The 110,971-nt window shown below is 71.3% G+C and carries 107 protein-coding genes; 50 read left to right on the forward strand and 57 right to left on the reverse strand.

The features are described 5' to 3' along the window. The coding region (locus KV557_RS22760; protein ID WP_218203131.1) for an IS701 family transposase at positions 1 to 512 on the reverse strand (512 nt) is incomplete at its 3' end. A gap of 461 nt (positions 513 to 973) precedes the next feature. On the opposite strand from KV557_RS22760, the gene KV557_RS22765 reads away from it, so the two are divergent. Next, positions 974 to 2,236, forward strand: a complete 1,263-nt coding sequence (locus KV557_RS22765; protein ID WP_256177824.1) for an MFS transporter — start codon at positions 974 to 976, stop codon at positions 2,234 to 2,236. Positions 2,237 to 2,411: 175 nt separating this feature from the next. Here the strand turns inward: KV557_RS22765 and KV557_RS22770 are convergent, their stop codons facing one another. Continuing rightward, on the reverse strand, positions 2,412 to 3,044 hold the full coding sequence (locus KV557_RS22770) for a TetR/AcrR family transcriptional regulator (RefSeq protein WP_218203133.1): 633 nt from the start codon (positions 3,042 to 3,044) through the stop codon (positions 2,412 to 2,414). 71 nt (positions 3,045 to 3,115) lie between these two features. Here KV557_RS22770 and KV557_RS22775 point away from each other — a divergent pair, with 71 nt between their 5' ends. The 3 genes from KV557_RS22775 to KV557_RS22785 all read left to right on the forward strand — a co-directional run bounded on the left by KV557_RS22775 (position 3,116) and on the right by KV557_RS22785 (position 5,004). After that, positions 3,116 to 3,928 (forward strand): MBL fold metallo-hydrolase, encoded by an 813-nt coding sequence (locus KV557_RS22775; RefSeq protein ID WP_218203135.1) that lies wholly within the window; start codon positions 3,116 to 3,118, stop codon positions 3,926 to 3,928. Positions 3,929 to 4,189: 261 nt separating this feature from the next. Then, positions 4,190 to 4,357, forward strand: a complete 168-nt coding sequence (locus KV557_RS22780) for a hypothetical protein (protein ID WP_218203137.1) — start codon at positions 4,190 to 4,192, stop codon at positions 4,355 to 4,357. A 41-nt stretch (positions 4,358 to 4,398) separates the two neighbouring features. After that, entirely contained in the window at positions 4,399 to 5,004 is a 606-nt protein-coding gene (locus KV557_RS22785) for a response regulator transcription factor (RefSeq protein ID WP_218203138.1), read from the forward strand. Between the two features lies 1 nt (position 5,005). Here KV557_RS22785 and KV557_RS44520 read toward each other — a convergent pair whose 3' ends face one another. Next, entirely contained in the window at positions 5,006 to 7,162 is a 2,157-nt protein-coding gene (locus tag KV557_RS44520; RefSeq protein ID WP_218203140.1) for a sensor histidine kinase, read from the reverse strand. A 198-nt stretch (positions 7,163 to 7,360) separates the two neighbouring features. On the opposite strand from KV557_RS44520, the gene KV557_RS22795 reads away from it, so the two are divergent. After that, positions 7,361 to 8,491: an epoxide hydrolase family protein gene (locus KV557_RS22795; RefSeq protein WP_308130019.1), complete on the forward strand. Its 1,131-nt coding sequence runs from the start codon at positions 7,361 to 7,363 to the stop codon at positions 8,489 to 8,491. A gap of 114 nt (positions 8,492 to 8,605) precedes the next feature. On the opposite strand, the gene KV557_RS22800 is transcribed toward KV557_RS22795, so the two are convergent. Next, a complete protein-coding gene (locus tag KV557_RS22800) occupies positions 8,606 to 9,823 on the reverse strand; it encodes an erythromycin esterase family protein (RefSeq protein ID WP_218203142.1) in 1,218 nt (405 codons plus the stop codon). Between the two features lie 58 nt (positions 9,824 to 9,881). On the opposite strand from KV557_RS22800, the gene KV557_RS22805 reads away from it, so the two are divergent. The 3 genes from KV557_RS22805 (at position 9,882) to KV557_RS22815 (ending at position 13,301) form a co-directional block, all read left to right on the forward strand. Next, a complete protein-coding gene (locus tag KV557_RS22805) occupies positions 9,882 to 10,631 on the forward strand; it encodes a TioE family transcriptional regulator (RefSeq protein WP_218203143.1) in 750 nt (249 codons plus the stop codon). Between the two features lie 826 nt (positions 10,632 to 11,457). After that, positions 11,458 to 12,300, forward strand: a complete 843-nt coding sequence (locus KV557_RS22810) for a papain-like cysteine protease family protein (RefSeq protein WP_218203145.1) — start codon at positions 11,458 to 11,460, stop codon at positions 12,298 to 12,300. A gap of 14 nt (positions 12,301 to 12,314) precedes the next feature. After that, the gene (locus tag KV557_RS22815; RefSeq protein ID WP_218203147.1) at positions 12,315 to 13,301 is read left to right on the forward strand and encodes a hypothetical protein; all 987 of its coding nucleotides are present in this window, start codon (positions 12,315 to 12,317) and stop codon (positions 13,299 to 13,301) included. Positions 13,302 to 13,663: 362 nt separating this feature from the next. Here KV557_RS22815 and KV557_RS22820 read toward each other — a convergent pair whose 3' ends face one another. After that, positions 13,664 to 13,996: a peptidoglycan-binding domain-containing protein gene (locus tag KV557_RS22820; RefSeq protein ID WP_218203149.1), complete on the reverse strand. Its 333-nt coding sequence runs from the start codon at positions 13,994 to 13,996 to the stop codon at positions 13,664 to 13,666. Position 13,997: 1 nt separating this feature from the next. Next, a complete protein-coding gene (locus KV557_RS22825) occupies positions 13,998 to 14,189 on the reverse strand; it encodes a hypothetical protein (RefSeq protein WP_218203151.1) in 192 nt (63 codons plus the stop codon). Between the two features lie 344 nt (positions 14,190 to 14,533). Here KV557_RS22825 and KV557_RS22830 point away from each other — a divergent pair, with 344 nt between their 5' ends. After that, positions 14,534 to 15,508 (forward strand): helix-turn-helix domain-containing protein, encoded by a 975-nt coding sequence (locus KV557_RS22830; RefSeq protein WP_256177817.1) that lies wholly within the window; start codon positions 14,534 to 14,536, stop codon positions 15,506 to 15,508. 436 nt (positions 15,509 to 15,944) lie between these two features. Here KV557_RS22830 and KV557_RS22835 read toward each other — a convergent pair whose 3' ends face one another. The 3 genes from KV557_RS22835 to KV557_RS22845 form a co-directional block, all read right to left on the reverse strand. Beyond that, on the reverse strand, positions 15,945 to 16,523 hold the full coding sequence (locus KV557_RS22835; RefSeq protein ID WP_218203155.1) for a TetR/AcrR family transcriptional regulator: 579 nt from the start codon (positions 16,521 to 16,523) through the stop codon (positions 15,945 to 15,947). A 67-nt stretch (positions 16,524 to 16,590) separates the two neighbouring features. Further along, on the reverse strand, positions 16,591 to 17,481 hold the full coding sequence (locus KV557_RS22840) for an SDR family NAD(P)-dependent oxidoreductase (protein WP_218203157.1): 891 nt from the start codon (positions 17,479 to 17,481) through the stop codon (positions 16,591 to 16,593). A gap of 343 nt (positions 17,482 to 17,824) precedes the next feature. Beyond that, entirely contained in the window at positions 17,825 to 18,220 is a 396-nt protein-coding gene (locus KV557_RS22845) for a cupin domain-containing protein (RefSeq protein WP_218203158.1), read from the reverse strand. Between the two features lie 52 nt (positions 18,221 to 18,272). On the opposite strand from KV557_RS22845, the gene KV557_RS22850 reads away from it, so the two are divergent. Both KV557_RS22850 and KV557_RS42880 read left to right on the forward strand, forming a co-directional pair. Continuing rightward, positions 18,273 to 19,265: a helix-turn-helix domain-containing protein gene (locus KV557_RS22850; RefSeq protein ID WP_218203160.1), complete on the forward strand. Its 993-nt coding sequence runs from the start codon at positions 18,273 to 18,275 to the stop codon at positions 19,263 to 19,265. Positions 19,266 to 19,325: 60 nt separating this feature from the next. Beyond that, complete coding sequence (locus KV557_RS42880; RefSeq protein ID WP_308130020.1) at positions 19,326 to 20,018, forward strand: nuclear transport factor 2 family protein; 693 nt, start codon at positions 19,326 to 19,328, stop codon at positions 20,016 to 20,018. A gap of 77 nt (positions 20,019 to 20,095) precedes the next feature. Here the strand turns inward: KV557_RS42880 and KV557_RS22860 are convergent, their stop codons facing one another. The 13 genes from KV557_RS22860 to KV557_RS22920 form a co-directional block, all read right to left on the reverse strand. Continuing rightward, entirely contained in the window at positions 20,096 to 21,280 is a 1,185-nt protein-coding gene (locus KV557_RS22860; protein WP_218203162.1) for a 3-hydroxybenzoate 6-monooxygenase, read from the reverse strand. Then, positions 21,277 to 23,235: an anthranilate synthase family protein gene (locus tag KV557_RS22865; protein WP_308130021.1), complete on the reverse strand. Its 1,959-nt coding sequence runs from the start codon at positions 23,233 to 23,235 to the stop codon at positions 21,277 to 21,279. The genes KV557_RS22860 and KV557_RS22865 overlap by 4 nt, the downstream gene beginning before the upstream one ends. Beyond that, positions 23,229 to 23,891 (reverse strand): isochorismatase family protein, encoded by a 663-nt coding sequence (locus KV557_RS22870; protein ID WP_218203164.1) that lies wholly within the window; start codon positions 23,889 to 23,891, stop codon positions 23,229 to 23,231. Before KV557_RS22870 ends, KV557_RS22865 begins: the two co-directional genes overlap by 7 nt. Before the next feature lie 43 nt (positions 23,892 to 23,934). Next, entirely contained in the window at positions 23,935 to 24,711 is a 777-nt protein-coding gene (locus tag KV557_RS22875; RefSeq protein ID WP_218203166.1) for a 2,3-dihydro-2,3-dihydroxybenzoate dehydrogenase, read from the reverse strand. Beyond that, positions 24,708 to 26,243, reverse strand: a complete 1,536-nt coding sequence (locus tag KV557_RS22880) for an FAD-dependent oxidoreductase (protein ID WP_308130022.1) — start codon at positions 26,241 to 26,243, stop codon at positions 24,708 to 24,710. The genes KV557_RS22875 and KV557_RS22880 overlap by 4 nt, the downstream gene beginning before the upstream one ends. After that, on the reverse strand, positions 26,240 to 28,129 hold the full coding sequence (locus tag KV557_RS22885; protein WP_218203169.1) for a prenyltransferase/squalene oxidase repeat-containing protein: 1,890 nt from the start codon (positions 28,127 to 28,129) through the stop codon (positions 26,240 to 26,242). Before KV557_RS22885 ends, KV557_RS22880 begins: the two co-directional genes overlap by 4 nt. Then, positions 28,126 to 28,554, reverse strand: a complete 429-nt coding sequence (locus tag KV557_RS22890; protein WP_218203170.1) for a DUF2834 domain-containing protein — start codon at positions 28,552 to 28,554, stop codon at positions 28,126 to 28,128. Before KV557_RS22890 ends, KV557_RS22885 begins: the two co-directional genes overlap by 4 nt. Continuing rightward, complete coding sequence (locus KV557_RS22895) at positions 28,541 to 30,106, reverse strand: flavin-containing monooxygenase (protein ID WP_218203172.1); 1,566 nt, start codon at positions 30,104 to 30,106, stop codon at positions 28,541 to 28,543. Before KV557_RS22895 ends, KV557_RS22890 begins: the two co-directional genes overlap by 14 nt. After that, complete coding sequence (locus tag KV557_RS22900; protein WP_218203174.1) at positions 30,103 to 30,996, reverse strand: 1,4-dihydroxy-2-naphthoate polyprenyltransferase; 894 nt, start codon at positions 30,994 to 30,996, stop codon at positions 30,103 to 30,105. Before KV557_RS22900 ends, KV557_RS22895 begins: the two co-directional genes overlap by 4 nt. Beyond that, complete coding sequence (locus KV557_RS22905; protein ID WP_218203176.1) at positions 30,993 to 31,703, reverse strand: methyltransferase domain-containing protein; 711 nt, start codon at positions 31,701 to 31,703, stop codon at positions 30,993 to 30,995. The genes KV557_RS22900 and KV557_RS22905 overlap by 4 nt, the downstream gene beginning before the upstream one ends. Positions 31,704 to 31,830: 127 nt before the next feature. Next, the gene (locus KV557_RS22910) at positions 31,831 to 32,886 is read right to left on the reverse strand and encodes a polyprenyl synthetase family protein (RefSeq protein ID WP_256177818.1); all 1,056 of its coding nucleotides are present in this window, start codon (positions 32,884 to 32,886) and stop codon (positions 31,831 to 31,833) included. 346 nt (positions 32,887 to 33,232) lie between these two features. Next, entirely contained in the window at positions 33,233 to 33,715 is a 483-nt protein-coding gene (locus tag KV557_RS22915; RefSeq protein WP_218203181.1) for a hypothetical protein, read from the reverse strand. A gap of 197 nt (positions 33,716 to 33,912) precedes the next feature. Then, a complete protein-coding gene (locus tag KV557_RS22920; RefSeq protein WP_218203183.1) occupies positions 33,913 to 35,334 on the reverse strand; it encodes an aminotransferase-like domain-containing protein in 1,422 nt (473 codons plus the stop codon). On the opposite strand from KV557_RS22920, the gene KV557_RS22925 reads away from it, so the two are divergent. The 3 genes from KV557_RS22925 (at position 35,333) to KV557_RS22935 (ending at position 38,697) form a co-directional block, all read left to right on the forward strand. Next, positions 35,333 to 36,661, forward strand: a complete 1,329-nt coding sequence (locus KV557_RS22925) for an MFS transporter (RefSeq protein WP_218203185.1) — start codon at positions 35,333 to 35,335, stop codon at positions 36,659 to 36,661. The genes KV557_RS22920 and KV557_RS22925 overlap by 2 nt on opposite strands. Positions 36,662 to 36,996: 335 nt before the next feature. Then, positions 36,997 to 37,335, forward strand: a complete 339-nt coding sequence (locus tag KV557_RS22930; RefSeq protein ID WP_218203187.1) for a hypothetical protein — start codon at positions 36,997 to 36,999, stop codon at positions 37,333 to 37,335. A 156-nt stretch (positions 37,336 to 37,491) separates the two neighbouring features. Next, entirely contained in the window at positions 37,492 to 38,697 is a 1,206-nt protein-coding gene (locus KV557_RS22935; RefSeq protein ID WP_218203188.1) for a PP2C family protein-serine/threonine phosphatase, read from the forward strand. Positions 38,698 to 38,764: 67 nt separating this feature from the next. Here the strand turns inward: KV557_RS22935 and KV557_RS22940 are convergent, their stop codons facing one another. Beyond that, complete coding sequence (locus KV557_RS22940; RefSeq protein WP_218203190.1) at positions 38,765 to 39,400, reverse strand: ABATE domain-containing protein; 636 nt, start codon at positions 39,398 to 39,400, stop codon at positions 38,765 to 38,767. A 77-nt stretch (positions 39,401 to 39,477) separates the two neighbouring features. On the opposite strand from KV557_RS22940, the gene KV557_RS22945 reads away from it, so the two are divergent. Continuing rightward, entirely contained in the window at positions 39,478 to 39,999 is a 522-nt protein-coding gene (locus KV557_RS22945) for an MBL fold metallo-hydrolase (protein ID WP_218203192.1), read from the forward strand. 121 nt (positions 40,000 to 40,120) lie between these two features. Continuing rightward, the gene (locus KV557_RS22950) at positions 40,121 to 40,321 is read left to right on the forward strand and encodes a hypothetical protein (protein ID WP_218203194.1); all 201 of its coding nucleotides are present in this window, start codon (positions 40,121 to 40,123) and stop codon (positions 40,319 to 40,321) included. A 37-nt stretch (positions 40,322 to 40,358) separates the two neighbouring features. Here the strand turns inward: KV557_RS22950 and KV557_RS22955 are convergent, their stop codons facing one another. Then, positions 40,359 to 42,047, reverse strand: coding sequence for a DUF885 domain-containing protein (locus tag KV557_RS22955; protein ID WP_218203196.1), 1,689 nt, complete (start codon positions 42,045 to 42,047; stop codon positions 40,359 to 40,361). Between the two features lie 103 nt (positions 42,048 to 42,150). Beyond that, complete coding sequence (locus tag KV557_RS22960; RefSeq protein WP_218203197.1) at positions 42,151 to 42,750, reverse strand: TetR/AcrR family transcriptional regulator; 600 nt, start codon at positions 42,748 to 42,750, stop codon at positions 42,151 to 42,153. A gap of 95 nt (positions 42,751 to 42,845) precedes the next feature. Here KV557_RS22960 and KV557_RS22965 point away from each other — a divergent pair, with 95 nt between their 5' ends. Then, positions 42,846 to 43,742 (forward strand): class I SAM-dependent methyltransferase, encoded by an 897-nt coding sequence (locus KV557_RS22965; RefSeq protein ID WP_218203199.1) that lies wholly within the window; start codon positions 42,846 to 42,848, stop codon positions 43,740 to 43,742. Between the two features lie 83 nt (positions 43,743 to 43,825). Here KV557_RS22965 and KV557_RS22970 read toward each other — a convergent pair whose 3' ends face one another. The 9 genes from KV557_RS22970 to KV557_RS23010 form a co-directional block, all read right to left on the reverse strand. Then, entirely contained in the window at positions 43,826 to 44,782 is a 957-nt protein-coding gene (locus KV557_RS22970) for a LysR family transcriptional regulator (protein ID WP_308130023.1), read from the reverse strand. 43 nt (positions 44,783 to 44,825) lie between these two features. Next, positions 44,826 to 46,502 carry an AMP-binding protein gene (locus tag KV557_RS22975; protein WP_308130024.1) on the reverse strand — a complete coding sequence of 559 codons (1,677 nt, stop codon included), beginning with the start codon at positions 46,500 to 46,502 and terminating at the stop codon, positions 44,826 to 44,828. Next, positions 46,499 to 48,355, reverse strand: a complete 1,857-nt coding sequence (locus tag KV557_RS22980) for an FAD/NAD(P)-binding protein (protein WP_218203203.1) — start codon at positions 48,353 to 48,355, stop codon at positions 46,499 to 46,501. The genes KV557_RS22975 and KV557_RS22980 overlap by 4 nt, the downstream gene beginning before the upstream one ends. A 5-nt stretch (positions 48,356 to 48,360) precedes the next feature. Beyond that, the gene (locus tag KV557_RS22985) at positions 48,361 to 49,671 is read right to left on the reverse strand and encodes a methylaspartate mutase (RefSeq protein ID WP_218203205.1); all 1,311 of its coding nucleotides are present in this window, start codon (positions 49,669 to 49,671) and stop codon (positions 48,361 to 48,363) included. Then, positions 49,668 to 50,141, reverse strand: a complete 474-nt coding sequence (locus tag KV557_RS22990; protein WP_218203207.1) for a cobalamin B12-binding domain-containing protein — start codon at positions 50,139 to 50,141, stop codon at positions 49,668 to 49,670. Before KV557_RS22990 ends, KV557_RS22985 begins: the two co-directional genes overlap by 4 nt. Positions 50,142 to 50,255: 114 nt before the next feature. After that, positions 50,256 to 50,669, reverse strand: a complete 414-nt coding sequence (locus tag KV557_RS22995; RefSeq protein ID WP_218203209.1) for a cupin domain-containing protein — start codon at positions 50,667 to 50,669, stop codon at positions 50,256 to 50,258. After that, positions 50,662 to 52,254, reverse strand: a complete 1,593-nt coding sequence (locus KV557_RS23000) for a vanadium-dependent haloperoxidase (protein WP_218203210.1) — start codon at positions 52,252 to 52,254, stop codon at positions 50,662 to 50,664. The genes KV557_RS22995 and KV557_RS23000 overlap by 8 nt, the downstream gene beginning before the upstream one ends. A gap of 41 nt (positions 52,255 to 52,295) precedes the next feature. Continuing rightward, positions 52,296 to 52,934 carry an HD domain-containing protein gene (locus KV557_RS23005; protein ID WP_218203328.1) on the reverse strand — a complete coding sequence of 213 codons (639 nt, stop codon included), beginning with the start codon at positions 52,932 to 52,934 and terminating at the stop codon, positions 52,296 to 52,298. 60 nt (positions 52,935 to 52,994) lie between these two features. Beyond that, positions 52,995 to 53,594 carry an HPP family protein gene (locus KV557_RS23010; protein WP_218203213.1) on the reverse strand — a complete coding sequence of 200 codons (600 nt, stop codon included), beginning with the start codon at positions 53,592 to 53,594 and terminating at the stop codon, positions 52,995 to 52,997. A gap of 388 nt (positions 53,595 to 53,982) precedes the next feature. Here KV557_RS23010 and KV557_RS23015 point away from each other — a divergent pair, with 388 nt between their 5' ends. After that, positions 53,983 to 54,561 (forward strand): TetR/AcrR family transcriptional regulator, encoded by a 579-nt coding sequence (locus tag KV557_RS23015; protein ID WP_218203215.1) that lies wholly within the window; start codon positions 53,983 to 53,985, stop codon positions 54,559 to 54,561. A 132-nt stretch (positions 54,562 to 54,693) separates the two neighbouring features. Next, positions 54,694 to 55,515 (forward strand): lipase family protein, encoded by an 822-nt coding sequence (locus tag KV557_RS23020; protein WP_374106662.1) that lies wholly within the window; start codon positions 54,694 to 54,696, stop codon positions 55,513 to 55,515. A 232-nt stretch (positions 55,516 to 55,747) separates the two neighbouring features. Here KV557_RS23020 and KV557_RS23025 read toward each other — a convergent pair whose 3' ends face one another. Next, complete coding sequence (locus KV557_RS23025; RefSeq protein WP_218203217.1) at positions 55,748 to 56,671, reverse strand: helix-turn-helix domain-containing protein; 924 nt, start codon at positions 56,669 to 56,671, stop codon at positions 55,748 to 55,750. A 104-nt stretch (positions 56,672 to 56,775) separates the two neighbouring features. Here KV557_RS23025 and KV557_RS23030 point away from each other — a divergent pair, with 104 nt between their 5' ends. Next, a complete protein-coding gene (locus tag KV557_RS23030; RefSeq protein WP_218203219.1) occupies positions 56,776 to 57,156 on the forward strand; it encodes a YybH family protein in 381 nt (126 codons plus the stop codon). Positions 57,157 to 57,216: 60 nt separating this feature from the next. On the opposite strand, the gene KV557_RS23035 is transcribed toward KV557_RS23030, so the two are convergent. From KV557_RS23035 to KV557_RS23045, 3 genes are all read right to left on the reverse strand, one after another. After that, positions 57,217 to 57,570 carry a winged helix-turn-helix transcriptional regulator gene (locus KV557_RS23035; RefSeq protein ID WP_218203220.1) on the reverse strand — a complete coding sequence of 118 codons (354 nt, stop codon included), beginning with the start codon at positions 57,568 to 57,570 and terminating at the stop codon, positions 57,217 to 57,219. Positions 57,571 to 57,650: 80 nt separating this feature from the next. Next, positions 57,651 to 57,920, reverse strand: coding sequence for an acyl carrier protein (locus KV557_RS23040; protein WP_218203223.1), 270 nt, complete (start codon positions 57,918 to 57,920; stop codon positions 57,651 to 57,653). A gap of 73 nt (positions 57,921 to 57,993) precedes the next feature. Beyond that, positions 57,994 to 59,790 (reverse strand): fatty acyl-AMP ligase, encoded by a 1,797-nt coding sequence (locus KV557_RS23045; protein ID WP_218203225.1) that lies wholly within the window; start codon positions 59,788 to 59,790, stop codon positions 57,994 to 57,996. Positions 59,791 to 60,109: 319 nt separating this feature from the next. Between KV557_RS23045 and KV557_RS23050 the strand changes: the two genes are divergently transcribed. Next, positions 60,110 to 60,733, forward strand: coding sequence for a hypothetical protein (locus KV557_RS23050; RefSeq protein ID WP_218203227.1), 624 nt, complete (start codon positions 60,110 to 60,112; stop codon positions 60,731 to 60,733). A 56-nt stretch (positions 60,734 to 60,789) separates the two neighbouring features. On the opposite strand, the gene KV557_RS23055 is transcribed toward KV557_RS23050, so the two are convergent. Beyond that, a complete protein-coding gene (locus KV557_RS23055) occupies positions 60,790 to 61,596 on the reverse strand; it encodes an alpha/beta fold hydrolase (RefSeq protein ID WP_218203228.1) in 807 nt (268 codons plus the stop codon). 61 nt (positions 61,597 to 61,657) lie between these two features. Between KV557_RS23055 and KV557_RS23060 the strand changes: the two genes are divergently transcribed. Next, a complete protein-coding gene (locus tag KV557_RS23060; RefSeq protein WP_218203230.1) occupies positions 61,658 to 62,074 on the forward strand; it encodes a MarR family winged helix-turn-helix transcriptional regulator in 417 nt (138 codons plus the stop codon). A gap of 271 nt (positions 62,075 to 62,345) precedes the next feature. Here KV557_RS23060 and merA read toward each other — a convergent pair whose 3' ends face one another. Then, positions 62,346 to 63,785 carry a mercury(II) reductase gene (merA, locus tag KV557_RS23065; RefSeq protein ID WP_308130025.1) on the reverse strand — a complete coding sequence of 480 codons (1,440 nt, stop codon included), beginning with the start codon at positions 63,783 to 63,785 and terminating at the stop codon, positions 62,346 to 62,348. Between the two features lie 120 nt (positions 63,786 to 63,905). Between merA and KV557_RS23070 the strand changes: the two genes are divergently transcribed. The 11 genes from KV557_RS23070 (at position 63,906) to KV557_RS23120 (ending at position 78,164) form a co-directional block, all read left to right on the forward strand. After that, positions 63,906 to 64,280, forward strand: coding sequence for an ArsR/SmtB family transcription factor (locus KV557_RS23070; protein WP_218203234.1), 375 nt, complete (start codon positions 63,906 to 63,908; stop codon positions 64,278 to 64,280). Between the two features lie 699 nt (positions 64,281 to 64,979). Continuing rightward, entirely contained in the window at positions 64,980 to 65,723 is a 744-nt protein-coding gene (locus tag KV557_RS23075) for an SDR family NAD(P)-dependent oxidoreductase (protein ID WP_256177819.1), read from the forward strand. Between the two features lie 271 nt (positions 65,724 to 65,994). After that, complete coding sequence (locus tag KV557_RS23080) at positions 65,995 to 67,380, forward strand: FAD-dependent oxidoreductase (protein ID WP_218203237.1); 1,386 nt, start codon at positions 65,995 to 65,997, stop codon at positions 67,378 to 67,380. Between the two features lie 671 nt (positions 67,381 to 68,051). Further along, positions 68,052 to 69,368 (forward strand): helix-turn-helix domain-containing protein, encoded by a 1,317-nt coding sequence (locus tag KV557_RS23085; protein ID WP_218203239.1) that lies wholly within the window; start codon positions 68,052 to 68,054, stop codon positions 69,366 to 69,368. A 104-nt stretch (positions 69,369 to 69,472) separates the two neighbouring features. Then, positions 69,473 to 70,387 (forward strand): hypothetical protein, encoded by a 915-nt coding sequence (locus KV557_RS23090; protein WP_218203242.1) that lies wholly within the window; start codon positions 69,473 to 69,475, stop codon positions 70,385 to 70,387. Next, positions 70,269 to 70,958 (forward strand): hypothetical protein, encoded by a 690-nt coding sequence (locus KV557_RS23095; RefSeq protein ID WP_218203340.1) that lies wholly within the window; start codon positions 70,269 to 70,271, stop codon positions 70,956 to 70,958. Before KV557_RS23090 ends, KV557_RS23095 begins: the two co-directional genes overlap by 119 nt. Further along, complete coding sequence (locus tag KV557_RS23100) at positions 70,955 to 71,983, forward strand: serine hydrolase domain-containing protein (protein WP_308130026.1); 1,029 nt, start codon at positions 70,955 to 70,957, stop codon at positions 71,981 to 71,983. The genes KV557_RS23095 and KV557_RS23100 overlap by 4 nt, the downstream gene beginning before the upstream one ends. Positions 71,984 to 71,996: 13 nt before the next feature. Beyond that, positions 71,997 to 73,064 (forward strand): UDP-N-acetylmuramate dehydrogenase, encoded by a 1,068-nt coding sequence (locus KV557_RS23105; protein WP_218203243.1) that lies wholly within the window; start codon positions 71,997 to 71,999, stop codon positions 73,062 to 73,064. A 243-nt stretch (positions 73,065 to 73,307) separates the two neighbouring features. Beyond that, on the forward strand, positions 73,308 to 74,105 hold the full coding sequence (locus KV557_RS23110) for a GNAT family N-acetyltransferase (protein WP_218203245.1): 798 nt from the start codon (positions 73,308 to 73,310) through the stop codon (positions 74,103 to 74,105). A gap of 116 nt (positions 74,106 to 74,221) precedes the next feature. After that, a complete protein-coding gene (infA, locus tag KV557_RS23115; protein ID WP_218203247.1) occupies positions 74,222 to 74,446 on the forward strand; it encodes a translation initiation factor IF-1 in 225 nt (74 codons plus the stop codon). A gap of 328 nt (positions 74,447 to 74,774) precedes the next feature. Further along, on the forward strand, positions 74,775 to 78,164 hold the full coding sequence (locus KV557_RS23120; protein WP_218203250.1) for a hypothetical protein: 3,390 nt from the start codon (positions 74,775 to 74,777) through the stop codon (positions 78,162 to 78,164). A 50-nt stretch (positions 78,165 to 78,214) separates the two neighbouring features. Here KV557_RS23120 and KV557_RS23125 read toward each other — a convergent pair whose 3' ends face one another. The 4 genes from KV557_RS23125 to KV557_RS23140 are packed head-to-tail and all read right to left on the reverse strand — an operon-like array spanning position 78,215 to position 82,294. Further along, positions 78,215 to 79,420 (reverse strand): cytochrome P450, encoded by a 1,206-nt coding sequence (locus KV557_RS23125; RefSeq protein WP_218203251.1) that lies wholly within the window; start codon positions 79,418 to 79,420, stop codon positions 78,215 to 78,217. A gap of 21 nt (positions 79,421 to 79,441) precedes the next feature. Continuing rightward, positions 79,442 to 80,179 (reverse strand): class I SAM-dependent DNA methyltransferase, encoded by a 738-nt coding sequence (locus KV557_RS23130; RefSeq protein WP_218203253.1) that lies wholly within the window; start codon positions 80,177 to 80,179, stop codon positions 79,442 to 79,444. A gap of 7 nt (positions 80,180 to 80,186) precedes the next feature. Then, the gene (locus KV557_RS23135) at positions 80,187 to 81,338 is read right to left on the reverse strand and encodes a YcaO-like family protein (RefSeq protein WP_218203255.1); all 1,152 of its coding nucleotides are present in this window, start codon (positions 81,336 to 81,338) and stop codon (positions 80,187 to 80,189) included. Continuing rightward, a complete protein-coding gene (locus KV557_RS23140; protein ID WP_218203258.1) occupies positions 81,335 to 82,294 on the reverse strand; it encodes an aKG-HExxH-type peptide beta-hydroxylase in 960 nt (319 codons plus the stop codon). The genes KV557_RS23135 and KV557_RS23140 overlap by 4 nt, the downstream gene beginning before the upstream one ends. A 761-nt stretch (positions 82,295 to 83,055) precedes the next feature. On the opposite strand from KV557_RS23140, the gene KV557_RS23145 reads away from it, so the two are divergent. From KV557_RS23145 to KV557_RS23170, 6 genes are all read left to right on the forward strand, one after another. Beyond that, a complete protein-coding gene (locus tag KV557_RS23145; protein ID WP_218203260.1) occupies positions 83,056 to 83,400 on the forward strand; it encodes a ferredoxin in 345 nt (114 codons plus the stop codon). A gap of 6 nt (positions 83,401 to 83,406) precedes the next feature. Next, complete coding sequence (locus KV557_RS23150) at positions 83,407 to 84,546, forward strand: glycosyltransferase family 4 protein (RefSeq protein ID WP_218203262.1); 1,140 nt, start codon at positions 83,407 to 83,409, stop codon at positions 84,544 to 84,546. Between the two features lie 82 nt (positions 84,547 to 84,628). Further along, entirely contained in the window at positions 84,629 to 86,107 is a 1,479-nt protein-coding gene (locus tag KV557_RS23155) for a N,N-dimethylformamidase beta subunit family domain-containing protein (RefSeq protein WP_218203264.1), read from the forward strand. 124 nt (positions 86,108 to 86,231) lie between these two features. Beyond that, a complete protein-coding gene (locus KV557_RS23160; protein ID WP_218203266.1) occupies positions 86,232 to 87,635 on the forward strand; it encodes a nucleotide sugar dehydrogenase in 1,404 nt (467 codons plus the stop codon). Between the two features lie 12 nt (positions 87,636 to 87,647). Next, positions 87,648 to 88,625 carry an NAD-dependent epimerase/dehydratase family protein gene (locus KV557_RS23165; protein WP_218203268.1) on the forward strand — a complete coding sequence of 326 codons (978 nt, stop codon included), beginning with the start codon at positions 87,648 to 87,650 and terminating at the stop codon, positions 88,623 to 88,625. Positions 88,626 to 88,664: 39 nt separating this feature from the next. Further along, positions 88,665 to 89,345, forward strand: coding sequence for an erythromycin esterase family protein (locus tag KV557_RS23170; protein ID WP_218203270.1), 681 nt, complete (start codon positions 88,665 to 88,667; stop codon positions 89,343 to 89,345). Positions 89,346 to 89,350: 5 nt separating this feature from the next. On the opposite strand, the gene KV557_RS23175 is transcribed toward KV557_RS23170, so the two are convergent. Both KV557_RS23175 and KV557_RS23180 read right to left on the reverse strand, forming a co-directional pair. Next, a complete protein-coding gene (locus KV557_RS23175) occupies positions 89,351 to 90,040 on the reverse strand; it encodes a restriction endonuclease (RefSeq protein WP_218203272.1) in 690 nt (229 codons plus the stop codon). After that, a complete protein-coding gene (locus tag KV557_RS23180; RefSeq protein ID WP_218203274.1) occupies positions 90,040 to 90,246 on the reverse strand; it encodes a hypothetical protein in 207 nt (68 codons plus the stop codon). Before KV557_RS23180 ends, KV557_RS23175 begins: the two co-directional genes overlap by 1 nt. A 731-nt stretch (positions 90,247 to 90,977) precedes the next feature. Between KV557_RS23180 and KV557_RS23185 the strand changes: the two genes are divergently transcribed. After that, the gene (locus tag KV557_RS23185) at positions 90,978 to 91,439 is read left to right on the forward strand and encodes a carboxymuconolactone decarboxylase family protein (RefSeq protein WP_218203275.1); all 462 of its coding nucleotides are present in this window, start codon (positions 90,978 to 90,980) and stop codon (positions 91,437 to 91,439) included. Positions 91,440 to 91,729: 290 nt separating this feature from the next. On the opposite strand, the gene KV557_RS23190 is transcribed toward KV557_RS23185, so the two are convergent. Next, positions 91,730 to 92,116, reverse strand: coding sequence for a nuclear transport factor 2 family protein (locus KV557_RS23190; protein WP_218203276.1), 387 nt, complete (start codon positions 92,114 to 92,116; stop codon positions 91,730 to 91,732). A 105-nt stretch (positions 92,117 to 92,221) separates the two neighbouring features. Between KV557_RS23190 and KV557_RS23195 the strand changes: the two genes are divergently transcribed. The 4 genes from KV557_RS23195 to KV557_RS23210 all read left to right on the forward strand — a co-directional run bounded on the left by KV557_RS23195 (position 92,222) and on the right by KV557_RS23210 (position 96,917). Then, entirely contained in the window at positions 92,222 to 93,130 is a 909-nt protein-coding gene (locus tag KV557_RS23195) for an NAD(+)/NADH kinase (protein WP_218203278.1), read from the forward strand. 73 nt (positions 93,131 to 93,203) lie between these two features. Beyond that, the gene (locus tag KV557_RS23200; protein ID WP_218203280.1) at positions 93,204 to 93,665 is read left to right on the forward strand and encodes a hypothetical protein; all 462 of its coding nucleotides are present in this window, start codon (positions 93,204 to 93,206) and stop codon (positions 93,663 to 93,665) included. Positions 93,666 to 93,783: 118 nt separating this feature from the next. Next, positions 93,784 to 95,082, forward strand: a complete 1,299-nt coding sequence (locus KV557_RS23205; RefSeq protein ID WP_218203281.1) for a magnesium transporter MgtE N-terminal domain-containing protein — start codon at positions 93,784 to 93,786, stop codon at positions 95,080 to 95,082. Then, positions 95,079 to 96,917 carry an Nramp family divalent metal transporter gene (locus KV557_RS23210; protein WP_256177820.1) on the forward strand — a complete coding sequence of 613 codons (1,839 nt, stop codon included), beginning with the start codon at positions 95,079 to 95,081 and terminating at the stop codon, positions 96,915 to 96,917. The genes KV557_RS23205 and KV557_RS23210 overlap by 4 nt, the downstream gene beginning before the upstream one ends. 131 nt (positions 96,918 to 97,048) lie before the next feature. Here the strand turns inward: KV557_RS23210 and KV557_RS23215 are convergent, their stop codons facing one another. Further along, positions 97,049 to 97,972 (reverse strand): NADP-dependent oxidoreductase, encoded by a 924-nt coding sequence (locus KV557_RS23215; protein WP_308130027.1) that lies wholly within the window; start codon positions 97,970 to 97,972, stop codon positions 97,049 to 97,051. 94 nt (positions 97,973 to 98,066) lie between these two features. Between KV557_RS23215 and KV557_RS23220 the strand changes: the two genes are divergently transcribed. Both KV557_RS23220 and KV557_RS23225 read left to right on the forward strand, forming a co-directional pair. After that, entirely contained in the window at positions 98,067 to 99,002 is a 936-nt protein-coding gene (locus tag KV557_RS23220; RefSeq protein WP_218203286.1) for an AraC family transcriptional regulator, read from the forward strand. 237 nt (positions 99,003 to 99,239) lie between these two features. Then, positions 99,240 to 99,674, forward strand: a complete 435-nt coding sequence (locus tag KV557_RS23225; RefSeq protein ID WP_218203288.1) for a VOC family protein — start codon at positions 99,240 to 99,242, stop codon at positions 99,672 to 99,674. A 561-nt stretch (positions 99,675 to 100,235) separates the two neighbouring features. On the opposite strand, the gene KV557_RS23230 is transcribed toward KV557_RS23225, so the two are convergent. Further along, positions 100,236 to 100,382 (reverse strand): hypothetical protein, encoded by a 147-nt coding sequence (locus KV557_RS23230; protein ID WP_218203291.1) that lies wholly within the window; start codon positions 100,380 to 100,382, stop codon positions 100,236 to 100,238. Between the two features lie 216 nt (positions 100,383 to 100,598). On the opposite strand from KV557_RS23230, the gene KV557_RS23235 reads away from it, so the two are divergent. From KV557_RS23235 to KV557_RS23245, 3 genes are all read left to right on the forward strand, one after another. Further along, a complete protein-coding gene (locus KV557_RS23235; protein ID WP_218203293.1) occupies positions 100,599 to 101,105 on the forward strand; it encodes a SigE family RNA polymerase sigma factor in 507 nt (168 codons plus the stop codon). Between the two features lie 66 nt (positions 101,106 to 101,171). After that, entirely contained in the window at positions 101,172 to 101,975 is an 804-nt protein-coding gene (locus KV557_RS23240) for a hypothetical protein (protein ID WP_218203296.1), read from the forward strand. Between the two features lie 246 nt (positions 101,976 to 102,221). Then, complete coding sequence (locus KV557_RS23245) at positions 102,222 to 103,208, forward strand: TAXI family TRAP transporter solute-binding subunit (RefSeq protein WP_218203298.1); 987 nt, start codon at positions 102,222 to 102,224, stop codon at positions 103,206 to 103,208. Here KV557_RS23245 and KV557_RS23250 read toward each other — a convergent pair. From KV557_RS23250 to KV557_RS23285, 8 genes are all read right to left on the reverse strand, one after another. Further along, the gene (locus KV557_RS23250) at positions 103,187 to 104,659 is read right to left on the reverse strand and encodes a sensor histidine kinase (protein ID WP_218203300.1); all 1,473 of its coding nucleotides are present in this window, start codon (positions 104,657 to 104,659) and stop codon (positions 103,187 to 103,189) included. The two genes, KV557_RS23245 and KV557_RS23250, sit on opposite strands and share 22 nt — an antisense overlap. Beyond that, positions 104,656 to 105,387 carry a response regulator transcription factor gene (locus KV557_RS23255; RefSeq protein ID WP_218203302.1) on the reverse strand — a complete coding sequence of 244 codons (732 nt, stop codon included), beginning with the start codon at positions 105,385 to 105,387 and terminating at the stop codon, positions 104,656 to 104,658. The genes KV557_RS23250 and KV557_RS23255 overlap by 4 nt, the downstream gene beginning before the upstream one ends. Positions 105,388 to 105,417: 30 nt before the next feature. After that, on the reverse strand, positions 105,418 to 106,806 hold the full coding sequence (locus KV557_RS23260; RefSeq protein ID WP_218203304.1) for an MFS transporter: 1,389 nt from the start codon (positions 106,804 to 106,806) through the stop codon (positions 105,418 to 105,420). A 137-nt stretch (positions 106,807 to 106,943) separates the two neighbouring features. Next, complete coding sequence (locus KV557_RS23265) at positions 106,944 to 107,390, reverse strand: hypothetical protein (RefSeq protein ID WP_218203306.1); 447 nt, start codon at positions 107,388 to 107,390, stop codon at positions 106,944 to 106,946. Between the two features lie 161 nt (positions 107,391 to 107,551). Next, positions 107,552 to 107,824 (reverse strand): MerR family DNA-binding protein, encoded by a 273-nt coding sequence (locus tag KV557_RS23270; protein WP_308130028.1) that lies wholly within the window; start codon positions 107,822 to 107,824, stop codon positions 107,552 to 107,554. A gap of 96 nt (positions 107,825 to 107,920) precedes the next feature. Next, positions 107,921 to 108,010: a zinc-binding dehydrogenase gene (locus KV557_RS44905; protein WP_218203338.1), complete on the reverse strand. Its 90-nt coding sequence runs from the start codon at positions 108,008 to 108,010 to the stop codon at positions 107,921 to 107,923. A gap of 174 nt (positions 108,011 to 108,184) precedes the next feature. Then, positions 108,185 to 109,717, reverse strand: coding sequence for a patatin-like phospholipase family protein (locus KV557_RS23280; RefSeq protein WP_218203308.1), 1,533 nt, complete (start codon positions 109,715 to 109,717; stop codon positions 108,185 to 108,187). 82 nt (positions 109,718 to 109,799) lie between these two features. Next, positions 109,800 to 110,435, reverse strand: coding sequence for a GMC family oxidoreductase (locus KV557_RS23285; protein WP_218203310.1), 636 nt, complete (start codon positions 110,433 to 110,435; stop codon positions 109,800 to 109,802). 170 nt (positions 110,436 to 110,605) lie between these two features. Here KV557_RS23285 and KV557_RS23290 point away from each other — a divergent pair. Continuing rightward, positions 110,606 to 110,971, forward strand: a 366-nt coding sequence (locus KV557_RS23290) for a transposase (protein ID WP_256177822.1), incomplete at its 3' end; no start/stop codon positions are given.

Here is a 110,971-nt window from a genome sequence, read left to right on the forward strand (position 1 = left end):
CGGCGCCGGCGGATCGCCCCGGCCAGCAGCGCATCGTCGGTGTTCTTGGCGTCGTCCCAGCTCTCGGGCAGGAACAGGCGCCAGTCGACGGCCGAGGACGCGCGGTCGGACACCAGGTTCACACTGACCCCGATCTGGCAGTTGCCGCGCTTGCCCAGCGCTCCGCAGTACATGCGCGCAACCCCCGGCGAGTCGTAGCCGTCCTTGGGAAAGCCCACATCGTCGATGGCGTACGCCTCCGGCGCGATGTGAGCGACCGCCCAACGGGCCAACCGTTCACGGACCTTGGCCCAGTCCCAGGTCGACGAGGCAATGAACTGCTGCAGCTGCTGGTGATCCACACCCAGGCGCTCGGCCATCGGCTGCATCGACTTGCGCTTGCCGTCCAGCATCAACCCGCGCAGGTACAGCTCGCCCTTGGCTCGCTGGTCCCGCCGCGCCAACGACCCCAGCATCTCCGCCGCGAACGCTTCCAGACGCGGGCGGACCGCCTCCATCTCCTCAGGTGTCACACCTGACAGAAGATCACACTCTACTCGGCAGTGATCAACCGGGGTACCTAACAAAGCCCTACTAACCCCAGAAGAACGAATCTCACTGTCCAATTTGCTGCCACAGCCGGAAGGGCTGGACCCCACGGGTCCAGCCCTTCCGCATATCCAGGGTGAGGCCCCGGCCGCGACTTGTCAGGGAGGCGACCTGGGCCCGCAATCACACCCTACCGACGCCACCACTCTGGCCCCCATGGACACTCCACCCGGGCCCAACAGGTCACCCGATCAGTGGCTCCCAATCTCGCCGGAACGGCTCCCGAATTCGCCGAAGAACACCCACCGGGGTCGAGTACATCACCGCCACGAATGGCCTACACCTGGCTCCCGTTCACACCGGAGCAGTGGCTCCCATATGACCCGACAAAATCAACCCAGACCACTTGGAGGGTCCCGGAAGAGGCGCTGCTAGCCTGCTCCGCATGATCGGGAAGGGCCCCAAACAGCGGATATCCAGCTTGCTAGCGCCAACCGGTCCGCAGCGCGCTCTGATCATCTCGAGCTTCGTCAGTCGGGTGGGCAACGGGCTGTTCAACACCGCTGCGGTGCTCTACTTCACGCTGGTTGTGCACCTGCCCGCCGCACAGGTCGGTGTCGGCCTCACGGTCGCCGGGCTGACCGGGCTGCTGGCCGGGATCCCGGCAGGGAATCTGGCCGACCGATACGGGCCGCGCACGGTCTGGCTGACGACCCTCGCGATGCAAGCCGCGACGATGGCCGCTTTCGTCTTCATCCACAGCTGGGTCACGTTCACGCGCATCGCCGCCCTGGACCGGCTGGCAGCAACGGCGAGCGGCGCCGCAGGCGGTGCGCTCATCGCCCGCGCCGGCGGCGAACGCCCGGCCGCATTCAGGGCGAAACTCCGCACCTTCGTCAACCTCGGCGTGGTCCTGGGCACCCTCGGCGCCGCCTTCGCCGTCTCGGTCAACACCCGCCCGGCATACACCGCGCTCATCCTCGCCAACGCCGCCAGCTTCGCCTGCGCCGGCCTGATCGTCCTGATCGGCGTCCCGAACTACCAGCCCCTGCCCCGGCCCCAGGAGCACCACGGCTGGGCCGTCCTGGCCGACCGGCCGTTCGTGTCCTTCGTCGCGCTCTACGGCGCCATGGGCCTGCAATACCAGACCGTCTCCCTGCTGCTGCCGATCTGGCTTTCCGCTCACACCGACGCGCCCCGCTGGACCGTGGCGGCGGTCTACGCGGTCAACAGCGGGGTATGCGTGCTGCTCCAAAGCAGGATCGGCTCCCGGGTGGAAACACCGGGCCAGGGCGGCCGGGCGTTCCGCCTCGCCGGGCTGCTCTTCTTGGTCAGTTGCCCCTTGATGGCCCTGACCGCGGACGTTCCGGCCTGGACCGCGCCAGGGCTCGCCATCCTCGCCGTCTGCGTGCACAGTCTCGGAGAGGTATGGGAGTCCTCGGCCGGCTTCGCGCTTGGCTTCGGTCTCGCCCCCGACCACGCCCAGGGGCAGTACCAGGGCCTCTTCGGGATCGGCTTCGACGCCGGACAGGCCTTGGCCCCGGTGATCCTCACAGCAGCAGTCCTTGGACTCGGACACGCAGGCTGGCTGCTGCTCGGCGCGTTCTTCGCGACCCTGGGGGCGGCAGGCCCGCCGGTGGCCGCGTGGGCGGAGCGAACCCGTCTCACGAGCCAAGACACGGCCTGCGCTACACATGGTCGGTCATGAGGTGACCCCTGCGATGTGGACACACCTGACAATGGATCTTGTAGATCCAGGAAGGTGAAGATCCGCGTGGCAAGGCCATCGAAGTACAGTCCGGAGTTCAGAGCCGACGCGGACAAGCACCACCTGTGCGGCTGAGCCCTGAAGGCGATCAGGCTCGTGCCCGTCGCGACTTCTGTCACGGCGAACCGAGGCTTCCCATCGGTGGCGGTGCCACGTCCAGCAGCCGGGTGATCGCCCTGCGGGCGCGGGCTGGAGCCGCCGGGTCGTGGTGGAGCTGAATGGCCTGGGCTGCAGCCAGTGCGATGCCGTTCAACTCGAAGACGACCTGCTCGGCGTCGGTCTCCGGGGGCAGCTCGCCGGCCGCGACAGCCGTGCGGACTTCAGCGCTCACGTAGGTGCTCCAGCTCATCAGCGCAGCGAGGACCGCGTCCCGGATCGGGCCGGGCCGCCCGTCGAACTCGGCGGCGACCGAGGTGAGGAGACAGCCGCTGTGTCCTTCGTCCTCGGCCATGTAGTCGATCCATTCTCCGAACGCGGTGGTGAGTCGTCGCAGTCCGGGATCGGCGCCGACCGCTCGGGCCGGGACGCGGCGTCGGAACTGCTCGATCGCGGCCTCGAGGACGGCGATCTGCAGCGCCTCCTTGCTGCCGAAGTGGCCGACTACGCCGGCCTTGCTCATCCCCAGGTCGATGGCCAGACGGCCGATGGTCAGGCCGTCGAGCCCGTCGGTGGCGGCCAGGGCAAGGGCGCGCTCAATGATCCGAACGCGGGTGGCGGTCGCCTCGGCGGCGGACTTGCGGGGACTCATGACATGAGCTTAACCTAACGGTCGTACGCCATTAGCTAACGAACGTTCGTAACCCAAAAGGAGCGGTCGCCATGAAGATCCACCACCTCAACTGCGCCTCCGTGCGCGTGATCGAACCCACCTACGAGGGGCTGCCGTCCGCGCATGCCGTCAACCACTGCCTACTGATCGAGACGGACTCGGACGGCCTGGTGCTCGTCGAGACCGGTTTGGGCCTGGACGACATACGCGACCCCGACAACGTGCTGGGGACCACCTGGGTGGAGATGTCGCAGCCGGTGCTGTCCGAGGACGAGACCGCAATTCGCCAGGTCGAACGACTCGGCTACTCCGCCGACGACGTCCGGCACATCATCCTCACCCACCTCGACATCGACCACTCCGGCGGCCTGCCCGACTTCCCTGCTGCGCAGGTCCATGTCCTGCAGGCCGAGATCACCGCCGCGTTCGCAGAGGCGCCCAGCTTCCGCTACCGCCCCGGGCACTGGGCCCATGGCCCGAAGTGGGTTCCCTACACCCCCGAAACCAACGAGATGTGGTTCGGCTTCACCGCTGTGCGGGCGCAGGGCCTGGCCGATGACATCCTGCTGGTCCCGCTCGGCGGCCACACGGCCGGGCACACCGGCGTGGCGCTCCGCACGGACGACGACAAGTGGCTGCTGCACTGCGGCGACGCCTACTACTACCACCGTGAGCTCCAAGAGGACCCGCACCCCCACCCCCTGCTCGACTTCGTTCAGACCACCGCCGAGGTCCACCACGACCTGCGCGTCGGCACCCAGGCCCGGCTGCGCGAACTTGTCCGCGACCACGGCGACACGGTGACCGTCATCTCCGCCCACGACCCCTGGGAGTTCCAGCGCCTTCAGGCGAAGACAACCTGATCGGGTTGACAGTCCGTTCGGACCGAAGGGCCGCCGAACTCAAGGCGACATTGCCCGACGCCACGACCGACGGCACTGCCCACCATGCACATGAATGGGCCCAGGCCGACCGCCCGTTTCCAACGACCCACCCAGGCACAGGCCGAACTCAAGGCGACATTGCCCGACGCCACGACCGACGGCACTGCCCACCATGCACATGAATGGGCCCAGGCCGACCGCCCGTTTCCAACAACCCACCCAGGCACAGAAGGAGACGCTGTGAGCAGGACAGCGACGCGCAACGGCACTGCGTCCGCCCTCGGCAAGGAGCTCGTGATGATTCCCGGCGCCCACGTCCCGCAGCTCACCCACCCCTCGGCCGTCGCCGATACCATCCGCCGGACCATCGGCGAGGTGAATCGGCCGGCCGCCGGCGGTCGGAGTTAGGCGTGGCCTGCATAATGACGATCCGGCAGAGGGGGGTACAGATGATCAGGGTCTTGCTGGCCGAGGACATGCGGATCCTTCGGGAGGCGCTGGCCGGGCTGCTGGGGTTGGAGGAGGGTATCGAGGTCGTCGCCGTGCTCGGGTCGGGCGACGCGATCGTGGCCACCGCGCTGGTGACCCGGCCGGACGTGGCAGTGCTCGACATCGAACTGCCGGGGCTGGACGGATTGAGCGCGGCGGCCGAGCTGTACGAGCGGCTTCCGGAGTGCCGCACCTTGATACTGACCGGCGTCGGGCGGCCGGGGAATCTGCGGCGGGCCATGTCGGCGCGGGTCGCCGGGTTCATGCTCAAGGACGCCCGCCCCGATGACCTGGTCGAGGCGATCCGCACGGTCGCCTCCGGTGGCCGGGTCGTCGATCCGCAGCTCGCCTTCGCCGCGCTGGAGGTGGAGCGGAGCCCGCTGACCGAGCGTGAGTCCGACGTCCTCCGGCTCATCGCCGCAGGGGAGGAGCCGCCGGAGATCGCCGCGAAGCTGACCCTGTCCTACGGAACGGTCCGCAACTACCTGGCCTCGACGGTGACCAAGCTGAACGCCCGCAACCGGATCGACGCCATCCGGATCGCCTCCGACGCCGGCTGGATCTGAGTCACACCGTGACCTGCCGGGTGAGCACCGGAAGCTCGGCAACCAGGGTGAAACGGCCGCCGTCCCGGCTCGTGGTCAGGCGACCGCCGGCTGACTCGGCTCGCGCCGCGAGGTTCGCCAGACCGGTGCCTTGCCGTCCGGCGGTCGCTTCGGCCGCCCCGTCGTTCGACACCCGCAGTCGTACAGTCCGGTCGTCCACGAGCGTTGAGATCTCGCAGGTCTTGGCGCGGGAGTGCCGGACCACGTTGGTGGCGGCCTCGCGCAGGACGACGGCCAGCACCGATCCGGCTTCGGTGGGCATCGGTCGGGCGTCGAGGATCAGGCTGATCTCGATTCCGGCGGCCGACAGCACGGAGCGGGCCGTCTCGGCCTCTTCGGCGAGTGAGAGTGTGGCCGATTCCCCGTCGGCGGAGGTCAGTACCGCCACGTCGGTCAGCGCCTGCTCCGCGAGCTCGGTCAGCTCGGCCAGATGGCGGGGCACTGCGTCTGAACCCATGGCGATCAGGCGGTTGATGAGCTCGCTCTTGACGACAACGGCCGACAGCCTGAAGCCGACCAGGTCGTGCAGGTCACGGGCGACCCGCAGGCGCTCCTGCAGCACTGCCATCCGGGCCAGTCTGCGCTGGGCGTCGTCGAGCCGCCGCGCCACGATCGGCAGGACGCAGAGGGAGTAGATCACGATCGCGGTCGTCGCACTGGCGAGAGCCCGGTAGAGGTGTCCGCCGAGGTCGTCGCCCGTCGGGTCGGTGGCAAACGTGATGGGCGCCAGGATCAGTACGGCCGGCAGCCATGACCACGGCGGCCGTAGGCGGACCAGGACCGTTCCCGCCAGCATGGGCGTCTGGTTCAGGCCGGGGTAGCCGGCCACAGTGATCAGGACGGCGACCGCCACGGCCTGCAGAATGAGTGCCCACTTCCAGGCGGGAGGTGATGTGTTCCGTCGCGGGAAGCCCTGGTAGAGCTGAAGCGCGCTTGACAGGCAGGCTGCGACCACCGCGACTGCCAACGCGGGCCCCCGGGGGCCGAGCCAGATGATCAAAAGGGCCATGCCGTCGCCGTAGTTGACCTCGATGAGGATCAGCACCGCCCAGGCGATCCACGGTGCCGCGCCGAGCGGGCCCGCGACCTGCGCTTTGTGCGTACGGCGCCCGGCCGGGATCCGGGCGTCGATGTCCAGGCCCTCGACGGTCAGCGTTCCGCCGAGGTCGGCGATCCGTTCGGAGTCCTCGCGGAGTTCCCGTTCCAGGGATCCGGGAAGCCCTTCGAAGGTCACCCGAAGCCGTACGGCCGTGTCCACCTGGATCAGGCACCGACCGGGTGTGCCGTGCCGCAGTACCTCCAGTACGACGGCGCGCAGCAGCGCGGCGAGAGCCGCATCGGCGGCTTCCGGCAATACGAATGCGCCTACCTCGACCCGCGTCTCGACACCTGCGCCCGACAGGACGGTACTGGCCGCGGCCACCTCCTCAGCCAGGGTCCGGGCCCGGAAGCCGTCAGAGACCGTCCGGACCTCGGCCAGCGCGCACCGCGCGGTGCCGATCAGATCGGCGATCTCGGCTCGGGCCGGATCAGGTTCGGTCGCGGCGATCCGGCGGGCGCGGTGGATGACTGACGAGAGCTGTGCCCCGAGCACGGCGCGCAGCGCCCGCGCGACCTGCAGCCGTTCCTCGGCCACTTCGAGCGCGGCGAGCCGTCCCTGCGCGGCCTCGGTCTGCCGGACCAGGTTGGCGAGCCAGGTCACCGCGTACAGGCTCAGACCGTTGGCGAGCGTCGCCAGTGTCGTCCAGAGCGCCGAATAGGGGCCGAGGCCATGGGAGTCCACGGCGAAGCCCGCCCTGACTCCGTACTCGCCGATCGCGATGGCCGCCACCAGCATCCAGGACACCGGGGCGGCGAAGATGAGAAGGACCGAGGTGACCAGCAGCGCCTCGACCGCTCCCCAGTTCCCGCCCAACACCAAGTACGGGGCACAGACGAGGAACACCTGGGCAGCCAGCACCAGGTAGGCCGTCCAACCGGTGACGCGCCTCAGGGAGATCGGAAACTGTAGGACGCCGAGGGCGACCAGAGCACCCACGGCCACCGCCAGCTTCCACGAGGTGAAGTCGGCGTACGCACCCGCGATCTTGACCAGCAGAAAGCCGGCGACGGACGTCACGACGAGCCAGCGAGCGAGGCGTGTCTGATGTGCCACTCGCGCCCCCCGGCCACCGGAATGTGCATTTTGCACGTCCGGGCATCGTAGCCCGCATCGAAATGGCTGCTGACCACGCGTGAACCGGTGCACCAGACACTGACCGCGCCACGGTGCCCTCCGCGAGGCTTACCTCCAGGAACGACGACGAGAGGAACCCTTGTGAGCAATGACTTCAAGATTCGACCCTTCCGCATCGACATCCCACAGGCCGAGGTGGACGACCTCAGGAACCGGCTCACCCGGACCCGGTGGAGCGGGGAGATCCCCGGCACGGGGTGGAGCCGCGGTGTACCGGTGGATTATCTGAAGGGTCTCGCGGAGTACTGGGCGGACGGCTTCGACTGGCGTCAGGCCGAGGCCCGACTGAACGCCTTTCCCCAGTTCCTGACGGAGATCGACGGACAGGACATCCACTTCCTGCACGTCCGGTCGGCCGATCCCGATGCCCTCCCGCTGCTCCTGCTGCACGACTGGCCCGCCTCGTTCGTGCAGTTCGCCGAGGTCGTCGAGCCGCTGGCGCAGGACTTCCACGTGGTCGTCGCCTCCACGCCCGGGATCACGTTCTCCGGCCCGCTGACCGGACCCGGCTGGAACACGGGCAAGATCGCCAGCGCGTTCCGCGAGCTGATGTCCCGCCTCAACTACAACCTCTACGGCGTCCAGGGCGGCGGTGGCGGGGCGTGGATCGCCGGCGAGATGGGCCGTCAGGACCCGGACCGCGTACTCGGCATCCACCTCAACGGGCTGATCACCTTCCCCTCCGACGACCCCGCCGACTTCGCGGATCTCACCGAGTTGGAACAGCAGCGGCTGGCCCGGCTGCAGAACTTCCGCGACGACATGATGGGCTTCAACGTCATCCAGTCCACCCGCCCGCAAACCCTGGCCCACGGTCTGCACGACTCCCCCGTGGGGCAGCTCGCCTGGATCGTCGAGAAGTTCAAGGAATGGACCGACGCCGCGACCGACCTGCCCGAAACCGCCGTCGACCGCGACCTGCTGCTGGCCAACGTGAGCCTCTACTGGTTCACCGGCACCGCCGGATCCTCGGCCAACCTGTACTACGAGACGGCCCACGACCCCACCGCCTACGCCCCCAAGCCACGCGGCACCGTCCCCACCGGCGTCATCGCCACCGCCACCACCGACGTCGCCATCCGCCGCTTCGCCGACCGCGACCAGATGATCACCCACTGGACCGAGGTCGAGCGCGGCGGCAACTTCCTCTCCCTGGAACAGCCCAAACTGCTGATCGAGGACGTACGCGCGTTCTTCCGAACCCTCCGCTAGGTGTTCCGACCCGTGAGGTTGGGGACGCGGCCGGCTGGCGGTTGGCCTGCGAGGGCGGTGTGTCCGCGGTGGTGGTGATCATCGCACGACCTTGATCCACTTCTAGAACAGACCCTAGCTCTGCGGGACGTCCTTGACGAACACGATGCCGTCGCTGTCCGCCAGGTGGGCCGGGTCAAGTGGGGAGTAACCGAACCAGGGGGATACGCGGGGCGCGGGCCGCGTGTCGCCGAGGGCGGTGGCCAGCCGCGGGGCGTCGATGACGCAGCGGTCCTCCGGGAGCGCGTACAGGAGTCCTTCGACGGTGTCCGGCGGCGGCGCGTCCACTCCCTGGTGCCGGATCGTGCCGAGGGCCGTGGCCACGAAGGCGTACCCCTCGCCGAGCTGGGCGCTCACGAGCGCACCGGCGCTCCACCACTCCACCGGCCCCTCCCACATCTGCATCGTGCTCTTCTCCCGCTGGAGATGGGAGTTGTGGGCGTGGATGAGTGCCGGGCCCCGAGCGGCGACGGCAAGGAGGTTGTGGGCCATCATCAAATCCCGCAGCGCGCACAGCCGCGTCATACGGGCCGGTGAGGTGTCGGCCATCCAGTGGTGGTAGCGCAGCAGGCCGGTCGCGGTGCGCCCGTACAGGCGCGCCCGGTCCCAGTCGGCCCGCGAGGTCGCCGCGAGCAGGTGCGGTGTCTGCTGGTCGAGCAGTGCCACCAGATCGTCGGCGAGCAGCCGCAGTTGGCCGGCCTCGGCCGACTGCCCCGTGGACTGGGACGGGTCCATCATCGCGGCGGGATTGGTCCACCGGTCGTCGGCGCCGAGCAGACGGTCGAGTGTGTCCCCGGTGCAGGGGAGCAAGTTCGCGTCCACCCGGGCCGCGAGGTAACCGTGGAGTGCGGTGAGGGCCTGCCGGGGGCTCGCAGCGTGGGTGATCTCCAGCGGGCCGTCGAAACCGGCGAAGCGGAGCCGCTCGGACGCGGGCCGGCCGTCGTTGTCGGCGCGGACGTTGTAGGCGCGCATCCAGCGCACGAGCTCGCGGTTGGCCGCGTAGGTGCCCCAGCCGTGGCTGATTCCCTGCTCCATGACTTCGTCGAGTGTGCCCGTGCCCGAGGTGACGTAGTCGTCGACGACCAGGCCCATCATGCAGTCGCTCTCGATCGCGATCGTCCGGTAGCCCTCCTGCTCGACGAGCTGCCGGAAGAGCTCGTTGCGCAGGTCGAGCAGAGCGTCCTCGCCGTGGGTGGGCTCGCCCAGGGCGAGCAGCCGGGGCCGGGCCGGGAGCAGCCTCATGACGGCGGCGGCCTCGACGGCATGGGCGGTGTCCTTGATGTCAGTAGGCATGCCTTCAACGCTATCGTTGAACCTTCGGTTGAAACTTTCCCGCGATATTGTCAGTCCCATGGGGAGAAACCTTCAAAGCAGCGATCGGCTCAGGCCGGTTGATCTGGCGCGCGGGCACGGTCTGTCCACGCAGGCGATCAGGAACTACGAGGAGGCCGGCATCCTTCCGGCCGCCGGTCGCACACCCCACGGCTACCGCACCTATACCTCGCTGCACGCGGGGGCCCTGCGCGCGTTTCTTGCCCTGGTGCCCGGCCACGGCCACCAGACGGCGACGTCGATCATGCTGGCCGTGAACCAGGGCGCGGTCGATGAGGCGTTCCGCCTCATCGACGAGAGCCACGCCCAACTCCTCGACGACCGGCGGACCCTCCAGGCCGTGGAGGGCGCCCTCCGCGACCTGGAGCCCACCACGGCGCCCGAGCCCGGTGTGGGGTCCGAGCCAGCCGCGGTGTCCGGGCCCGGTGGAACGTTCATCGGGCCGCTGGCAGGGAAGCTCGGAATCCGGCCCGCGACGGTGCGCAAATGGGAGCGCGCCGGGCTGGTGCGCCCGCGCCGCGACCCCCGGACCGGGTATCGCGTCTACGACGAGGCCGACGTACGGGACGCCCGGCTGGCCCACCAACTCAGGCGGGGCGGCTACCTGCTGGAGCAGATCGCCCCGCTGATCGCCCAGGTGCGGGCGGCCGGCGGGCTGGAGCCGCTGGAGGCCGCGCTGTGCGACTGGCACGGTCGGCTGTCCGCCCGCGGGCGGGCGATGCTGACCGGGGCCGCAGAGCTGGAGGCGTACCTCCGCGAGCGCGGATGAGACTTCGGTCGCCAGCCGAAGAGAAGAAGGGTCACCAACCGTTCCGTCGCGGCTGACTCATCCGAACCAGCCCAGCACAGCGGATAGTTGCCGACTCGCCGGGCTCCGTAACGGAACGCGACTTCAGAAGCGCGCCGTTGGCCGCCTTGCAGGTCGCCCAGGCTCCTCGGCTCCGCCTCCGGCTCCAGCGCGGCCAGGTGCAGCCGCCCGTCGTCGCCGAACCGCAGCTGCGTGTTGGCCGGCAGCCGCGCTCGGCGAGCTCCCGGTAGGCACGCGGCGACATCGGGCGGCATCAACATGTCGTCAACACGCCACTTTCAACCCGTCCATCGAATTGACACAGTATCACTCCATCAAAAAGTGATATCCGGCAATTCCCCGCCACGCCCGCCGCTTTCGATAGTTGACAACTCGTCTCGCAATAGTAAGGAGATATAACGCTTACATAACGCCACATGCCGTCAAATGTTGGCTTGTCTAGACCACTCTTCCGCCTGTCGCCCAACTTTCCTGCAGGGACGCATAGTTGGAAGACCTTGACTCTCCACTTCGAATGGTTGAAGAGGGAACGTCTTCGCATGTAGAGAGACCTCCCCCAAGGCTCCTGGCCTATCTGGCAGGATTCCCGGCATCGGCCCGCTCAACGAAGCGAGGGGGTACCTCGGCCTGCTGTGGAAGGTGGCCGAGCGTTCCCGCAGTGCCGGTGCAGTGCGCGCCGTAGTCGTCGATGCCACGGCGCAGGAGGCGCGCACCACGGGGCGACATGCCGCCCGGCCTGCGAATTCCCGGCTTCTCGAAAGCAAGGAGCATGATGCACAAACGTCGTATGTCCCGCCGTAAGAAGACCTTCATAGCGGCAACCGTCGCGGCCGTCTCCGGCACCCTGGTGGTCGGTATCGGCGTCTTCGCCCAAGCCGACCTGGTCAACGGCACCGTGACAGCCGGGCAGGGGCGGTACATCACCATCAACCACCGCTCCCAGCCCTCGACTTCGTCCCCGATCAGCGGCACGTCGCGCCCGGGTGACAAGGTCACCATGTCCTGTCGGACCGCGGGTGACATCGTCGAGAACAACTCGCAATGGATCTGGTCCGGGTCCTACTACATCGCCGGCGCCTTCATCCAGGGGAACGTCAACAGTCTTCCGGCGTGCGGCTCGACCGCACCGACCACCCCGGCCCCGGCGGGCGCCAAGACACTCACCATCGGCATGCAGAAGCAGGTCAGGACCCAGTGGTGCTGGGACGCCTCGGGTGTGACGATCGCCAACTACTGGGGCCGCAGCGACGTCACCCAGGAACAGTTCTGCCGACTCGCCGCACAGGGCACCTGGGTGGACTGCAACAACCAGCCCGCGGCACTTGAGGACATGGCCAACGGTCTGGCCCGGCTGGGACTGAGCAACAGCGGCCGCAGCCTGGCGCGCTCCGCCTCGTTCAACGAGACCACCGGCGAGATCACCGCCGGCCGCCCGTTCGCCGTACGGATCGGCTGGCGCACCGGCGGCGGCCACATGAACGTCATCTACGGCTACGACAGCAGCAGCAACATGATCGCGGTCGGCGACCCGTGGCCCACCACGCAGACGTACACCTGGTGGAACTACGCAAGGTACGCGAGCAACAGCTCGTTCCAGTGGACCCACTCCCGCATCGGCATCCACGGCTGAGGAGACGACCGACCATGCAGATCACGCAGCTCACTCGGACCGCGCCGACCACACCCCGCAAGCGCGCGGGCGCCCGAACCGTCGTGCTCGCGGCGGCCGTGATCGGTGCCGCCCTCGGCGGTACCGTCCCGGCCGGTGCCGCAGACGGTGACGGCATCGCCGGATACCAATCCGCCCAGCAGGTGCTCCAGTCCGGACAGACCAAGGACACCGTCTCCCGTTTCCTCGTGGCGTCCCGCCAGGCCGGCAACCCTGCCTCCAACGCCGACGGCGGTATGACGGGTGCACCCGCCACCGCGCCCGCGGCCGTCGCCGCGCCGCCCCGGTTCGACCTGAAGGACCCGGTCCCGATGTTCGAGCTCAGCGCCGACTTTGTCGCGGGCAAGAACCCGACCACCCCGCTCAGGCTGACCTACCTGGCCTCGCGGGTGTCCGCAGCCGACGACCACCAGGCCGCCGTCCTGCTTGCGCCCACGGGCAGCGGCGCCTCGGGCAGCGGCGCGCAGCCCGACGGCACACAGAACGTCGGCTCCGAGGGCTGGGAGCTGGCCGGGATCCGGGACGGTGACGCCGATATCAGCCTCGCCGAGCGCGGCACCGCGCAGGCCCGCACCTTCACCGAGCCGCAGATCCACGCCTGGTACCGGCTCACCGACAAGGGCATGGTGGAGCCGCTCAACCAGGAGGCCACCACCAGTCTCGGCGGTCAGAACGGCATCACCCTCGCCGCCTACCAGAAGCTGGTCAACTCCCGGTACGGGGACAAGCTGCCCGGCTCGGAGTACGACCGCAAGGGCCTGGCCGGCGGCTACAACAACCTGACCGACGAACAGCCGCAGCAACCCGGCGCCCAGGACCGGCCGCAGCCGGCTGTGGCGCAGCCGACGCAGACCACCGGCATCTCCTGGCAGCTTGCAGCCGCCAACAGTGCCGCAGCTCTGGCCGCGGTCGGCGCCGCGGCGGTGTATCTGCGCCGCCGCCGAACGGCCGACGCGCACTGACCCGCCCCCTATTCCGCCCGGAGCGGTCCACCCGGGCAGCGTGGACCGGCTCCGGGCGCCATGCGGCGCGGCCACCTGTTGGCGGGACGGCTGCCCGGCAAGGGTGTGCCGCAGCCGTGAGTGCTCTGGTGGATCCTGGTTGAGCATCATCGTCCGGGCGAACTCCAGGTCGGTGATGGAGTCCGGGTCCCAGATCTGCGTCGCGCCCACGTGCGAGGACCAGTCGGGGCTGCCCAGGACGTACTTCGCATCGACCGACCGCACGACAGCGCCGGAAGCTGCGCACCCGGGGTGCTGCGGAGCCGGGAGTGGACCTCGTTGACGGCCACGGGAGCGGGTGCCGCTGTACGCCGACGCGCCGATCAGTACGAGGTCGGGATCACGGAGTAGCACCAGCCGTAGTACGCGTTGAGCCGGTTCATCAGCGCGTCGCCGGTCTGCGGTCCGACGATTCCGTCGGCGTAGCCGAAGTGGCTCCGCTGGAACGCCCTGACCGCGCGGTCGGTGTCGGGGCCCCAGACCGAGTCCGCCGTGACACCGACCGCGATCTGGACGCACTTCACGCCTACCCCGCTGTTGCCGTAGCTCAGGTACGCGGCGTTCGGGTCCGCGTGCGCCGGGGCGGCGCACGTCAGGATCGCCGCGACGAGGGCCGCCGCCGGCACCGGGAGCAGCCGGGCTCTGGTGAGTCGCATGTCAGGGGCATCCGTTCTCGATGTCGATCTCGGTGATCGGAGCGCTCAACGCCCACGAGTTCTGGGGGTAGAGCGTGATGTACTCGCCGGTGGAGAAGTGCATGAGCGCGCAGTCGTCGTTCCGCGCGTTGACGACGTAGTGCGCGGACCGGGCCAAGGGGCCGGTGGTCTGCCAGCCGTAGTCCTTGTACATCGAGATCGGGGTCCCGCTCGAATTCTCGAAGCACACGTAAGGCCAGGGACACGACGACGCGGCCGAGGCGGAAGTGGCCCCCGCCAGCGTCAGGCCCGAGGCCGCGACGACGCCGGACGCCAGGACCGCCATCGCTCTGAGGGTTCGCTTCACGGGTACAGCCCCCTTCATCTGCCGGATCACATCTGCCGAAGGGGGCCGTCCCGCCCCCTCGCCGAGTGTCCTCGCGGGCGGCCGGGGCTGTCATTGACAGGCAGCGCACGATTGTTGACACGATGTGCACAACAGACCGAAGCGGGGGCCGGGGGTTCGGGATGGGCGGAACCGAGCTGCGCACTCGGGACATGCCGGAGGCGGACCGGTTCGACCGGTGGTGCGACCTGGTGAACCGTGACCTGGCACCGACCCGGGTGACCTCCCGTCATACAGCGGATTTCGACGCATCCGCTTCACTGTTCCAGCTGGGGTCCGTGCAGTTGTCGGTCCTGGCGTTCCCCACGCTGCGAGCGGCGCGGACGTGGCCCCTGATCCGCCGCTCCGACCCGGAACTCTGGCAGGTGGCGCTGGTCGCCGCCGGCTCCATGTGGATCGACCAGCACCGCAGCCAGACGCTGCTGGGCCCCGGCGACCTGGTGCTGTACGACACCTCGCACCCTTACGAGTCCTGGGCGCTGGCCGGGGACGGCCCCGCGCAGGTGGTGATGCTCCACCTGCCCAAGATCCGAGTGCCCATCCCCGACCGGGCGATGAGGTCCATGGCGGCGCTGCGGATGCCGGCGGGGTCGGGGATGGGGGCCGTCCTGGGCACATTCCTCGAACAGCTCGCCCGGCAGGCCGGATCATGGCACGAGCGGGACGCCGTCCGCCTCGGCGCGGCAGCCGTCGACCTGTCGCTGGCGTTCCTCGGGCACCGAGCCGACGCCGAGAGGCTGCTGCCGCCGGAGACCCGCCAGACCGCGCTGCTGTGCGAGATCAAGGCGTTCATCGAACGGAACCTGGCGCACACCGAGTTGACGCCACGGACGATCGCGGACGCGCACTGCATCTCGGTGCGCTATCTGCACCGGCTGTTCCGTCAGGAGCAGCAGACCGTCGCCGCCTTCGTCCGCGCGCTGCGTCTGGAACGGTGCCGGTCCGACCTCGCGGAGCCCGGCCTCGCGAGGTTTCCCGTCGGTGCGGTGGGCGCGCGGTGGGGGTTCACCGACAGCACCGCGTTCAACCGGGCATTCCGGGCGGCGTACGGGCTGCCCCCGGGCGAGTACCGCAGGAGGTCCGCCCTCTGCCCGTTGGCCAGGTCCGCCGCCCCTGCAACCGACTGATCGACGCCGCCCTCCGCCAAGCCCCGGTGACCGGTGCCGTCAGCCGAGATGGAGGACGAGCTTGCCGGTGTTCTCACCGCGGAAAGGCCTGCCGAAGGTCGCCGGGAAGTCGTCGAGGGTGCCGTCGACCACGCGCTTCTTCACCCCCAGTCCTCGGGGCGAACCCCGCCGATGGGGCGGCGGGCGAGGCGGATCCAGCGGTTCGTTGCCGGCATGGGGGTCCTCGTGATGTCAGCGGTCACGTAATTCCCCACCTTCGACCGGTCCCGCGTCACGGAGTTCCCCACCCTCGTAATCACGATTCCCCAGGGGCGGCGGTCGCGGACCTGCGTGCCATGCGGGTCGTGGGGGACAAGTAGCCATCCCTCCGCACGCGATCGGACTTCCCGGCACCGGCGGAGGCCGCCGGGATCACCCCGGTGTGCGCGCGGTGATCTCACGCGTGCTGTGGTGTGGCACGCAGTCCTTCGAGAAGTGTGGCCAGGTATCGGTGTGCGGTGTCGATCCGGTCGGCGGGGGTGCCGCCGTGGACGTTGACAGCGAAGGCGATGCCGCACATGAGCGGGACGAGGTCGGCGGCGGCCAGGTCACGCCGGACCGCTCCGGCGTCGCGAGCCCGGTCGAGGAGTGCGGTGCCGGCCGACCGAAGCGCCCTTTTGAGCTCCGTGGTGCGCGGCAGGGTGTCGGTGGTGGCGGCGGTGACCGGGGCCAGGGATGCGTCGGTGACCTGCGCTTCGACGGTGCGGAACAGGAAGCCTTCGAGCGCACGCCAGGGGTCGGTGTCGGCCAGCGCCTGCCGACCGTGGGCGGCCAGGGCTTCCAGGCAGGGAGTGGCGACGGTCTCCAGGAGCGCCTCGGGGGTGGCGAAGTGCCGGTAGACGGTGCCGACTCCGAGTCCGGCGCGGCCGGCTACGTCGTTCAGCTGCAGGGGCACGCCCTGGTCGACCAGGGCACGGGCGACGGCGACGATCCGGTCCCAGTTGCGGGCCGCGTCCTTGCGCAGGGGCGTCGTCATGGGGGACATCCTAATCGGATGGCCCATCCGGATGATGCCGCCGCCGCTACCCGCACCGCCTGGCGGGTCAGGTGGTCGTGACAGGTGCGTGCCGTTCGCTGAGCCGGCGCACGTCCCGGGCGACGCGAGGGTCGGTCGCTGCGCGGAACGGCGTCACCGGGTGCGCCTGGGCTCCGATGACGATGCCGGTCCGGCCCGCAAGGGCGTCGTCGGTGGCGGCGACGATCGAGGGCTGGGCAGCCACGGCCGCCGGACCCGAGGTGGAGCGTTCGAACCTGCGGCGCACCAGCGGCCACAGCAGCCGCAGGGCTGGTGAGACGATCTTCGGGTCGGTCAGGGTGCCGCTGGTCATGTCGGTCGCGGCGCCTCCGGGGTCGGCGGCGAAGACAGAGACGACCGTGCCTTTCAGTCGGGTGGCCAGGTCGAGCGTGTAGGCGAGGTTGGCGAGCTTGGCGCGGCCGTACCAGTGGAAGCCGTAGTAGCCGCCGGGCGGCTCGACGGCGTCGAAGGACCGCTTCGCGAGCCCGACCGCACCCGAGGTCACGTTCACGATTCTGCTCGGCGCCCCGGCCGTCAGCGTGGGCAGCAGCAGTTCCGTCAGCAGGTACGGCGAGAGGTGGTTGACGACGAATGACGCTTCGATCCCATCCAGGGTCCGTCGCTCCGGGAACATCGCCCCAACGTTGTTGACCAGCACGGTCAGCGGTTCGCCGGAGGCGGCATGCTCGGAGGCGATCCGGTCGGCGAGCGCGCGCACCTGGTCGAGGGAGCCGAGGTCGGCGGGCAGGAACCGCGCGGGGTGTGCCGGGTTCGCCGCGCTTATCCGGTCGACCGCCCGGGCGCCCCGGTCGGCGTTGCGTCCGACCACGGTCACTGAGAACCCGGCGCCGGCCAGCCCCAGGGCCGTCTCCAATCCGATGCCGGCCGTCCCCGCCGTGACCACAGCTGTCTTCGTCATGTGCTCCTCCACCCAGTCATGCGGATAGTTCATCCGCTTAGCGGGACCGTAACACACAATCGGATGATCTATCCGCTTAGGGATTTGGTCGGCCGAACAGGCAAGGCCGGGTGGCATGAACCCGCTCCGATCCCGAGACCCTGGCACCGGACGGAAGATGTCGACGATCGCCGTTTCGGGGCCGCCCGGCACCCGGACGCCATGGTCGTGGGCGATCACGTGGTCGCCCTCGGCGAATATGCGCGTCACCTCGGCGGGAGACGGGGGAAGTCCGTCCTGAGGGTTTCGACGAACTCCCCGAAGCCCTCCAACCCGTCGGTGATCCGGGTCGCGGCCTGTCAGCTCAGGAGTTGAGGGTGTGTCCGGTCGTTGCGTCCACGTGGTCGGGGATCTCGTCGTGGCGATCGCCCACGGTCGGTGTTCCGGTCGGCTCGAACATGAGGATCGCGGCGCCGGACGGGGCGTACGGTTTGTGCTCCGTTCCTCGCGGGACGGTGAAGACCGTCCCTTGTGGGAGCAGGACCGTGCGCTCGCCATCGGGCTCGCGCAAGGAGATGTGCAGCTCTCCGTCGAGTACCAGGAAGAACTCGTCGGTGTCGTCGTGGGCGTGCCAGATGTGTTCGCCCTCGACCTTGGCGATACGGACGTCGTAGTCGTTGACGCGCGTGACGATGCGGGGGCTCCACAGCGCATCGAAGGAGGCCAGAGCCTTGCGAAGGGGGATCGGCTGGTTACTCATGGGCTCATCCTGAGCCGTTTCGCACGGTCGGTGTGAGTGCTAGGAATTGCACATGGCGAAAGAATCCTCGCATCAGGCTCACGTGGCGCGCGTACACCGGGTGGTCGTGATCGTGGACGAGAACTCGAACCCCTTCGAGCTCGGCTGTGCGACCGAGGTCTTCGGTCTGCGCAGACCGGAGATCGGCCGCGATCTCTACGACTTCAGGCTCTGCTCCCCCGAGCCCTGCAGCCCGATGCGAGACGGATTCTTCACGCTCACGGGAGTCGCAGGCTTGGAGGCGGCCGATGCCGCGGACACCTTGATCGTCCCTAACCGCCCCGACGTCGAGGTGCCCCGCCGACCGGCTGTGCTCGATGCCGTCCGACGGGCGCACGCGCGCGGTGCGCGCCTGATCGGCTTCTGCAGCGGCGCCTTCACCCTGGCCGAGGCCGGAGTTCTCGACGGGCGCCGGGCCACCGCGCACTGGCAGTGGGCGGATTCCTTCCGGGCCCGCTTCCCTTCTGTCCACCTCGAATCGGACGTGCTGTTCGTGGACGACGGTGACATCCTCACCGCTGCGGGGAGCGCGGCTGCACTCGATCTCGGGCTGCATGTGGTCCGCCGCGACCATGGCGCGGAGGTTGCCAACTCCGTGAGCCGGCGACTGGTCTTCGCGGCGCACCGGGACGGCGGACAGCGGCAGTTCGTGGAGCGTCCCATGCCCGACCTGCCGGACGAGTCCCTGGCACCTGTCCTGGCCTGGGCGCAGGAACGGCTGGACTCACCCCTCACGGTGTCGGACCTCGCCGCACGGGCGGCGGTCAGCCCGGCAACGCTGCATCGCCGCTTTCGGGCACAACTCGGAACCACCCCGCTGATGTGGCTCACGGGGGAACGGCTTGCCCTGGCCTGCCGGCTGATCGAGCGAGGCGAGTCCCGCTTCGAGGTGGTCGCACGGCGGAGCGGGCTTGGCACCGCTGCAAACCTGCGTGCGCTGATGCGCCGCGAGACGGGCATCACTCCGTCGGCGTACAAGCGCCGGTTCGGACCCGAGGTGAAGTGAGCCCGAGGTGCATTGACGACCAACGGCTGTCGCCTCGGCAGCCCTTGTCCGGGTCGACGCGTGTCCCTGGAGTGGCCGGGTCGCGACCGGCTGGGGGAAGGGCGAGAACGACTGATGAGGCGTCTTGTTCTGCAGTCCCGGGTCGGCGACACCGCGGTGGAGCTGGTCAGGGCCGTCGCGGCCGCCCACGGCCTCTGGGCGCAGGTCGAGTACCTTCCCGAGTACCCGGTGACCGAGACCGACGCGGTCGGGACCGGCTTCCTGGCGGACACCGTCCGGCAAGTCTTCGGCGAGGAGCGCTTCCGGCCGATCGGCCGAGAGGCGATTCGCAGCAATCGCCTGCTTCGCCCGCCTGGCCTCGGTCGATGGACGACATGGCAACAGGGGATGATGGGAAGTTCAGGCAAGGAAGGAATGATCACGCACATGACCGATCCGCGCGAAGTGGTCGAGCAGCAGCTCGCCGCCTACAACAGCCACGATATCGACGCCTTCGCCGCCACCTACGCCGAGGACGTCCTGGTCCACCGGCGTGACGGCAGCCGGCTGCAGGGCCGTCAAGCTCTGCGTGACACGTACGCCGGGCTCTTCGCCGAAGGCCGCTGCCGGGCGGAGATCCTGGGGCGACTCAGCGAAGGCGACTGGGTGGTCGACCACGAACTCGCCCACGGCCTGGCCGACGATCCGCTCCGCGTCCTGGTGGCCTACCGTGTGCGCGAAGGTCTTATCGACCGCGTCGACTTCCTCGGCTGAGCAGCACGGTCCCGTACCGGCGGCCACCGCGCAGCGCCCGCTCGGTCTGCTGCCCGAGCGGGCCCGCCGAGGGACGGTCAGGGGTGCGGCGGGGGCTGGGGGGTGTGGAGCCAGGCGAGGCGGTGGTGGAGGGCGTCCTCGGTGAGAGGGCGTAGGCGGTTGTTGCGGGCCCGGGCATGGGGGCCGGCGGGGTGGAAGAGGTCGGTGCCCATGCGGCGGGAGAAGAGTTGGATGCGGGCGGTGCGGTCGCGGCGGGTGGTGTCGTAGCGGGTCAGGCGGGCGGGGATGTCGTCGGGGGCGGCGTGGGTGAGGAGGGCGCCGAGGGTGACGGCGTCTTCGAGGGCCTGGCAGGCGCCCTGGGCGGCGTACTGGAGCATGGGGTGGGCGGCGTCGCCCAGGAGGGTGACGCGGCCTCGGGTCCAGGTGTCGGCGGGGTCACGGTCGCACAGGACCCAGCGCCGCCAGGTGCGGCCGAGTTCGAGCAGGGCCCGGGGGGTGGGGGCGAGGTCGGGGAAGCGGGCGAGGACGGTGGCGCGGGGGGCGGGCTGTCCGGAGACGGCTTCGGTGGCGCCGTCGTCGAGGACGGCGGCGAGGTTGAGGCGGGTGCCGGCGGCGACGGTGTAGTGGATGACGTGGCAGCCGGGCCCGGCCCACAAGGTGACGGCGTTGGAGCGCAGGTGCCGGGGGACGTCGGCGATGGGCACCAGGGTTCGGTAGATGGTGTGGCCGGTGGGATGAGGTGGACCGTCGTCCAGGAGGCGGGCGCGCACGGTGGAGCGGATGCCGTCGGCGCCGATGAGCAGGTCGCCGGTGTGGGTGCGGCCGTCGGCGGTGGTGGCGGTGACGTGGGCGGGGTCCTGGGTGTGGTGGACGAGGCCGGCGCCGGGCAGCAGGCGGATGCGGTCGTCCGTACGGCAGGCGTCGAGCAGGGGGGTGTGCAGGTCGCTGCGATGGACGACGGCGTACGGGTTGCCGAAGCGGCGGCGGTAACGGGCGGTGACCGGTACGGCGGTGAGTCGCTCGCCGGTGACGGCGTCCATCAGGCGCAGTTCGTCGACCAGTACGGCGCGTTCGCGTACGGCGTGGCCGACGCCGAGCCGGTCGAGGGCGTGGAAGCCGTTGGGGGCGATCTGGATGCCGGCACCGATCTCGGTGAAGGCGTCCTGGCGTTCGAGGACGGTGACGCGGTGGCCGGCCGTCGCGAGGGCCAGGGCGGTGGCGAGGCCGCCGATGCCGCCGCCGGCGACGAGGGCGTGGATCATGCCGCTCCCCCGCGCTCGGGGAGCTCGCCGGGGGGCAGGGTCCCGGTGAGGAGCGTGGCGAGGATGCGGGGTCCGTCGTGGGTGAGGACGGATTCGGCATGGAACTGGACGGAGGCGAAGTGCGGACCGCGCAGGGCGTGGACCTCGCCGTCGTGGGGGTCGCGGCTGATCGTGACGGGGCCGGCGTGGGGGTGGTGGAGGGTGTCGCGGTCGGCGCGGGCGGCGTGGGTGTTGTAGAAGCCGACGTCTTCTCGGCGACCGAACAGGTCGATGGTGCGGCGTACGCCCTGGTTGGGGTGGGTGCGGCGGGTCAGGGGCAGGCCGAGGTGGGCGGCGAGGATCTGGTGGCTGAGGCAGACGGCGAAGAAGGGGTGGCGGGCGGCGAGCAGGGTGCGCAGGACGGCTGTCAGGTGGGTGACGGCGGGGTGGCGGGGGTCGCGGGGGTCGCCGGGGCCGGGGCCGAGGATGACCAGGTCGTAGGCGGTGGGGTCCGGGATCCGGTCGTGGCGGCGGACGGTGGCGTGCAGGCCCAGGGCGCGGATCTGGTGGGCGAGCATGGCGGTGAAGGTGTCCTCGGCGTCGACGAGGAGGGCGCGGCGGCCGGCCAGGGCCGTGTGGGGGTCGGAGCGGCGGCCGGGTTCGGTGAGCCAGAAGTCGGCGCTGCGGGCGTGATGGGCGCTCAGGGCGGCCTGGACGTCGGGGTGGGTGGCGAAGCGTTCGGGTGCGGTGTCGGTGAGGGCGGCCAGCAGGGCGGCGGCCTTGACGCGGGTCTCGCGGGCCTCGGCTTCGGGGCGGCTGTGGCGGACCAGGGTGGCGCCGACGTCGATGCTCAGGCGGCCGTCGGGGGTGAGGTCGGCGGTGCGGATGAGGATGGCGGAGTCGAGGGTGCGCCCACCGCGCGTGTCGCGTCCGATGAGGGCGGCGATGCCGCTGTAGTAGCCGCGTCCGGTGGGTTCGTGGCGGGCGATGACGGCGGTGGCGTTCTCCAGGGGTGAGCCGGTGACGGTCGGCGCGAACATGGTCTCCCTGAGGATGTGGCGCACGTCCTGGTCGGTGTGGCCCTCGATGAGGTACTCGGTGTGGGCCAGGCGGGTCATCTCCTTGAGGCGGGGGCCGATCAGGCGGGGGCCGTCCGGGCAGATGCGGGCCATCATCTTGAGTTCCTCGTCGACGACCATGGACAGTTCGTCGGCTTCCTTGCGGTCGTCGAGGAAGGCCAGGACGCCCGCCAGGGTGGCTCCGCCCGGGGGGTAGCAGTAGGTGCCGCTGATGGGGTTCATGACGGCGGTCGACTCGTGCAGGCTGAGGTGGCGTTCGGGGGTGGCCCCGACCAGGACGCGCTCGCCGGTGTGGACGAGGAAGGTCCAGTGGGTGCCGCTCTCGCGCTCCAGCAGGCGGCGGTAGAAGGAGAGGACGGCGGCGGTGGAGAAGCCGGGCAGCCAGGCGGTGTAGGTGCGCCGGATCACGAAGTTCGCGCCCTGGCCGGTGCCGATCTCGTCGGCGACGACGCGGCGCACGGTGTCCGCGTAGGCCTGGTCGGAGAGGTCGAAGCCGGCCTGGTCGAGCTTGACCGGTTCGTCGGGCAGCCGGGTGAGGACGTCCGCGAGCGGCAGGGCCTGGTGGGCGGTGACGGTCATCGCGACCAGGGGTCGGCCGTCGTCGTGGGCGGTGTAGCCGCGTTCGGTGATCTGCCGGTAGGGCACCAGGACGAGCAGGTCGTGGCCGCCGGGCGGGAACGACTGCCCGGGCGGCGCGGGCTGCCCGGGCGGCGCGGGGTCGCCGGGCAGGGGCAGGTCGGCCAGGGTGGCGCAGGGGGCGGGGTCGGCGAGCAGGACCTCGACGGTGGCCGGGTCGGTGTGCGGGCGGTGCAACAGCGCGAAGGCGCCGGCGGTGCCGGTCAGGACGCGTTCCAGCAGGTCCGGCTCGCCTCCGCCGCCGGGCGATGCGGTCAGCACGGCTCCTCCGCGCGTCCGGTGGTGAGCGTGTCGCACAGGGCGGCCGTGGTGACGACGGCGGCGCAGCTCTGGGCGGCGTACGTCAGGGCGCTGTGATGATGGTCGGCGGAGAGGTCGGCGACGGCGTCGCCGGCCAGGAAGGCCCGGATGTCGTGGGTGAAGGCGTCGACGGCGGTGGTGAGGACGCCGATGTGGGCGTAGACCCCGCACAGCAGGAGCTGGTCGCGCCCGGCCTCGCGCATCCGGGTGAGCAGGTCGGTGCGGAAGAAGGCGCTGTAGCGCCATTTGGTGAACTGCCAGTCGTGGGGGCCGGGTTCGAGGGGGGTGACGATGCGGCGGTGTTGTGGGGTGAGGGTCATGCCGGGGCCCCAGAAGTCGGCGAGCAGGCCGCGCTCCTCGGGGGTCATGCCGCCGGGCTGGGCGGTGTAGGCGACGGGGACGCCCAGCGCCGCGCAGTGGCCGCGCAGCCGTGCGATGTTGCGGATGAGCGGCTCCCGCGGCGAGGTGCCCACGGGGAAGGGGCGGAGGAAGTACTCCTGCATGTCGTGGATGAGCAGGACGGCGCGGTGCGGGTCGGCGCGCCAGTCGACGACCGGCGCGGGGAGGTCGTCCGGCTGGGGCAGCGGGTAGGGCTCGACTGGTGGGAGGCCGGACATCGGTGGCGTGCGGTCCTTTCCGGTGGGAGGGGTTGACGGGGTCTCAGCTGGGGGTGCCGAGGGTGGCGCCGCCGTCGACGGTGAGGGTCTCCAGGGTGATGTGGCCGGCCTGGTCGGAGAGCAGGAAGCGGACGGCGTGGGCGACGTCGAGGGGCGTGGCGACCTTCCCCAGCGGGATGGCGGTGCGGTACGCGGCGGGGTTTCCGGCGACGGCGGCGGAGGCGGCGGCGCCGGGCGGGTGCATGCCGTGCAGCATCGGGGTGTCGGTGGAGCCGGGGGCGACCACGTTGCAGCGGATGTTGTGGCGGGCGACCTCCAGGCCGAGGCACCTGGTGAAGGCGGTGGCGGCGGCCTTGGAGGCGGCGTAGGCAGCCATCTCGGTGCGGGCGGTGGCGGCGGCGTTGGAGGCGACGGTGACCAGGGCGCCGCGCCGGCGCGGGACCATCCGGTTGACGACGGCGCGGGAGAGCAGGAAGACGCCGGTGGTGTTGACGGCGAGGGTGGTGTGCCAGTCCTCGTCGCTGAGGTGGCGGGCTTCGGCGAGGCGCAGGACGCCGGCGGCGTTGACGAGGTGGTCGATCGGCCCGGTGTCGTGTTCGACGGCCTCGACGAGCGCTTCGACGGCGGCGCGGGAGGTGACGTCCGCCGGGTGGGCGAGCACGGGCAGGCCGTCCGCGGTGAGTTTGCCGACGACGGTGGCGAGCCGGTGCTCGTCCCGGTCGACGGCGACGACGGTGGCGCCCTGTTCGGCGAGGACGCGGGCGACGGCGGCGCCGATGCCGCCGGCGGCTCCGCTGACCAGGGCGATGCCGGTGTTCATGCGCGCCTCCTCCGGGGGCGGGGGCCGGCCTGGGTACGGGCGGCCGCGACGAGCGGGGCGAGGGCCGCGCGGACGAGGCGGGCGGTGCCGGGGCGGACGGTGGGGATGGTGTCGATCCGGACCGGGGGCAGGTGCGGGCGCAGGACGCGGCGGACGGATTCGGCGGCGCTCAGGCCGGAGCGCACCGCGCCTTCCATGCCGGTCATTCCCGGTGGAGCGGCGCAGAAGTCGCCGGCCAGGTGGAGGTTGGTCAGGGCGGTGGTGCTGTGCGGGCGGAGGCGCTCGGTTCCGGGGCCGGGGGTGAAGTACGGTGCCGCCAGGTGCGGTTGGTAGCAGACGTGTTCGATGTCGTCCGGACTGAGGCCGGGCAGGTAGGTCCGCAGCTCCTCCACCAGGACGGCGACGGCCTCGGCCTCCGGCAGGTGGGCGAGGCGTTCCACGCGGCCCACCACGCAGTTGAGGACGGTTGTGCGGTGTCCGGCCCAGTTCTGCCCGACGTCGAGGAGGGTGATCGCGTGCGGTGATCCGACCAGGCGGATGTGCTCGGCCGGCAGGTGCGGCAGGCGTCGGCGCAGGTAGAGGTGGAGGGCGCCGAGCGGACGGGAGTTCAGCTCCCGGATGCCTTGCGCGGGGCGCAGCGCGCCCGTGAGCTCGGGGCCGAGGTCGGTCACCCGGCCGTGCGGGACGGCGAGGACCACGTGCCCGGTGACGTGCTCGGTGGTGGTGTGGGCGGGGGTGCGCAGGGTCAGGCTGTGGAGGCGGTGGCCGCTGGTGGTGACGGCGGTGAGCTCGTACCCGGTGTGGACCTTGACGCCGGTGGCTTCCAGGCGCCGCTGGAAGGGGTCGATGAGCCAGTGCTGGAGGTCGCCGCGGGGCATCCGGATGCGGCCGGGGCGGCGGAGGAACGCGGCGATGCTGCCGCGGAATTCGGCGGCCGAGGCGGCGCGGCTCTCGGCGGCGGTGGAGGCGATGAAGAAGTGCTCGATGTCGGCGACGGTCTCCTCGGTGAGGTAGCGCCGGGTGCGCAGGAAGTCGTGGAGGGACTCGTCGCGGGTGGTGTAGTCCTGGGCGAGCAGGTCGATCACGCCGTACAGGAACAGCAGCCCTTCGGCCACGGAGGTGGCCGTGGCCTTGCGCGGGGCGCCGCCCAGCAGGCCGGGGCGGATCTGGTGGAACTTGTGGGTGGGGCGCAGGCTGCCGGTGAGGCCGAGGTCGTCGATCAGGCGCAGGGTGTTGCGGTAGAAGGCGGGGAAGATGTGGACGCCGTGGTCCTCGGTGCGGCCGTCGATGCGGCGCGAGCCGGCCTTGCCGCCGAGGTCGGGGGCGGCTTCGAGCAGCCGTACGGGCAGGCCGAGGCTGCTGAGCGCCCAGGCGGCGGTCATGCCGGCGAGGCCGCCGCCGATCACGGTCACCTCGTCGGCCGCGTCGCGCTCGGTCGCGTCACATTCGGTCGCGTCACATTCGGTCGCGTCGAACTCGGTCGCGTCGTACGCGCTCACGTCGCGCCCGGTCGTGTCGTCGTGGTCGGTCACGGCTGCCGTCCCTCGGTGGCGGTGCGGTGCGCGGACAGGGCCATCACGGAGTAGAGGAGCCGCAGGAGGCTGTCGCGGTAGGTGAGACCGTCGCGGTAGACGATCCAGGTGTGCTGGGGTTCGGCCCAGTCGCCGTCGTCCTGCTGGGTACGGGTCAGGAAGTCCACGCCCGCGCGGACCGGTTCGGTGTCGGCATGGCCGGCGGCGATGAGGGCGAGCAGGGCCCAACTCGTCTGGGAGGGGGTGCTGGTGCCGCGGCCGATCCAGGCGGGGTCCTGGAGGGCGCGGATGTCCTCGCCCCAGCCGCCGTCGTCCTGTTGGTGGGCGGTGATCCAGGCGCAGGCCCGGGCGATGGCGGGGTCGTGACCGGGGACGCCGCAGGCGGTGAGCCCGGTGACGGCGGCGCTGGTGCCGTGCAGGTGGTGGCAGGCCCACCAGCCGGGCCAGGAGCCGTCGGCGTGCTGGTGGCGGCGCAGCCAGGCGATGGCACGGCGGGCGGCGGGGGTGTCGGCCTGGCCGTCGGCGCCGAGGGCTTCCAGGACGTGGCCGGTGACGTCGGCGGAGGGGGCTTCGAGCAGGCCGATGCCGGCGAGGCGGTCGCGGCCGGGCAGGCGCCAGCGCAGGGGTTCGAAGGCGGCCCATCCACCGTCGTCGCACTGCTGGGACACCAGCCAGGCGACGGCGCGGCGGCAGGCGGCGTCGACGGCGGGGTCGGTGCCGCGTGGGTGGGCGCGGCGCAGTGCGGCGACGACGAAGGCGGTGTCGTCCGCGTCGGGGTTGGTGTTGTTGGCGAAGACGAACGGCCATCCGCCGGGGGCGGGGTCGGGGGTGAGGACGGCCCAGTCGCCGGGTTCGGTGATCTCGTTGTCGACGAGCCAGCGCACGGCCGCCTCGGTGGCCTTGGCGTCGGGGCCGGCGGCCGTGGTGGCGGCGGCCATGGTGGTGGCGGACAGCGCCAGGGCGGTGTCCATGACGACGGGGATCCACAGGTCGACGTGGCGCTGCCCGTCGTGGTGGACGACGTACTCGTCGAGGGCGGCCAGGGCGCGGGTGCGGACCGGGTGGTGGGCGGGCAGGCCGGCCGCGTCGAGTCCGATGAGGGCGTTTGCGGTCTGCGGCCAGTTGCCGCCCCAGCCACCGTCGCGTTCCTGGGTGCGCAGCAGGTACTGCGCGGCCTTGCGGACGGCGCGGCGGCGCAGCGGGCGGACGGGGTGCCGGGCGAACCCGTGGCTGAGGGCGGTGGCGACGCGCAGGGCCCGGGGCCGGTGCGGGCGCCGGGTGGGGTGGGCGTGCAGCTCGCGGATGTCGAATCCGGCGGGGACGACGGAGCGGCGGGCCATCAGGAGGCTGTTGGCGACGAGGACGCCGCGGCCCGCGGCGCCGAGGTGGTAGATGCTGCCGGGCGCGTCGGGGGGCAGCAGGAGGAGCTCGGGCGGCAGGAGCGGGATGTCGCGCCAGGGCCACAGGCCGATCATGGCGAGCCAGGCGAGCATGAGCGGGTTGTCGAGGGCCTCGACTCCGCCGAGGTCGCGGACGGCGGTGGCGGCGGCGCGCAGTTCGGGTTCGTCTGGGTGGTGGCCGGCCAGGCGCAGCGCGACGTAGCAGAAGACGGAGACCAGGAGCTGGTCGGGGCCCCCGTGGTGGGAGGCCCAGCCGCCCGTGGAGGTCTGTTCGGCGAGGATGGTGCGGGCGGCGGCCCGGGTGGCGTGGTCGGGTGGGATGCGCAGGTAGTGCCGCAGGACGACCTCGCCGGACTCGCCGATGAGGCTGGCCCGGCAGTCGCCCTGCCAGTAGCCGTCCGGGTGTTGGCGGCGGCGCAGCGCGTCGGCGGCCAGGGCCAGGGCCTGCTCGGTGGTGCGGGCGGGTTCGGTCGCGTCGCTGGTCATCGCTGCGGCTCTTTCGTGGCGGGGGCGGCCGGCGCCGGCGTCGGCTGCGGGGTGGGGGTACGGGTGGCGGCGATCCGGCGCTGGCGTACGTACATGAAGACGGAGAAGCTGACGATCAGGGCGAGGGCGGGGGCGCCGACGATGTAGGCCCAGACGTGGCGGATGCGCCAGCGCCGCGCCTCGATGATCATGTAGGCGCCGAGCGCGGCCCAGATCAGGGCCAGGTCGGCGTAGATGAAGCAGGACGCCAGGTTGTGGGTGGCGTCGCGCAGGAAGTTGCGCATGACGCCGATCGGGCCAGCGTCGGCGTTGCGGACGACGAAGGTGACGGCCAGGGTGCCCATCACGAGGGTGCCGGCGGTGGCGAACAGGGCGTACATCCGGCACAGGGATCGGTCGTTCGCCCATGCTTCAGTCGGTGGCATGGTGGGCTCCCGTGGGGCGCGGCGCCGGCGCCGGGGTGGTTGCGGCGCGGTCGTAGTGGTAGTCGTCGAGGTCGAACTGCCGGGCCCGCCGGGCGGCTTCGTAGGTGGAGGAGGGGCGGACGGCCGGGGCGTCGCCGTGGGCGTCGAGGTAGTAGCTGTTGGTGCCGCGGCAACTGGGGTGCGCGAAGACGGTGTTCGGCTGGCGGCGCAGTGCGCGGTGGAAGGAGGCGTCGTGCTTCTCGGGGCGGACGGTGGCCTGGGTGGCGCCCCGGCGGCGGGCCTCGGTGATGACGCGCAGCAGGTGGGTGACCTGGTAGTCGATCATGCCGAACCAGGAGCCACCGGTGAAGGAGTAGGGGCCGACGATGAACCAGAGGTTCGGGTAGCCCTTGACGGAGGTGCCCTCGTAGGTCTGGAAGCGCTCGGTTCGCCAGAACTCGCGCAGGTCGCGGCCGCCCTGTCCGTGCAGGGGGAAGGGCGGCAGGTTGTCCAGGACGTGGAAGCCGGTGGCCAGGACCAGGACGTCGCAGGGGTGTTCGGCGCCGTCCGCGGTGGCGATGCCGGTGGGGGTGATCCGCTGGATGGGGCTGGTGTGCAGGTCGACGTTGTCGCGGGTGAAGGCGCGCCAGTAGCCCTTGCCGAAGGAGGGGCGTTTGCAGCCGAGCCGGTAGGCGGGGGTGAGGGCGGCCGTCAACTCGCTGTCTCCCCCGACCTGTTGGCGCAGGTAGAGGCGGGAAAGGGCTTCGCCGGCGTGGACCAGGAAGGGGAAGCGCCGGTAGTGGATCATGGCGATGACGAAGCTGACCTCGGTGACGGCGTCGGTGGCCAGTCGCACCGCGCGCTGGGTCCAGGGTGCGGTGGTGAACAGGCGGCGCACGACGGCGGGCACGGGGACGTCAGGTTTGGGGAAGACCCAGGTGGGGGTGCGCTGGTAGACGTCGAGGTGCTTCACCTGGGGGGCGATCTCGGGGACGAGCTGGATGGCGGAGGCGCCGGTGCCGATGACCGCCACGCGCCGGCCGTGCAGGTCCAGTTCGGCATCCCAGCGGGCCGTGTGCACGAGGTGGCCGGTGTAGGTGTCGAGGCCTTCGAGGTGGGGGGTCTTCGGGCGGGTAAGCCAGCCGGTGGCGCACACCAGGAAGCGGCCCGTCAGCGTGGTGCCGTCGGCCAGGTCGACCTGCCACAGGTGCATGCTCTCGTCGTAACGAGCCTGTAAGACGCGGGAGTTCAGGCGCAGGCGGGAGCGCAGGCCGTACCTGTCGACGCACTGTTCGGCGTAGTCCTTGAGTTCCGCGCCGGGCGGGAAGGCCCTGGACCAGGAGGGGTGCGGTGCGAAGGAGAAGGAGTAGGAGAAGGCGCTGATGTCCACGGCGATGCCGGGGTAGCGGTTGGCGTGCCAGGAGCCTCCGGCGCCGTCCTGTTCGTCGAGGATCACGAAGTCGTCGATGCCGGCGCACAGCAGTCCCACCGCGGTGCCGATGCCGGAGAAGCCGGCGCCGATCACCAGCACCTCGTGCTGCGGCGCTGGACTCTGTTCCGCCGCCCCGGTCACAGGGCCAGTCCGGTCGACAGCAGGACGCCGAAGGCGAGCAGCAGCCAGCAGGTGTGCTCCAGGGCCGGGACGAGGTCGGCGCCGCGGGCCCCGCCCAACACCCGGCGCAGTGGCAGGACGGCGACGGGGGCGGCGGCGGCCACCAGCAGCACCGCAGGGCGCTGCGGTGCGAGGGCCAGCGCGGCGGCGAAGGCGGCGGCCACGAGCAGTGCGTAGTAGACCCGGGTGCGGTGGTCCCCCAGGCGCACAGCGATGGTGATCTTGCCGGCCGCGGTGTCGGTGGGGATGTCGCGCAGGTTGTTGGTGGTCAGCAGTGCGCAGGCCAGCAGTCCCATGGGGACGGAGGCTCCGACGGCGAGTGCGGGCACCCGCTGGAGCTGGATGTAGGTGGTGGCGCACACGGCGATGACGCCGTGGAAGAGGAAGATGCTCACGTCCCCCAGGGAGCGGTAGCCGTAGGGGCGGGAGCCGCCGGTGTAGAACCAGCCGCCCAGCGCGCACAGTGCGGCCAGGGCCAGCAGCCACCAGCTGATCGTCACGGCCATGACCAGGCCGGCGGTGGTGGCGATGCCGTAGAGGACCAGGCCGAAGCGCAGGACCTGCCCGGGGGATGCCTGCCCGGAGCCGACCAGCCGTACGGGGCCGATCCGGTGGTCGTCGGCGCCCCGGATCCCGTCGCTGTAGTCGTTGAGGAAGTTGGTGCCCAGCACGAAGCCCAGGGCGAACACCAGGGTCAGCGCGGTGCGCCGGCCCTGGATGGGGCCGTCGGAGGCGGCCACCGCGGTGCCGACCGCGATCGGGGCCAGGGTGACCGGCAGGGTCTTCAGCCGGGCGCCGAGCAACCAGGCGCGTACGGCGTTCGGGGCGCCGGGGCGGGTGGTGGCGCTCACCGCTTCCTCCCCACACCGAGGAAGAGGACGCCGGTGGCCTTGACCGGGACCATGCGGACTTGTTCGCGCCGACCGGCCAGGTAGCCGAGGCCCTCGCGCAGGTGCGGGCGCAGGCCGAGGAGTTCGAGCTCCACGCCGTGCGAGCGCGCGGTGCGCAGCAGCCGGGGGCGGTTGACGAACAGCCGGTGGTCGTGGGTGCCGCGGGCGGGCCGGCCCGGCAGGGGCAGGTTCTCCGCGAGGGTGACGGCCACCAGGCGGGCCAGGCGGGTGTCGGCGATGGTGTCCACGATCAGCGTGCCGCCGGGGCGCAGCACTCGGCAGGCCTCGGCCACGGCCGCATACGGGTCGGGGACGTGTTCCAGGCACTGCCCGGCCGTGACGACGTCGAAGGAGTGGTCGGCGAAGGGGAGCCGGGTGAGGTCGGCGCGGGCGAGGGCGTGGTAGCCGTGGCGGCCGGCCTCGCGCAGGGACAGCTGGGACAGGTCCACGCCGGCCAGGCGGTAGCCCTTGCCGGCCAGGGGCGGGGCGAACAGCCCGCCCCCGCAGGCGATGTCCAGCAGCCGGGCGTTCTCGTGCACGGCGGCGGGGACGAACTCGGCCCGGGCGCGGGCGATCCAGCCCAGCGGCGCGAGCGGGCCCCGCGGGTCCCACCAGGTGTCGGCGAGGTGGTCGTAGTCGGTGATGAGGTCGCTTCGCAGCGGTTGCACAGCACTCCTTGGGGCCGGGCCCGACCGGGCCTGCCCGTAGTTTCGTGGCCCGCCCCTCTCCCAGGGGTGCCGCCGGTCTGCCGCGGGTACGCCGCCGGCGGGGCGGTGGTCTCCCGGGCGGGGCCGGTCAGGCGGCGTCGTGCAGCGCCTGCAGGGCGGGGTGCCGGGCCGCGAAGCTGCCGACCAGGTCGCTCAGGCACCGCCGGACGATGGGTGCGTGCGGGGCGGTGGCCCGGTGGGTCTCCACCGCGTGCAGGGCGTCGTCGGTGTAACGCTGCGCGACCTTGGCGGCCCGGGCGATCGCACCCGACTCTTCGACGACGGCGACTACTTCCCCGCATTGTTCGGCGGAAAGCGGCTGCGCGCGCAGGACCGGCACAAGACGATTCCCGAAATCCTGGACGGCGTAGATCACCGGCAATGTGTACACGCCGTTGAGAATGTCCTTGGCCGGTTGTTTTCCGGTTTCCCGGCTGCAGATGTCGAGGATGTCGTCCCAGATCTGGAATGCCATGCCCAGGTTGTGGCCGAAACTCTCGAGCGCCTCCCGCTCGCCCTTCCCCGCCTTCGACTGCAGGGCCCCCATGGAGGCCGCCATCCGCAGCAGGCGCGCCGTCTTCCCCGAGATTGCGGCGAAGTAGTCCTCCTCGGTGCGCGACGGGTCGTGCAGCTGGCTGGACTCCAGCATCTGCCCCACGCACATGTCGGTCAGCGTCTCCGCCATGGCGACCAGATGGGGCCGGCCCAGGGAAGCGGCGCTCTGCATGCAGCGGGCGAGCAGGTAGTCCCCGGTGAGCAGGGCGATGGCGTTGCCGTACTTCGCGTTGATGCTCGGTTTGCCGCGCCTGATCTGCGCGTTGTCGATCACGTCGTCATGGTGGAGGGTGGCGATGTGCAGGGTCTCCACGACCGCGGCGCCCTCGATGACGCGCCGGTGCGTACGGCTGTCGCGCCCGGTGTCGAGCAGGTACGAGGACAGCAGCACCAGGGTCGGCCGCAGCAGGTGCCCCGCGTTCTCCACGGCGTACAGGACGGGTTCCCGGATTCGGGCGTGCGGTGGGACCAGCAGGGAGTGCAGCGCCTCCCTGACCCGGACCAGGTCTTTCTGGAGCCGTTCGTGAATCCTGGCGGCTTCCTCATCATGCGAGGACGAATGCGCAGCGCGCGGCGATGTTTCCGTCATCTTCTGATTCCTTCCCCCGTGGCCTCGCCGAGGCCAGGGAACAAGCTAGAAGAGCGCCGCAGATCACACCAGGGTTATGACGTCAGGAATCCGCACGGGGATGGGGAATTTCCGGATCCGTTCTCACCGAGCGTAAGGCGGATTCAGGGAGTATGGCGAGGAAATACCGGTCATCTCACGCTCCGTGCCCACCGCAGGGGTTCTGGTGTGGCGCAGATCACGTCCGGGGGTGCGGGTGGCGCGACGGCAAGAAGGGCGCCGGGGTGCGGTCGGGTCAGGAGGTGTCGAAGCCCAGGTCGTCCAGGCCGGATGCTCCGCCGCCTGCGCGCCCGGGCGTGCCGATCCCTCAGGGGTCGGTCGCCAGGGCGACAAGGCCGTGGAGCACCCTGCCCGCCGTCCGCGCCTCCTCCAGGGCCTCGGTGAAGGCCCGCTCCCGTTCCTCCGGGGCCAGCCCCATCAGCCCCGGCGGCCAGGTGCCGGGCGGGACCAGGATCACCACGACGCCGCCGCGCTCCTCGGCCGCGGCCCGCCACCCCGGTGACACCCCGACGGCCCCGCTCGGCTCCCAGACCTGCCGCCCGCCCACGAGGACGAGCCGTTCCAGGACGCCGGCGCCGACCTCGACCGTCCCGGTGGTGCGCGGCGGCTCCCCCGCCGCGAGCACGAACCCGCTGTCCAACGCGTCCGCCATCAGATCGCCGTGCAGCCGCTCACCGACCTCCACGACAGCCTCCGCGAACGGCGGCCCGAACGCAGCGGTCCGGACGACGAACGCCCACACCATCGGCGCCGGGTGCTCACGCCCCACCCCACCCTGGTCATCGGTCACGACGAGCGGCCCGGGGCGTGGGTGGCCACGGCGCGGCCCATGAGTGCATTCACGGGACACCTTTCCCCATCGTCGGACAAGCGAGATACCGAACGTGTCGCGCTCCGGCCGCTCAGGCGTACCCACGACGAGCCGGCCAGGAACCTCACGGTCGCCCTGATGCCCGGTCGGCAGCCGGCACGTGGGCGCCCGTCGGCTCACCCTCCCGCCGTTGGGCCAAGGGTCCGGGCGGCGGCGGCCAGGCGGGTTGCGGCTTCGGTGAGTTCGGCGGGTTCGGCCGCGGCGGCGAAGGCGAGGCGCAGGTGGGGGGCGGGCGGCTCGGCCGGGAAGTAGCGGTGGCCGGGGTCGACGGCGACCCGGTGGGCCGTGGCCGCGTCCGCGACGGACGCCTCGGTGAGGCCGGGCGGCAGCCGGAGCCACAGGTGCAGGCCGCCCTCCGGGACGCGGAGGAGCGTCCAGTCGGGGACCTCGCGAGCCAGGGCGGCGGCCAGGACCGTGCAGCGGTGCTGCAGAGCGGCGGCCAGGGTGCGCAGGTGGCGGTCCCACGCGGGGGTGCTGAGCAGTTCGACCGCGGCTTCCTGGAGGGGGCGTGCGATGAAGAAGTCGTCGACCCGCCGCATTCCGAGCAGGCGCCGCATGACCGGGCCGCGGGCGATGACGGCGCCGATCCGCAGGCTGGGCGAGGCGGGTTTGGTCAGCGAGCCGAGGTGGATGACGGTGCCGTCGCGGTCGTCGGCGACCAATGGGCGTGGCGCCGGCCGGCCGTGGCCGAGATGGCGGGCGAAGTCGTCCTCGATCAGGAAGGCGCCGGCGGCGCGCGCCACGTCGACGATCTGGCGGCGCCGTTCGGGAGAGAGGACGGTGCCGGTGGGGTTGTGGAAGGTGGGCTGGCAGTAGAGCAGGCGGGCGCCGGTCATGGCGAAGGCGTCGGCGAGCAGGTCGGGGCGCAGGCCCTCGTCGTCCATCGGCACGGGCACCGGGTGCAGTCCGGCGGAACGCGCGGCGGCGAGCGCGCCGGGGTATGTCGGCGACTCGACCAGGACCGCGCTGCCCGGCGCCGCTACGGCGCGGAACAGCATGGACAGCGCCCCCTGCCCGCCCCCGGTCACCAGGACGTCCTCCGGGCCGACGTCGCCGCCGGCCTGGCGGGCGAAGATCGTCCGCAGGGTGGACAGGCCTGCCGCCGGAGCGCGGTGCCAGGCGTCCGGGCGGCGGGCGGCCCGGGCCAGGGCGCCGCCGAGCAGCCGGGTGGGCTGGAGGCTCTCGTGCAGGTAGCCGCCGGCGAGCGCGATGGTGCCCGCCGGCACCCTGCTCGACGGTTCGTCAGGCTGCCCGGGCGGGACCTGCCGACCGGCCAGGGCGACGGCCTGCCAGGAGGTGTCCGGCTCACCGCCGGCGGGCTGGGGCCGGCGGGTGGCGACGTACGTACCGCTGCCGGGGCGGGTGACGACCGAGCCCTCGGCGGCCAGGAGCGCGATCGCGCGGGAGACGGTGACCGGTCCGACACCGTGACGTGCGATCAGATCACGGCTGCTGGGCAGGCGATCGCCCGGGGAGAGCCGGTCGATCTCGGTCCGGAGGATCGCCACCAAGGTCTCGATACTGCTACCGTCATACATGAAGAGTCAGAATAGCGCTTTCGCCTCGACCCCGGAACCGCTCCCGGATCTCTCCGACCCGCCCAGCGTCCCCGGCCCGAGCCTCTGGTCCAACGGCGACTTCCTCAGGTTCTGGCTGGGCGAGACGGTCTCCCTGCTCGGCACCCAGGTGACCAACCTCGCGCTCCCGCTGACGGCCATCGGCGCCTTCGGCGCGAGCGACGAGCAGGTCGGGCTCCTGCGCTTCCTCCAACTCGTCCCCTACCTCGGACTCGCCCTGCTGATCGGCGTCTGGACGGACCGGGCCCGGCGGCGGCCGGTCATGCTGGGCGCCAACCTGGTCCGGCTGCTCCTGCTCGGCCTCGTGCCGCTGCTGTACTGGTGGCACGCGCTCAACCTGCCCGTGCTGATGGTGATCGCCTGTACGGTCGGCATCGCGTCGGTGGTGTTCGACGTGAGCTGGATGTCGTACGTGCCGGTGCTGGTGAGGAGCCCCGACCACTACGTCGAGGCGAGCGCCAGAATGAGCGTCAGTTCCTCGGCCGCCGACGTGGCCGGGCCGGGGCTGGCGGGTGTCCTGGTGTCGGCGCTCGGCGCGCCGGTGGCCCTGGTCGCAGACGCCTGTTCCTACGCCGTGTCCGTCGTCTCGCTGCTGCTGATCCGTACGCCCGAACCGCGCCCCGAGCCGGCCGCCGAACGGCACCTGCTGCGCGAACTCAAGGACGGACTGGACTGGGTCATGCGGGACGGCGTGCTGCGGGCGCTCGCGCTGATCGGCTTCTGCTGCAACTTCTCGATGGTCACGGTGTGGACAATGTTCTTGCTGTACGGCACCCACGACCTCCGGCTCGGCTCGACGACCCTCGGCGCCGTCCTCGCGGTCGCCTCCGTCGGCGGGCTGATCGGCGCCCTGATCTCGCGCAGGGTCATCGCGCGCTTCCCGCTCGGCCGGGTCTACCTGGTCGCCCAGTCCGCCCTGCTGCTCGGCCCGGCCCTGATCCCCGCCGCCGCCGGGCCGCGACCGGTGATGATCGGGATGTTCGTCGTCTCCTTCTTCACCACCTACCTGGGCCTCGGCGTCGCCGGGGTCGTCATCGTCAGCCTCCGCCAGGCCGTGACGCCGCAGTCGATGATGGGACGGATGACGGCGGCGTTCCGGACACTGTTGTTCGGCGGCGGGGCGCTGGGCGGCCTGTCCGCCGGCCTGCTCACGGGCCGGCTCGGCGCCCGGGGCGCCCTGACCGTGGCCGCGGCCGGCTCCGCCGTCGTCGTCATCGGTCTGGTGCTGTCCCCGGTCAGCCGCCTCCGGGCCCTGCCGTCGTCACCGAGGCAGCAGGCAGCCCGCTGAGCACCAGTCCGCGGGTCGACGCAGGCCCGGGCCGCTCGGCGGTCCGGGCCCGCGGCCCGAGGGCCCGGGCCGGACGAAGATCCCAACATTCCGTCAGGGAGCCGTCAAGGGCCCTGGGCGAGACCTGTGAGCGGCCCCTAGCATCCGAAGAATCCAACGCCTGGAACCAGCAGTGGAAGCTCCAGTAGGGCCGGCTCACCCCGACCCGGCGTCGGCCCGGGTCGGGACCCGTCCCGCACTTGAGGAAACAACCCGCGCCCGGGCTCGCCGCGTTCGCGACGTCACGCCCGGTAGCACCCACGGCAGCGCCCAGACGCCAGACGTACGATGAGGGCATGTACGACGACGGCCTGGTGGCGTGCACCGGCGGGGAACTCGTCATCCGCCGCTACTACTTCCCGCTCGCCTCGGCCAAGCGGATCCCCTACCGGGACGTCCGGGGCCTGCGCTGGATGCCGCTCACCCTTGGCACCGGGAGCTGGCGCTTCTGGGGTTCGGGCGACTTCGTGCACTACTTCAACCTCGACCCCGGCCGCCGGAACAAACGCGTGGCACTCGTCGTCGACCTCGGCAGGCGGATCAAGCCCGTCATCACCCCGGACGAGCCGGAGCGCCTCGTCGAGGAACTCGCCACGCACGGGATCGCGGTCACCAGAGGCCCCGACCAACTCTGAACCGGCGGCCGACCTCCCGCCGTGGTGGCACGGTCGCGCTGTGATATGTGCGCGGCCGACGGGGCCGACTGCGCCGGGGGCTACGGACAGCGACAGGCCAACCACAATTCGTGCACCATACCTGCGCTCGCCGATGCCAAGGCGCACAGTAGGGACATGGGAGTCCGAGCACGCGCGGCCCACCACCAGCAGCCCCGGCAGCGAAGCACGGCGCTGGTGCTGGTCCCGCTCGCCCTCATCGCGGTGATCACCGTGGTCGACCTCCGGTCCCCCACCAACATCCACCTCGGCCCCCTCCTGGTGATCGCCCCCGCCCTCACCCCCTCCTTCGCCGGCCCCCGCCTGACCGCCCTCGTCGGAGGCCTGGCCATCGCCGCCCAGGTCCTCATCGCCTTCCTCCACGGCGGCTTCACCACCAGCAACCACATCGCACAGATCGTCGCGCTGACCGCCCTGTGCGCCCTGATCGTCACGTTCACCGCGATCCGCGACCACCGGGTCAGACAGCTCGCCCGCGCCCAGTCGGTCGCCGAGGCCGCCCAGCGCGCCCTGCTGCGCCCGCTGCCCGAACGGATCGGACCGCTGGAGATCGCCACGATGTACCTCGCCGCCGAGGAGGAGACGCAGATCGGCGGCGACCTCTACACCGCCACCCGCACCCGGGACGGAACCCGCATGCTCATCGGCGACGTCCGGGGCAAGGGCCTGGCCGCCGTCGGCGAGTCGGCCCTGCTGGTCAGCGCCTTCCGCCTCATCGCCGCACAGCACGACACCCTGGCGGACCTCGCCTCCACGCTCGACCACAACGTGGGGCGCTACCTCGTCGACTTCGCCCAGGAGAGCGGTGACACCGCCGAGCACTTCATCACCGCGGTCCTCGTCGACCTGCCCGACGACGAGCCCGTCGCCCACCTGACCAACTGCGGCCACCCGCCGCCCCTCCTGCTGCGCGACGGCCGCACACTGGCCGTCGACTCGGTTCCGGCCGCTCCGCCACTCGGCGTGCACGCCCTCGGCGACGGCAAGTACCCGAACGAGAGCGTCCCGTTCGACCTGGGCGACACCCTGCTGCTGTACACCGACGGGGTCACCGAAGCCCGCGACCAAACCGGCGAGTTCTACCCGCTCGGCGAACGCGCCGCCCACTGGACCAAGTGCTCCCCCGAGGCCCTCGTGAACCACGTCCGCCGCGACCTCCTCGCCCACGTCGGCCGCCGCCTCAACGACGACGCCGCCGTCATCGCCGTCCGGCGCGCCGAACCCACCACCGTCCACCCCACCGAGCCCGGCCGGGAATCCGTCGGTTCGCAGTCGTCGGGTTCGCGACCAGGACCGCCGGCAGGTCCCCCGGCACCTCGATGAAGCTCGCTCCTTCCGCTCGACCCCGTGGCATCCACGGTTCACCTGGAGCCCGCTCCGACCTTGGCGTTCAGTCGTTGGACCCGGTGTCCCCCCTGGACTGCGCGCGGCGGGCGTAGGCGCGGGCCGCGCGGGCGCGGTCGCCGCAGCGCACCGAGCACCAGTGGCGGCGGGCGTGGGTGCGCAGCAGGTAGCGCCGGCAGGGGGCCGATTCGCAGACGGCGAGCCGTTCGGCGTCGGTGCCGGTGAGCAGGTCGGCGGCGTCGGCGGCGAGGACCGCGAGGGCGTGGTCGACGATCTGGTCGGTGGGGTGTGCCTGGACGCGGTGCAGGCCTTGGACGGGGTTCCAGCGGAGCAGTGCGGCCGCGGGAGCGGCGGTCAGTGCGTCGTTGACTGCGCGTAGTGCGTCGTCGGGCGCGGGGAGGGCGTCGATGCGGGAGGCGAGCAGTGCTCGTATCTGGTCCCGCAGGGCGCGCAGCCGGGCCGCGCACGCCTCGTGCAGTCTGGCGTCGGTCGGCGCGAGGTCGTGTTCGACGAGCCAGCGCGTCGCCGTCTCGGCCAAGTCGAGCAGGTCCAGGTGCCGGCTTCCCGGCAGGGCGAGCGTGGTGTTCGCAAAGTCGAGCGCGCGGTACCGCTCCGCGCCTGGTGCGGGTGGCGGGGCGGAGTGGGCGAGTTCGCCGGTCGCGGTCTCTTTCATGAGTCTCATGTTAAACCTTGTACTCTTCCGTGATGATCCGTTAGGTTCATCTCACGGAAAACTTTCCTTTTGATCGTGAGGACATCATGACCGACACCAGCACCCCGACCGAGCAGATCCCCGTCCGCGTCTTCGGCGGCCCGACCGCCCTGATCGAGTACGGCGGGCTGCGGTTCCTCACCGATCCCGCCTTCGACGCCCCGGGCGAGTACCCCAGGGGCAACGGCCACGTCCTCACCAAGACCGCCCCCGCCGCCATCGCCGCCGCCGAACTCGGCCCCGTCGACGTGGTCCTGCTCTCCCACGACGAGCACCCCGACAACCTCGACCACTCCGGCCGGGCACTGCTGGCCGACGTCCCACTGGTCCTCACCACGCACGGTGGCGCGGGCCGCCTCGGCGGCACCGCCCGGACCGCCCTGTTCGACGGCGCCCTGCTCACCCTCGACAGCGCCCAGGCCGCCGAGGCCGCCATCGTCCTCGCCGCCCGACGCGTGGTCCCCGCGCACTTCGACAGCTGGGGCCACTTCACCGAAGGCCGCACCCACCTGGTCGCCGCCTTCACAGCGGCTGGGCTGCTGGACCGCCTGGAGCTGGCATCGGCCTGAGGAACGGTTCACAAAGCGTCAGCAACGTGTCAGTAAGCCGTCAATCGCGTGCGAATCGCCGCCGAGAGGGTGCAGGCTTGCCCTACCTGCAGGTCCGCAGGTCGCTACGGAGGTGAGCCGCATGTCCGTCAACGCCGCGTTCCACTCGGCGGTCCCCGTCGTAGGCCGTCGCGGCCGCGGGCTGCGCGCCGCATTCTCCGCGGTGCTGGACCGCCTGGCCGCGAGCCCGCTCGACAGCCCCGTCCTCCAGGCCATGGGCACACCGCACGGCCGGGACGTGGCAAGCGGGGCCCGACGGCTCACCGGCAGGCTCCCCGGCTGACCCGACGCGGACGGCACCCGCCGAACACCGACCGTCCCTACCCGGACGCGAGGTTGGCGGCCAGGTCGTCCAGGCCGAGCGAGCCCTGGGAGAGCGCGCTCATGTGCCAGGCCCGGAGGTCGAAGTCGGCTCCCAGGCGGCGCCGGGCCTCCGCGCGGCCCTGCAACCACGCCCGCTCGCCCAGCTTGTAGCCGATGGCCTGACCGGGCCAGCCCAGGTAGCGGTCGATCTCGCTGGTGCGGCGGGCGGGGCCACTGCCGTGGTGGGTGGCCATGAACTCGGTGGCGAGGGCCGGGGTCCAGCGTTCGCCGGAGTGGAAACCGGAGTCGGCGGGGATCGTGAGTTCCAGGTGCATGCCGATGTCGACGATCACGCGGATGATCCGGAGCATCTGCTTGTCCAGGTAGCCGAGGCGCCGGGCGGGATCGGTGAGGAAGCCGAGTTCGTCCATCAGCCGCTCGGCGTAGAGGGCCCAGCCCTCCTTGTTGGCGCTGACCGCGCCGAGCGTGATCTGGTAGCTGCTGAGGCGGTCGGCGGAGGCGGTCCACCGGGCCGTCTGCAGGTGGTGCCCGGGGACGCCCTCGTGGTACCAGGTGCTGACGATCTCCCAGGTGGGGAAGGTCCGTTGGCCCAGGGTGGGCAGGTAGGTGCGGCCGGGACGGCGGAAGTCGAGGCTCGGGCCGGTGTAGTACGGCGCGCCCGAGCTGCCGGGCGGCGCGATCCTGGTCTCGACCCGGCGCAGGGGGCCGGAGATGTCGAAGTGGGTGCCGTCGAGGGCGTCGATCGCCTCGTCGGTGATCTGCTGGAGCCAGGCGCGGATGTTCTCCTCGCCCTCGATCGTGTGGCCGTGCCGGTCGAGGTGGTCCATGGTGGCCCGGACGCCGGCGCCCGGGAGGATGCGGTCGGCCTCGGCCCGCATCTCGGCGACCGTCCGGTGGAACTCCTCCCAGGCCCAGGCGTACGCCTCGGCCGGGTCCAGGTCGGCGCCGTTGGCCCAGCGGGCGGAGCGCAGGTAGCGCTCGCGGCCGACGGCGTCCGGGGTGCCGTCGGCGGCGGGCAGGTAGGTGTCGCGCAGCCAGTCGCGGAAGGCGGCCACCGCGGTGGTCGCGCGCTCGGCGGCGGCGTCCAGTTCGGGCCTGAGCCGGTCCGGGCCGGCCGCGACGAACTCAGTGAACCAGCCCGCGCCGCCACCGTCCTGGCCGGTCCAGGCCGCGAGCTGGCCGATGACCGCACTGGCCTGGCGGGGCGCGCACAGCAGCCCGCGGGTGATGCCCTCGGCCAGGGTCGCCCGGTAACCGTCCAGCGCGCCGGGCAGGTTGCCCAGCCGGCCGGCGACGGCCGCCCAGTTCTCGTCGGTGTCGGTGGGCATCATGGTGAAGATGCCCCGCACCTTGTGCAGCGGCGAGCCGACGTTGCGCAGCTGACGGAAGCCGTCCCCGGCCTCGTGCACGGCGAGCTCGGCGGTCAGCCGTTCCCGCAGCAGCCGGGCACAGTCCCGTTCGGCTGCGTCCGCGGGGACCACGCCGTCCTTCTCGGCGGCGTCGAGCGCGGACAGCGTCCGCCGGGCCAGTTCGGCGAGCGCTTCGAGGCCATCCGGTGACAGATCCGGCTGCCGGTCGTCCTCGGGGTGCAGTCCGAGCCGGGTCGAGGTCGCCGGATCGAGTGCTGCGACCTGGGCGACGTAGTCATCGGCGATCCGGCGGGGGGACCTCGGGTTCTCGGGCATGCGCCCCATGCTGACGTACCGGCTGTGGCGTTGTCAGCGGCGCACGGCAGCACACCGTCGGCTTTCGGCCGTTGCAGGCCGGGCCCGGGTCCCCCTCGGCGGCTCAGTCGGCCTGCGGGGCCGTCGTCACCAGCGCGGCGACCAGTCGACGGACCAGCGCCGACTGGTCGTCCGGCTGGACGCTCCCGTGCATCAGGAAGTGGTGGACCGTCCCGGTGATGGCGAGTGCCAGCATCGCGCAGTCGGCGTCCGCGGCGATCCGTCCGAGCCGCTGCTCGGCCTCCAGGTAACGGGCCATCGCGTCCTCGACCGTCCCCGGCCCGGGCGCACCGCCCGCCCAGGCCTGCCGGACGCGCTCCGCGACCCCGGACCGGGACACCGCGGCCGCGGCCACCGCCGGACCGTTGGCGCCGAGCATGACGAGCGCCGCCACGGCCAGGTTCTCCCGTACGTCGCCCTGACCGGCGCGCTCGGGCAGCGGGCGGACCTCGACGGCGATCCGCTCGAAGCGGTCCAGGACGAGCTGCGCGACGAAGTCGTCCAGGTCGGTGAAGTGGTTGTACAGCAGTCCTTTCGCGCAGCCCGCCTCCTCGGTGACGGCGCGGTTGGTCAGCCCGGCCGCTCCCTCCCGGGCCAGGACCCGCTCGGCCGCGGCGAAGAGGCGCTCGCGGGCGTCGGGGATCGCTACGCCGCGTGGTGACATCGGGTCCTCCGGATCGGGGATTGCCAGTATGGGCGATCGCCCATACCTTGGGTATGGGCAGGCGCCCATACTAGCTCTCCAATTGGAGCGATCCCATGACCGAGCTCGTCAACACCGCACAGAACACCGCACAGAACACCGCCCAGTCCGACGCCTGGAACGGCGACGAAGGCCGGCACTGGAGCGACCACCACGACCGCTGGAACGCGATCAACGAAGGCTTCAACCTCGCACTGCTCGGGGCGGCCGCGATCGGCCCCGGAGACCACGTGCTCGACATCGGCTGCGGCACCGGCCAGACCACCCGGCTCGCCGCCGGGGCCGCCGTCCGGGGCTCGGTCCTGGGCCTCGACCTCTCCGCGCCGATGCTGGCCAGGGCCCGCAGCCTGGCCGCCGAGGAGGGCTTGGACCGGATCGCGTTCGAGCAGGGCGACGCCCAGGTCCACCCGCTGCCGACGGCCGGTTTCGACGTCGCGATCAGCCGTTTTGGCGTCATGTTCTTCGAGGAGCCGGTCGCCGCGTTCGGCAACATCGGCCGAGCCCTCCGCCCCGGCGGACGGCTCGCGTTCGTCTGCATGTCCGACCCGGCCCGCACCGAGTGGGTGCAGGCGTTCGGAGCGGTGCGCGCCGCGCTGCCGATACCGCCGGAGGAAGCCGCCGCCCCCGCCGGTCCGGGGATGTTCTCCCTCGCCGACCCCCAGGTGATCGATCAGGTCCTCCGCGAGGCCGGCTTCGAGGACGTGCGCGCCGAACCCGTGGAGGCCCTCGGCCACTTCGGCCGGGACGCCGCGGACGCGGCCGACCACCTGGTGGGTTCGGGCCCCGGCCGGCACCTGGTGAGCGTGCTCGACTCCGCGGGCGGCGCGAACGGCGCCGACCGGGTACGGGCCGCGTTCGCCGCCGCCCTGGCCGCCCACGAGCGCCCCACCGGCGTCCACCTCCGCACCGCCGCCTGGCTGGTCACGGCCACGCGCGGGTCGGGTGCGCGGTAACGGGCCGCCGGCCGGGCGTCAGACCCCGGCGGCCGCGGCGCCAGGCGGTGGCGTCGCGGCAGCCGGCTCGTCTTGACGATCCGTCAGTTCCAGGTCTGGGCGTTGCGCAGGAGCTCGCTGTGGATCTGGGACAGACGGTAGTCCTGGAGGGCTCCGGACCGGACGGCCAGGTAGAGGGTGTTGATGGGCGGGATCTCGGGCTCCAGGAGGGTGACGAGGGCGCCCGAGGACAGGGCGACGGAGCACAGACACCGGGGAAGGACCGAGATGCCCGCGGAGCGGGCGACTGCGGCGAGGACGGCGCGCAGGTCCGGGATGACGGCGCCGATGTGTCCGCTGGGTTCGCGGTCGAAGACGATGCGCCAGTAGCGGCGGATCAGCGGGAGCGTCTCGGCGTAGGCGATCAACGGCGCCTTGTTCAGGGCCTGTTCGTCTCCCTCGGCCACTCCCTGCGGGAACATGTCCTCGGCCAGTTCGGGAGAGGCCACCAGGACCAGCTCCTCGTCCGCGAGTGGCGTCGCCTCGATGCCTCTCCGGCGGGGGCGGATGGTGGAGATCACGAGGTCCAGGAAGCCCTCGCCGAGCCGGTCGAGGAGTTCGTGGCTGATGCCGACCGACATCCGGATGTCCGATCCGCCGGCGACCAATCGGGCGAGGGACGGCATGACCCGGGCGGCCGCGAGTTCGGCGGTTGCGCCGATCCGCACGGCCCGGTTCTCGTCGGAGGACCGGAAGTGCCGGTCGATGGCCGCGTTGAGGTCGGTCATGGAACTCTGCACGTCCTGCGCGAGGACCGTCCCGCTGGGCGTGGGGATCGCCCCGCGGGAGGTGCGCTCGAACAGGGGGCGGCCGAACTCCAGCTCCAGGCTGCGGATCTGCTGGGTCACCGTCGGCTGCGTGACACCTAAGTGGCGCGCGGCCTTGGTGAACGACCCGGTGTGGTAGACGGCCATGAACGTTTGCAGCCAAACCAGTTGCACGAGCTTCAGCTCCCCCTCTGCCAGCCTCTTGCACATGGCGCGCCGTTCGGCGTGGTCCATGCTTCCCGGCAGCAGGCCTTCGGGCCTGCTGCCGGGTGCGCGTTCACGCGCTGACCCGGAACTCCTCCGATTCCGCGGCCTGGACGGTTCTCAGTCGGCCCCGCTGGATCTTCCCGGAGGTGGTCACCGGCAGAGCCTCAACAAATTGTAGAACCTTGATCATCTTCTCGCCAGGGAGCCGGGTGGACGCGTGCTGGAGGACGAGGCGCGCGGTGTCCTCCCGGGCGGGCCAGCCGGGGGCGGGGACCACGAAGGCCTTGGGGATCCAGAGGCCGACCGGGTCGGGGACCGGCACGACCGCCGCCTGGGCGACCGCCGGATGGTCGAGGATGGCGGCCTCCAGCTCAAGCGGGGCTATCCGGTGGTCGAAGGACTTGAACATGTCGTCGTCCCGCCCGTGATAGCGCAGGGCCCCCGAGGCGTCCCGGGTGACCAGATCGCCGGTGTGGTACCGGCCTCCGGTGAACGCCGCCGCGGTCCTGGCGCCGTCGCCGAGATAGCCGCTCATCATCCCGGCGGGCCGGTTGGCGAGGTCCACACACAGCTCACCGACCTCACCGGTGGGCGTCGCGGCGTTCCCGCCGGGCTCGGTGACCACCGTCTCGTATCCGGGCATCGGCCAGCCCATGCTGCCCGGCTCGGGCCGGCGGCCGGGCGGGTTGCCGATCTGGCAGGTCGTCTCGGTCTGGCCGTAGCCGTCCCGCAGCCAGACCCCCCAGGCGGCCGCGACCTGCTCGATCAAGGACGCCTCCAGGGGCTCGCCGGCCGACGTGGCCTCCCTCAGCGCCGGGGGCGCGTCGCCCAGGCCCTCGGCCAGCAGGGATCGCCAGACGGTCGGCGGCGCGCAGAACGTGTTCACCCCGTGGGTGCGCAGCGCGTCGAGGATGGCGGGCGGAGGCGTGTGCGGCGCCGTGAAGGCCAACAGGGTGGCTTCGGCGTTCCAGGGGACGAAGAACGAGCCCCAGGAGTGCTTGGCCCAGCCGGGTGCGGCGATGTTGACGTGGACGTCTCCGGGTTGGACGCCGTTCCAGTACATGCCGGACAGATGCCCCACCGGGTAGCTGGTGTGCGTGTGCAGCACCATCTTGGGGCGGGACGTGGTGCCGGACGTGAAGTAGCAGAACAGGGGATCGTCCGCTCCGGTGGGGCCGTCGGGCTCGAACGGTCCGTCGGGTGCGTGGAGCGAGGTGTCGTAGGAGAGCCAGCCTGCGGGAGCAGGGCCGGTACAGATCGGTGTCCAGGATCCGGGGATGCCGGCGAACTTGTCGGTGAGTCCGTGTTCGGTGAGGACGTGGCTGACGTCGGCGCGGTGGATGCGGTCGGCGAGGTCGGAGGGCGGCGCCGTGGGATAGGTCGGCACGACGATGGCACCGAGCTTGATCGCGGCGAGCATCGTCTCCCACAGCGGCAGGCCGTTGGGCAGCGCGAGCAGGATCCTGTCCCGGCGCCTGACCCCGATCTCCCGAAGCCAGCCGGCGACCTGGTCGGAGCGACGGGCAAGCCCTGAGTACGAGACCCGGGTGTTGCCGGTGTTGCCGATGAGGTGCAGCGCGATGCGGTCGTTGTCCTGGGCGATGACGTCGAACCAGTCCAGGGCCCAGTTGAAGCGCACCATGTCGGGCCAGGTGAAGGCCTGCCGCGCCGCCTGGAGGTCGGTGCGGTGCCGCAGCAGCACGTCCCTGGCCGTACGGAAGCAGCGAGTGGCCTGGGGGTTTCTCACACGACCCTCCCCGCACACGCAGGCACGGCGTCGGCGTCGTCCTCCAGCGGGCGCAGCATGGCCTCGGCGATGGCGTCGGCATCCTGGCGGAAAAGGGTGTTCAGACCGGGCTTTCCGCTGCCCACCTGGGTGAACCAACGCGTGTGCTCGGTGGGGATGCCCAGGGCGTACAGGTCCTCGTGGGCCTTCCCGTCGGCCCCGATGACGTGGAAGGGAGCCCGTGTCACGTGCAATCCGCCCGTGCCCACCGGTTGGCTGTCCCCCGGCCCGGTACGGACGTACTCGGAGATCACTCCGTCGGCCAGCAGCGACATGGTCAGCTCGGAGGTGTCGCGGTGCAGATCAGGGGTGGGGATCCGCGCGTCGATCAGCACTTCGGCGTACCGGCCCGACCCTCCCACCTGCGGTGAGGTGATGCGGAACAGACCCGTGGACTCGTCCGCGGTGAACTCGGTGGCAGGACCGGCGATCTCCACCACGCCCGCCTCGATCAGGGCGACCAGCTGCTCCACCCGCTCTGCCGGCGGTCCCGCGGACAGCAGGGCGTTCACAGGGAGGAAGGCCCCGGCGAATTCCTCCTCGTGCGACCGCGGGAGCAGGCCGCCGTAATCGACGGCTTCCCGGACGACGTTGCGGATGTCCCGCAGCACATCCAGGGCGGCCTTCAACGGGCCGTTGGCGTTGCCCAGTTCGGCGTCCGCCAGGTCGGCTCGCATGAGGTGGAGGAGGTGGTCCGTGAAGACCTGCGGAGTCGCGAACGTCCGGCCGGCGAACGGCCGGGCAAGCCGGTCGAGATCCAGCGGCGGCAGGGTGCTCCCGTCCCCGTGGAGCGCCTGCACCTCCTCGTAGACGTGGTTCAACTCCCCCATCAGCAACGGCAGCACGTCCTCGGCGAACGACAACTGGTCGTTCCCGGTGGCTTCTTGCCGCTTCCGACGGGCGCTCTCCACCGCCTCCTTGGTCAGGAACCGCGGACGGTAGGCGTGATCGGGCGCCTTCTGGTTCACGCCGCGTGCCGGGATCGGCAGACCGCTGCGGGAGCCCGCCACGATCCGGGGCTCCTGCCCACTCGCGAGGTAGGCCGGCGGGCCCTCCGCGGTGCGCTTGAAGATCCCGCCGCGGCCCACCGTCAGGGCGAGCATCACGTCGTAGAAGGACAGGCCGAGGCCGCGGATGCCCACGGTCGTTCCCGGCGGAATCGTGCCCGTCCCCAGGTCCAGGTCTGCCGCCGAGTCACCGCACAGGTAGTGAGTGCCGCCGTGACGCTCGGCGAAGTCGAGCATCCTCTGCTCGAACGCGTCCGGCGTGTTCGTGGGGTGCCCGGTCGCGAGCAGGACCTGGTCCGCCGCCAGCAGATGCGGAGCTTCGTCCAGTTCCACCAGCCAGCCCCCGACCGGGCGCGCGGCGAGCGAGGACACCCTGGCCCGTATCCCGACCAGTTCGACGTGCTCGGGAAGGTGATCGACGATGCTCCGGTGCACCGACCGCAGATAGCGTCCGTACGTTCGTCGCGAGGCGTAGCCGTCGGGGCCCAGGGGCTTCTCCCCGGGGTGCCGTCGCGACCACTCGTCCAGGGACGGTCCGGCCCCGGGGCGCCACGGCCCCGCGTCGGGCGAGCCCGAGTACATGGTGATCTGGCCGGCCACCGTGTTCATCGTGTACCAGTCGTCCTGGTCCGTACGCCAGATCCGGCCGGCCCCCACCTCGACATCGTCGATCGCGTAGATCCTGACGGGGCGGTCCGAGCGCCCCGCGGCCAGTCGCGCGGCCAGCCGTTCGAGGACCGAGATGCCCCGCGGTCCCGTTCCGATCACGACCAGCGTCCACGGCGTGGAACCGCTGTGTGACGTCATCAAGTTCACCCCATCGAAGAAGAGAGCACGCCGCGCGACGGCAGCGTCCGGGAGCCGGAATCGAGCTCTGGCGTGTCGAAGCTGCGCTGCACGTGGCTGAGCATGTGCAGGAACCCGTCCGCGCTCAGCCGGGCCGCGCCGGCCGGGGGGACGGCCCGCACCGGCATGAAGCCGGCCGACAGCCACTGCAACCGCCCCTCACCGTCGATGTAGGCGCGGGTGCGCTGGGCAGTGTCCGCGTGCAGGCAGTAGGGAACGTCCAGGTAGCCGCGGGAGAACGCCTTCAGGAATCCCTGGCCGACGTCGGAGCCGAGGTCGAGGACCGTCTCCACCAGGGCCCGTGCTTCGGCGTACAGCCCGGAGTCGGCCACCTCGGAGGCAGCGTCGCCCACTTCCCGCGCGGTGCGCGCGGCCTCCTCCAGCGCCTGGACGTTGTCCGCGATGGTGGGGATGCGGTGGGCCTCCGCCGGAGTCTTGACGATCAACCGCTCCGCGCCGGTCACCCGGGCCAGGACCGCGCTGCTGCGCAGCAGTTCGAGCGCGCCGCCCGTCGTCTGCGGGAACACGCCCATGTAGGTGTAGAGCACCACGTGCCACTGGGTGCCGGTCAGGAACTCGCCCGCCAGCCGGCGCAGGGCCGCGATCGCCTCCATGTCCTGCGCGAAGCTGGTCTGCTGCGCGTAGCTCAGCGAGACGCTCGACAGGCCGTGCTGCCGGAAGAAGATCCCTTCCAGGAGGGAGATCGCCACCAGGAGGCTCGGCGGGCACAACTGCCCGAGCATGCACCCGCCGAAGCTCTCCAGGTGCGCGCCCGGGACCCGCTCCGCGAGCAGCTCGCAGCTCCTGGCCCAGGCGTCGACCGACTCCTTGAGAGGGGTACGGCTGTACGGCAGGCAGTACGAGACCGGGCCGCCCTCGGTGGCGTCCAGGCCCGCGTCCAGCAGCGCCTGCACGATCCCCAAGGGCAGCGGCGACCCGTGACGTACCTGGATGGCGAAGCCCGGATCGCCGACTCCGGCGATCATCTCCCGGGTGACGTCGGCGCCGTGGGCCACGATCGGGAACCCGTTGAGGTCGCTGCCCGCCGCCAGCGCTCTGCGCGCGGAGCTGTGATCGCCCACCCGGGTATAGCTGTCGAGGGTGATGGTTCCGACGGTGGTGGCCCGTGCCTGCCGCACCGCCCGAAGGCCCTGCTGCATCTCGGTCACGGTGGGCATGCCCATCCGCGGCTGCACCACCAGTTCACCGCGCCGGGCGGCGGCGGAGACCGCCGTACCGAACCGTCCCTGGACGGCCAATTCCGTGCCGCCGGTCATGCGGTGGCCTCCAGTTCCACGGCCCGGCCGGCCGTGGCGAGGTACTCGCGGAACGCGCCGATGCCCTTGGTGTCCTCGAAGACCGCGTCGAAGCCGGCCGCCATCAGCTGCTCGCCGAAGGAGTCGCCCTCGCCGCGGGTGCCCAGCTTCCCGCCGATCAGCACGGGCAGATGGGCCAGATCCGGTTCCCGGCGGAGCCGCGAGATCACGCGCGTGCCGTCCAGGAAGCCGTGGCCGTTGACGCTGCTGAGGACCACCATGTCCGGGCCCGTGCGGCGGCATTCGGCGATCAGGAACTCGTCCGGTACGCAGGCCCCGATGTTGATGACGTCGTGGCCCATCTCCTCCAGGAGGATCTGCAGGAAGACCAGGTTCCAGGTGTGGGAGTCCGAAGAGGTGCTGGAGATCAGAACGCGTCGTTTCCGGTCTCCGAGGGGGTGGGTACCCTGTCCGGGTACGGGCAGAGCCATGAGCCTCACTTCCAAGCGTGCGGTGGGTTGTGCCTGGATCAAGAGGCGTGCCCCAGGCCTGCACTGCCTGGGGCACGCCGCTGTTGGATCGTCGGTGCCGGATCCTCGACGAGGTCAGGAAACCGCGGGGACGACCTCGCGGATGGGCTGCTTCGGGGTACGGGCCGCGGCCGGCTTGGTACGGATCGCCAGCACCGTGCAGCCGGAGCCGCTGGACATGCGGTGCTCGGTGCCGGGGCCCTCCACGATCAGGTCCCCCTTGAAGTAGGACGTGCCGTCACTGTGGTCCAACCGGCCGTCCAGGACGAGCATCAGCTCGTAGCCCAGGTGCTCGTGGAAGTCTCCGTGCGCCGTGGGCGGGAAGCGCAGGAGCAGGCCCACGGAGACCTCGCCGGTCTCCGCGTCCGGCGCCCACAGCACGTGGTGCTCGACGCCCGCACGTCCCGGCTCGTCCCAGCTCGACCACTCGATGTCCTGCAGCTCGAACCCGCTGCGGAACACGTTCTTGATGTACTCGACTTCAGCCATGAGTTCGCTCCTCGGTGTGCGATGCCTTGTCGTGCGTCCCGCTGTCGTGCGCCCCGCTGTGCGTCCCGTTGTCCTGCGTCCCGTTGTCGTGCGTCCCGTTGAAGTACTGCTGCGCCTCACGCCACACGTCGCGGGCGAGCTTGCGCCCCTGCGCGTTGGCCTCGGTGTGGTCGAACTCCCAGTGCACGCCGCCCCAGAGCCGTGACTCGCCGACTTCCTGGGCGGCGTCGCTGAAGGTGTCCCACTTCAGGGCGATGTCCTGGGAGGGCATGCCGGTCTCGATCTTGGAGCTTCCGCTCCTGATCGTCCCCGACCCGCCGTAGGCGTCGGATCCGGTGAACTGCTTGAGGATCTCCGCGCCGGCCGCGGTGAACCCGGTGTGCCCGGACCCGTACGCCGCGAAGGCAGGGGTCTTGAGGTAGGGCCGCCACTGGGAGCCGTCGATGGTCCGGGTGCCCTGGTTCGGTCCCGCCCATCCCTGGATCTGCTGCCCGGCCATGGCGTAGCGGATCATGGTGATCGGACGGCCGTAGTCGTAGTCGACCTTGGTCTTCCAGTCCACGACCGCCTCGTCGCCCTCGGCAATGTTCAGGGCGAAGAACAGCTTCACGTCGTCGTCGAGCGTGTGATGGTCGCGCCTGGAGACGAACACGGCCCACTCCTGGGGAATCGAGGAGGAGGTCGAGTCCTTGTACTGCCAGTGCTCGGCGATGGCCTTCTGCCGCTCGGTCAGGTTGGCGTTGCGTTCCATCTGCGTCCCGATGGCAGCGACGGACTCCTCGCTGCCGTACTCCGGCGGCGGCGGGGGCAGGTACCTGCCCGGGTCGCCGATGAAGAACGGCTTGGCGTCGGCGAACTGCGGGGTGATGAACGGGTGGGTCTGGCCGTTCACCGTGAGGGGGACCCAGTGGTTCGGGTCGACGATCTTCTGCTTGTCGAAGTGGTCGACGTCCTGGGGCGGGTTGACCGGCTGGTAGTAGCCCTCGGGGGTCGCGTAGGACGGGGTGGCCTGCTGGTTGGAGCCGTCCTCGTGACGGACGTCCAGGATCGCGTCCGTCGCGCGCACCGCCACGTCGACCGGCGATCCGGCCCCAACGCTGTCCACTTCGGCGACGTCGTACCCCAGTTCCCGCAGCTTGGCGTCGAACGTCGCCTTCTGCTTCGGGAACAGGTCGGTGAGCGCCCGGTGCGCGGCGAAGCTGATCGCCTTGCGCTTGTTGTTCTCCGTACGGTCCGCCCTGGGGCGCCGGAGGTCCCCGCCGAGCTGGGTGCCCATGGCCTTCCTGTCGTACGGGGCCCACGCGTCGTAGATCGCCTCGTGGACGATCGCCAGCGTCCGGCCACCCACGGGCGGTGGCGTGGGGTGCTCGGACCCCTGGTTGTTGACCGCCAGCGCGTCGACGGTCTGCTGGTTCCACTGCAGCACCACGTTGTCACCCGTGACGGCCGCGCGCTGCCGCGCCTCGTCACCGGGATCGGCATTCGCCTGCAGCGTCAGGGTGGTGGAGGCCAGCGCGATCGCGACGACCGGGGAGAGCCCCCAGCGCAGTCGCCGGCGGGTGGTGGACCGGGGAAGCTGTGTCATCAGTGCGGTTCCTTCTGCTGGAACGGTCGCTGTGGAGGGAGTCACTCGGGCCAGGCGGAGTTCTCGATGACGTCGACGAAGTTCGGGCGCACATAACCGTCGGTGAAACGGTCGAGGACGTCTGCCTTGACGTTGCCGAAGGTGGTCGCCGGCCGCCGGGTGATGCCTTCGTTGAAGGCCCGCAGGATCTGCCGCTTGAAGCCGGGGCGGGGGTGCGCGGCAACCACGGCGGCACGGACCTCGTCGGACACGTCGGCATAGCCGATGCCCAGGACGTCGAGTTCGACGCCGGCCGTCACCAGAGCGATCTCCGGGGCCATGTAGGTGGGAATCTCCGGCGTGGTGTGCAGCGCGATGGCCTCCCACACCACGCGGGCATTGTCCTCGTCGACTCCGCGGGAGATCAGGAAGTTCCGGGCCTCTTCCGCCCCGTCGATCTCGAAGCGCCGGTTGTTGTCCCGGTAGGGCTCGGTGAGCCCCAGATCGTGGAACATGGCGCCGATGTAGAGGAGTTCTGCGTCGAAGGACAGGCCGCGATTCTTTCCCTGGAGCGCACCCCAGAGATAGACGCGCCGCGAGTGGTGGTAAATCAGGTCGTCGGTGGCATCCCGAATCAGCTCGGTGGCCTCCTGGGCCAGCTTGCTGTCCGGGATCTCGACGTCGGCGATAAGGGTGGACATGCGTTTCACCTCAGCTGTGAAGAAGGGGTCGACGGAGAATTACTCATGGTCGGCGGAGAACTACCACCAGTAGGCGGGATAGCGAGTGCCGGGACCTGTGCGTCCCACAGCAACGCCGACCAGGACGAGCAGGACCGTGGCCAGCCCAAGGAGCGGCAGGAAGACCAGGGGGTCGGGCTTGGTCGCGGCGACGATGACCGCAGTGGCGGCAGCCGGCGAGTGCGGAGTACGGGCGATCTGCATGGCACCCAACGCCAGACCACCGGCGATGGCGGCGGTCCACGTCGAACTTCCCGCCGACCACAGCACGAGGAATCCGACGACCGCCGAAAGCAACTGACCGCCGATCACACTGCGCGGCTGGGAGAGCGGGAGCGCCGGAGCTCCATAGACGAGAGCCGCACTGGCCGCCAGCGGCGGGATGAGCAGCACACGGTCCATGACGGAACCCACCGCCACCAGCAGAACCAGGCCGGCCACCCCGGCGGCCGTGGCGACGGCCACAACGGCCCAGGACGGCCGGGGAGGCGCCTTGCTCACGAGCAGGCTCTGCTTGGCCGCCGACCCCGCGATCCCGGACGCCCCTCCTCGGATTTCACTGGGAGCAACAGGATTGTTGGGCACGGTAATGACATTCTCCTTCCACTGGGAAGAGGGCATGCTGAAGAAGGATGAGAGTGCGAGAAAGGCGCTTCGGCCACCTGCCCACCACCCGCGAGACATGACTTGCTCAATGCTTATTTCGGGAAGTTGATCTCGCTGATGCCATGAACCTAAGCGAACGAACGTCCGAGCTTCAAATAGAGCACGTCACAGGGCCCATAGGCATATTTACCCCAAGCAATCCCGATGACCCCCATAGGTTCTCGTATGGGCTGCGCTTTACGGCACTTGACCAGGCCGTATGCGACAGGCGGGGCGGGTCGGAGCAGCTGGAACGCACACTTCCCGTGCCCGGCCTTGTCCATATGTCGGATTACCTGGGGACGGCTGAAGCACAGCGCCGTACGGTTGAGAACAACTGTTCTCTGGCGAAGGGGGATCGCCGATGGACGCGGGTACGGCAGAGGCGCGGCTGCTCGACGCGGCCGGCGCACTGTTCAACGCGCGGGGCGTGCAGGCCGTCGGCATGGATGCCATCCGCACCGCCTCGGGCGTCTCGCTCAAGCGCCTGTACCAGCTCTTCCCGTCCAAGGACGACCTGGTCTCGGCCGTGCTGACCAGCCGCAGCCAGGCCGTGGCCGAGGGGATCGCCGCCCACGCGCGGCCGGATGCCACCCCGTCGGAGCGCATCCTGGACGTCTTCGACTACCTGGAGGAGTGGTTCACCACTCCGGACTTCCGCGGCTGCGCCCTCATCAACTCCTACGGCGAACTGGGCGGCGTGAGCCACGCGGTGGCCACCATCGTGCGCTCCCACACGCAGGCACTGACCGCCCACTTCGCCACGCTCGTCGCGGCCGCCGGCGGGCCGCCGCCCCTGGCCGACCAGCTCGCCCTCCTGGCCAACGGCGCGATGGCCACCGCAGGGATCCTCGGCACACCCGAACCCGCCCGCCAGGCCCGCACCGCCGCCGAGGCCCTGATGGCCGCCGCCCCCACTCAGGCCCCGCGCGCCGCCACCTGATGCGGCCCGTTCGAGTGACACCCGGGCGCTGCGCACTGACAGGCAGGAGCACTTCCGCTACGAACAACGGGAAAGCCGTCGCGTCGCCGGCCACGTCGGCCGCCGACCCCGCTACCGGAAGGCAGTCCCGCCGTGTCCGTACCCACCACGTTCGACCAGACCACCACCAGCTGCAGCCCCACCCATGCCTACTGGATGGCCAGAGCCTCCGACCTCGCCTACAAGAACGACACCGAGATCGACGAGCAGGCCCGCGCCTGGGGCTTCGACACCGTACGCCACCACGAGACGCGGTTCACCCCGCCCTTCCCGCTCCAGGACACCCAGGCCTACACCATGGCCGGCGACCGCATGATCGTCACCGCGTTCCGCGGCACGGAACCCGCGCAGATCCGCGACTGGCTCACCGACGCCACCACCCCGCCATGGCCCGGCCCCGCCCGAACCGGCTACGTCCACCACGGATTCGCCGAAGCACTCGACTCCGTCTTCCCCGGCGTGCAGAAGACGATCGCCGAGCTGCGCACGAACGGGCAGACCCTCTGGTTCACCGGCCACAGCCTCGGTGGTGCCCTGGCCATGCTGGCTGCCGCCCGCCTGTACCTGGAGGAACCGCGTCTTCTGGCCGACGGCGTCGTCACCTTCGGCCAACCCCGAACCTGCGACCGCGCCCTGGCCACCGCCTACAACAAGGGCTTCTCCAACCGCACCTACCGGTTCGTCAACAACAACGACATCGTGCCCCAGCTGCCGCCCGAGCCGGCCTTCACCCACGTGGACGCCCTGCGCCACATCGACTCCGCCGGAAGGATCCACCAGACCACCGGCCTGGTCCCGGACCTGGCCAACCGAGCCAAAGGCCTCACCGCCGCCGCATTCAGCCCGACCGGCGACGGGGTACGCGACCACTTCATGCGCAACTACCTCACCGCGCTGGAGAAGAACCTGGCCTGACCAAGTCCCGAAGCGCCCAGCACACGGGAATCGGCGGCCGACGCGGAGTCGGCCGCCGACCTCGATCTCGACCGCGACGATATCGCCGGCCTCGATCGGGGTCTCACCGACCATGATGTCCTCGACATCCGACACGCTCGCCGCATACCAGGATCTCTTCGTTGCCCTCGGCCTCGGCGGTTGAGCCAAGTGCCACGTCAGGTCCTGGAAGAAGTGCAGGCGCGGGGCCCGCTCACCGCTGGGCGCGGCGGAAGTCGCCCGGGGTGCGGCCGGTCTCGCGGGTGAAGAACTTGCCGAAGTTGGTGGCCTCGGTGAAGCCGAGCGTGCGGCCGATCGCGGCCACGGGCAGGTCGGTGTGGGCGAGCAGGCGCTGTGCTTGGAGGACGACGCGGGCGTCGGCGAGTTGCTTGGCGCTGCGGCCGGTGGCGGCCAGGCACGCGCGGGTCAGGGTTCGGGGGGAGTAACCGAGCCGGGCGGCGTAGTCCTCGACGGCGCGGGTGGTGGCGAAGGAGTGTTCCAGCTCGCGGCGGAAGGCGAGGTAGACCTCGGCGCCGGGCGTGGCGGGGACGGGGCGTCCGGCCGGGTCCGGGAGGCGGGCCATGCGGATCAGCAGCGCGCCGAGGAGCTGGCGCAGCAATGCTCCGGTCAGCTCAACGTCCGTGTCGGCGAGCGCTGTTGTGTCAGGGGTCTGCTCACCTCTCAGCGTCCGGTATTCCGCGTCCATCTCCGTCACCGCGCGATCGAAGGCGTCGAAGTCGTCGGGCGGCAGGCGCCGGGCGACCGGGCCGAAGCCGCCGAGCACCTCGCGCGTCGCGGGCAGCGGCGACGGGAAGTCGGCGGTGAACAGCAGCAGGACGGCGTCGAGGTCCGCGGGGCGGCCGTTCGCGGCGGAGGGCAGGCGTTGCACCTGGCCGGGCCGTAGGTGCAGCAGCGTGCCGTGGACGCACGGGTGGGTGACGAAATCGACCATCGCGGCACCCTCGCCGCCGCGCACGAGCATGATCTGGTGGAAGTCGAGGCGGCTCGGCCTGCGGGCGACCGAGCTCTTCAAGCGGCGCTTCAACGCGTCGAAAGTCAGCACCTCGACGCCGATGTGCAACCGGTCGGGATTGTCGTAGGCGATGTCGATGACATCGCGCTGTCCACTTTCGACCATGTCGAGTCCCGACTCTACCTCGTCCGGAGGACGGCCCCGAAGGCACTGTGGAGTCACGGCCGAAAAGCCGTCACCACCCCTTCGTGAAGTAAGGACCTTTCACCATGTCCCCTGTCATCACCGACCCCGCGAAGCTGCCGATCCTGTTCCAGGACGCCTTGAACGCCGGCGACGTCGACGGCGTGCTGGCTCTGTTCGCCCCGGGTGCGGGCATGCGCACGGTGGCCGGCGAGCACATCACCGGCGCCGAGGCGTTGCGTGCGGAGATCGGCGGGACCGTCGCCGCCCGCGGCCGGCTGACGAACGTCTCGCGGCACACCCTCGTCGGCGCGGAAACCGCCCTGCTGGTCACCGACTGGAACCTGGAGATCGACGGCCCCGGCGGCGAACGGATCGCCCCGACCGGCACCACCGCCAACATCGCCCGCCGGGACGCCGACGGCGACTGGCGCTTCACCCTCCTCAACCCGCTCGGCACCGTCTGAGCCCGCGGTCCCCCTTCAGCCGCGGCCCGCCCGAGGTGCCCTCGCCCGTCCGGCGTCGGCTCAGGGGGCCGGCCGGGGCTCCTCGGAGCGTGCGTCGAACGCGGCGCGGGCGGCCTGGATCCCGGCGGCGTGGTCGACGGCCCAGTCCGCGACGGCGGTGGTCAGCCGGCCGGCGGCGTGCCCGAGGTCGGTGAGGGAGTACTCGACGCGCGGGGGCACAGTGGGGTAGACGGTGCGGGTGACCAGGCCGTCGCGTTCCAGGGCGCGCAGGGTCTGGGTGAGCATCTTCTGCGTCACGCCGTCGAGCAGGCGGCGCAGCGGCTGCCCATGGAGATCCTCTGCGCCTGGCTGGGCCTGCCCGCACAGGACGCCGCCTTCCTGGCCCGCCTCACCCGCCGCTGGTCTGTCGCCCATGAACTCGGGCCCACCGCCGCACAGTTGGCCGACCCCGACCGCGCCCACGACGCGCTGCGCTCCACTCGGCTGAAAGCGGGTCAGGGCCGTGACACCTCGGCCGGGGTGAACCCGGCGAGGTGGGAGCAGAGCGCTTCGACCGTGGGGTGGCGCCTCAGGTCAGCTACCGGGATCGTCAGCCCGTACCGCTCCTCCAGCTCGGCGACGACCGTCACCTCCTCCATGCTCGTCACCCCGAGCCCGTCCAGCGGCACGGTGACGTCGATCTCCTCCGGCGCGAGCTCCAGCAGCTCGGCGAGGCGGCCTGTCAGCCAGGCAGCCATCTCTGCGGGGTCGGTGGAACGACTCATGCGCCCACCTCGCTGCGCTCGGCGGTCGCCTCGCGAGACGCGCACCTGTCGATGGTTCGCTCGCTCCGCTCGCTCACTTGCTCTCCTTGCTGTCGGTGCTGCCGTCCGGGCTTCGCCCGTCCGCGAGGTACCGGGCGCGGCAGTCGCCGCGCCGGAGCTTTCCGCTGGTGGTACGCGGCAGGCTGCCCCGCCGGACCGCGAGCACGTCGTACGGCCGCACTCCGTGGCGCTCGGCGACGGCCGCCCGCACCCTCCGCCGCAGCCCGATGTCCTCCGCGCTCTGCGGGCCGGCGACGAGTTCCACCACGACCACCAGCCGGTCGCCCTCGCCGTCGCCGCCCGGCACCGCGAAGGCGGCCACCGCCGTGGGTACGGCTTCGGGGACCGCCCGGCGGACGGTGTCCTCGATGTCGCTCGCCGCGTGGTTGGCGCCGTGGACGATGATGGCGTCCTTGATCCGGCCGAGGACGAACACCTCACCGTCGTGCAGGAAGCCCAGGTCGCCGGTGCGCAGCCAGCCGTGCTCGCCGCCGTCCGCCGTTGTGAGGACGCGGTCGAACAGCGCTGCGGTGGGGCCGGGTTGCTGCCAGTAGCCGGCTGCCACGTTGGGGCCGCGGACCCACAGTTCCCCGACCGAGCCGGGTGGCCGCTCGACCCCGGTTTCGGGGTCCGCCACGCGCACGTCCTGCCCGACCGGCCGGCCGCAGCCCGCCACCGTCGTCACCCGGGCCGCCCGGTCCCGGTCGGGCAGGATGCTGATCGCTCCGGCCGCCAGTGCGTCGCCGTCGAGGGCGAGTTCGGTCCAGCTCTGCCCGACCCGGTTGCAGGCCACCAGCACGGTGGCCTCCGCCAGCCCGTAGCTGGGCTTGACCGCGTCGGGGGCGAGGCCGGCCGCGGCAAAGGCTTCCGTGAAGCGGCGCAGGGTGTCGACGCGTACCGGCTCGGCGCCGTTGGTGAGCACGCGGACGCTGCTGAGGTCGAGCCCCGCGGCGTCGGGAATCCGCTGGACGCAGAGGTCGTAGGCGAAATTGGGGCCGCCGCTGAAGTGGGCGCGGTGCACGCCGAGGAGCCGCAGCCACCGCCGGGGCCGCTGGATGAACGCCAGCGGCGACATCAGGGCGACGTGCGCCCCGGCCAGCATCGGGGCGAGCACCCCGATGTTCAGGCCCATGTCGTGGAAGAGCGGCAGCCAGCTGGCGATGGGCGTGCCGTCGGACAGCCCGCAGCCGTCGACGACCTGCCGGGTGCTGGCCACCAGGTTTCCGTGGGTGATGACGGCGCCGTTGGGGCGCCCGGTGGAGCCCGAGGTGTACTGCAGGTAGGCGGGCTCGGCCGGGCCCGCCCGGTGGCCCGACCAGTCGCGGGCGAGGCGCGGCTCCGTCTCCTCCACCGCCCACACCGGTACCCGGCCGCCGCCCAGGCTCTGGCACAGCGCCTGCTGAGGTCCGACGCTCAGCAGGCAGACCGGGTCCGCGTCCGCGAGGACGGCCGCCAGGCGTTCTGTCCGCCGGGGGTCCTCCGGCGGGAACAGCGGCACGGCGATCATCCCGGCGTACAGGCAGGCCAGGACGGCGACGGCGTACTCCACGCTCTGGGGGCACAGCACGGCGACGCGCCCACCGCGAGGAAACCCGGCTTCGAGCGCGGCGGCCAGGGCTCGGGCCCGCAGGTCCACCTCCGCGAAGGTCAGCGTCTGCCAGGTGCCCTCCGGGTCCCGGCCGTGGTCGACGAAGCTGAGTGCTGGACGGGTGCCGTGGTGTGTGGCGTGTCCGTTCAGCACCGCCGGCAGCGGCCGCCAGCCGTCGGCCTCGGGCGACCGGTCCACGGCGGGCGGGTGTGACGCGGATCCGGGCGCGAAGTGGTCGGGCATGGCAGGGTCTCCTTCACCGGGGGGCGGCCGGGCCCGGTCGCGCGTGCAGCCGCCAGCTGACACCGGAACCGGTGTCCGCCACCAACGAGCCGGGGACCGGGTACGGCATCCGGGTGATTCCTTCCTCCGTACGGGTGGACCCGGAGTGCCGAGCCTCACCTGGCCGCGCGGGGTCTCGTACTTCTGTGCACCCGGACGGACCGTCATGGATGCAGTATCCGAACGGGGCTGGGATCGTTTCCCGGTTGCACGCACCTTCCTTCGCCTCACCGGCCGCGCCGACGGTGAGGCACCCCCGGTCCACGACAGCGGAGCAGCAATGACGACGCACAGCGGCCCGACCGGCGACGTAACCACCGTCGACGCTTCGGAACTCGGCTCGGTGCAGGACAGGGGAATGCTGGAGTGGTCCCGTCAGCGCCCCGACGACGGGTTCGTGATCGGCGTGGCGCTACGGCTGCGGGGCACCCGGCCCACGCCGGAGCGGCTCGCGGCGCTCGTCCAGGCACGCCTGCCCCGACTGCCGGTCCTCGCCGAGCAGTTGGACGGTCCGGTCCGCCAGGAGTGCTGGCGCGCGGCCGACGGCTTCGACGCGGCGCACCACGTGGAAGAGCATCTCGATGGCCCAGGCGGCGTCGAACCGGCCTTCCAGCGCGGCGCAGCAGACCTCGTCCGCAGCCCCTGGCTGGTGAGCACCTCCACCGACCGGGCCTGGCAGGACACCGACCTACCCCTGTCCAGCCGGATCGCCACCGGCTTCCTCGGCGCCGTCACCGCCCGACTCCCGCACCACCCGGGCCTGTACCTGCGCTTCGTCCGCACCATGCAGATGCTCGACCCGCCCGCCACCCTCGCCTCACCCCGCGCCCTCACCCAGCTCGCCTCCGTCCCGTCGGTGAAACGCCACCTCGCGAGCTGCACCTGCCCCGGAGCGGTCACCTGACGACGGTCCGGAGGCGCGGACAGGGCTCACGGGCTGGTCCAGCTTCCCGGGGACAGCTACCCGCCCGGGGCGATAGCGGCCCGCGTGCTCGATCGGCGCAGGTGGGCGTCGATCAGGGCGAAGGTGGCTTCCGGCTGTTCGATCTGCGGGAGATGGCCCGCCTCGGGGACGACCTCGAACCGGCCGTTGCCCAGGGCGTCGGCGTACGCCGTTCCGTAGGCGGGGGTGACGATGCGGTCGCTCTCTCCCCAGAGCAGGAGGCTGGGCACCGTGACGCGGCCGAGGCGGCGGAGCAGCTTGGGGTCGTGCATGTAGGGGTCGCCGGCGAGGGTGCGCATGGTGGCCATGTTGGCTTGCCGGACGGCGAGTTGGCCGGCCGGGAGGCGGGTGGGGTCGAGGTAGTGGCGGTCGGGGTCGTGCCAGGAGTGTTCCGCGAGGCCGCGGGCGTCGAGGGCGGAGACGTCGGTGATCGGTTCCGTTCCGACGTGCACGCCGACGGCGTCGATCAGGACGAGGCCCGTGATGATCCCGGCCGTGTCCCGGACGGCCATCTCGGCGGCGATCCAGCCGCCGAGCGAGGAGCCGACGACCAGGACGTCCTCCAGCCGGCGGTCGTGGAGGTGGTGCAGGTAGGCGAGGGCGAGGTCGTCGATGCCAGTGAGCCAGTCGGGGCGGTGGGTGCCGTCCCAGCCGGGGTGCACGGGCGTGATGGTGTGAGCGGTCCGGGCGAGGTGCTCGGCGAGGCCGGCGACGGTGGCCGGGCCCCCGCCGCCGTGCAGGATCAGGACCGGCCGGCCGGCGCCTGCCTCGGAGACGGTGAGGGAGAGGTCCTCGTACACGAGCGCTGTGCGGTCTGTAGGCATGCCGTCAGAGTAACTAAATATCTTTATATAAGCTAGCTTAGTCATGGGATAGGCTCGACGCATGCAAGGTGACCTGCAAGTCCTCGGCCGGGCGGTCAAGCAAGCCCAGTACCGGCAGCACCGGGCGCTCGACAGTGCCCTGGCCGCGGTCGGCACGACGCTGGCCCAGTGGGACGCCCTGCGCGCGATCGGCCGCTCACCCGGGGCATCGGCGCGCGAGCTGGCCGCGGCGACCTTCCAGAGCGAGCAGGCCTTCGGAACGCTCGTCGGCCGCCTGACGGCACAAGGCCTGGTCGAGCGCCGCCCAGGGCACGGCCGACGCATCGAGCACCACCTCACGCCGGCCGGCGAGCAGGTCCTCGCAGCCGGGCACGGGGTCGCCGACGAGGTGCTCGCCGACTGCTTCTCCACCTTGTCCGAGACGGAGCGGGCGGCCCTGCTCGATCTGCTCAAGCGCCTGACCGGAGAAGGCGGGTAGCGGAGGACACCGCGCACCGGCGTCCCTTTCCCTGATGGCGTGTTGGGCACTGGGTACGGGCCACGCGGAGCGAGGAGAGACGCCGGCGAACTCGCCATCGCCGCCGAGCTCGGCAGGGTGTCAGCAGCAGCCGGACGGGTCGTTGCTCTCCAGGAGCTTCTTGGTCAGGGGGCGGCCGATCTGGTGGGCGGCGGCGACGGGCAGGATCGTGGCGCCGGGGTGCTGGTGGAGCCAGGGTGTCCATGGGTCGGGTTCCTTGTCGGGTGGCGGGTCAGCCGGCGCAGCAGGAAAGCTTGGCGACGTCGCCGGTGTAGGTCTGGGCGGCGAGTTTGAGGGCTTCGGCCATGGTCAGGTAGGGGGCCCAGGTGTGGGCGAGCTGGTCCACGGTGAGACCGGCGCTGAGGGCGTAGGTGGCGGCGGTGATGACGTCGCCGGCGTTCTCCGCGATGACGTGCACGCCGAGAAGGCGCCGGGTTCCGGCCTCGGCAACGATCTTGACCAGGCCGCGGGTGTCGCGGTCGGCGAGCGCCCTCGGCACGTACTCCAGGGGCAGGATGCGGCAGTCGCAGGCGATGCCGGCCTCGGCCACCTGAGCTTCGGTCAGGCCGACGGCGGCGATGGCGGGGCTGGTGAAGGTGACCCGGGGCAGGGCGGTGTAGTCGAGCGTGCGCTCGGCGCCGGCCAGGGCGTTGTCGGCAACGAGGGTGCCGTGGGCGGCGGCAACGTAGACGAACTGGGGGTGGCCGGTGACATCGCCGGCGGCCCAGATGCGGGGGTTGGTGGTGCACAGGCAGTCGTCCACGGTGACCTCGCCGCGCCGGCCGGTCTTGACGCCGACCTGGTCCAGGTTCAGGCCGGTGGTGTGGGGGCGGCGGCCGGTGGCGATCAGGAGTTGCTCGGCGCGCAGCTCGGCCTCGCCGCCGTCCGGCGCGCGGAGGGTCGTGACGGTGCTGTCCGCGTCGCGGCGGACTGCTGTCAGGGTCGTCGCGGTGTGCACGGTGATGCCCTCGTCGGCGAAGGCCTGCTCGATCACGGCGGAGACCTCGGGCTCCTCGAAGGGCGCGAGGCGGTCCAGGGCCTCGACGACGGTGACCTCGGTGCCGAGGCGGGCGAAGATCTGGGCCTGTTCCAGACCGACCGCGTTGCCGCCGACCACGACCATGGACTCGGGCAGGCGGTCGAGTTCCATCGCGGTGGTGGAGGTCAGGTAGCCGGCCTCCTCCAGGCCTTCGACGGGCGGGGCCCAGGGGGCGGAGCCGGTCGCGACCAGGTAGTGGCCGGCCTCGATCCGCAGCGTGCCGCCCTCGTTCAGCGCGACGTCCAGGGCGGGGCCATCGCCGTTCCCGGTGAAGGACGCGCTGCCGTGCACCATCTCCCAGCCGTACTCGGCGGCCAGTTCGGTGTACTTCTCCTCGCGCAGCTGCTCGACCAGCGCGTCCTTGCCGCCGATCAGGGCCGGGAAGTCCACCGGTCCGGAGCCTGCGGTGATGCCGGGGAAGCGGGTGGCGGCCAGCGCGGTGTGCCGGGCTTCGGCTGCGGCCAGCAGTGCCTTGGAGGGCACGCAGCCCACGTTCACGCAGGTGCCGCCGATGGTGCCGCGCTCCACCATCACCACCCGCTTGCCCTGGCCGATGGCGGCGATGGCGGCGGCGAACGCCGCCGAGCCCGATCCGATGATTGCCAGGTCGTAGCTGTTCTTCGTCTCGGTCACGGCGCTGCCTCCTCTGTGCCGGCCCGGACCCGCACCAGCATCTATATGCCTTTCCGAATAGCTCAGCGCCAGCATACTATGCGGGTAGGCAAATAGCTCTAGTGCTGGGAGTCGCGCGCCATGACCTCGACCACCGCCCCGGCCGCGCCGGTGCCCGACGCGGCGGCGTGCACCCATACGGACACCGTGGCGAGGTTCTTCCGCGCGCTGTCCGACCCAACCCGGCTGCGGCTGCTGGAGTTCGTCCTCGCCGCCGAACGCACCTCGGCCGAGTGCGTCGAGCACGTCGGCATCTCCCAGCCCCGGGTGTCGGTCCACCTGACCTGTCTCGTCGACTGCGGCTACGTCACCGCCCGCCGGGACGGCCGCAAACTCGTCTACTCGGTCGGCGACCCCAGGGTGGCCGATCTGGTCGTCCTCGCCCGCGCACTGGCCGCCGACAACGCCTCCGCGCTCGACTGCTGCCCCCTAATCCCATCGGCCGACCGGCCCTGAACCCGGCAAGGAGCATCCCCGCGACGAGTGGCTGATGCCCGGTCCCGAAACCTCGTGCCACGAACTCACCCGACGGGCCTGCGGCGCGGCCGGGTTCGCCCCCCCGTCCCGTCGCGCCGGCCGGCAACTTCTCGCGAGCCGCCCACGGGAGAGTCCCTGATCGCCGAGGTCAAGCTCGCCGCCGTCGGCGCCGGTCGGGCCTTCGCCCTTGCACCCCCTGACTGGTCCCAACCGTTGCCGGAGACCGTCACGTGGTCGCCGCTGGTCGGCCACCCCCTCGTACGTCGCACCTGGGCGGTCCGGCCTGCCGGCTCGCACCGGCGCGACCTCGGCCACCTCGTCGCAGCCCTGGACCAGCCCCCGGCGGCCCGAGTCCCGCAGCGCAGAGCGATCCGGACGGAGCTGGTCCGGCACCGGACCCGCACCTTCGGCGGCGACGCCTGCTGTTCCCGAAGGGGCGGCGCGCCCGAGTGCGTTGCATCCATGCGCTGGGGCCCCGCGTAACACAGGATTCGTGAAGTGCCAGGTCAGAGGCGCCAAGGTGGTACTTATGAAGGCTATAGGCCCCTGGTATGCCCTCTCGGGAAGCGTGCGGAACGTCCGCGCCTTGCACCACCCGGATCGAGTCGCCGCCAGTACGGAGCGGCTGGGCCGACAGGCCTCTTGATGAGGCACCCGCATCTTCGAAAGCGAGTAGTGATGTCAGAACTGTCTGGCACTTCGGTGTTGGTCACCGGCGGAACCAGCGGTATCGGCCGGGCGGCCGCGCTGGCGCTCGCCGGGCTCGGGGCGAGGGTCGTGCTGTCGGGCCGCGACGCCGCGCGCGGCAAGAAGGTCGTCCAGGAGATCGAGGCGGCCGGCGGTGAGGGCCACTTCGTGGCTGCCGACCTGCGGGACGAGGCCTCGGCACGCTCGCTGGCCAGGCAGGCCAGTGCACTCGTCGGGCAGATCGACGTCCTGGTCAACAACGCCGGCGTCTTCCCGTTCGGCCCGACCGCAGAGGTCACCGAGGCCGGCTTCGACACGGTGTACGGGCTGAACGTGAAGACGCCGTACTTCCTGGTCGCCGAGCTTGCCCCTGCCATGGCCGAGCGTGGTCGTGGCGCGATCATCAACGTGACCACGATGGTCGCGGAGTACGGCGTGGACGGCATGAGCCTGTACGGGTCGAGCAAGGCCGCCCTGGTCCTGCTGACGAAGGCGTGGGCGGCGGAGTTCGGGCCGCGCGGGGTACGGGTGAACGCGGTCAGTCCGGGCCCGACGCTGACCGAGGGAACCTCGGGGATGGCCGAGGCCCTGGATGCCCTCGCCGCCCAGGCGCCGGCCCGGCGGCCGGGAACCGCGCAGGAGGTGGCCGACGCCATCGTGTTCCTGGCCACCGACCGGTCCAGCTTCGTTCACGGTGCCGTGCTGCCGGTCGACGGCGGACGCATCGCCGTCTGACGTCCCATCACTGTGGCCTGCGCGGGAGCGTACGAGCCACCGCGAACGGCCAGGTGACGTGCCGTCAGCGCCCGCTCCCCGGGCTCGGGCCGCCTGGGGAAGGCGCGGTACACCACGGGGTGGCGGCGTGCCGCAGGCCGCCACCCCGTGGGCGTCAGCAACACTGATGGCCGAAACAGACAAATCATGATCAAAAGGCCTTAACAGGTACTCGTCCTTTCTGTCCGATGCTCACTGTTTCTTCCCCGGCCACGACTGGAGCCATCAAGACATGAACGACACCATGAATGCCGATCTCCTCGTCATCGGCTTCGGCAAGGGCGGCAAGGTCACCGCCGGAGCGATGGGCCGGCGTGGCAAGCGCGTCGTCCTGGTCGAGCAGTCGGCGCACATGTACGGCGGCACCTGTCCCAACGTGGGCTGCGTGCCGACCAAGGCGCTCGTCCACCACTCCCGCAAGCGCCGTCCCGAAGACCCGGCGCAGGCGTGGTACAAGCAGTCCGTCGACAAGGTCCAGGCCGTCACGGCCCTGTTCCGCGCCGGCAACTACGACGGTCTGAACGGCATGGAAACCGTTACCGTCCTGACCGGCAAGGCCGTCTTCACCGACCCGCACACCGTCCGCGTCGACACCGCGGACGGGACCGTGACCGTCACCGGCGAGACCGTCCTGATCAACACCGGCTCCGAGCCGATCATCCCCGACATCCCGGGCCTGCGAATCAGCAAGCACCTGGTCACCAGTACCCAACTGATCGAAAGCACCGACCTCCCCCGGCGGCTCACCATCATCGGTGGCGGCTACCTCGGCATCGAGTTCGCCTCCATCTACCAGCAGTTCGGCTCCCAGGTCACTGTGCTGGAGGCCTTCCCGAAGCTCTTCCCCCGCGAGGACGACGACATCGCCGAAGCCGCCACCACCATCCTCATCGACGAGGGCATCAGCATTGTCACCGGTGTCACCGTGAAGGAGGTGCGTGACGGCGACGGCGAGGCCATCGTGGTCTACGAGCAGGACGGCCGCGAACACACGGTCGCCGCGGACGCCGTCCTGCCGGCCACCGGCCGGGCGCCGGCAACCGGCAGCCTCAACCTGGAAGCCGCGGGGGTGCGCACCACCTCGCGCGGCGCCGTCGAGGTCGACGAGTACCTGCGCACCAGTCAGCCGCACATCTTCGCGCTCGGTGACGTCAACGGCGGCCCCCAGTTCACCTATATCTCGCTCGACGACAGCCGGATCGTCCTCGACCAACTCGTCGGCGAGGGCCGCCGCTCCACGGCGGACCGCGTCGCCATCCCCTACACCGTGTTCATGACTCCGCCGCTCGCAGGCGTCGGCCTCACCGAGAAGCAGGCACGAGCGGCCGGCCACCGGGTGCGGATCGCCGGCCAGCCCGTCGCCGAAATCCTCGCCATGCCCCGCGCCTACGCCGTCGAGGAGACCCGCGGCGTCATGAAGTTCGTCATCGACGCCGACACCGACGAGATTCTCGGCGCCGCCCTGCTCAGCGTCGACGCCCAGGAACTGATCAACACCGTCGCGCTCGCCATGCGACACGGCATCAAGTCCGCCGAACTGCGCGACGCCGTCTACCAGCACCCCACCTCGACGGAGGCCTTCAACGACGTCCTCGCCACCATCGTGCGCGAGGACTGACCGGCACCCATGCGCCGACCCGGCGGGGTCGGCCGACAGCCGGACCGCCGGCAGCGGAAGGAATGCGGGTGCGCATGCGCGAGCTGCCGGAGAAGATCGAGGCCCGGCAAACCACGGCCCGTGACGAGGCCGACCGACTACGCGAACAGATCGCCCACTCAGTTCTCGTCGGGCTCGGGGTGGACGAAGGTGCGGACCAGCAGTTAGTTGGGCGTGCCCAGCGTCTCCCGCGAGCCGTGCTGGAGCGTGGCGCCCGGGACCGCAGCGCTCGAAGGCATCTCGGATCAGCCGGAAGGTGCCCGTGCGGGGCAGCAGACCGTCGTCGTCCAAGAGCACCGGGATGTCGGCACCGCCGAGTTCACGCAGTTGCTCGACGCCGGCGTTCCGGCCGCCGGGGATTCCCAGGTTCTCCGGCAGCTCCACGGCGTCCACCCGGTCCGGAAGCTCCGGGAGTTGCACGCCCTGCCCGAGAACCACGACCTCGACACCCTCGTCCCTCTGGGCCGCCACCGACTTCAGGAGTGCATGCAGCTACTGCTGCCGGTCTCCCATCGTCAGCGCCACCACGCCCCATCGCACCGACCCCCGCTCGCGTCATCGACTGACTTCCTGTGCAGGCTCTCCGAACTGGGTACGGTTGCTTACTGTAACTGTCCGGACACTAGCGGCGGGTGGAGGCCGTGGTCGAGGGCCGGGATAACACGTTCGGTGAGTTCATCGCCAAGCTGCGCGGGCGCAAGGGCTGGTACCAGCGAGACCTGGCGGCCGAGGTCGGCCGGACCGAGGACTGGGTGTCTGGGGTCGAGCGGGATGTCATCCCTGTTCGGAAGGTCGAGATGCTGGCCCTACTGGCCCGGGTTCTCGGTGCGACACTCGAAGACCTGCTGAAGCATCCGCAACCCGCGGCGAGCGTGTCCAGTTCGCCTCGACGCAAGGTCAGCTCCGCTAGGCTGACGGCCAGTCCGGCTGCCGAGGAGGATGACGACGAGGTGCGACGCCGAGAACTTCTGGCTGCAGCTGCTGCCACCGTCTTCGCCCCAGTCGTCCGCGCCCAGCCCGCCGGTGCGAGCCCGGCTCCGCTGGCCCCGCTGGAGGACCTCCTGCTCTACGGCACCGCCAGTATCCCCGGCCAGCGCGAGCCCACAGCCGCGACCGTCCAGACATCGATCATGACGGCTCGCCAGGAATTCCGTGCCGCCCGCTACGACGCTCTCGCCCAGACCCTGCCGGGGTGGATCGTCGCTGCTCAGAGCGTCGGGAGCCCCGACGAGTCGGCCCGGGCCGTGGCCGCGTTGTACAACATCGCTGTTCGGCTGTGCATCAAGATCGGCGACAACGGCCTTGTCGCCATCACCTCCGACCGGGCACTGACCGCAGCCCGAGCGGGCGGCGACGGCCTGATCATCGCCGAGGCCCAGCGCATGGTCTCCAGTGCCTGGCGCCGCCAAGGCCACCTGAGCCGGGCCACCGACATCGCTGTCCGAGCCGCCCACGACCTGCAACGAGACAGCAGCGTCCCGGAGGCGGCCCGCCTGACCGCCCAGGGCGACCTGTTCGCCACCGCTGCCTACACGGCCGCGAAGCTCGGCGACCGCTCCTACGCGCACGCGCTGATCAGGGAGGCCGCCGACAGCGCGCGCGCCGCCGGCCAGGTGGACGGCATCCAGGGTGTCACCCTGCACCACCTGTCGGTGCACTACGAACTCGGCGACGCCGGGCAGGCGATCGAACTGGCCCGCACCATCAACCCGGCCGCGCTGCCCACGGCCGAGCGGCAGGCCCGGTTCTTCACCGACGTGGCCCGCGCGTTCGACCAGTGGGGCAAGCCCGAGCAGGCGTTCCGCGCCCTGCTGGCCGCCGAGCAGGCCGCCCCGCAGGAAGTCCGCCGGGGCTCCGTCCGCGAGGTCGCCACCGACCTGCTCCGCCACGACCGGCGCCTGCCTGGCATCCGCGACTTCGCCACCCGAGCCGGCATTCAACTCGGCTGATCCGTAAGCGGATTACGGGCCCGTAATCCGCTTACGGATCCGATCTCCGCCGGGGCCTTTCACTGGAGACACCTACTCGTGTCCCCCGCAGACGAGGGCCCCGCATGTCGACGACCAACTGCTCCGCCCCCGCCGTCTCCAGCCTGCGCCACCGCACGCCCGACCGCGACCGGATCGTCACCGCCCTGACCGCGTGTTGGCCTGCGCTGCACATTCCGGTGGCCCTGCTGCTCGGCCTGATCGTTCACGAGTCCGAGCTCTCCCAGCACTCGCCGACCACGGCCGCTACCACCCCGGACCTGCCCGTGGTCTGGGCCCGGCGCCTCTTCACTCGCTCGTCCGAGAGGAGAACAGTCATGCACAACATCACCGAAGTCCCCACGATGATTGCCGAGTTGGCGCGCGTCGACTACCGCACCACCCCCGAGTACTACTTCGACACCGAGCACGTCACGGACCCGGTCGTGCTCCACCTGCTCAGCTGCTGCCCGACCGTCTTCGGCCTCAAGAAGGCCGTCACCGACCTGCTCGCCGGGCGACACGACTGCCCCTTGCCCGCCTCGGAGGGCGTCATCGAGCCCGGCGCCACGGTCCGAGGCGAGGTGATCGTGGCGGCCGGTGCCGTCATCGCCGAAGGCGCGTTCGTCACCGGCCCCACCCTGATCTGCCCCGGGACGGTGGTCGAGGCCGGCGCCCGGGTGCGGGACAACACCGTCATCGGCCCCGGTTGCCGGATCGGCTTCGGCGCCGAGATCACCCGCAGCCTCTTGCTGCCCTGCACCGACACCGTGCCCTCCAGACGGTGGCCACCGGTGATCCGGACGGATCGGTCGTCGGTGGCTGGCTGCCCGAATCCGCGGCACCTCCACCATCCTCAACCCCAGCGTGGAGCCGGAAGTCATGGTCACTGCCTCGGTGCTCGCGGCCGGCGGGATCGGAATCAACTGGGAGGGCGCGACCGTCCTCCACGTCACTGGCACCGACCGCATCGCCGGAGGCGCCTTTCGGGTCCCGCCTGACCGCCTGGAGGCCGCCACCCTCGCCCTCGCCGCCGCAATCACCGGCGGCACCGTCCACCTGGACAACTTCCCGACCATCGACTTCCCCACCGGGCTGGTGGCGGTCTTCGCCAACGCCGGGATCGAGCTGACCTCGATGAACGGCGGCACGCTCGCCCGCTGCCCGGCCGGACCCCGAGCCGTGCAGACGGCCACCGGCCCCCACCCCGCCTTCCCGACCGATGTGCAACCCCAGCTGACCGCGTTCCTCACCCAAGCCCCGGGCACCTCCCGGATCGAGGAGCAGATCTACACCGAACGCGGGACCCACGTCGGCCCGCTGCGGGCCTTCGGCGCCGCCGTCAACGCCGACGGCTCCGTCATCACCGTCTGTGGCCCGGCCCCGCTGGTCGCCGCCGACGTGGCCGGCAAGGACATCCGGGCGGTCACCGCGATGCTGATCGCCGCCCTGGCGGCCGAGGGCACCTCTACGATCCAAGGCATGTACCACCTGCGTCGCGGCTATGGCAGCCTGCTGCCCAAACTGGCCGCACTGGGTGCCGAGCTGACGATCAATCAGGAGATGCCGTGACCTCTTCGTGGAATCCCGCCGTGCTCGCCGACCTGCGGGAGTGCCTGGAGCTGATGACCGCCGACGGCACGGTGCCCGGCGGCGTCATCGCCCACGGCCCCCTCGACGGCGAACCCGGCTTCGTGACAGCGGGCGTCGTCGCCACCGAGTGCGGCGACACCCCGCCCGGGCCCGCAACGGTCTACGACGTGGCCTCGCTGACCAAAGTGCTGGCCACCTGGCCGCTGGTCGGCACCACCGGCATCGACCTGGATGCCCCGGTCCAGACCTTCCTTCCCACCGTGCCCGCCGGGGCCCCGGGCGGGAAGGTGACGGTCGGGCAAATCCTGGCCCACACCAGCGGCCTGCGGGCCGACACACGCCTCGACCAGTACCGAGGCCGGACGGAAGGCCTGGCCGAGCTGATCTGCGGCGAAGAGCTGATCGCCCAGCCGGGAGCCGGCCACCGATACATCAACCGCGGCTTCATCCTCGCCGGCCTCCTCCTGGCTCAGGTCGCCGGCCGCCGCCTGGACGACCTGGCCGCCGACCTGTGGATCTCCCTCGGCATGACCAACACCACCTACGGGCCCGTGAGCCGCTCCGCCGAGGTCGCACCGACCGAACAGCGCCTCGCCGGGGCCCCGCGCCTGTGGGGTATCCCGCACGACGACAACGCCGCGCTCCTCGGCGGCGTCGCCGGTCACGCAGGCGTCTTCACCACCGCCGCCGACCTGGCAACCTACGCGAACACCCTCCTGGCCGGGCACCGCGACGGCACCCAGCTCGGCCGCTGGCTGGCCCAGAGCATGACGCCCCAGGCCGCGATCGAACCCGGCCTGGACCGCGGCCTGGCCTGGATCCTCGCCGACGAAGGACGGGTCGCCCACCACCACGGCTTCACCGGCACCAGCCTCTACCTCGCCCCGACAACCGGCCGATACCTGGCGATCTGCACCAACGCGGTCTACCACCGCCAGGACAACCGCGCCCGCCTCGCGCCGCTGCGCGACCTCGCGCTCAAGGCGATCACCACCGAACCCTAGGAAGGAACCAGCCGTGGCCCCCATCTCGCTCGCATCCCTGACCACCCTTCGCCTCGGCGGCCCCGCCGAACGCGTCCTGACCGTCTCCGACCCCGCCGACTGGGCCGAAGCTGCACGATCGGTCGACCAGCGGGAGGGGATGCCCGTGGTGCTGGGCCACGGCAGCAACGTCATCGCCTCCGACGCAGGACACCCCGGCACTGTGGTGGTGATGCGCACCCGCGGCATCACCACCACGCGGGTGGACGAGAACACGGTGGCCGTGACCGCCCAGGCCGGCCACCCACTCACCGACCTCGTCGCCTGGGCCGCCGCCGAACACCTGGCCGGGATCGAATGCCTGGCCGGAATACCCGGCACCGCTGGGGCCGCACCCGTGCAGAACGCCGGAGCCTACGGCCAGCAGATCGCCGACACCCTCGACCACATCACCGCCTGGGACTGGCAGACCAACCGACCGCGCACCCTGCCCGCCCAGGCATGCCGCTTCCACTATCGCCAGAGCCGGTTCAAAGCCGAGCCCGGCCGCTGGACCATCCTCACCGTTACCCTCCACCTCACCCGCTGCGCGCAGGCCGAGCCAGTGACCTACCAGCACCTCGCCGACGAACTCGGCCTCCCGCTCGGCGCCCGCCCACCCGTGCGCGAGGTGACTGCCGCCGTCCTGGCCAACCGACGTAGGCGCGGCCTTCTCCTCGACCCGCTCGGCCCTGATGCCCGCCAGGTCGGATCGGTCTTTCTCAACCCGCCCGTGAGCTCCGCCGACAGCGCCCGTTGGTCGGCCGCTGGATGCCCGGTGCACACCACGAGCGACGGCCAACTTCGCGCCAGCGCCGCCTGGTTCCTCGAACAGGCCGGGTACGGCCCTGCCCAATTCGTGCTTGCAGGTGTGCGCTGCTCAGCCCGCCGGACATTGACGCTCACCGCGGAAGCAGCGTGCACCGCGGCCGGGTTCACAGCCGCGCTCGACCAGATGGCCACACGGGTACTGCTCGGCAGCGGAATCCTGCTGAGCGTCGAGCCGGTACAGATCGACGTCCAGGTACCACCCACGCTCCCCGGCCGTGTCCGGAAGTGTTAGGGCCTGTCTGGAGGTCTGATCTCGTGGCTGGGTTGGGGGGTTCAGGACCAGCCGCGGGAAAAGGGTTGGGCGAGACGACCCCCGGCTGGTAGCGTTCACGCGACCGTGAAGCCGTCATCAGGAGGTGAGACCCGTGAACGCTGTGTCCAATGGGTGCTCCCCCTTTTCCTTCATGGTCGGGCGATTGACGTAGCTGTCGCCGGGAGCGCCTGAACACAAGGCTCTTCTGAAAGGCAGACAGCTATGAATACTGTGCATTTCACTGCGGGCATGGGCGAACACCCGGCCATGGTCACGCGGGTCGCGGAGCAGCAATGGCACGCTCTGGCTGACGACCAGGTGGTCGGCCGCGGCGACGTTCTTTGCAGGCCCGACGGGCGGATCTTCCTGAGCATCGACTCGTGGCACGGCGCGGTCTTCGACCGACTCGCCGATGCGATGCTGGCCGACCTGCCGAGGCCGCTGTACACGGTGGTCGACGAGGCTGACCGCGACTTGACGTCCAGTTGGGAGCGGGTCGGCTTCACGATCCGACGCCGCGAGTGGGAGTACGTCGTGCCCACCGACCCGCGAGTCACGGGGCTCGACGCAGGACAACCGCCGTCGGGCGTGACGATCGTGCCCGCCGGCGAGGCGGAGGAAGGCCCTCTGCGCGCGCTGGACCGCGCCATTCGCGAGGAGGTCGAGGCCACCGTCGGATGGCAGGCGATGCCGGCTGAGGTACTGCCACGCCCGCACGGGACTACCGTGCTGTACCCGTCGAAGTATGCGGTGGCAGCACAGGCCGATCAGTACGTGGGCCTGGTCAGGGTGGCGCCGCTGACCCGACAGCCGCGGATCGGGCTGATCGCAGTCCGGGCCGACCAGCACCGCCGCGGCATCGCCCGGGCGCTGCTGGCCCACGTGCTGGGATCGCTGCACCACTCCGGGACCGAAACGGCATCGGCCGAAGTGAACGAATCCAACGAGGCAGCGACGGCACTGTTCGAGGGCGTCGGCGCCCAGCGCGCGGGCAGCAACCTGGAGTTGGTCTGCCGCTGACGCTCCACCACATCACCGCGCGACCGGACCCAGGCCGGGGTACCGCGATCGCGGTGCGTCAGCGAAATTCGTTTCCCTACCGATCTCACAGTCGCCAACCGGAGGAGTGAGAGAACATGGCCAGAACATCAAAAGGCATCGAAGTCGAGGGCATCGTCGTCGAGTGCCTGCGCAACGCCACCTTCACGGTGGAGCTCCAGAACGGGCACAAGGTGCTCGCGCACATCAGCGGGAAGATACGGAAGAACTACATCAAGATCCTGCCGTATGACCGAGTACTTGTGGAGCTCAGCTCGTACGACCTCACCCGCGGCCGGATCCTCTTCCGATACCGGACGTAGCGGCGGGTGGGACCTGCCGAAATCGGAAAGGCAGTCTCCGATCCGGATCGGAGATGGGCCCGATGCAGAAATCAGGACCAGAGTCGACAACGCGGTCCGATTCTTCGCCCGGCATCTCGGCCGGACTGTGACTGTCATGTCACCGGCCTGACCTGACCGGTATCGGCGCCCGGCTCACAAAGTCGGGCGCCGATACCGCTGCCCCCGGCCCCACTGCCGTCCGCCACTGGTCATCCGGGGGTGTTCGGCCCACCGCTCACACGCGTGGGCCGGCACCTCCGGGAAAACCACGTGCCCCCGCCGCGGCTGCGCGGCACAATCACCACCGATGCCTCATCTCTCCGCCGACCGGCTCCTGGCCGCCGTCGATCCGTTGCCCCTGCCGCTGCGACTGCGCGAGGTGGCCCGCACTGCGGCCGCCCTCGCTGCCACCGGCCACCTCTCCGGCCTCCTCGCGGAACTGGACGGCCGCGGCCCGTACGAGCGCAGGCTCGCCGCCCTGGCCGCTCTCGCCGGGCGCCGGCCCGACCACCTGATCACCCGGCTGACCGACCCCGACCCGGTGGTGCGCCGCTATGCCCGGCGGGCCGTGCGGGAGCTCCCCTTCCCGGACGACGCGATCGAACAGGCGGCCCTCACCGCCCCGACCGCGGTCCGGGACGAGCTGATCCGCACCATCCTGGCGACCGGGCGCACCGCGGTGGCCGAGCGCCTGGTGCCCGCCGTACGGCAGCGCTGGGGCGCCGCCGAGGCGGGCCGGCTGCTCCCGGTCTGCTCGCCGGAGTTCGTCGCCCGCGAACTGCCCGGACTGGCGCACGCCATCACCTTCTCCAGCTCGCTCGGCCGCCGCCACCCGGGTGCCGTCCTGGACGAGGCCGATCGGCAACTCGACGGTCTGCCCTACCAGTTGCGGATCGCATTCTGGCGCAGGCACGCGCTCGGCCTGGCGGCCGCCGCCGCCCGCGAACCCGCCCGGGTGCTGGATCTGCTGGAGCGTCACCCCGCGCGCCAGTATTTCCGCTCGTTCCCCGGGCCTCTGTACGACCGGTTTGCCCACCTCGCCGCGGTCGACCCCGAGCGCACCGCCCGCGTGCTGCTCGCCGTCGACCACTATCGCAAAGACCCGCCTCTGGGCCCCGCCCTCGCCCGCAGGCTGCTGGCGGCGCCGCTGACCGTCCTGGCCGAACTCGCCCACCGAAACCACGCCGACCATCTGGCGTTGCTGCGGCAGCTGCCGCCGGCCCGACGGGCCGCCCTCTACGACGCGGTCGCCGCCATACCCGGCCCGTCCCGGGCGTGGTACTCCGAGCGCGTCCTGGCAGCGCTGCCCGCGTACGAGCGGCAGGCCCGGGCCCGGGCGCGGCTGGCGCAGGACCGTGAGGACCTCGCCCCGCTCACGTTCCTGCCGGTCGCCGAGGCACGGCCGCAGCTGCTGGCGGAGACCAGGACGGCCGACGCCTGGGACCGGGGATACGCCTGGGGGCAGGTGGTTCTCCAGGCCGAGCGCTCCGAAGACCCGGACGTCGTCGGCGAGGTGCTCGTCCTGCTCGAACGACTGCGCAACGAGCAGGACCCGGTCCGCCGCGAGGCACTGGCGTCGGTCGCCACGGTGCCGCCGGCGCTCTTCGGGCCCACCGCCGCCGCGCCGCTGGAACGGCTCACCGACGATGCGCTGACCGCCCGGGACTGCTCCCCGGCCACCCGCTCGGTGCTCTGCCGTCTGGCCTGCGCCGTGCTGGGCGAACACGCCGGCGGCACCGCGCGGGACTTGCTCGACTGGGCCGTACGCGCGGTCGAACGAACGGTCGAGCACACCGGCGCGCCCGTTCTCGGATTCCCCCGGGGCCGGGAGGAAGCGGTCGCGCACGAGCTGCTGCCGGCCCTGGAACGCTCGGCCGGGACGCGCGACGCCACGCTGCTGCTCGCCTTCACCGAGTCCCTCGGCCCCGGCCGCGCACGGATCCCGGTTCTGACCGGGCTGCTCGAACGTGTCCTGCACGAGGGAGGCGACCGCGCCTTCGAGCAAGCCGCCGCCCACCTGCTGAGCGACCCCGCCACCCGCGCGAAACGCGTCGCCCGGCTGCTCACGCTCGAACCGTCCGCCGTCGCCCTCCCGCCCCTGCAGACCGTGCTGACCCGCGTCCGAACCGACCTGCTGGACCCGCTGCTCGCCCCAGAACCGACCGGCACCCCGGACACGACCGGTACCCCGGACCTGACCGGCACCCCCGACCCCGCCGACCCCACGAACGCAACCACCGAGCCCCGCTTCGCCCCCGCGCCGCTCGACCTCTCCCACGCCGACCGCTGGCTGCCCCGCCAGCAGCGCGCCGCCGCCGAGCAGGTGGCGCGGACGGCGGACGACCCCACGCGCAGCCCGGAGGAGCGGGCCGCCGCGCTCCGCTCCGCCGCCCGCATCCCGGGCCACGGCCCCGCCCTGCTGCGCCGCTACGCGGACTCCGCCGACCCGCTCCTCGCCGAGGCCGCGCTCGCCGCCATGCCGTGGACCGAGCACCCCGCCGAGGCGCTGCCCGTCCTGCTCGCCCACGCCGGCGACGACCGGGCCCGGGTCGCCCTGTACGCGGCCGGGCGGGCCGCCCGGTTCGCACCGTCCACCGAGCTCGCCCCGGCCCTCGCCCGGATCGCCGCCGACCCGGCCGCCAAGGTCACCAGTCGCAAGCAGGCCGTCCGACTGGCCGCCGCCCACCTGCCACTCGCCGAGGCGGCCGAGGTCCTGGAGGCCGCCTACCGGACACCCGAGCAACATCACGACGTCCGGGTCACCGCGGTCGAGCAGATCGCCGCCCGCCTCGCCGACCTGCCACTGTGGAACGTGCTCGCCGATGCGGCTGCGGGGTCGCCCGCCCTCAAAAACACGCTGGTCCACCACATCCGCCCGCACGAGCTGCCGGCCGAGCACCGCCCCCGCTTCGCCGAACTGATCGCGCGGCTCGCGACGGACGACGACCTGCTCATCGCCGCCCCCGCGCTGAACCACCTGACCGTGTGGAGCCGCTACGCCCCGCACGCCGTGGCGGCGCTCGCCCGTCGGATCACCGCGCTCGACGAGCAGAAGCAGTGGAAGGAGGCCGCCGGAGCCCTGCGCCGGATCGCGGCATCCGAGGCGCCCCACCCGCTCGGCGGCTGTGCTCCGGGGAGCATCATGGCGGACACCCTGTCCGCCCTGATCGAGGCCGTTCGCGCCGGCGAACCCACCGCCCCGGGACGCGACCACCCCGCCCGCCAGCGGATCGTCACGCTCACCGGCCAGTACTGGGGCGGGGACGCGCCACCGGAGGTCGTCCGGGCAACCGGCCGCGCCATGGCCGCACTGCTGATGACGGAGCCCTCACTGCTGCCCCAGGCCGTGCCCACCGTGGTCGGCACCATCGACCTGGAATCCCCGGCCCTCGGCGACGAACTCGCCGCTCTGGCCGCCGTGCTCGCCGACCGCCCCGTGCTGGCGGCCAACGCCGCCCACACGCTGCGCATGAACGGCGGCCGGGCGACGGCGACGGAACACGCCCTGGCCGCAGCCCGGCGGCTGGCCGCGGACGGCCGGCTCGCCTCCGGCCTGTTCGCCGCCGCCCTGGTCACGTCGTGCGGCCCCGGGCTCGGCTGGCCCACCGACTGGCGCACCGAACTGCACGCCCTGCGCCGCCACCCGCAGCCTGACGTCCGCGACGTCGCTCTCTCCGTGTGGACCGCGCAGGAGTGACGGGAGGATGCAGGCATGCGTGAACCTCCGCCGGGCGGCGCCCGCGCGTGTCACCACGTCACGGGCAGCGTGCGCGGGGCGCGGGTGATCTGGCCGCGTTTCCACTCGGGCGGGCCGGCGGGGTGGAGGGTCGGGAGGTGGTTGACCAGGCCGGTCAGGGCCTCCTGGAGCTGGACCCGGGCGAGTTGGGCGCCGACGCAGAAGTGGGCGCCGTGTCCGAACGCCAGGTGGGCCGGAGCGGCCCGGGTGAGGTCGAGCAGGGCCGGCTCGGCGTAGACGCGCTCGTCGTGGTTGGCCGACGACGTCAGGGCTACGACCGCCTCCCCCTCCTTGACCGTCACCCCGCCCAGCACCACGTCCTCGGTGGCCACCCGAAGGTTGGCGCCCACCACCGCTTGGGCGTACCGCAGCAGTTCCTCGATGGCACCCGGGATCAACGCCGGTTTGTGGCAAAGCAGTTCGTAGCGTTCGGGCTGCTCCAGCAGCAGGTGGACCAGGCCGGCCAGCCGGTCCGCGGTGGTGCCGTAGCCGCCCGCGAGCAGGACGATGCAGAACGAGACGAGTTCGCCCTCGCTCAGCCGGTCGCCTTCGTCGCGCGCCGCGATGAGGACGCTCAGCATGTCGTCGCCGGGGTGGGCGCGTTTGGCGGCGATGAGACCGGTGAGGTAGTCGGTCATCTCGGCCACGGCGGCCATGACTTCGGCATCCGTCATGGCGGTGACGCTGCGCAGCGCGTCGTTCCAGGCGTCCAGCCGGTCGCCGTCGACGCGGGGTGTCCCGAGGAGGTCGCAGATGACGGTCAGTGGCAGCGGCCGGGTGAAGTGCGCGACCAGATCGGCGGGACGCGGTAGCGGTTCCAGTCTCGCCAGCAGGTCGTGCGTCAGGTGCGCGATGTCGCGCCGCATCGCCTCCGCTCGGCGGGCGGACAGGGCGGGCGAGATGAGCCTGCGCAGGCGGGAGTGCTCGGGCGGGTCGGCGGCGAGGATCGAGTCGGGCAGTGTGGTCGTGCGGTTGATCCTGGGCCCTTCTCCCCTGGTCGCCCGGGCGCGGCTGAATCGCGCGTCGGCCAGGATGCGGCGGACGTCGGCGTGCCGGGTCACGAGCCACGCGAGGTCGCCACTGGGGAGCCGGACTTGGAGGACGGGAGCGTCGCGGCGCAGCTCGGCGAGTTCGGGCAGCGGGTCGAGGCCGTCCCGGTGCGGGAACGGGAAGGGGACGGGGGACGGGGACGGCGGGAGGGTCTCCGGCTGGCTCAACTGGTCCTCCATCGGCGGCGGTCAGGGGCGTTCGTAGACGGACACGTGGTAGGCGCTGTCGCGGGTGAAGGGTGCCCCCGCCCAGTCGCCCCAGCGTTCCTTGACCCGCAGCCCGGCCTGCTCCGCCATCAGGTCGAGTTCGCCGTGGCCCGCGTACCGGAACTCGACGTCCAGGTGCCGGGTTCCGCCGTCCTGGTGGATGACGTAGTGCGAGCGATAGCGCTGCGTCGACGGGTCGAGCCTCCGGTGACACAGAACGAGGTGATCGTCGCCCTCCAGAACCACTTCCGGGCCGGTCCCCGCCGCGAGGGCTTCGGGCACGTGGGCGTCGAGGACGAAAACGCCGCCCGGTGCCAGGTGTGCGGCGACGGAGGCGAAGCAACGCGCCTGGCTGCTCTGGTCCGGCAGTTCGAAGAACGTGCCGCCCGCGGCGTAGATCAGCGTGAAGGTCCCCTGGACCGGCACCTCCGCGAAGTCCCCTATGGTGACGGGGATCTGCGCTCCCCCGGGTTTGGCGCGCAGCCGCCGAACCATCGCCTCGGCGGCGTCGACGCCGTGCACGTCGATACCGCGTGCTCGTAGTGGCAGGGCCAATCGGCCGGTCCCGATGCCGAGTTCGAGTACGGGCCCGTCACCGGCGAGGGCGGCAAGAGCCTCGACCGTCGCCGCGGTCGTGCCCGGCTTCGCGAACCAGCGGTCGTAGTCGTCCGCGAAGTCGGTGGTGTAACTGGTCGGGGAGTCCGAGGAGTTGAGGGTCATGGGGCTCCTAACCGAACGGGTGCGGCCGGCCTGGACCGGCGCCGGAGGGCAGGGGAAGGGCTCCGGGGGCGAGTACGCGGACCACCCGGGTCCCCGCCTCGCGGCCGGGTCGCCCGGAGGTCTCGACGACGATCACGTCCCGGCCGGTGTGCTCGGCGAGGATTTGCAGCGGATCGGTGCGCGCGGTGCGGTTCCCCTCGCCTGCCGGACGTGATCGCACTCCCCACAGCCGCAGGCTGTCCTGGCGGTGGTACGTCCAGAGCGCGTGCTGGACGGCGGTGGTGGGCGGGCCGGCGCCGTGCCACTCGTCCCAGGCGCGGTGTGCGACCGGTGTCCGCATGCTCCACCGCACCATGAGCGCCTCGTAAGCCGCCTTCTCGACCAGGGCGTCGATGGTGTCCGCCGGACCGCATCGGGCGCCGAACGCCTGGCCCGTGCCGTCGGTCCGGTGCAGGCACACGACGGCGCAGGCAGCACCGACGGGAGCCGGGACGGCGAACGCGGTGGCCACCAGTCCACTGACTCGGACATGTTCGGCCAGCGGCGCCGGCAGGGCAGCCGGGATCGTCTGCGGCGGCCGGTCGGCGAGGCCGTACCAGCTGCGCCGCACCAGGTCGCGTTCGAGCACCTCCCACGCCGCGTGCCTCGCCGCCGCCATGGCGTCGGGATGCGCGGCGACGCCGGTGGAGCCGGCCGAGGGCACGGCGTCGCACCCGGGCGGCGGGCGGTGGTGGAGGAACGCCTCCCCCGCCGGGACGAACACCTCCGCGCCCTGGAGCGTACGGCCGCGGACCCACAGCTGGCGAAGGTCGGCCGGTACCCGCGACTCGTCGGTCGGCATCTGCGGCTCGTCGGCCGGTACCCGCGCCACAAGGACCGGCAGCCCCTTGCGGCGCAGCTCCCGGCGCGTTCCGACGACCTCGGCCGCGGCCTCCGCCTCCCGCCCCGCCATCACGTTTCCGACGCGCTCCAGGAGTTCCCCGCGCGCTCCGGCGGCGACCTGGTCCCGATCGTGCCCGGCGGCGCTGCCGACGAGGACGGGCGCCCCGCCCGCCGCGCTCGTGCCCGCGAACGCGGCCGACCGGGCGGCGACCCGGGCGATCAGGATGTCCGGCTGCTCCGGGTAGGGCGTGAACACCTGCGGAGTCCAAGCGTTCACGCGGTGCTTCCGACGGCGATGGCGCACTCGGTGAGCACCTGGTGGCCGCGCTCGGTCAGCATGCGGGCGTGGCCGCTCAGGGTGTCCACGGCCTGGTGCGCGGAGTTCACGAGGCTCTCGTACCGGGCGCCGACCGCCGGGGCGCCGACCGCCGAGGTGAGGCCGACGAGCCGCCGGTACAGCAGGACGCTCCGCGCAAGGACCACGGCCTGCTGGAACAGCCCGGTCAGCGGCCGGGGGTCGGCCCGCAACGGGGTGGCGACCAGGACCTCCGCACTTCCGCCCGATACCCCCGAAGCCGCAGGCCGGTCGGCCAGCAGGAACGGTTCCGCCGCGGCGGCCGCGTTGCATCTGGTGTGCGCGCCCTCGTGCACGAGCGCCTCCGCCAGTCGCACGGGGCCGGGAAGTCCTGCGGAACTCGCCGCCAGGCGGCGGCGGTTGATGAGGACGGCGCCGTGGACGGTGAAGTCCGTGAACCCGTCGATCGCGTCGCCCGCCAGCAGCGCGATCTCGACCACCGTCTGCCCGACCTCGGCGGCACTCTCGGGCCAGGCCCGGGTCAGCAGATCCAGCGCCTCCGCCAGCACCTCCCGCTCGGGCTCCCGCCAGGCGGCGACCTCGGCAGTGACCGGCTGCCCGTCCATGCCCTCCTGAGGCGGGATGGACCGCAACGCACGGGCCACACTCCGGAGCAGATGGTCCTGGGGCGCGGCAGGCCCGAAGGCGGGCCGTGGCACCCGGTCGAGCCGGTCCGCCAGCGCCCGCCGCTGGTGCGGTGCCAGTTGACCGGACCGCAGCGCCCGCTGCGCGGCGTGGACGATCTCGACGGCCGCCGGATGGCGCAGCACGTCACGCGAGAACGGCATCAACTCCGCCCGGTCGAGCACTCCGTGCATACGCTCCAGCAGTCGCGTCCGGTCGGCGACGGCTTCCTGGGCATCCGGCTCGACGTGCATGGTCTCCTTCCCCCACTTCTCGGCAGCGATGTGCGGCGGGCCCTGAACGGCCCGCCGCACGGGGCACGGATGTGCGGTCAGTCCCTAGCGGTCAGTCCCTGGTCGCGTGCGCGGTCAGTCCCTAGTCGCGCGAGGGGACGTCGATCATCAGCGCGAGCTCGGGCAGGTCCTCTTCGGCGAGCTGCTCGATTTCCTCGTTCATCGTGGGCTCCTTTCACCTCGCCGGCCCCGCCGCTCTCGGCAGGATCCACCGGTGGCGTCATCGTCACGGAGGCCAGTCGCGCCCGCCAAGAGTGAGCAACCGGACACGGTCCGTACGAGACGGCGTCGCGCCGTCCGGAATCCGCCCCGCCACCCGCGCCGTCGAACTCGGTGGGGCGCGTCGCGCCGGGCGGGCGGCAACAGCACGAAAGGGATCGTGAAATCCCGGCATTCTGCAAGGTCCGACAAATCCCGTTCCACACCCGCAGGCCAAGGAATATCACCGGCGTGAATATGCCCCGCACCAGTGACAAACAGCGGAGGACGGCCTCTCCCCGACATGTTCCGGCCACGTCAACGCACACTCGGCAGGGCCGAAGACGGCCGGATAACACGGCCTTCCGCTCGACCGAAAGGGCGGGTAATTTGAGGACGGCAACCTCCCCTTCCACCACAGCACCATGCGCCAGCCGGCCATCGTCGATGGCCAGTTGATCCGCATTCAGCCGCTTGGGAACGTTGGGCCCGGAGGAATTGAATATGCCTGTTGAGGCGGACGCATGACCGGCGAATGGCAGATCGATGTCGACCACCGTCGGTGCATCGGTTCAGGGGTGTGCGCGAGCGTCGCACCCGGGCACTTCACGCTCGACGACAACCAGCGGTCGCAACCGATCGCCGCCGCGGCCACGCCGGACGAGCGAATCCTGGACGCGGCCGCCACCTGCCCGATGGAGGCCATCTCGATCACCGAGCCGAGCACCGAGCGATCGCGTCCGACCCCCATCCGATCACTCGCGGCCCACCACGAGGAGACGCCGATGGACCACCCGGACACCACCCCAAGTCGGCAGCCCACCACCGACGTTGAGCGGTCGCCTGCGCCCGCTCCGAGCCGCGAGTAGGCCGGCATGCGCATCGCGTACCTCCACGGCGGCAGCATCCCCTCCTTCTTCGCCAACGGCGTCCACGTCATGCGCATGTGCGACGCGTTCAGCGCCGCCGGGCACGACGTCACCCTCTACTCGATGCCCGGGTCCTGCTCGGCCGCCGATCCGTACGCCTACTACGGCGTCCGCCATCGCTTCCCGATCCGCCTCGTCCCCAGCCCGGACGACACCCCGGCCGGCTACTGGAAACGCGCCGCCCACGTCCGCGAGCTGCTGATCCGCGACACCGTCCCCGACCTCGTCTACGGACGCGACCCCTACGGCCTCAGCGCCGCCGCGGACCTCGCCCCCTTCGTGTACGAGGTCCACCAGCTCCGCAAGGACCTGTCGCCGCCGCAGACCGAGCGCGAACTCCTCGGCCGGCCCCGGCTCGCGCGCGTCGTCACGATCACCCACGCACTCGCCGGCGACCTCCAGCAAGCCCACGCCGCCCTGGGCCCGCTCCCGATCCTCGTCGCACCCGACTGCGCCGACCCGGTCGACCCCGCCACCACCAGCACCGCACCGACGCTCCCGGGCCGCCCGGACGTCCCGCGGATCGGCTACGTCGGACACCTCTACGCCGGTCGCGGCATCGACCTCATCCTCGACCTCGGCGGCCGGCTCCCCGGCCTCGACTTCCACCTGGTCGGCGGCACCGCCGAGGACCGGGCCCACTGGGAAGGCCGCTGCTCGCTGCCCAACGTGTTCTTCCACGGGCACCAGCCGCCGGCCTCGCTCCCCGCCTACTACCCGCTGCTCGACGTCGTCCTCGCCCCGTACCAGCGAAAGGTGTACACGTGGGCCAAGCTCGACGAGACCGGGCGCTGGGCCTCCCCGATGAAGCTGTTCGAGTACATGGCGCACGGCCGGCCGATCATCTCCTCCGACCTTCCCGTCCTGCGCGAAGTCCTCCAGGACCGCGTCAACTGCCTGCTGTGCCCGCCCGACGACCCCCAGGCCTGGGCCGACGCCCTCACCGAGCTGGTCACCGACGAGCCGCTGCGCCGGGCGCTCGGCGCCGAGGCCGAGCGGCAGCTCCTCGACCGGTACACCTGGCGGCGCCGGGCCGATGTGGTCCTCGCGGGCCTCGGCCTGCCGGGCGCGACCGGCTCGTCCTGACCGCTTGCTGCCCTTGCCGCCCTTGCTGCCCTTGCTGCCCTTGCTGCCCTTGCTGCCTGCCCATCCTCCGGGGGAGAAGCCCATGCCCGACGCGCAGCACGATCCCGCGCTCGTCGCGCCACCCGACCGACCGGCCGTCGACGGATACCCGGCCCGGCCGAGCGTGCGAGCGGGCGACACCCTGCGGCTGCACGTATCGACCCGCGCCGCCCGGTTCCGGGCCGACTTCTACCGCTGCGGCGCCCGGATCCGCCACATGGGAGGCACGCGGGGGCCGGGCCGGTACGCGCCGCCCGGCCGGCACGACCAGGACTGGCAGTGGCCCGGCCACGACTTCACCGTCCCGGCCGACTGGCCCTCGGGCGTGTACATCGCCGTCCTGAGCCCCGACGCAACCGCTGCAACCGCTGCAACCGCTGCAACGGCGCCGAAGGCCGCTCCGCCGGACCCGCCGCCGACCTGCGCCGAAGCCCTGGACGCCCGCCACTCCCGCCTGCTGTTCGTGGTGACGCCCGGCCCATCCGAGCGGACGGCACGCATCCTCTACAAGGTGCCGGTCTTCACCTACCACGCGTACAACCAGAGCGGCGGCGGAAGCCTGTACGGAACCCTCCGCCCGCCCGAGACCGAACTCCGCACCGCTGCCAGGACCGTCACCCTGCGACGCCCGGGCGGTGGAATCGGCGGCCCGGTGAAGGGCTACCCCGATGCCCACGATCCGCGTACCCCGCGCCAGACCTTCGCGCACTGGGACGCGCCGTTCATCGCCTGGCTGGAGGCTGCCGGCTTCAGCGCCGACTACTGCACCGACCTCGACCTGCACGAATCCCCCCAACTCACCGACGGCTATCGACTGTTGATCTCCGCCGGCCACGACGAGTACTGGAGCGAGCCCGTCCGCCGCCATGTCACCGCCTTCCGCGACCGGGGCGGCAACTTCGCCCTGTTCGGGGGGAACACCTGTTGGTGGCGGGTCACGGTAACCGACGACGGCAGCGCCCTCCGCTGTACCAAACACCCGCCCGGCGTGCCCCCCGACGCCCACGTCGACATCGACCGGTTGCGCGGTTCCCCCGACCACTGGTGGGAGTCGGACCCCGAGAACTCGCTGACCGGCGTCAGCTACCGCAACGCCGGCGGTCATTGGCAAGGCCGCCGACCGCCGCTCGGCTTCACCGTCCAGCACACCGACCACGCGGTCTTCGCGGGCACCGGGCTGCGGGACGGCGACCTCCTCGGCGCCGAACACGCCCTCGTGGGCTACGAATGCGACGGGGCCGCCCACCGGCGCGACGCCTCCGGCCGGGCGGTCGCGACGGGCGCGGACGGCACGCCCGCCGACTTCACCATCCTGGGCGTGGCCGATCTGCCCGTGGACCCGGCCGTCGGCTGGCAGTTCGCCGCCCGCGAGGATCCGGATCCGGCCAGGGCCGCGACCTTCGGCCTGTACACCAGGGGCGGCACGGTGTTCACCGGCGCCACCACCGACTGGGCCCGGCTCCTGGCGGTGGACCCGCAGGTACGGGCCATCACGCGGAACGTCATCGCCCTGCTGTCCTGAAGTCCTGACCGCCGCAAGAGAGTTCGGAACCGGACCCGCCTTGGCGGATCTCGTTCGCATCACCCAGCATGTGACCTGTACATGCCCATGAGAGCGGGGCGGTTTCGCCCGGAAGGGAATGTGTATGCCCGCACGGCATGACACCGGCGGCTTCGCGGCACGGCGCCCCCGCGCCTCCGCACCGCCCGTCCCGTCGGCCCCGTCGGCAGCGTCGGTCCCGCCGGTCCCGTCGGCAGCGCGCAGCCGCGTGATCGTCGCCGGCCAGGGCTACGTGGGACTGTCCCTGGCGGCCCGGGCTGCGGAAGCCGGCCACCGGGTCGTCGGCTTCGACGTCGACGAACGGCGGGTCGAGCAACTCATCGCCGGGGAGTCGTACGTCGTGGACATCCCGTCCGCTCGCCTGCGCCCCCTGCTCGCCTCCGGGGCGTACAGCGTCAGCACCGATCCGGCGGACTGCGCCGGCTTCGACATCGCGGTGATCACCGTCCCCACGCCGCTGCGCGAGGGGCTGCCCGACCTGTCGCACATCGCCGGGTCGGCCCGGATGCTGGGCGGCTTCCTCCGGCCCGGGGCCCTGGTCGTCCTGGAGTCGACCACCTACCCGGGCACGACCGACGAACTGGTCGCGCCGATCCTGGCGGAAACGTCCGGACTCACGGCCGGCCGGGACTTCCACCTGGGCTACAGCCCCGAGCGCATCGACCCTGGGAACACCCGGTGGAGCCTGGAGAACACACCCAAGGTGGTCTCCGGGGTGAACCGGACGTCCCTGGAGCACGTGCAGGCCTTCTACCGCTCGATCGTGCGGACGGTCGTCCCGGTCAGCGGCTGCCGGACCGCCGAGCTGACCAAACTGCTGGAGAACACATTCCGCCACGTCAACATCGGCCTGGTCAACGAACTCGCCATGTTCGCCCACGAGTTGGACGTCGACGTGTGGGAGGCGATCGACGCCGCGACCACCAAGCCGTACGGCTACCTGCGGTTCGTCCCCGGCCCGGGGGTGGGCGGTCACTGCCTGCCGATCGATCCGTCCTACCTGTCCTGGTGGGCCGAGCGCACGGCCGGCCGCACGTTCCGGTTCGTCGAACTCGCCAACGACGTCAACAGCCACATGCCGGACTACGTCGTCCAGCGGCTCGTCAAGGCCCTGGACCGGCGCGAGAAGGACGTCAAGGGCTCCCGCGTACTGCTGCTGGGGATCTCCTACAAGGCCAACACCAGCGACACCCGCGAAACCCCGTCCGCCCGGGTGGCGGAGCTGCTCCTCGGAATGGGAGCGGACGTGTACGCCGCGGACCCGCACGTCGTCCGCGAGGTGCCCATCGAGGAATCAACGGAGCTACCGGCGGAAGTACCGGACGGCGTCCGGCTGGTGACCCCCAGCCCTGAGGAACTGGCCGCCGCCGACGCCGTGGTGCTGCTCACGGACCACGACGCGTTCGACTACGACACCGTCACCGCCTGCTCCACCTACGTCCTGGACTGCCGCCGACGGCTCAGCGGCGACAACATCGAAATCCTCTGACGGGGGCCCGACGTGAAGATCGCGATCACCGGCGGCGCCGGCTTCATCGGCAGCAACCTCGCCCACACCCTGGCCGGCCTGACGGAGGTGTCCGAGATCCGAGTCGTGGACGACCTCTCCACCGGCTCCAAGGACAATCTCGACCCTCTCGCGGTGCACTTCCTCGAAGGCACCGTCCTGGACCCCGCCCTCCTGGACCGCGCGTTCCGCGACGTCGACACGATCGTGCACCTGGCGGCGCTCCCCTCCGTACCCCGGTCGGTGAACGACCCCCTCGCCAGCCACCACGCGAACGCCACCGGCACCCTGTCCGTTCTCGAAGCCGCCCGACGCGCCGGCGGCGTGCACGTCATCGCGGCCTCCTCGTCCTCCGTCTACGGCGCGAACCCGCACCTCCCGAAACACGAGGACCTGCGCCCGGCCCCCAAGAGCCCCTACGCCGCGAGCAAACTCGCGGCCGAGTCGTACCTGCGCGCCTACAGCCACTGCTACGGCCTGCCGGTCCTCCCGTTCCGGTTCTTCAACGTGTACGGCCCCCGCCAGCCGGCCGGGCACGCCTACGCCGCCGTGGTCCCGGCCTGGGTCAACGCGGCGACCACCGGCAGGCCCCTCGTGGTGCACGGCGACGGCGCCCAGACCCGCGACTTCACCTACGTCGGCACTGTCTGCCAGGTCCTCGCCCAGGCGGCACTGCGGAGAGTCGCCGACCCCGAACCGGTGAACCTCGCCTACGGCACCCGCACATCGCTCCTCGGCCTGATCGCGGAGCTGGAGCTGGCAACCGGGACGAGACTGCACCCCCAGCACACGGCCCCCCGCCCCGGAGACGTCCAGCACTCCCAGGCGGACAACACCCGCCTGCGCTCCCTGTTCCCCGAGGGCCGGCCCACACCCCTGCGCGAGGGCCTGGAACAGACCGTCAAGTGGTTCCTCACAAATCGGCGACAACCGGCGCCCTCAGGCAACGGCGCACCCGTCCCGCTGGACTGACTTGACCTCAAGTGAACTTCAGGTAGCAGCCTGAAGGGCATGAACAACGACACCACCGCTCTCCTGAACCCCTCCCCTTCAACCATCGGATCGTCCGATCCACAACAGGCCGGCCTCGGCCCGCTGTCCGACGCCGCGCTCGACGAACTTGCCGAGAAGCTCGCCGCGTCGACGACAATCGTCGGCCTCGGGGAGTCCACTCGGTTCTCCCGGGAGACCTTCCGCGTACGGGACCAACTCTTCCGCCGGCTCGTCGAACGCCACGGCTTCCGGGCGCTGGCCGTGCAGGACAGTGCCGGCGTCGCCGCCGGGCTCGACAAGTACGTGCGCGGCGGCGGGAGTTCGGCCGAGTCCGCGCTCGCCGGCGCCTGGCGCCCGTGGCGCACCGCCGAGATGGTCGCGGCGCTGGAGTGGATCCGGACGTTCAACCGGAACCACCCGACCGACCCCGTACGGGTCTTCGGCGTCAAGCCCGCACAGGCTCGGCAAGATAGACCTGCCCGCCCACTGGCTGGACCCGCGCCACGACGCCGAACGCCGCCGGTGGGACGGCCCGGCGAAGGCCCGCGTGATCAGCGGCATCTACGACCCGTCCCGCGACGCCGCCGAGCACATGGCCGTCGCCTCCCTCGCCGACGCATCCGACGTCCTGATCCACATTCGCCGCGTAACTCCCGTGCGCTGGTTGTCGTGAGCGGCGCCCCCGCCGGCGCGATCTGAACGCGTCAGGCCGTTCGGCGTCCCAGCCGCCGTCTCGGGGCCTGAACCGGCAGCCGCAGGAGGTCGTGCAGGGCGACACCGTGCTCGGCCCACCGGCGGAGCCGGTCCCGGTCGACCCAGTGCACCTGATGCCGGTCACCCCACTCCCTCGCGTCGCGGGTGAAGGAACCGTTGGTGACCACGACCGCGACGTCGGCTCCGTGCACGGGACCGGCGGTGCCCTTGACCTGGTACATCACCTGGGATCCGACCTTCCCGCCGACCCTGGTGTGCTTGGCCTGGAGCACGATCCTGCCCAGCAGCGGGTGCTGACCGATCACGTCGGCGGCCTGGTCCCCCTGCCGTCCGACCTGTCGGGCCGTCCAGCCGTCGCGGACCAACAGGTCACGCAGCGCGAACTCGAACGCCTGGTCCCCCAGGGCGTCGATGCCGGCCAGGCCGAGCCGCAAGCTCGCCAGCCGATCCGTACACGCCCGGACCGCCGCCCGGCGCCGCGCCCACCACGCCGCCGCGCCGATGGCCGCCACGAGTGCGAGGGCCGCGAGGACGGGCCAGTGCTGTACGACCGCCCGGGCGGCGGCCATGGCCGCCTGCACCAGCAAGACCGCCACCGCGAGGGCGACGACACCGGCCGCGAGGAGCTCGGTGGTACCGCGCGGCCGGCGGAGTCGGCGCCGGCTCCGTCGCCGGGCCATCAGCGCACCGCGGGGGCCGAGGCCGTCGGCGCGGGCGTGTTCGACGTCGCTGTGCCGGTGTCGCCGAAGCCGATGAAGTGCGCCCACAGCCACACCAGCGCGCAGACGCCGGCGATCGTCCAGACGCTCATCTTCTTTGCGCTCGACGGCCGCGGATTGCGGCGGATGTGCCTGCGGACGACGTGATAACCCTCGGGTACCGGCATAGGACTCGTTCCCCTCCCGTCGGCGGGCCGCACCGCGCGGACCGTCCGGTCATTGATGTACCAGCGACCCACGACAGGAATTGACGGATCATCAAGAAGTGATCACCGGCCAGAACGCGATCCGGACGATTCGGCCCGCGCGGGAAGTCCACCGCTGCCGGTCCCGCAGACCAGCCCTGACCTTGCGTGATCGAACGAATCCGAAGTGCGAGGCGCACGCGGGTGGTTGATGCCGGGATTCGCCGCCCCGAACTCTGGAACGGCGTCCCAGCTGCAAGGACGCCCCGCAGTAACCACGCGGGCACCCCGGTCGCGGATATGACGAAAAGTGGCGGCGCACTCCGGCGGTGCGCGAGCAGGGGCGCCCGCGCCGGATCCGCCCGGTGACGGAGTTCTGGAGTTGTGGCGGGCCTTCGACGATCCGGGCAGCCTGCGCATCCTGCAGACGTTTTACGCCTGGGTCCGGTCGGTCGTCGAGCAGAACCCGCACGGCAGCCCCGGCCTGTTCGGCCCACCGGGCCCGTGCCGAACGACGCGCCGCTGCTCGACTGGCTCCTCGGCCTGACTGGCCGTCAGCCCTCCTGGCGCCCGGACGACGCCTCGCGCCCATAGGTGAACCTTGGTCAGGTTGGATGCTCCGAGAATCTTCTCCCGTTCAGCTGTCACATCCTCGCGTCGGGATCCGTCGGTTCAGTGACGGACGCCAACCGATCACGAGGAGCCGCAGAACAATGAACGCCCGCATGAAGAACCCCGCCATGGTCCTGCCCGACGCCATGAAGGGCATCCAGAACATCTACAAGGCCATGTACCAGGGCGGCGTCTCCCCGCAGATCCTGGAGCTCGTCCACCTGCGGGCCAGCCAGATCAACGGCTGCAGCGCCTGCGTCTTCGCCGGCGTCGAGGGCGCGAAGAAGCACGGCGAGACCGACCAGCGCCTGCACGCCGTCGCCGCCTGGCGCGAGGCCCCGTTCTTCACCGACGAGGAGCGCGCCGCCCTCGCGCTCACCGAGGCCGCCACCCGCATCGCCGACCGCTCCGGCAAGGCCGTCCCGGACGCGATCTGGGACGAGGCCGCCGACCACTTCAACGAGGAGCAGCTCTCGGCGATCATCCTGATGATCGGACTGACCAACTTCTTCAACCGCATCAACGCCACCATCGAGGAGCCCGCCGGCACCAGCTGGAACTGACGTGGCCAGACCTCGCTCGGCTTCCGGCCGGACGAGAAGCTGGGCGATCACGGCCCCATGCTCGGCTGCCCGAAGGAAGCGGCCGAGCATGGGAGGACTGCCGGGCCACCACGTGACCCCGCGGAAATCACCGCTCGGACGCGCGTGCCGCGGTCACCGCTGTCCCGGGCCACCCGCGCGGCCACCTGGAGCAGGCCCGCCGTCCCGTGACAGAGCGTGCTGCCGTCCAGGCCCCGCTGCGGTCGACGCTGCCCGGCAGCGCCGCCTCCGCGAGCAGTTCTGCTGAGGCGTCAGCGATCCAGGGCACGGGCGATGGGCAGGGTGTCGGAGGTCTGCCGCAGCTGGGTGATCTTGCCGTCCCGCAGCGTGAAGAAGTGGGCGAACCGTGAAGTCACCGCCCTGCCACCGGTGGTGACGCCGGCGTAGCGGCCGAGGACGATGACGTGGTCGCCGTCCTCGAAGTACGCGTCGCCGATGCACTGGAAGTCCCGGAAGTCCGCGAGGAAAGGGAAGAAGTCGCCGACGATGCGGTCCAGGCCGTCGTAGACGCCCCCGTTGGGGAAGCCCTCGGCCACGTCCCAGCGGGCGTCCTCGGCCACCACGGACCGGATGACGTCCAGGTCGCCCCTGGCGTCGTAGAAGCGGCGGACGGTGGCGATCTGCGGGGAGTCGGACACGGTGTTCCCTCTCTGCGAGTGAGGCGGGGCATGTCGGGCACGTGCGCCAGTAAGGAGCAGTCCGCCCGAAGCAGGATAGAGCTTGAAGGTCGTGATCGGCTGTGCGTGACTGGGAAGAGCAACAGCGGCCCGACCGACATCGAGGTGCTCCGGATGGGATTCATCGGCACGGTGGGGCTGGTGCTCCACCCCGAACGCACCAGCGCGCCCACCGTCGACGCCGTGGTCAGCTGGAGCCGGGCCCGGGACGCGAAGGTGCTGGGGCTGGCGCCGGAGGTGGCACGGATCGGCTGCGAGGCCATCCCGGTCGAGGCCGACGAGATGGCCGCGAGCGCCGATCTGCTGATCAGCCTGGGCGGGGACGGCACCATGCTGCGCGCGATGCGGCTCGCGGCCGGCGGCCACGCGCCCGTCCTGGGCGTCAACGTCGGACGCCTCGGATTCCTCGCCGACGTCGACATCCCCGAGCTCCCCGCCGCACTCGACGCCATCGACGGCCGCCGCTTCACCGTGGAGCCCCGCTCCGGCGTCCGGGCCCGGTTCGGGGCGGCCCGGGAGCTGGCGCTCAACGACATCGTCCTCCTGCGCAGCCCCGGGCACAGGTCCGCGGCCGTCGCCGTACGGGTCCAGGAGCAGCCCTTCGTGGCGTACACCGCCGACGCGGTCGTGGTCGCCACGCCGACCGGTTCCACCGCCTACAGCTTCTCCGCCGGCGGCCCGATCGTCTCCCCCAACGCCGAAGGGCTGCTGATCACGCCCGTGGCGCCGCACGCCACGTTCAACCGCTCGGTCTTCCTCTCCAGCGGGGAACGGCTCACGCTGGAAGTCCTGCCGCACAGCGGTGACCTCGCCGTCGAGGCCGACGGCATCCTCGTCGGCCACGTCTCTCCGGGCGACGTCGTCGACGTGACGATGCTGCCGGCCGCCTCGCGCGTCGTACGGCTCGGCCACACCACCTTCTACCAGCGGGCCCAGCGCAAACTCCGCCTCACCGGCTCGGCGGAACACGACTGACCAGGGCCTCGTGCGGCGGGGTCGGACGGCCCGGGTGGCCGCACCACAATGGACGAGAGGGAAGGTGGTCCGGATGCGAGCGACACCCCACCTGCGGACCGGCGAGGGCATGGCGGCGCTCACCGCCGCCGTCGTGGCCGCCACGTCCATCGCCGCCATCGGCCTGTCGCCCGCCGGGGCCCGGCCCGTCGTCGGTGCGGCGCTGGGCGGAGCAGCGGCCGCCGTCCTCGGCCTTCTGGTGGTGGCGGCCTTCGCACGCCGTGCCCGTTCCCGCCGCCACTCCCAGCAGCTCGACCGCAACACGGCGGAAGCCTGGTTCACCACGGCGGACATCGGGGACTTCCCCGAGGAAGCGCTTCGCCCCCTCCTGCCGGCGACCGACCCGCCGTCCATGAACCGCCTCTACACCGCGTGGGTGTTCGCCACGCACGGTCACGAAGCCGTCTGGCTCGAACGCCACCTCGGCCTGACCGGCGACCTCGCCCGCAAGCTCGTCGAGCAGGCCCACCGGCGCAGCGGGCTGCCGCACTCCTGACGTCCCGCCCCGGCTGACCCCCGCCCCGGCAGGAACACGCTGGGCCATTCGAGCCGGGTGCCGCCCGCGACGCGGTGCGTCCCACGGCCCACCGCCGGAGCCTGGCTAGCGTCGTCGCGTGGACCGTGTCGTGTCTCTCTCCCAATTGCTGCGCCGCCCACTGGTGGGGCGCACCGGGGCGGTCGTGGGCCGCCTGTCCGATGTGATCGTCCGCCTGCGTGGGCGCGACTACCCCTTGGTGGCCGGGCTGGTCGTGCGGCTCGGAAAGCGCGAGGTCTTCCTGTCCATCGAGCAGGTCGCGGCCTTCGACAGCGAGCAGATCCGGCTCACGAGCGAGCTTGTGGACCTGCGCCCCTTCGAACGGCGTGAAGGGGAGGTCCTGTTGCGCGCCGACGTCCTCGGGCACCGGGTGATCGACGTCGCCGACGCGGAGCTCGTCCGGGCGCACGATCTGGAGTTGCGTCAGCGCCCCGACGGCTGGGTGGTCGATCGCCTGGACACCCACGCACACCGCCCCCGCCCGTTCGGCTTCCTCACTGGTGAGAGCCGGCCGCAGTGGCGGGACTGGAAGTCCTTCGAACCGCTCATCGGCCACGCCCAATCAGCGCGCGTGCGCGGCCCGTTCGGGCGTCTGGCCCGGCTCAAGCCGGCCGACCTGGCGGACCTGCTGGAGGACGCCAACCGCACCGAGTCGCACGAGATCCTGCAGACCGTCCACGCCGATCCCGAGCTGGAGGCGGACGTCTTCGAGGAGTTGGAACCCGACTCGCAGACGCGCCTGCTCGCGGAGAAGAGCGACCGCGAGATCGCCGAGGTGCTGAACCGGATGCGTGCGGACGACGCCGCCGACGCGATCAACGACCTCCCGCAGAACCGCCGCCAGCCGGTGCTCAACGCCCTGCCGGCCGGCCAGCGCGCCAAGGTCCTCACCCTGATGGGCTTCAACCCCTCCAGCGCCGGCGGTCTGATGGCCCTCGACATTCTCACCGCACTCCCGGACGCCACCGTCGCCGAGGTGCTCGGCCTCGTCCGGGCGGCCCGGACCCTCCAGCCCGAGGCCCTCACCAGCGTCCACGTCGTCCGGGACGGAAGCCGGCTGATCGGCACCGCGACCCTGGTCACGCTGCTCCAGGCCGCCCCGGACGCCCGTATGGACCAGGTCATGGCCACCGAACCGGTCCGGGTGCTCCCGGACACCGACGTCGAGGACGTCGCCCTGCTGATGACCGACTACAACCTCCTCACCGTGCCCGTCGTCGACCACCGGGACCGGATCCTCGGCGTCATCACCGTCGACGACATCCTGGAAACCGTCATCCCCGAGGACTGGCGCCGGCGCGAGCCCGCCCCGCACCCCGCCCACCGGACGGACGACGCCCCGGGCGAGGCCACGAACGGCACGGACCTCGACGGATGACGGCCCCGCAGAATCCTCCGGGTCGCGACGACCGGCCCACGCCCGCCCCGACGCCCGCACCCGCGAAGAGCCCCGCGGAGGGCCCCGCCCAACCCCCGTCGAAGCGCGAGGACGCACACCCCGCCGCACAGGCGAAACCGACCCCTCCCGCGCCTGCGCCCGCCCCCGCCAAGCCGACCCCCGCGCCACCCAAGCCGACCCCCAGGAAGCCGGACGCCCCACGCCCCAGCGCGGTCCTGGACGAGGCCCACCTCGGCGACATCGAAGGCGCGTTCGGCCGGATCCCCCGCGACCACGCCGAGGAACGCCCGGGCCTCAAGACCCGCATGCTCACCCTGCTGGCCATCGTCGGCCCCGGCATCATCGTCATGGTCGGCGACAACGACGCCGGCGGGGTCGCCACCTACGCCCAGGCCGGCCAGAACTACGGCTACTCCCTGCTCTGGGTCCTGCTGCTGCTCGTCCCGGTCCTGATCGTCAACCAGGAGATGGTGGTGCGCCTCGGCGCTGTAACCGGCGTCGGCCACGCCCGTCTGATCAACGAACGCTTCGGCAGGTTCTGGGGCTGGTTCAGCGTCGGGGACCTGTTCGTCCTCAACTTCCTCACCATCGTCACCGAGTTCATCGGCATCTCGCTGGCCGCCGAGTACCTCGGCGCCTCCAAGTACTGGGTGGTGCCGCTCGCCGCCCTTCTCCTGATCGCCGTCACCGCCAGCGGTTCCTTCCGCCGCTGGGAACGCGCCATGTTCGCCCTCATCGCCGTCAGCCTGCTGCTCGTCCCGCTCACCCTGCTGTCCGGGCCCAAGTGGGGCCGGGCCGCACACCACTTCGTCGTCCCCGGCATCCAGGGCGGCATCACGAGCGACGCGGTCCTGCTGATCATCGCCATCGTCGGCACCACCGTGGCCCCCTGGCAGCTCTTCTTCCAGCAGTCCAACGTCATCGACAAACGCATCACCCCGCGCTTCATCGGCTACGAGCGCGCGGACACTGTCATCGGCTCGATCGTCGTCGTCGTCGGAGCGGCCGCCCTCGTCATGATCGCCGCCTACGCCGCCCGCGGCACCGGCTTCGAAGGCCACTTCACGGACGCCGCCGGTGTCGCCCACGCCCTCGAACAGCACAGCCGCGCGCTCGGGGTCATGTTCGCCATCGTCCTCATGGACGCCAGCATCATCGGCGCCGCCGCCGTCACCCTCGCCACCAGCTACGCCTTCGGCGACGTGTTCAACCTGAGGCACTCACTGCACCGCGGTTTCGGCGAGGCGAAGACGTTCTACGCCTCCTACAGCGTGATGGTGCTGCTCGCCGCCGCCATCGTCCTCATCCCCGGCGCCCCGCTGGGCGTCATCACCGAAGCCGTCCAGGCCCTCGCCGGACTCCTCCTGCCGTCCGCCAGCGTCTTCCTGCTCCTCCTCTGCAACGACCCCGAAGTCCTCGGCCCCTGGGTCAACCCCCGCTGGCTCAACCTCCTCGCCACCCTCATCATCGCCGTCCTGCTCCTGCTCTCCGCAACCCTGATGACCGCCACCCTGTTCCCGCACATCGACGTCAAGGCCCTGTCCGGCTGGCTCGCCGTCATCCTGGTCGTCGCGCTCGGCACGGCGGCCGCCGGACTGAGGATCGCCCGCACACGCTCCGGCGCCCCGGCCCGGGCTCCGGCGCCCGCGATGCCGACCGCCGAGAAGCTCGCCTGGCGCATGCCCCCGCTGGCCCTGCTCAAGCCCGTCCAATGGTCACCAGGACTACGGCTCGGCATGCTCGCCCTGCGCGGCTACCTCGTCCTCAGCGCCATCCTGCTGCTGGTCAAAGCCATCCGCCTCGGCGGAGGGTGAGCTCGGTCCGGCACTCGCCGGCCCGCCCATGGCTGTGCCCGCACGGCCATGGCCGTTTCCGGCCGGCCTGGCGCACCACCGGCCGAGCGCCGCGCCAGGGCAATCGGGTGCTGCACACCGGACATCGGGGCTCAGGGAATGATGATGACCTTGCCTCGGGTCCGGCCGGCCTCGCTGAGGCGGTGGACGTCGGCGAGGTCGGCCAGTGGACGTGAGTCGCTGATGTCGATGGTGAGCGTGCCCGCGTCGACGAGTTCCACGAGCGCCGCCAGATGCGCCACATCGTTGCGGGCCACCATGTGCATCGCGGTCACACCGGCGTCGGCAGGCGGCTCGATGGGGGTGGCGATCGAGACGATCCGCCCGCCCGACCTCACGAGGGGCGCCAGAGCCGCAGCGTCCGGCGGGCTCAGCGGGACCAGATTGAGCAGAGTGTCCACCTGCCCGTCGAGCGCGGCGCCTACCGGCCCGGCCGTGTAGTCGACCACCCGGTCCGCCCCGTGCCTGCGGACCGCGTCGGTGCTGCGGGCGCCGGCCGTGGCGGTCACCTCGGCTCCGGCGTGCTTGGCGAGCTGCGTCACGAAGCCGCCGACGCCTCCGCCCGCACCGATGACCAGCACCCGCTGACCGGCGGCTACCTTCCCGTGCTCGAACACCGCTTGCCACGCCGTCAAACCGGCCACGGGAAGAGCCGCCGCGTTCGCGAGGGGGATGGAGGCCGGCGCCGCGACGAGCATGGCAACGGGCGCCCGTACGTACTCGGCAGCCGCACCAGCGCTGTCGAGCCGCCCGATCACCCGGTCGCCGACGGTGAACCCCTCCGTCCCCGCGCCCATCTCGGCGACCGTCCCGGCGACGTCCCAGCCGAGCGTGTAGGGCAGGTCCACGGGGAAGAACGTCTGCAGCAGCCCGGCACGCAGCGCGGCCTCGGTGGGATTGAACGAGGTCGCGGCAACGCGGATGAGCACCTCGCCGGAGGCGGGTCGAGGGCGGGGAACGTCGTCGTGGCGAATCACTGACGCATCGCCATATCCATGGATGCGTGCGGTCTTCATTGTCATGCCGCGAATCTATGACCACGCGTGGAGACGATCCATACGCCGGAGTGCCCAGTTCATACGCACCCGTCTCACACCCTAATCTCACCGCATGGATGTACTCAGTGACGTGATCGCGGTGACGCGGACCGGCCGACCCCGATCAGCGCACGTGCGGTGGCATGCCCCGTGGGGACAGGAGTTCGCCTCGGTGCCGGGGTCGGCGGGCTTTCAGGTGATCCTGCAGGGTTCCTGCTGGCTCCTGCGCCCGGACACCGAGCCCGTCCAACTGGACGTCGGGGACGTGGTGTTCCTGCCCCACGGCACTGGGCACATCCTGGCCGACAGCCCTGAAACCCTGGTGACGAGCCCTGCCTGCGGCTCCGGTGACCCCAGGCTGTCCGCGTCCTACGCGTCGGACAGCGTCGACCGGAGCGGGCAGAGCGGTCCGGTCACCGTGGTGCTCTGCGGGGCGTACCAGCTGGACCCGTCCCGTACTCACCCGCTCCTGCTGACCCTGCCGGACATAATCCACTTGCCGGCACACGCAGACCGCCGTCCCGAGTTGTGCTCGGCCGTGAAGCTCCTGGCCGCCGAGGTGGAGGCCCCGCGGCTGGGAACGGACGCGGCCGTCCCCGCGCTCCTGGACACGTTGCTGCTGTACATCCTTCGCATCTGGTTCAACGAACAAGCCTCCCGGGGCGGCACAGTCGGCTGGGCCGCCGCACTGAACGACCCGCCGGTATCCGCCGCCCTCCACGCGATCCACCGGAACCCGTCAGCCCCATGGACGGTGGCGAGACTCGCTGCGGAGGCGGGGCTTTCCCGGGCAACATTCGCGAAACGCTTCAGGTCGCTGATCGGCCAACCGCCCCTCGGCTACCTGACCTGGTGGCGAATGACGACGGCAGCGCGCCTGCTGCGGACATCGGACGCACCGTTGAGATCCATCGCCGCCAAGGTGGGCTACACATCCGAGTTCGCCTTCGCCAACGCGTTCAAGCGCACGCACGGGGCAGCACCCGGCACGTACCGGCGGAGGAGCTGAAGTATCTGTCCACGTCGGATGGCACGGCTGCCCTCAGGCACGTCAGGCACGATCCCGGTCAGCAGGTGGAAACTGGTTGAGCCTCGGGTGACCATGTGGCAGGCTCGTCCGCCGTGACCGAGATCACCGAGTCGCACGACGACGAGGTGGACATCAATGCATCCCTGGTGGCGCCTCTGCTCTCCACGCGGCGATGACATCCGGGTCGCGGTGAACAGCACGCGTTATGGAGGGCCGATGGCATCGATCAGGCAGTTCCAGGTCACCTTCGACTGCGCAGAACCTGAGCGCGTCGCTCGCTTCTGGTGCGAGGTGTTGGGGTACGTCGTACCGCCGCCACCGGAGGGGTTTGCTACGTGGGACGATTTCGATCGCTCTCTGCCGCCTGAGCGTCAGGGTTCAGCGTTCGCCTGCAGTGATCCCTCAGGTGTGGGCCCGCGACTGTACTTCCAGCGCGTTCCCGAAGGCAAGGTCGTCAAGAATCGGCTGCATCTTGACGTGCGGGTCGGCACCGGGCTCGTGGGTGAAGAGCGCCTCGCCGCACTCGAGGCCGAGTGCGCACGACTGGTCGCGCTCAGCGCGGTACGCGTGCGACTACTGCGTGCCGATGGCGTAAATGAGTCGTGCATCGTGATGCAGGACATCGAGGGCAACGAGTTCTGTCTCGACTGAGGGGCCGGCGAGCTTGTCCTCGTTCTGTCCCCATGGGCCAAGCAGCCCCGGGCGAGCCCAGTCCACGCCACTGGCCTCGCACCAGGAGAGGTACACCGCCACGCGACCTGCGTACACCCGCTCGGTATTCGATGACCGGCCCCGCGCCCGCAGCCCCGCCAAGAACGCGCACGACTCCTCGTGCAGCGAGTAGCCGTCATCCACAATGACCCAGGCTGTGGACCCATCTGTCGGCCCCAGCGCCCTCTCGGCGCGATACCCACCCATCGTGATCACGAACATATCCAACGTCCCTGCAGCTCTCGGATACCGACTACAAGGCAGCCGGTCAGGGCCGAGGACTCACTTCCCTGCCGGACTGCAGGAGCTGTAGATATCCATCGCGCTGGTCGGCTCGTCGACCACGATCAGGTGCGGCAGGCAGCCGTCCGGTCCGGGGGTGGTGACCCGCAGGCGTAGCCGGGCGAGGGCGACGCGCTGCCACTGGCCGCCGGAGATCCCGACGCCGCCTTCGAAGCCCTTGGCCGGCGGGGTGTCCCAGCCGCGGGTGCGTAGCCGACGCTATGGGTGGGGCTGGGCGAACGAGCCGGGTCCGGGCTCGATGTGGATCCCCCGGCTGACCACGCGCTTGAGCTTGAAGCGGATGCCCTCGGTGTTCTTCGGCAGGATGGGCAGGTCGAGGCCCTCGCACAGGTCCCGGGCCCGCATCGACCGGCCCGTGTCGGCGAAGGCTTGAGAGGTATCGACAACGCGCCCCAGTCGGCCCTCACCGGGCCGGGCGTCGTGCCTCCGGCCCGCGCAGAGCGCTGTTGACGCGGCAGCGGTGGAAGAGAAGGTGTCCTGCCCGCGCGACATCCTGACGTCTCACGTAGTCATGAGGGGTATGCACGGGGATCACAGGACAAGGGAACAGGCGGGGACCGAGTGAAATCAGCACAGGAGGACGAGTACCTGGAGTTCGTGGCCGCGAGGGCGAAGGCGCTGTACCGCTCGGCGTACGTGCTCGCGGCCGGCGACACGCATCTTGCCGAGGACCTGGTCCAGGAGACCCTCAGCCGGGTGTACGTGCACTGGAAGCGGGTGGCCCGTGCGGACAGCCCGGCGGCCTACGCCCAGACGGTTCTGGTCCGCACCTTCCTCAGCCTGCGGCGTCGGCGAAGCACCGGCGAGCGCCCCATCGGGAACATGCCCGACAGCGCGGCGTCCGGCCCGGACACTGCGCTGCGGCTCACCCTGCTGGACGCGCTCGGCCAACTGCCGCCCCGCGACCGGGCGGTGCTGCTGCTGCGCTACTGGGAGGACCGCAGCATCGAGGAGACCGCCCGGATGCTCAGGCTGAGCAGCAGTGCGGTTCGCTCCCAGGGCACCCGTGCACTCGGCAGGGTGCGTGCGTTGCTCGGCGACAGCCTGTCCGACCTGGTTCCGCACTGAGCACCGGTGCACGCAGGTCAAAACCGCCGCAAAGCCCCCATCAGTGACAGAAAAGGTGACGTCAGCATGCCGTTCGAAGCAGACCTCGCACATGCCCTGGACCGCACGACCGACTCCCTCGAACCCGATCTCACCACGCTCCTGAGCGGAGCCGTCGAGCGCGGGCGGAGCCGTCGGCGTCGGCGCAGCGCCGGCGTCATCGCCGGGGTCGGCGCCTGCGCCGTGATCGCAGCAGCCGGCCTGGTGATCCCCGGCACGCTGGCCGGGACCCACTCCGCAGGATCCGACATGGAGTCGGTGGCGTTGGCGATGCCCCGTTCTGCGATCACCGGCACCCAGATGATCCAGGCCCTGGAGATGACGTTCCCCGGGAGCCGGTTCAGCCAGGAGACCGGGCAGAGCAACAACCCCTCGGATCCGTCCGGCGGGTACGTCGCCAACGGTGAACTGGTCGTCGACGACGGGCACGGCGCCGCTATGGTCGGTGTCTCGGCCGTGCGGCTCAAGCTGCCGCTCAGGGACGGCGACGGGCTGAGTTGCGAGCGGACGCCCGCGCGTGCCGCAGGTGACACCTGCACGCTGAGCGAGCTGCCGAGCAGTGCCGAGATTCCCGGCGGGGCCGTGGTGATGTCGGAGCAGAACGCGGCCGAACACCCGGCTCGTGCCGACACCGCCCGCCGCTGGACGGTGACGGTGACCCTGAAGTCGACCGGCGCGCAGCTTCAGCTGGTGGAGTGGAACAGCAGCGGCGGCGGCAGTGGCTCCGACACACCAAAGCCGACCCGTGCCGCTCCCCCGCTCTCCGAGCAGCAGGTGGTGGCCGCACTCACCGGTGCCACCTGGGCGCCGATCCTCGGTGCCGTCGGCTGACCCGTTGCCTTGCCGAAAATGGAGGCAGAACCCAGTGAATCCTCGTGTCCCTGAATCGCGTTGGACGATCTCGACGTCGATGCCCAGGCGACGTCCGTGCTCGGTGACGGCGTTCTTGAACCGGCGTCCACCCACGCCTTCGTCACGTCATTCGGCCGCCCGCACCCCAACCACTGGGGCCGAGCAGCGCGCCGGACTGCACAGCGACCTGACGGGGGCGGGCGGTCAGGCGTTAACCTTCCCGGCATGAGCCGTGAGACCTCAGCCGCCGGACGGGTGCTGGCGGCACGTCCGGGGCGGCGGGCAGTGCTGGGTGGGGTCGCGGCTGTTGCTGTGGGGTGCTCCGGTGGGGAGGGGGCGCGGCGGGCGCTGCGGTTGGCTACCGGGCCCGAGGGTGGGCCGTACAACGCCTTCGGGCGGTCGTTCGCGGAGGCTGTGGCGGCCGGCAGCCGGCGGCTGACTGTGGCCCCGGTGAGCACTGCGGCGAGTGTGGACAACCTGCGGCAGCTCGGCGACGGGTCGGTCGATCTGGCGCTGGTCACGGCGGACGTGGCCGAGGACGCGGTGCTGGGCCGGGACACGTTCGCCCGGCCGCTCGGACTGACGGCGCTGGCGCGGGTCTACGTGAACTACATACACCTGATCGTGCCCGCGAACGGGCCGGTGCGTGAGCTTGCGGATCTCGCCGGCCGACGCGTCGCGACCGGCGCGGTGGGGTCCGGGCTGCAGGTGACGGCGAAGCGGCTGCTCCAGCAGGCGGCCCTCACCGGTGGCCCCGCGCCGGTGCAGGAGGTGGCGCTCGGGCTGGCCGAGTCGTTGGCCGCCCTGCGCGCGGGCGGTCTGGACGCGGTGTTCTGGTCCGGCGGCGTGCCCACACCCGCCGTGGACGGTCTGGCGCAGGAACTGCCGGTGCGGTTCGTGCCGATGGACGCGGTCGCCGGGACCCTGCGCGAGCGGTACGGCCCCGTGTACACGGCGGTCACGCTTCCCGCCGGTGCGTACGGCCTGCGGGGCCCGGTCGGCACCGTCGGCGTCGGCAATTACCTGACCGCCCGGCCCGGGGTGCCCGACGACGCGGTGCGCGAGCTGCTCGGGATCCTCTTCGACCAGTGGGCCACCCTGCTGAAGGCCGTGACGGCGGGGGCCCGGCTGGAGCCCCGGTTCGCCATCTCCACCGGGGCGGTGCCGCTCCACCCGGGGGCCGCGGCGTACTACCGGTCGGTGTACGGCTGAGTCCCGGGGCGGTGTACGGCCAACCCCGTCCGGTGTACGGATGCGCCGGGCAGCCGGAACTGGACGGTCAGACCGTGCGGGATCGTCGGGGCCACGGTCAGCGATCCGCCGCACGCGCGGGCGAGTTCGTCGGCGATGGCCAGGCCCAGCCCGGTGCCGGGGACGTTCTGGTGCTCGGGTGCCCGGGCGAATCGCCTTAGCAGCAAGGGCAGTTGGTCGGCAGACACCCCGGGTCCCGTGTCGGACACCCGGACGATGACGGTCCCGTCGGCGCCGGGCTCGGCCGCCACCCGAACGTGCTCCCCCGCCGGCACGAACTTGCCGGCGTTGTCGAGCAGCGCGTCCAGAATGCGTCCGGCCGCATCGGGCACGGCAAGGGCGCGCAGACCGGGGGCGATGTCCGCCGTCAGGTCCTGGCCGCCGGCGCGGAACACGGGCGCCCAGGCCGCCACCCGGCCGGTCACGGCCGATGACACGTCGTGCTCCCCCAGGGGCGCCGCGGCCGACTCGATCCGGGCCAGGGCCAGGAGGCCGTCGAGCAACTCCCCCAGCCGGTCCGCCTCGTCCAGGGCCAGGGCGTGTGCCTCCAGACCCGGCCCCGCGGGCACGTGCGGCTCGGCGTTCTCCAGTTGCAGCACCAGGGTGGCAAGCGGATTGCGCAGCTGATGGGACGCGTCGGCGACGAAGTCGCGCTGACGGCGGAGCGAGTCGGCCACGGCCTGCGCCATGCCGTTGAAGTGCCGCCGCAGTTGGCGCAGTTCCGGAGGGCCGGTGTCCGAGACGGCACGGGCCTCAAGACGGCCGCCCGCCAGTTTCGCCACCGCCCGGTCCAGTTCGTCGACGGGGCGCAGCAGCCAGCGGGCGAGGCCGGCCGCGACGAGTGCGGCGGCGCCGAACGCCGTGACGGCGACCGCGGCGATGAGGGCCCAGCGGACGAGGACGTCGTGGCGCGCGGACTCGGTGGGGACGGTCAGCAGGACGGCGCCGTTGACCCGTTCGTCCTGGCCGACCGGTTCGGCCAGGACGACGGCGTCCGGCCCCCAGGGCCGGATCGTGGGCAGGGCCTCGGTGGAGCGGCCGGTGAGGGCGCGGCTGCGGGCGTCGCGTGCGGTGGCATCAAGCGCGGTGGCATCGGGTGCAGTGGCATCGAGTGCGGTGGCGCCGGCCGGGGCCGGGCCGGCCTGGCCGATGGTGCGTCCCGCCGTGTCGACCACGGTCACGGTGGCCCGGTACAGCTGGGCGTAGCGGGTGATTTCGGCGTCGAGCTCGCGCCGGTCGGCGTCGGTGCGGATCCGGTTGGCGAGGTCGGCGAACCGTACGCCGTCGGCCCTGCGCTGCAGGAGGAGGTGTTCGGTCCGTCCGCGGGCGTAGGAGTCGGCCAGGGGCAGCGCGAGGAGCAGCACGGCCGTTCCGATCAGGGCGGTCAGGACGGCCAGGAGGCGGCGCCTCATGCGCCGGACCGTTCGTCCGTCGGACGTCCCTGGGCGGCGAGGTCGCCGAGCTGGTAGCCGTACCCGCGGATCGTGCGGACGAGGCCGGCGCGCCCGGTCTTGGCCCGGATGCCCGCCACGTGGACGTCCAGGGAGCGCGAGGAGCCGAGGAACGCGTCGCCCCAGATGCGGTCCAGGATCTCCTCCCGCGAGCGGACGTCGCCGGGCTGGGCGGCGAGCAGCGCGAGGACGTCGAACTCGCGGCGGGTGAGCCGGACCGGGACGCCGTCGACGGTGACGCTCCGGCCGGCGAGGTCGATCGCGACGTCGCCGGTGCGCACCCGCCGCCCTTCGCTCTCCGAAGCGGACGGCCCGGACGGCGCGGACGACCCGGGCCGCCCGGACCGGCGGCGCACGGTATCGATGCGGGCGATGAGTTCGGCCATCCGGAACGGCTTGATCACGTAGTCGTCGGCGCCCGCCCGCAGACCCTGCACGATGTCGCGCTCTTCGCTGCGGGCGGTGACGACGATGAGCGGCAGGTCGCAGACCGTGCGCAGCTTGCGCAGCAGGTCGAGACCGTCCAGGTCGGGCAGGCCGAGGTCGAGCAGGACGAACTCGGCCTCCCGGGCGTGCCGGAGCGCCTCGGTGGCGCGGACGACCCGGCGCACGGTGTGGCCGCGCCGGGCGAGAGCGGTGGCGAGGGCCTGGGCCATGCGGTCGTCGTCCTCGACGAGCAGCATGTGCATGAAGTCCTCCCCGCCCTGCGCATGAGGTGACTACCGTACGACCTCGGCCGCCGCGGGTGCCGCCGGGGCCTCGCCGGAACCGGCCTCGCCCGGGCTCAGCGTGGCATGGCGGGTGTCCGGCATGAGGACGTAGGCGACCAGCGACACCAAGGCGCAGCCGGACACGTACCAGAAGAACCCCGACTCGTGACCGCTGTTCTTGAACCACAGCGCCACGTACTCAGCCGTCCCGCCGAACAGCGCGTTGGCCACGGCGTACGGGAGGGCGACGCCGAGAGCACGGATGCGGGTGGGGAACAGCTCCGCCTTCACGGCCGCGTTGATCGAGGTGTAGCCGGTGACGATCAGCAGGGCCACCAGGGACAGCCCGAGCGCGGACCAGTACGAGGACGCCGAGCCGAGCGCGGACATGAGGGGGTACGTGCCCACGGTGCAGCCGACGGCGAAGGTGATCAGCAGCGGGCGCCGGCCGATGCGATCGGAGAGCAGCCCGGCGAGGGGCTGCACCGCGGCGAACACCGCGAGGGCCGTGAAGCTCACCAGCGTCGCGGTGTTCTTCGGGAGCCCCGCGCTGCCGATCAGGTACTTGGTCAGGTACGTCGTGTACGTGTAGTAGGCGACGGTGCCGCCGAGGGTGAGCGCCATCACCAGGCAGGCCTGGCGCCGGTGTTCCCACAGGCTCCGCAGGGTGCCCCGGGCGCCGGCGGCCCGGTCGTCGGCTGCGGTCTCCGACGTGAAGGCGTCCGTCTCCGGCAACCGGCGGCGGAGCCAGAGCACCATGCCCGCGAACACGGCGCCGAGCAGGAACGGGACCCGCCAGCCCCAGGTGTGCAGTTGCGCGGAGGTGAGCGTGTGCTGCATGACGATGAGGATGCCGAGGCCGAGCAGCTGGCCGCACGTCATCGACACGTACTGGAACGAGGACCCGAGCCCGCGACGGTTGTGCGCCGAGGCCTCCGTCAGGTACGTGGCGCTCGCGGCGTACTCCCCGCCGATGCTCGCGCCCTGGAGCAGCCGGGCCAGCAGCAGAACGACCGCGCCGAGGTAGCCGGCCTGCCCATACGTCGGGGCGATCGCGATCAGGACGGCCGCTGCCGACATCATCGCGACCGTCAGCGTCAGCGCGCTCTTCCGCCCGTGCCGGTCGGCGGCCCGCCCGAGCAGCCAGCCGCCGACCGGCCGCATCAGAAACCCGACCGCGAAGATCCCGGCAGTGTTCATCAACTTGGCCGTGGAATTCGACCCGGGAAAGAAGTCGTCGGCGAAGTACACCGCGAAGCTGGCGTAGACGAACCAGTCGTACCACTCGACAAGGTTCCCCAGCGACCCGCCGACCAGCGCGAGCCTCCGCCTGGCACGCTCCTCACCAGGCGACTTCGAACGGACATTGTTCGAACGAACATCGGACGACGGGGACATGGCGGCTCCACGATTCTCTCTGCGGCGGGTGGGTGCCCCAGAGCGTGCAGCCGCGTCCCGGCCGGCGGCAAGAACCGCAGCGCAGATCTAACATTCCGCTAAGGAAGCGGCATCCGCCACCGCGAACGGCCGCCCCGTCACGGGTGCGCGCCGTCCCCGTACACGCCGCCGGCGGAGTCGGACAGGCTCGCCATGAACTCCGCGTGGTCGAGGTTCATGTACATCAGCGGGCGCCACCGGGAGTTGTGGTCCGGATGGTGGCGAAACCGCTCGGCGGTCCGGCACAGCCTCCCCCACCACAGGGCAATGTCCTGACGCAGCCTCTGCGTCTGCCCGGGCTCCCCGGTTCGCCCCTCCAGGACCACCTGGTCCCAGGCGCCCAGCAGGTCCGCCACATGGACACAGTCGGACACGGTGATCCTCGCCAGGCGCTCGGCGACGAACCGGACGTCGCTGTCCTCGGGCTGCGCGGCAGCGATCTCGCCGAGACGGGCGGACAGGAAGGCCCGCAGCGGGCCGACGTCCTCGGAGTGGAGGTCGTCGGAGAACTCCAACAGCTCCGCCGGCGTTCGGGCGTCTGCCATCGTCGGTGTCCCCTCCTCCGGTTCGGACAGCCTGACATGACAGATCGTCATGTCAGCTCTCTGGAACGGACCCTATCGCGCCGAGTCAGCGGAACACGGGCGATCGCATCAAGGACACTGTGACGGTGTTGCGGGCAGCCGGATGAAGGCGGAGCAGCGGTTCAGGCCGTCAGGGGCAGGCCAGCGGCCTCGGCGGCGGCGATCGTCTGCCGCAGGGTCTGCCGCGCCTGCTCCAACTCGTCAGCACGGCAGTCGAGTTCGGCGAGCTGAGCGCGGAGCTTGGTGAGCACACCCGGGCAGGCGCGCAGCGGACCGTCCGGCTGACCGCAGGGCAGGACCTGTTGGATCATCCTGGTCGGCAGGCCGGCCGCCAGCAGGGCGCGGATCTGGCGGACGGCCTGCTCGGCGGCCGGCGACCGCGTCCTGGGCGGCACCTTCGCCGAACTGCTCGGCCTCTGAGTCGACTTGAGAACACACCGCCCGCCCCCGACGGGGGTGGGGGCGGGCGGGCCGGGAAGGGGACGGCCGGTTCAGCGGGCCGTGGTGACGACGATCTTGCCGAACTGCGCGTTGGACTCCATGTGCCGGTGCGCCTGTACGACCTCCTCCAGCGGCCGGATGCTCGACTACGGCTTCGCGGCGGTCACCGAAAGCCTGGAGCGCCTCCCGGAGTTCACCCCGACACGCTGACCCGCGCCTCGCTGTCGACCACCTGAAGGGGCGAGGACCGCCTTCCGGGGCGAGGACGGCCTTCCGGGGCGAGGACCGATGCGCTGTCTGCGTCGGACGGCCTGTCAGATCGGTGACCACGCCAGGACCCCCTGGCCATACACGTCCCAGAGGCGACCGGCGAAGAACTGCCCGAACCTGCCCAGCGCGGCCAGTCGGTCGAGAGCCGTGTCCGACCTCACGCGGAAGGTCGCCAACTGGCGCAAGAAGTCCGGCAGGTGAATATGGATCACTCCAGCGGCCACTACCTCGGCGCCCTCCTCCTCACCGGCACCCAGATGGCCGCGAAGGATCCTGGTGTACAGCGTCGTCGTGTCGGCCCACAGCCCGTGTCCGGAGTCCTCGCTGACGTTCTTGCAGCCGCTGAGAGTGAGCGGGTGCCCGGCTCGGTCGGTGAAGAAGAGGCGGTAGAGCATCCGCAGATGCTCCGGGTCGGAATCTTCGACGAAGAGGTTGAAGGTGCCCGATTCCACCGGACGCCGACCGCCCAACGCCTCACAGTGGACCTCGCCGCTGACCACCGCCTCGTGCCGGGGGGATGCGAGGAATCGGTCGAGCCCGTCGGCGCAGATCGTCAGATGTACCGACAAGTCTTCGCCCGGTCGGTCGCCCGGAGCCGGACCGGCGCCGGGATCTGCGGCGCCGAATGCGACCGTACCGGTCATGCGCTCCGTGAACCGCAGGCATGTGCCATCGTCGGGCGGGCTCGCCACCGGAGCGGACAGCGGTATCGCCTCCGCCACGCACCAGCTTCGCGCTGTCTGCACCCCGAGTTCCACGGCCTGTCGGAATCGCTCCTGGCTGAAGTTGATCAGGTAGTTCAGCGGGACCTCGGCCTGCAGCAACTTGATCTCGATGAAACGCCCGAACTCGCCCCGTCCGCCCGCGCGGACGGCGGCGTTGCTTGCCTCGATCCGGCGCTGCCACTCCTGCAGTCGACTGTTGGCAACCGTCTCGATGATCTGGAAGTAGTTCGCAACAAAGCCGTTGTACCAGCGACGGCGCTGACTGACCGTCCAGATGATCCACAGCTCGTCGCAACCCCGGCGGATCGCTTCGCCGATGTTCGCATCGGTGACATAGACGGCATCGATGTACGTCCTGCCGTCGATGACGACCGGAGGAAACCACATCGGCAGCGACACGGCGGCGCAGAGGCGGTCCTCGTCCATCTGGTCGGCGGTCAGGACCTCCAGCTCGTTCGCGGAGAAGTCGTAGAGATTGAAGGTGGCGACCCGGTCGGTGGCGCGGATCTTCTCCCAGTCGAGTCCCCATGAGCGGAAGACATGCCGTCGGTATCCGTCGAGGGTGAAGAGCGAAGCGGCGTACGGCCCCTTGAGGTACTCCGACCAGTTGGGAGTGACACCCTTCAACGGGCGCAGACGGCGCCAGTTGTCGGCGATCTGCCGTCCCGACATGCCCTGGCAGTACATGGCGAGGTTGAACACTCCCCCGCTCGCGCCGTCCGCATGGTCGAACCGCCGGCCCGCCTCGTCGAGCCAGACCTGGAGTACACCTGCCTGGAAGGCGACCTTGAGCCCGCCACCGGCGAGAATCAGGGCCCGGTGGACGGCATCGGTGCCGTGGCCATCCGTCATGAGCACCTCCCTGGAAACGTCTCTGTCAGCTCCTGAAAGCTCAGCTCCTGAAGCTCAGCGCCTGAAGCTCAGCGCCTGAAGCTCAGCGCCTGAAGCCGTCGATGATCCGGTCGGCCGAGCGGTCGGCCAGCGCGGCAATGGTGAGCGAGGGGTTCGAACCCACCGGCCCCGGCATGATCGAGCCGTCGGCGATGGACAGACCGGGGCAGCCGTACACCTCCCCGTAGGAATTGACCACGCCCTCCTCTCGATTGCGACCCATCGGGGCCCCGCCGAGCGGGTGGACGGTGATCAGCCGGTTGAGGTACGAGAGGGGATCGGAGGCGTACCGCCCGCCCAACGTCGAGGACAACTCGCGCATGGTCCGGTTCACCCGGTCGAAATAGGCGTCCGAGGCGGCGGTGTCCCAGTCCAGGTCCAGGTATCCGTCCCGCAGCCGCATCCGGCCGTTAGGCACGTCCCGCCCCATCCCGAGCAGCGGCAGCGACGTGGCGGTGAGCAGTCCCTTGCCCACGACGCCGGAGAGCTGACGACCGACCTCGCTCCTGGGGCTGTGGCTCAGACGGGACCAGCCCCTGCGCAGCAGGAAGCGCAGAACGTGCTTCGACATGGTGAGGGCGTTCTGCTCCACCAGCCAGTTGACGAAGTCCGGATAGCCGGCGTCCTCGATGAAGAACCCGCGTCCGCTCCCGCCGTCGAGCCGGTCCGGCATCCGCATCGCGCTGGTGATGACCGGACCGAAACTGATGGCGTCCCGTGGAGTGGTGTAGCAAGGATCTTGGAGTAACCCCTGGTCATAGGAGAGCCATCGCGCAACTCTCTGAGTAGAACGGCGAGTTCACCAGGGGGTGCGCGATGGCCTTGTCCCAGTCTGACTTACTCCGCCTCATGGAGTCACTGCGTACGGCCGACGGAATTGAGTTGATCAGGACCCTCGCTCAGCGGATCCTGCAGGAACTGATCGAGGCCGAGGCCACCGCCCGGATCGGCGCCGAGCCCGGCGAACACACCGAGGCCCGCACCACCTGGCGCAACGGCCACCGCGACAAGACGCTCACCACCCAGGCCGGCGACCTGGAACTGGCCATCCCCAAGGTCCGCACCGGCAGCTTCTTCCCCAGCCTGCTCGAGCGCCGGCGCCGCATCGACCAAGCCCTGTACGCGGTCATCATGGAGGCCTACGTGCTGGGCGTGTCCACCCGCTCGGTCGACGACCTGGTCAAAGCCCTCGGCGCGGACACCGGCATCTCCAAG

Source organism: Kitasatospora aureofaciens (assembly GCF_019192735.1).
Taxonomy (GTDB): domain Bacteria; phylum Actinomycetota; class Actinomycetes; order Streptomycetales; family Streptomycetaceae; genus Kitasatospora; species Kitasatospora aureofaciens_A.

What these genes read in the sequence shown, in the direction of transcription:
- KV557_RS22765 (WP_256177824.1), top strand. Translation starts at nt 974, where the DNA reads ATGATCGGGAAGGGCCCCAAACAGCGGATATCCAGCTTGCTAGCGCCA.
- KV557_RS22770 (WP_218203133.1), bottom strand. Translation starts at nt 3,044, where the DNA reads ATGAGTCCCCGCAAGTCCGCCGCCGAGGCGACCGCCACCCGCGTTCGG.
- KV557_RS22775 (WP_218203135.1), top strand. Translation starts at nt 3,116, where the DNA reads ATGAAGATCCACCACCTCAACTGCGCCTCCGTGCGCGTGATCGAACCC.
- KV557_RS22785 (WP_218203138.1), top strand. Translation starts at nt 4,399, where the DNA reads ATGATCAGGGTCTTGCTGGCCGAGGACATGCGGATCCTTCGGGAGGCG.
- KV557_RS22800 (WP_218203142.1), bottom strand. Translation starts at nt 9,823, where the DNA reads ATGCCTACTGACATCAAGGACACCGCCCATGCCGTCGAGGCCGCCGCC.
- KV557_RS22805 (WP_218203143.1), top strand. Translation starts at nt 9,882, where the DNA reads ATGGGGAGAAACCTTCAAAGCAGCGATCGGCTCAGGCCGGTTGATCTG.
- KV557_RS22810 (WP_218203145.1), top strand. Translation starts at nt 11,458, where the DNA reads ATGTCCCGCCGTAAGAAGACCTTCATAGCGGCAACCGTCGCGGCCGTC.
- KV557_RS22815 (WP_218203147.1), top strand. Translation starts at nt 12,315, where the DNA reads ATGCAGATCACGCAGCTCACTCGGACCGCGCCGACCACACCCCGCAAG.
- KV557_RS22820 (WP_218203149.1), bottom strand. Translation starts at nt 13,996, where the DNA reads ATGCGACTCACCAGAGCCCGGCTGCTCCCGGTGCCGGCGGCGGCCCTC.
- KV557_RS22825 (WP_218203151.1), bottom strand. Translation starts at nt 14,189, where the DNA reads ATGTACAAGGACTACGGCTGGCAGACCACCGGCCCCTTGGCCCGGTCC.
- KV557_RS22830 (WP_256177817.1), top strand. Translation starts at nt 14,534, where the DNA reads ATGCCGGAGGCGGACCGGTTCGACCGGTGGTGCGACCTGGTGAACCGT.
- KV557_RS22835 (WP_218203155.1), bottom strand. Translation starts at nt 16,523, where the DNA reads ATGACGACGCCCCTGCGCAAGGACGCGGCCCGCAACTGGGACCGGATC.
- KV557_RS22840 (WP_218203157.1), bottom strand. Translation starts at nt 17,481, where the DNA reads ATGACGAAGACAGCTGTGGTCACGGCGGGGACGGCCGGCATCGGATTG.
- KV557_RS22845 (WP_218203158.1), bottom strand. Translation starts at nt 18,220, where the DNA reads ATGAGTAACCAGCCGATCCCCCTTCGCAAGGCTCTGGCCTCCTTCGAT.
- KV557_RS22850 (WP_218203160.1), top strand. Translation starts at nt 18,273, where the DNA reads ATGGCGAAAGAATCCTCGCATCAGGCTCACGTGGCGCGCGTACACCGG.
- KV557_RS22860 (WP_218203162.1), bottom strand. Translation starts at nt 21,280, where the DNA reads ATGATCCACGCCCTCGTCGCCGGCGGCGGCATCGGCGGCCTCGCCACC.
- KV557_RS22870 (WP_218203164.1), bottom strand. Translation starts at nt 23,891, where the DNA reads ATGTCCGGCCTCCCACCAGTCGAGCCCTACCCGCTGCCCCAGCCGGAC.
- KV557_RS22875 (WP_218203166.1), bottom strand. Translation starts at nt 24,711, where the DNA reads ATGAACACCGGCATCGCCCTGGTCAGCGGAGCCGCCGGCGGCATCGGC.
- KV557_RS22885 (WP_218203169.1), bottom strand. Translation starts at nt 28,129, where the DNA reads ATGACCAGCGACGCGACCGAACCCGCCCGCACCACCGAGCAGGCCCTG.
- KV557_RS22890 (WP_218203170.1), bottom strand. Translation starts at nt 28,554, where the DNA reads ATGCCACCGACTGAAGCATGGGCGAACGACCGATCCCTGTGCCGGATG.
- KV557_RS22910 (WP_256177818.1), bottom strand. Translation starts at nt 32,886, where the DNA reads ATGACGGAAACATCGCCGCGCGCTGCGCATTCGTCCTCGCATGATGAG.
- KV557_RS22925 (WP_218203185.1), top strand. Translation starts at nt 35,333, where the DNA reads ATGAAGAGTCAGAATAGCGCTTTCGCCTCGACCCCGGAACCGCTCCCG.
- KV557_RS22920 (WP_218203183.1), bottom strand. Translation starts at nt 35,334, where the DNA reads ATGTATGACGGTAGCAGTATCGAGACCTTGGTGGCGATCCTCCGGACC.
- KV557_RS22930 (WP_218203187.1), top strand. Translation starts at nt 36,997, where the DNA reads ATGTACGACGACGGCCTGGTGGCGTGCACCGGCGGGGAACTCGTCATC.
- KV557_RS22935 (WP_218203188.1), top strand. Translation starts at nt 37,492, where the DNA reads ATGGGAGTCCGAGCACGCGCGGCCCACCACCAGCAGCCCCGGCAGCGA.
- KV557_RS22940 (WP_218203190.1), bottom strand. Translation starts at nt 39,400, where the DNA reads ATGAGACTCATGAAAGAGACCGCGACCGGCGAACTCGCCCACTCCGCC.
- KV557_RS22945 (WP_218203192.1), top strand. Translation starts at nt 39,478, where the DNA reads ATGACCGACACCAGCACCCCGACCGAGCAGATCCCCGTCCGCGTCTTC.
- KV557_RS22950 (WP_218203194.1), top strand. Translation starts at nt 40,121, where the DNA reads ATGTCCGTCAACGCCGCGTTCCACTCGGCGGTCCCCGTCGTAGGCCGT.
- KV557_RS22955 (WP_218203196.1), bottom strand. Translation starts at nt 42,047, where the DNA reads ATGCCCGAGAACCCGAGGTCCCCCCGCCGGATCGCCGATGACTACGTC.
- KV557_RS22960 (WP_218203197.1), bottom strand. Translation starts at nt 42,750, where the DNA reads ATGTCACCACGCGGCGTAGCGATCCCCGACGCCCGCGAGCGCCTCTTC.
- KV557_RS22965 (WP_218203199.1), top strand. Translation starts at nt 42,846, where the DNA reads ATGACCGAGCTCGTCAACACCGCACAGAACACCGCACAGAACACCGCC.
- KV557_RS22970 (WP_308130023.1), bottom strand. Translation starts at nt 44,782, where the DNA reads ATGGACCACGCCGAACGGCGCGCCATGTGCAAGAGGCTGGCAGAGGGG.
- KV557_RS22980 (WP_218203203.1), bottom strand. Translation starts at nt 48,355, where the DNA reads ATGACGTCACACAGCGGTTCCACGCCGTGGACGCTGGTCGTGATCGGA.
- KV557_RS22985 (WP_218203205.1), bottom strand. Translation starts at nt 49,671, where the DNA reads ATGACCGGCGGCACGGAATTGGCCGTCCAGGGACGGTTCGGTACGGCG.
- KV557_RS22990 (WP_218203207.1), bottom strand. Translation starts at nt 50,141, where the DNA reads ATGGCTCTGCCCGTACCCGGACAGGGTACCCACCCCCTCGGAGACCGG.
- KV557_RS22995 (WP_218203209.1), bottom strand. Translation starts at nt 50,669, where the DNA reads ATGGCTGAAGTCGAGTACATCAAGAACGTGTTCCGCAGCGGGTTCGAG.
- KV557_RS23000 (WP_218203210.1), bottom strand. Translation starts at nt 52,254, where the DNA reads ATGACACAGCTTCCCCGGTCCACCACCCGCCGGCGACTGCGCTGGGGG.
- KV557_RS23005 (WP_218203328.1), bottom strand. Translation starts at nt 52,934, where the DNA reads ATGTCCACCCTTATCGCCGACGTCGAGATCCCGGACAGCAAGCTGGCC.
- KV557_RS23010 (WP_218203213.1), bottom strand. Translation starts at nt 53,594, where the DNA reads ATGCCCTCTTCCCAGTGGAAGGAGAATGTCATTACCGTGCCCAACAAT.
- KV557_RS23015 (WP_218203215.1), top strand. Translation starts at nt 53,983, where the DNA reads ATGGACGCGGGTACGGCAGAGGCGCGGCTGCTCGACGCGGCCGGCGCA.
- KV557_RS23025 (WP_218203217.1), bottom strand. Translation starts at nt 56,671, where the DNA reads ATGGTCGAAAGTGGACAGCGCGATGTCATCGACATCGCCTACGACAAT.
- KV557_RS23030 (WP_218203219.1), top strand. Translation starts at nt 56,776, where the DNA reads ATGTCCCCTGTCATCACCGACCCCGCGAAGCTGCCGATCCTGTTCCAG.
- KV557_RS23035 (WP_218203220.1), bottom strand. Translation starts at nt 57,570, where the DNA reads ATGGGCGACAGACCAGCGGCGGGTGAGGCGGGCCAGGAAGGCGGCGTC.
- KV557_RS23040 (WP_218203223.1), bottom strand. Translation starts at nt 57,920, where the DNA reads ATGAGTCGTTCCACCGACCCCGCAGAGATGGCTGCCTGGCTGACAGGC.
- KV557_RS23045 (WP_218203225.1), bottom strand. Translation starts at nt 59,790, where the DNA reads ATGCCCGACCACTTCGCGCCCGGATCCGCGTCACACCCGCCCGCCGTG.
- KV557_RS23050 (WP_218203227.1), top strand. Translation starts at nt 60,110, where the DNA reads ATGACGACGCACAGCGGCCCGACCGGCGACGTAACCACCGTCGACGCT.
- KV557_RS23055 (WP_218203228.1), bottom strand. Translation starts at nt 61,596, where the DNA reads ATGCCTACAGACCGCACAGCGCTCGTGTACGAGGACCTCTCCCTCACC.
- KV557_RS23060 (WP_218203230.1), top strand. Translation starts at nt 61,658, where the DNA reads ATGCAAGGTGACCTGCAAGTCCTCGGCCGGGCGGTCAAGCAAGCCCAG.
- KV557_RS23070 (WP_218203234.1), top strand. Translation starts at nt 63,906, where the DNA reads ATGACCTCGACCACCGCCCCGGCCGCGCCGGTGCCCGACGCGGCGGCG.
- KV557_RS23075 (WP_256177819.1), top strand. Translation starts at nt 64,980, where the DNA reads ATGTCAGAACTGTCTGGCACTTCGGTGTTGGTCACCGGCGGAACCAGC.
- KV557_RS23080 (WP_218203237.1), top strand. Translation starts at nt 65,995, where the DNA reads ATGAACGACACCATGAATGCCGATCTCCTCGTCATCGGCTTCGGCAAG.
- KV557_RS23090 (WP_218203242.1), top strand. Translation starts at nt 69,473, where the DNA reads ATGTCGACGACCAACTGCTCCGCCCCCGCCGTCTCCAGCCTGCGCCAC.
- KV557_RS23095 (WP_218203340.1), top strand. Translation starts at nt 70,269, where the DNA reads ATGGTCACTGCCTCGGTGCTCGCGGCCGGCGGGATCGGAATCAACTGG.
- KV557_RS23110 (WP_218203245.1), top strand. Translation starts at nt 73,308, where the DNA reads ATGAATACTGTGCATTTCACTGCGGGCATGGGCGAACACCCGGCCATG.
- infA (WP_218203247.1), top strand. Translation starts at nt 74,222, where the DNA reads ATGGCCAGAACATCAAAAGGCATCGAAGTCGAGGGCATCGTCGTCGAG.
- KV557_RS23120 (WP_218203250.1), top strand. Translation starts at nt 74,775, where the DNA reads ATGCCTCATCTCTCCGCCGACCGGCTCCTGGCCGCCGTCGATCCGTTG.
- KV557_RS23130 (WP_218203253.1), bottom strand. Translation starts at nt 80,179, where the DNA reads ATGACCCTCAACTCCTCGGACTCCCCGACCAGTTACACCACCGACTTC.
- KV557_RS23140 (WP_218203258.1), bottom strand. Translation starts at nt 82,294, where the DNA reads ATGCACGTCGAGCCGGATGCCCAGGAAGCCGTCGCCGACCGGACGCGA.
- KV557_RS23145 (WP_218203260.1), top strand. Translation starts at nt 83,056, where the DNA reads ATGACCGGCGAATGGCAGATCGATGTCGACCACCGTCGGTGCATCGGT.
- KV557_RS23150 (WP_218203262.1), top strand. Translation starts at nt 83,407, where the DNA reads ATGCGCATCGCGTACCTCCACGGCGGCAGCATCCCCTCCTTCTTCGCC.
- KV557_RS23155 (WP_218203264.1), top strand. Translation starts at nt 84,629, where the DNA reads ATGCCCGACGCGCAGCACGATCCCGCGCTCGTCGCGCCACCCGACCGA.
- KV557_RS23160 (WP_218203266.1), top strand. Translation starts at nt 86,232, where the DNA reads ATGCCCGCACGGCATGACACCGGCGGCTTCGCGGCACGGCGCCCCCGC.
- KV557_RS23170 (WP_218203270.1), top strand. Translation starts at nt 88,665, where the DNA reads ATGAACAACGACACCACCGCTCTCCTGAACCCCTCCCCTTCAACCATC.
- KV557_RS23175 (WP_218203272.1), bottom strand. Translation starts at nt 90,040, where the DNA reads ATGGCCCGGCGACGGAGCCGGCGCCGACTCCGCCGGCCGCGCGGTACC.
- KV557_RS23180 (WP_218203274.1), bottom strand. Translation starts at nt 90,246, where the DNA reads ATGCCGGTACCCGAGGGTTATCACGTCGTCCGCAGGCACATCCGCCGC.
- KV557_RS23185 (WP_218203275.1), top strand. Translation starts at nt 90,978, where the DNA reads ATGAACGCCCGCATGAAGAACCCCGCCATGGTCCTGCCCGACGCCATG.
- KV557_RS23200 (WP_218203280.1), top strand. Translation starts at nt 93,204, where the DNA reads ATGCGAGCGACACCCCACCTGCGGACCGGCGAGGGCATGGCGGCGCTC.
- KV557_RS23210 (WP_256177820.1), top strand. Translation starts at nt 95,079, where the DNA reads ATGACGGCCCCGCAGAATCCTCCGGGTCGCGACGACCGGCCCACGCCC.
- KV557_RS23215 (WP_308130027.1), bottom strand. Translation starts at nt 97,972, where the DNA reads ATGAAGACCGCACGCATCCATGGATATGGCGATGCGTCAGTGATTCGC.
- KV557_RS23220 (WP_218203286.1), top strand. Translation starts at nt 98,067, where the DNA reads ATGGATGTACTCAGTGACGTGATCGCGGTGACGCGGACCGGCCGACCC.
- KV557_RS23225 (WP_218203288.1), top strand. Translation starts at nt 99,240, where the DNA reads ATGGCATCGATCAGGCAGTTCCAGGTCACCTTCGACTGCGCAGAACCT.
- KV557_RS23230 (WP_218203291.1), bottom strand. Translation starts at nt 100,382, where the DNA reads ATGCGGGCCCGGGACCTGTGCGAGGGCCTCGACCTGCCCATCCTGCCG.
- KV557_RS23240 (WP_218203296.1), top strand. Translation starts at nt 101,172, where the DNA reads ATGCCGTTCGAAGCAGACCTCGCACATGCCCTGGACCGCACGACCGAC.
- KV557_RS23245 (WP_218203298.1), top strand. Translation starts at nt 102,222, where the DNA reads ATGAGCCGTGAGACCTCAGCCGCCGGACGGGTGCTGGCGGCACGTCCG.
- KV557_RS23250 (WP_218203300.1), bottom strand. Translation starts at nt 104,659, where the DNA reads ATGAGGCGCCGCCTCCTGGCCGTCCTGACCGCCCTGATCGGAACGGCC.
- KV557_RS23255 (WP_218203302.1), bottom strand. Translation starts at nt 105,387, where the DNA reads ATGCACATGCTGCTCGTCGAGGACGACGACCGCATGGCCCAGGCCCTC.
- KV557_RS23260 (WP_218203304.1), bottom strand. Translation starts at nt 106,806, where the DNA reads ATGTCCCCGTCGTCCGATGTTCGTTCGAACAATGTCCGTTCGAAGTCG.
- KV557_RS23265 (WP_218203306.1), bottom strand. Translation starts at nt 107,390, where the DNA reads ATGGCAGACGCCCGAACGCCGGCGGAGCTGTTGGAGTTCTCCGACGAC.
- KV557_RS23280 (WP_218203308.1), bottom strand. Translation starts at nt 109,717, where the DNA reads ATGACGGATGGCCACGGCACCGATGCCGTCCACCGGGCCCTGATTCTC.
- KV557_RS23285 (WP_218203310.1), bottom strand. Translation starts at nt 110,435, where the DNA reads ATGCGGATGCCGGACCGGCTCGACGGCGGGAGCGGACGCGGGTTCTTC.